This is a genomic window from Pseudoalteromonas sp. bablab_jr010, assembly GCF_016464105.1.
Lineage (GTDB): Bacteria > Pseudomonadota > Gammaproteobacteria > Enterobacterales > Alteromonadaceae > Pseudoalteromonas > Pseudoalteromonas simplex.
The window spans coordinates 1-115,343 of sequence record NZ_JACDWV010000134.1; the positions used below are offsets into that span (position 1 = coordinate 1).

At 41.9% G+C, this 115,343-nt stretch carries 105 protein-coding genes (1 of these 105 running past the window's edge); 44 read left to right on the plus strand and 61 right to left on the minus strand.

The window, feature by feature from the left end:
* Nucleotides 1-158: 158 nt before the first annotated feature.
* Entirely contained in the window at nt 159-1,787 is a 1,629-nt protein-coding gene (gene panP, locus JIG37_RS11905) for a pyridoxal-dependent aspartate 1-decarboxylase PanP (protein ID WP_199529446.1), read from the minus strand.
* A 248-nt stretch (nt 1,788-2,035) separates the two neighbouring features.
* Here panP and JIG37_RS11910 point away from each other — a divergent pair, with 248 nt between their 5' ends.
* Nucleotides 2,036-3,886 (plus strand): GGDEF domain-containing protein, encoded by a 1,851-nt coding sequence (locus JIG37_RS11910; RefSeq protein WP_138599663.1) that lies wholly within the window; start codon nt 2,036-2,038, stop codon nt 3,884-3,886.
* Here the strand turns inward: JIG37_RS11910 and JIG37_RS11915 are convergent.
* From JIG37_RS11915 to folB, 8 genes are all read right to left on the minus strand, one after another.
* Complete coding sequence (locus JIG37_RS11915; protein WP_199529447.1) at nt 3,883-4,548, minus strand: SAM-dependent methyltransferase; 666 nt, start codon at nt 4,546-4,548, stop codon at nt 3,883-3,885. The genes JIG37_RS11910 and JIG37_RS11915 overlap by 4 nt on opposite strands.
* Nucleotides 4,548-5,315 (minus strand): ABC transporter permease, encoded by a 768-nt coding sequence (locus tag JIG37_RS11920; RefSeq protein WP_054551083.1) that lies wholly within the window; start codon nt 5,313-5,315, stop codon nt 4,548-4,550. Before JIG37_RS11920 ends, JIG37_RS11915 begins: the two co-directional genes overlap by 1 nt.
* Nucleotides 5,315-6,244, minus strand: a complete 930-nt coding sequence (locus JIG37_RS11925) for an ABC transporter ATP-binding protein (RefSeq protein ID WP_054551082.1) — start codon at nt 6,242-6,244, stop codon at nt 5,315-5,317. The genes JIG37_RS11920 and JIG37_RS11925 overlap by 1 nt, the downstream gene beginning before the upstream one ends.
* The gene (locus JIG37_RS11930; RefSeq protein ID WP_054551081.1) at nt 6,241-6,864 is read right to left on the minus strand and encodes a flavin prenyltransferase UbiX; all 624 of its coding nucleotides are present in this window, start codon (nt 6,862-6,864) and stop codon (nt 6,241-6,243) included. The genes JIG37_RS11925 and JIG37_RS11930 overlap by 4 nt, the downstream gene beginning before the upstream one ends.
* A gap of 22 nt (nt 6,865-6,886) precedes the next feature.
* Complete coding sequence (mpl, locus tag JIG37_RS11935; RefSeq protein ID WP_199529448.1) at nt 6,887-8,230, minus strand: UDP-N-acetylmuramate:L-alanyl-gamma-D-glutamyl-meso-diaminopimelate ligase; 1,344 nt, start codon at nt 8,228-8,230, stop codon at nt 6,887-6,889.
* A 160-nt stretch (nt 8,231-8,390) separates the two neighbouring features.
* Entirely contained in the window at nt 8,391-9,194 is an 804-nt protein-coding gene (locus JIG37_RS11940) for an undecaprenyl-diphosphate phosphatase (protein ID WP_194441813.1), read from the minus strand.
* Nucleotides 9,191-9,679 (minus strand): 2-amino-4-hydroxy-6-hydroxymethyldihydropteridine diphosphokinase, encoded by a 489-nt coding sequence (folK, locus tag JIG37_RS11945; protein WP_194441814.1) that lies wholly within the window; start codon nt 9,677-9,679, stop codon nt 9,191-9,193. The genes JIG37_RS11940 and folK overlap by 4 nt, the downstream gene beginning before the upstream one ends.
* Before the next feature lie 2 nt (nt 9,680-9,681).
* Nucleotides 9,682-10,038, minus strand: a complete 357-nt coding sequence (gene folB, locus JIG37_RS11950) for a dihydroneopterin aldolase (protein WP_199529449.1) — start codon at nt 10,036-10,038, stop codon at nt 9,682-9,684.
* A 227-nt stretch (nt 10,039-10,265) separates the two neighbouring features.
* On the opposite strand from folB, the gene plsY reads away from it, so the two are divergent.
* Nucleotides 10,266-10,868, plus strand: coding sequence for a glycerol-3-phosphate 1-O-acyltransferase PlsY (gene plsY, locus JIG37_RS11955; RefSeq protein WP_138599657.1), 603 nt, complete (start codon nt 10,266-10,268; stop codon nt 10,866-10,868).
* A gap of 9 nt (nt 10,869-10,877) precedes the next feature.
* Here plsY and tsaD read toward each other — a convergent pair whose 3' ends face one another.
* The 3 genes from tsaD to JIG37_RS11970 all read right to left on the minus strand — a co-directional run bounded on the left by tsaD (nt 10,878) and on the right by JIG37_RS11970 (nt 12,893).
* Complete coding sequence (tsaD, locus tag JIG37_RS11960) at nt 10,878-11,891, minus strand: tRNA (adenosine(37)-N6)-threonylcarbamoyltransferase complex transferase subunit TsaD (RefSeq protein WP_054551076.1); 1,014 nt, start codon at nt 11,889-11,891, stop codon at nt 10,878-10,880.
* A 62-nt stretch (nt 11,892-11,953) separates the two neighbouring features.
* The gene (locus tag JIG37_RS11965) at nt 11,954-12,544 is read right to left on the minus strand and encodes a YjaG family protein (RefSeq protein ID WP_054551075.1); all 591 of its coding nucleotides are present in this window, start codon (nt 12,542-12,544) and stop codon (nt 11,954-11,956) included.
* Entirely contained in the window at nt 12,528-12,893 is a 366-nt protein-coding gene (locus JIG37_RS11970; protein WP_054551074.1) for a DUF2007 domain-containing protein, read from the minus strand. The genes JIG37_RS11965 and JIG37_RS11970 overlap by 17 nt, the downstream gene beginning before the upstream one ends.
* An 86-nt stretch (nt 12,894-12,979) precedes the next feature.
* Here JIG37_RS11970 and JIG37_RS11975 point away from each other — a divergent pair, with 86 nt between their 5' ends.
* The 4 genes from JIG37_RS11975 to JIG37_RS11990 all read left to right on the plus strand — a co-directional run bounded on the left by JIG37_RS11975 (nt 12,980) and on the right by JIG37_RS11990 (nt 16,734).
* Nucleotides 12,980-13,387 (plus strand): DUF2721 domain-containing protein, encoded by a 408-nt coding sequence (locus JIG37_RS11975; protein WP_054551073.1) that lies wholly within the window; start codon nt 12,980-12,982, stop codon nt 13,385-13,387.
* Nucleotides 13,388-13,438: 51 nt separating this feature from the next.
* Nucleotides 13,439-14,965, plus strand: coding sequence for a response regulator (locus tag JIG37_RS11980; protein WP_199529450.1), 1,527 nt, complete (start codon nt 13,439-13,441; stop codon nt 14,963-14,965).
* Between the two features lie 119 nt (nt 14,966-15,084).
* Nucleotides 15,085-15,972, plus strand: a complete 888-nt coding sequence (locus JIG37_RS11985; RefSeq protein WP_166340551.1) for a LysR family transcriptional regulator — start codon at nt 15,085-15,087, stop codon at nt 15,970-15,972.
* A gap of 141 nt (nt 15,973-16,113) precedes the next feature.
* Nucleotides 16,114-16,734, plus strand: coding sequence for a 2OG-Fe(II) oxygenase (locus tag JIG37_RS11990; RefSeq protein ID WP_166340549.1), 621 nt, complete (start codon nt 16,114-16,116; stop codon nt 16,732-16,734).
* Here JIG37_RS11990 and ubiA read toward each other — a convergent pair whose 3' ends face one another.
* Together ubiA and JIG37_RS12000 are read right to left on the minus strand one after the other, a co-directional pair.
* Nucleotides 16,735-17,613, minus strand: a complete 879-nt coding sequence (ubiA, locus tag JIG37_RS11995) for a 4-hydroxybenzoate octaprenyltransferase (RefSeq protein WP_199529451.1) — start codon at nt 17,611-17,613, stop codon at nt 16,735-16,737.
* A complete protein-coding gene (locus tag JIG37_RS12000; protein WP_199529452.1) occupies nt 17,610-18,155 on the minus strand; it encodes a chorismate lyase in 546 nt (181 codons plus the stop codon). The genes ubiA and JIG37_RS12000 overlap by 4 nt, the downstream gene beginning before the upstream one ends.
* Nucleotides 18,156-18,320: 165 nt before the next feature.
* Between JIG37_RS12000 and JIG37_RS12005 the strand changes: the two genes are divergently transcribed.
* Nucleotides 18,321-18,725, plus strand: a complete 405-nt coding sequence (locus JIG37_RS12005) for a flagellar basal body-associated protein FliL (protein WP_054551067.1) — start codon at nt 18,321-18,323, stop codon at nt 18,723-18,725.
* 41 nt (nt 18,726-18,766) lie between these two features.
* On the opposite strand, the gene glpG is transcribed toward JIG37_RS12005, so the two are convergent.
* The 6 genes from glpG to JIG37_RS12035 all read right to left on the minus strand — a co-directional run bounded on the left by glpG (nt 18,767) and on the right by JIG37_RS12035 (nt 23,995).
* Entirely contained in the window at nt 18,767-19,582 is an 816-nt protein-coding gene (gene glpG, locus JIG37_RS12010) for a rhomboid family intramembrane serine protease GlpG (protein ID WP_199529453.1), read from the minus strand.
* Entirely contained in the window at nt 19,579-19,896 is a 318-nt protein-coding gene (gene glpE / locus JIG37_RS12015; protein ID WP_138619226.1) for a thiosulfate sulfurtransferase GlpE, read from the minus strand. The genes glpG and glpE overlap by 4 nt, the downstream gene beginning before the upstream one ends.
* 54 nt (nt 19,897-19,950) lie before the next feature.
* Entirely contained in the window at nt 19,951-20,976 is a 1,026-nt protein-coding gene (tdh, locus tag JIG37_RS12020) for an L-threonine 3-dehydrogenase (protein ID WP_054551064.1), read from the minus strand.
* A 55-nt stretch (nt 20,977-21,031) separates the two neighbouring features.
* Complete coding sequence (locus JIG37_RS12025; RefSeq protein ID WP_199529454.1) at nt 21,032-22,228, minus strand: glycine C-acetyltransferase; 1,197 nt, start codon at nt 22,226-22,228, stop codon at nt 21,032-21,034.
* Between the two features lie 163 nt (nt 22,229-22,391).
* Entirely contained in the window at nt 22,392-22,937 is a 546-nt protein-coding gene (gene gmhB / locus JIG37_RS12030; RefSeq protein WP_138599651.1) for a D-glycero-beta-D-manno-heptose 1,7-bisphosphate 7-phosphatase, read from the minus strand.
* Nucleotides 22,937-23,995: a glycosyltransferase family 9 protein gene (locus JIG37_RS12035; RefSeq protein WP_199529455.1), complete on the minus strand. Its 1,059-nt coding sequence runs from the start codon at nt 23,993-23,995 to the stop codon at nt 22,937-22,939. Before JIG37_RS12035 ends, gmhB begins: the two co-directional genes overlap by 1 nt.
* Nucleotides 23,996-24,119: 124 nt before the next feature.
* On the opposite strand from JIG37_RS12035, the gene JIG37_RS12040 reads away from it, so the two are divergent.
* Complete coding sequence (locus JIG37_RS12040) at nt 24,120-24,842, plus strand: 3-deoxy-D-manno-octulosonic acid kinase (protein ID WP_199529456.1); 723 nt, start codon at nt 24,120-24,122, stop codon at nt 24,840-24,842.
* Here the strand turns inward: JIG37_RS12040 and hldE are convergent.
* The 3 genes from hldE to JIG37_RS12055 are packed head-to-tail and all read right to left on the minus strand — an operon-like array spanning nt 24,832 to nt 28,339.
* On the minus strand, nt 24,832-26,271 hold the full coding sequence (gene hldE / locus JIG37_RS12045) for a bifunctional D-glycero-beta-D-manno-heptose-7-phosphate kinase/D-glycero-beta-D-manno-heptose 1-phosphate adenylyltransferase HldE (protein ID WP_138619280.1): 1,440 nt from the start codon (nt 26,269-26,271) through the stop codon (nt 24,832-24,834). The two genes, JIG37_RS12040 and hldE, sit on opposite strands and share 11 nt — an antisense overlap.
* Nucleotides 26,271-26,861, minus strand: coding sequence for an SIS domain-containing protein (locus JIG37_RS12050; protein WP_054560969.1), 591 nt, complete (start codon nt 26,859-26,861; stop codon nt 26,271-26,273). The genes hldE and JIG37_RS12050 overlap by 1 nt, the downstream gene beginning before the upstream one ends.
* 32 nt (nt 26,862-26,893) lie before the next feature.
* Nucleotides 26,894-28,339, minus strand: a complete 1,446-nt coding sequence (locus JIG37_RS12055) for a capsule assembly Wzi family protein (protein WP_199529457.1) — start codon at nt 28,337-28,339, stop codon at nt 26,894-26,896.
* A 154-nt stretch (nt 28,340-28,493) separates the two neighbouring features.
* Here JIG37_RS12055 and waaA point away from each other — a divergent pair, with 154 nt between their 5' ends.
* Nucleotides 28,494-29,753, plus strand: a complete 1,260-nt coding sequence (gene waaA, locus JIG37_RS12060; RefSeq protein ID WP_199529458.1) for a lipid IV(A) 3-deoxy-D-manno-octulosonic acid transferase — start codon at nt 28,494-28,496, stop codon at nt 29,751-29,753.
* Between the two features lie 50 nt (nt 29,754-29,803).
* Nucleotides 29,804-30,346 (plus strand): DUF1415 domain-containing protein, encoded by a 543-nt coding sequence (locus tag JIG37_RS12065; protein WP_199529492.1) that lies wholly within the window; start codon nt 29,804-29,806, stop codon nt 30,344-30,346.
* 74 nt (nt 30,347-30,420) lie between these two features.
* On the opposite strand, the gene JIG37_RS12070 is transcribed toward JIG37_RS12065, so the two are convergent.
* The 4 genes from JIG37_RS12070 to purL all read right to left on the minus strand — a co-directional run bounded on the left by JIG37_RS12070 (nt 30,421) and on the right by purL (nt 37,463).
* Entirely contained in the window at nt 30,421-30,756 is a 336-nt protein-coding gene (locus JIG37_RS12070; protein ID WP_054551056.1) for a YdbL family protein, read from the minus strand.
* 9 nt (nt 30,757-30,765) lie between these two features.
* Complete coding sequence (locus JIG37_RS12075; protein ID WP_054551055.1) at nt 30,766-30,948, minus strand: YnbE family lipoprotein; 183 nt, start codon at nt 30,946-30,948, stop codon at nt 30,766-30,768.
* Complete coding sequence (locus tag JIG37_RS12080) at nt 30,941-33,424, minus strand: YdbH domain-containing protein (RefSeq protein ID WP_199529459.1); 2,484 nt, start codon at nt 33,422-33,424, stop codon at nt 30,941-30,943. Before JIG37_RS12080 ends, JIG37_RS12075 begins: the two co-directional genes overlap by 8 nt.
* Before the next feature lie 154 nt (nt 33,425-33,578).
* Nucleotides 33,579-37,463: a phosphoribosylformylglycinamidine synthase gene (gene purL / locus JIG37_RS12085; protein WP_199529460.1), complete on the minus strand. Its 3,885-nt coding sequence runs from the start codon at nt 37,461-37,463 to the stop codon at nt 33,579-33,581.
* A gap of 311 nt (nt 37,464-37,774) precedes the next feature.
* Between purL and mltF the strand changes: the two genes are divergently transcribed.
* Nucleotides 37,775-39,244, plus strand: a complete 1,470-nt coding sequence (gene mltF / locus JIG37_RS12090) for a membrane-bound lytic murein transglycosylase MltF (protein ID WP_199529461.1) — start codon at nt 37,775-37,777, stop codon at nt 39,242-39,244.
* A gap of 102 nt (nt 39,245-39,346) precedes the next feature.
* The gene (locus JIG37_RS12095) at nt 39,347-39,517 is read left to right on the plus strand and encodes a hypothetical protein (RefSeq protein WP_165385080.1); all 171 of its coding nucleotides are present in this window, start codon (nt 39,347-39,349) and stop codon (nt 39,515-39,517) included.
* Here the strand turns inward: JIG37_RS12095 and tadA are convergent, their stop codons facing one another.
* Complete coding sequence (gene tadA, locus JIG37_RS12100) at nt 39,518-40,015, minus strand: tRNA adenosine(34) deaminase TadA (protein ID WP_166340527.1); 498 nt, start codon at nt 40,013-40,015, stop codon at nt 39,518-39,520.
* A gap of 180 nt (nt 40,016-40,195) precedes the next feature.
* Between tadA and JIG37_RS12105 the strand changes: the two genes are divergently transcribed.
* Nucleotides 40,196-41,500 carry an inosine/guanosine kinase gene (locus tag JIG37_RS12105; protein ID WP_054551050.1) on the plus strand — a complete coding sequence of 435 codons (1,305 nt, stop codon included), beginning with the start codon at nt 40,196-40,198 and terminating at the stop codon, nt 41,498-41,500.
* Nucleotides 41,501-41,506: 6 nt separating this feature from the next.
* Here the strand turns inward: JIG37_RS12105 and glsB are convergent, their stop codons facing one another.
* The 5 genes from glsB to ftsY form a co-directional block, all read right to left on the minus strand.
* Complete coding sequence (gene glsB / locus JIG37_RS12110) at nt 41,507-42,427, minus strand: glutaminase B (protein WP_166340525.1); 921 nt, start codon at nt 42,425-42,427, stop codon at nt 41,507-41,509.
* Between the two features lie 80 nt (nt 42,428-42,507).
* The gene (gene rpoH, locus JIG37_RS12115) at nt 42,508-43,371 is read right to left on the minus strand and encodes an RNA polymerase sigma factor RpoH (protein WP_054551048.1); all 864 of its coding nucleotides are present in this window, start codon (nt 43,369-43,371) and stop codon (nt 42,508-42,510) included.
* A gap of 272 nt (nt 43,372-43,643) precedes the next feature.
* The gene (ftsX, locus tag JIG37_RS12120; RefSeq protein WP_054551047.1) at nt 43,644-44,630 is read right to left on the minus strand and encodes a permease-like cell division protein FtsX; all 987 of its coding nucleotides are present in this window, start codon (nt 44,628-44,630) and stop codon (nt 43,644-43,646) included.
* Nucleotides 44,627-45,304, minus strand: coding sequence for a cell division ATP-binding protein FtsE (gene ftsE, locus JIG37_RS12125; protein WP_054560978.1), 678 nt, complete (start codon nt 45,302-45,304; stop codon nt 44,627-44,629). Before ftsE ends, ftsX begins: the two co-directional genes overlap by 4 nt.
* Nucleotides 45,305-45,357: 53 nt before the next feature.
* Nucleotides 45,358-47,454, minus strand: coding sequence for a signal recognition particle-docking protein FtsY (gene ftsY / locus JIG37_RS12130; RefSeq protein WP_199529493.1), 2,097 nt, complete (start codon nt 47,452-47,454; stop codon nt 45,358-45,360).
* Nucleotides 47,455-47,663: 209 nt separating this feature from the next.
* On the opposite strand from ftsY, the gene rsmD reads away from it, so the two are divergent.
* The 13 genes from rsmD (at nt 47,664) to JIG37_RS12195 (ending at nt 63,100) form a co-directional block, all read left to right on the plus strand.
* Entirely contained in the window at nt 47,664-48,281 is a 618-nt protein-coding gene (gene rsmD, locus JIG37_RS12135) for a 16S rRNA (guanine(966)-N(2))-methyltransferase RsmD (protein ID WP_199529462.1), read from the plus strand.
* Between the two features lie 145 nt (nt 48,282-48,426).
* The gene (rpsU, locus tag JIG37_RS12140) at nt 48,427-48,642 is read left to right on the plus strand and encodes a 30S ribosomal protein S21 (RefSeq protein ID WP_002957797.1); all 216 of its coding nucleotides are present in this window, start codon (nt 48,427-48,429) and stop codon (nt 48,640-48,642) included.
* A gap of 21 nt (nt 48,643-48,663) precedes the next feature.
* A complete protein-coding gene (locus tag JIG37_RS12145) occupies nt 48,664-49,110 on the plus strand; it encodes a GatB/YqeY domain-containing protein (protein WP_054551044.1) in 447 nt (148 codons plus the stop codon).
* 136 nt (nt 49,111-49,246) lie between these two features.
* Nucleotides 49,247-50,998, plus strand: a complete 1,752-nt coding sequence (dnaG, locus tag JIG37_RS12150; RefSeq protein WP_199529463.1) for a DNA primase — start codon at nt 49,247-49,249, stop codon at nt 50,996-50,998.
* Nucleotides 50,999-51,121: 123 nt separating this feature from the next.
* Nucleotides 51,122-52,981, plus strand: a complete 1,860-nt coding sequence (rpoD, locus tag JIG37_RS12155; protein WP_138601684.1) for an RNA polymerase sigma factor RpoD — start codon at nt 51,122-51,124, stop codon at nt 52,979-52,981.
* A gap of 64 nt (nt 52,982-53,045) precedes the next feature.
* A complete protein-coding gene (gene prmA / locus JIG37_RS12160; RefSeq protein ID WP_054551041.1) occupies nt 53,046-53,927 on the plus strand; it encodes a 50S ribosomal protein L11 methyltransferase in 882 nt (293 codons plus the stop codon).
* 270 nt (nt 53,928-54,197) lie between these two features.
* Nucleotides 54,198-55,169, plus strand: coding sequence for a tRNA dihydrouridine synthase DusB (gene dusB / locus JIG37_RS12165; protein ID WP_054551040.1), 972 nt, complete (start codon nt 54,198-54,200; stop codon nt 55,167-55,169).
* 21 nt (nt 55,170-55,190) lie between these two features.
* Nucleotides 55,191-55,481, plus strand: coding sequence for a DNA-binding transcriptional regulator Fis (gene fis, locus JIG37_RS12170; RefSeq protein ID WP_002957804.1), 291 nt, complete (start codon nt 55,191-55,193; stop codon nt 55,479-55,481).
* Between the two features lie 360 nt (nt 55,482-55,841).
* Nucleotides 55,842-57,428: a bifunctional phosphoribosylaminoimidazolecarboxamide formyltransferase/IMP cyclohydrolase gene (gene purH, locus JIG37_RS12175; RefSeq protein ID WP_138619132.1), complete on the plus strand. Its 1,587-nt coding sequence runs from the start codon at nt 55,842-55,844 to the stop codon at nt 57,426-57,428.
* Nucleotides 57,429-57,527: 99 nt separating this feature from the next.
* On the plus strand, nt 57,528-58,349 hold the full coding sequence (locus JIG37_RS12180) for a class I SAM-dependent methyltransferase (protein ID WP_199529494.1): 822 nt from the start codon (nt 57,528-57,530) through the stop codon (nt 58,347-58,349).
* Nucleotides 58,350-58,364: 15 nt separating this feature from the next.
* Complete coding sequence (purD, locus tag JIG37_RS12185; RefSeq protein ID WP_199529464.1) at nt 58,365-59,651, plus strand: phosphoribosylamine--glycine ligase; 1,287 nt, start codon at nt 58,365-58,367, stop codon at nt 59,649-59,651.
* 93 nt (nt 59,652-59,744) lie between these two features.
* Nucleotides 59,745-62,243, plus strand: coding sequence for an EAL domain-containing protein (locus JIG37_RS12190; RefSeq protein ID WP_199529465.1), 2,499 nt, complete (start codon nt 59,745-59,747; stop codon nt 62,241-62,243).
* Between the two features lie 47 nt (nt 62,244-62,290).
* Nucleotides 62,291-63,100 carry a DUF2797 domain-containing protein gene (locus JIG37_RS12195; protein WP_138601699.1) on the plus strand — a complete coding sequence of 270 codons (810 nt, stop codon included), beginning with the start codon at nt 62,291-62,293 and terminating at the stop codon, nt 63,098-63,100.
* On the opposite strand, the gene JIG37_RS12200 is transcribed toward JIG37_RS12195, so the two are convergent.
* Entirely contained in the window at nt 63,097-65,601 is a 2,505-nt protein-coding gene (locus tag JIG37_RS12200; RefSeq protein WP_199529466.1) for an EAL domain-containing protein, read from the minus strand. The genes JIG37_RS12195 and JIG37_RS12200 overlap by 4 nt on opposite strands.
* Before the next feature lie 78 nt (nt 65,602-65,679).
* On the opposite strand from JIG37_RS12200, the gene JIG37_RS12205 reads away from it, so the two are divergent.
* Entirely contained in the window at nt 65,680-65,973 is a 294-nt protein-coding gene (locus JIG37_RS12205) for a hypothetical protein (protein ID WP_138601703.1), read from the plus strand.
* On the opposite strand, the gene JIG37_RS12210 is transcribed toward JIG37_RS12205, so the two are convergent.
* The 6 genes from JIG37_RS12210 to JIG37_RS12235 all read right to left on the minus strand — a co-directional run bounded on the left by JIG37_RS12210 (nt 65,970) and on the right by JIG37_RS12235 (nt 70,909).
* Nucleotides 65,970-66,890 carry a histone deacetylase family protein gene (locus JIG37_RS12210; protein ID WP_138601705.1) on the minus strand — a complete coding sequence of 307 codons (921 nt, stop codon included), beginning with the start codon at nt 66,888-66,890 and terminating at the stop codon, nt 65,970-65,972. The genes JIG37_RS12205 and JIG37_RS12210 overlap by 4 nt on opposite strands.
* A 68-nt stretch (nt 66,891-66,958) precedes the next feature.
* Nucleotides 66,959-68,506, minus strand: coding sequence for a serine hydrolase (locus JIG37_RS12215; RefSeq protein ID WP_199529467.1), 1,548 nt, complete (start codon nt 68,504-68,506; stop codon nt 66,959-66,961).
* Nucleotides 68,503-69,018, minus strand: coding sequence for a gamma-glutamylcyclotransferase family protein (locus tag JIG37_RS12220; RefSeq protein ID WP_199529468.1), 516 nt, complete (start codon nt 69,016-69,018; stop codon nt 68,503-68,505). The genes JIG37_RS12215 and JIG37_RS12220 overlap by 4 nt, the downstream gene beginning before the upstream one ends.
* 7 nt (nt 69,019-69,025) lie before the next feature.
* Complete coding sequence (locus JIG37_RS12225) at nt 69,026-69,646, minus strand: LysE family transporter (protein ID WP_138601711.1); 621 nt, start codon at nt 69,644-69,646, stop codon at nt 69,026-69,028.
* 6 nt (nt 69,647-69,652) lie between these two features.
* Nucleotides 69,653-70,435 (minus strand): hypothetical protein, encoded by a 783-nt coding sequence (locus tag JIG37_RS12230; protein ID WP_054551028.1) that lies wholly within the window; start codon nt 70,433-70,435, stop codon nt 69,653-69,655.
* A 3-nt stretch (nt 70,436-70,438) separates the two neighbouring features.
* Complete coding sequence (locus JIG37_RS12235) at nt 70,439-70,909, minus strand: CreA family protein (RefSeq protein ID WP_054551027.1); 471 nt, start codon at nt 70,907-70,909, stop codon at nt 70,439-70,441.
* 103 nt (nt 70,910-71,012) lie between these two features.
* Here JIG37_RS12235 and JIG37_RS12240 point away from each other — a divergent pair, with 103 nt between their 5' ends.
* On the plus strand, nt 71,013-71,600 hold the full coding sequence (locus tag JIG37_RS12240; RefSeq protein ID WP_054551026.1) for an outer membrane beta-barrel protein: 588 nt from the start codon (nt 71,013-71,015) through the stop codon (nt 71,598-71,600).
* 10 nt (nt 71,601-71,610) lie between these two features.
* On the plus strand, nt 71,611-71,940 hold the full coding sequence (locus tag JIG37_RS12245) for a 5-carboxymethyl-2-hydroxymuconate Delta-isomerase (protein WP_054551025.1): 330 nt from the start codon (nt 71,611-71,613) through the stop codon (nt 71,938-71,940).
* 1 nt (nt 71,941) lies between these two features.
* Here JIG37_RS12245 and JIG37_RS12250 read toward each other — a convergent pair whose 3' ends face one another.
* A complete protein-coding gene (locus tag JIG37_RS12250) occupies nt 71,942-74,071 on the minus strand; it encodes a winged helix-turn-helix domain-containing protein (RefSeq protein ID WP_199529469.1) in 2,130 nt (709 codons plus the stop codon).
* A gap of 330 nt (nt 74,072-74,401) precedes the next feature.
* Here JIG37_RS12250 and JIG37_RS12255 point away from each other — a divergent pair, with 330 nt between their 5' ends.
* Nucleotides 74,402-77,422 carry a TonB-dependent receptor gene (locus JIG37_RS12255; RefSeq protein WP_199529470.1) on the plus strand — a complete coding sequence of 1,007 codons (3,021 nt, stop codon included), beginning with the start codon at nt 74,402-74,404 and terminating at the stop codon, nt 77,420-77,422.
* 48 nt (nt 77,423-77,470) lie between these two features.
* Here the strand turns inward: JIG37_RS12255 and zapE are convergent, their stop codons facing one another.
* Entirely contained in the window at nt 77,471-78,580 is a 1,110-nt protein-coding gene (gene zapE / locus JIG37_RS12260; protein WP_199529471.1) for a cell division protein ZapE, read from the minus strand.
* A 58-nt stretch (nt 78,581-78,638) separates the two neighbouring features.
* Here zapE and rsuA point away from each other — a divergent pair, with 58 nt between their 5' ends.
* Together rsuA and JIG37_RS12270 are read left to right on the plus strand one after the other, a co-directional pair.
* Complete coding sequence (rsuA, locus tag JIG37_RS12265; RefSeq protein WP_166340498.1) at nt 78,639-79,337, plus strand: 16S rRNA pseudouridine(516) synthase RsuA; 699 nt, start codon at nt 78,639-78,641, stop codon at nt 79,335-79,337.
* A 154-nt stretch (nt 79,338-79,491) separates the two neighbouring features.
* Nucleotides 79,492-81,066 carry a methyl-accepting chemotaxis protein gene (locus JIG37_RS12270; protein ID WP_166340614.1) on the plus strand — a complete coding sequence of 525 codons (1,575 nt, stop codon included), beginning with the start codon at nt 79,492-79,494 and terminating at the stop codon, nt 81,064-81,066.
* A gap of 61 nt (nt 81,067-81,127) precedes the next feature.
* Here JIG37_RS12270 and JIG37_RS12275 read toward each other — a convergent pair whose 3' ends face one another.
* Both JIG37_RS12275 and JIG37_RS12280 read right to left on the minus strand, forming a co-directional pair.
* Entirely contained in the window at nt 81,128-81,910 is a 783-nt protein-coding gene (locus JIG37_RS12275; RefSeq protein WP_166340496.1) for a YggN family protein, read from the minus strand.
* A gap of 105 nt (nt 81,911-82,015) precedes the next feature.
* On the minus strand, nt 82,016-84,445 hold the full coding sequence (locus JIG37_RS12280; protein WP_199529472.1) for a zinc-dependent metalloprotease: 2,430 nt from the start codon (nt 84,443-84,445) through the stop codon (nt 82,016-82,018).
* A gap of 160 nt (nt 84,446-84,605) precedes the next feature.
* On the opposite strand from JIG37_RS12280, the gene JIG37_RS12285 reads away from it, so the two are divergent.
* A complete protein-coding gene (locus tag JIG37_RS12285) occupies nt 84,606-85,574 on the plus strand; it encodes a class 1 fructose-bisphosphatase (protein ID WP_138619101.1) in 969 nt (322 codons plus the stop codon).
* 146 nt (nt 85,575-85,720) lie between these two features.
* Here the strand turns inward: JIG37_RS12285 and JIG37_RS12290 are convergent, their stop codons facing one another.
* From JIG37_RS12290 to rplU, 5 genes are all read right to left on the minus strand, one after another.
* Nucleotides 85,721-86,098: a DUF3718 domain-containing protein gene (locus tag JIG37_RS12290; RefSeq protein ID WP_054551017.1), complete on the minus strand. Its 378-nt coding sequence runs from the start codon at nt 86,096-86,098 to the stop codon at nt 85,721-85,723.
* Between the two features lie 79 nt (nt 86,099-86,177).
* Complete coding sequence (gene folA, locus JIG37_RS12295; RefSeq protein WP_054551329.1) at nt 86,178-86,669, minus strand: type 3 dihydrofolate reductase; 492 nt, start codon at nt 86,667-86,669, stop codon at nt 86,178-86,180.
* Nucleotides 86,670-86,736: 67 nt separating this feature from the next.
* Nucleotides 86,737-87,891 (minus strand): Obg family GTPase CgtA, encoded by a 1,155-nt coding sequence (gene cgtA / locus JIG37_RS12300; RefSeq protein WP_054551016.1) that lies wholly within the window; start codon nt 87,889-87,891, stop codon nt 86,737-86,739.
* Between the two features lie 154 nt (nt 87,892-88,045).
* Nucleotides 88,046-88,303 (minus strand): 50S ribosomal protein L27, encoded by a 258-nt coding sequence (gene rpmA, locus JIG37_RS12305; protein ID WP_054551015.1) that lies wholly within the window; start codon nt 88,301-88,303, stop codon nt 88,046-88,048.
* 16 nt (nt 88,304-88,319) lie between these two features.
* The gene (gene rplU / locus JIG37_RS12310; protein ID WP_036965957.1) at nt 88,320-88,631 is read right to left on the minus strand and encodes a 50S ribosomal protein L21; all 312 of its coding nucleotides are present in this window, start codon (nt 88,629-88,631) and stop codon (nt 88,320-88,322) included.
* Nucleotides 88,632-89,041: 410 nt separating this feature from the next.
* On the opposite strand from rplU, the gene ispB reads away from it, so the two are divergent.
* Nucleotides 89,042-90,013: an octaprenyl diphosphate synthase gene (gene ispB / locus JIG37_RS12315; protein ID WP_054562777.1), complete on the plus strand. Its 972-nt coding sequence runs from the start codon at nt 89,042-89,044 to the stop codon at nt 90,011-90,013.
* 89 nt (nt 90,014-90,102) lie between these two features.
* On the opposite strand, the gene mdh is transcribed toward ispB, so the two are convergent.
* Complete coding sequence (gene mdh, locus JIG37_RS12320) at nt 90,103-91,038, minus strand: malate dehydrogenase (protein WP_054551013.1); 936 nt, start codon at nt 91,036-91,038, stop codon at nt 90,103-90,105.
* Between the two features lie 225 nt (nt 91,039-91,263).
* Here mdh and argR point away from each other — a divergent pair, with 225 nt between their 5' ends.
* Entirely contained in the window at nt 91,264-91,731 is a 468-nt protein-coding gene (gene argR / locus JIG37_RS12325; protein ID WP_054551012.1) for a transcriptional regulator ArgR, read from the plus strand.
* Here the strand turns inward: argR and JIG37_RS12330 are convergent.
* From JIG37_RS12330 to JIG37_RS12350, 5 genes are all read right to left on the minus strand, one after another.
* Nucleotides 91,728-92,627 carry a Dyp-type peroxidase gene (locus tag JIG37_RS12330; protein WP_054562779.1) on the minus strand — a complete coding sequence of 300 codons (900 nt, stop codon included), beginning with the start codon at nt 92,625-92,627 and terminating at the stop codon, nt 91,728-91,730. The two genes, argR and JIG37_RS12330, sit on opposite strands and share 4 nt — an antisense overlap.
* 61 nt (nt 92,628-92,688) lie before the next feature.
* The gene (locus JIG37_RS12335; RefSeq protein WP_199529473.1) at nt 92,689-93,732 is read right to left on the minus strand and encodes an ABC transporter ATP-binding protein; all 1,044 of its coding nucleotides are present in this window, start codon (nt 93,730-93,732) and stop codon (nt 92,689-92,691) included.
* Nucleotides 93,729-95,363, minus strand: coding sequence for an iron ABC transporter permease (locus JIG37_RS12340; protein ID WP_199529474.1), 1,635 nt, complete (start codon nt 95,361-95,363; stop codon nt 93,729-93,731). The genes JIG37_RS12335 and JIG37_RS12340 overlap by 4 nt, the downstream gene beginning before the upstream one ends.
* 77 nt (nt 95,364-95,440) lie before the next feature.
* Complete coding sequence (locus tag JIG37_RS12345) at nt 95,441-96,445, minus strand: Fe(3+) ABC transporter substrate-binding protein (RefSeq protein ID WP_054551008.1); 1,005 nt, start codon at nt 96,443-96,445, stop codon at nt 95,441-95,443.
* Between the two features lie 790 nt (nt 96,446-97,235).
* A complete protein-coding gene (locus JIG37_RS12350; RefSeq protein ID WP_187490306.1) occupies nt 97,236-97,880 on the minus strand; it encodes a DTW domain-containing protein in 645 nt (214 codons plus the stop codon).
* Between the two features lie 497 nt (nt 97,881-98,377).
* Here JIG37_RS12350 and rluA point away from each other — a divergent pair, with 497 nt between their 5' ends.
* Nucleotides 98,378-99,031: a bifunctional tRNA pseudouridine(32) synthase/23S rRNA pseudouridine(746) synthase RluA gene (rluA, locus tag JIG37_RS12355; protein WP_199529475.1), complete on the plus strand. Its 654-nt coding sequence runs from the start codon at nt 98,378-98,380 to the stop codon at nt 99,029-99,031.
* Nucleotides 99,032-99,111: 80 nt separating this feature from the next.
* Entirely contained in the window at nt 99,112-100,047 is a 936-nt protein-coding gene (locus JIG37_RS12360; RefSeq protein ID WP_194441843.1) for a DUF3530 family protein, read from the plus strand.
* Here JIG37_RS12360 and djlA read toward each other — a convergent pair.
* Genes djlA through JIG37_RS12375 form a run of 3 tightly spaced genes read right to left on the minus strand, consistent with a single transcriptional unit; the run spans nt 100,030 to nt 102,580 of the window.
* On the minus strand, nt 100,030-100,902 hold the full coding sequence (gene djlA, locus JIG37_RS12365) for a co-chaperone DjlA (RefSeq protein ID WP_138619086.1): 873 nt from the start codon (nt 100,900-100,902) through the stop codon (nt 100,030-100,032). The genes JIG37_RS12360 and djlA overlap by 18 nt on opposite strands.
* A 23-nt stretch (nt 100,903-100,925) precedes the next feature.
* Nucleotides 100,926-101,582, minus strand: a complete 657-nt coding sequence (gene murU / locus JIG37_RS12370; RefSeq protein WP_054551002.1) for an N-acetylmuramate alpha-1-phosphate uridylyltransferase MurU — start codon at nt 101,580-101,582, stop codon at nt 100,926-100,928.
* Nucleotides 101,579-102,580: a phosphotransferase gene (locus JIG37_RS12375; protein WP_199529476.1), complete on the minus strand. Its 1,002-nt coding sequence runs from the start codon at nt 102,578-102,580 to the stop codon at nt 101,579-101,581. The genes murU and JIG37_RS12375 overlap by 4 nt, the downstream gene beginning before the upstream one ends.
* 103 nt (nt 102,581-102,683) lie before the next feature.
* Between JIG37_RS12375 and lptD the strand changes: the two genes are divergently transcribed.
* From lptD to JIG37_RS12410, 7 genes are all read left to right on the plus strand, one after another.
* Nucleotides 102,684-104,930, plus strand: a complete 2,247-nt coding sequence (lptD, locus tag JIG37_RS12380; protein ID WP_199529477.1) for an LPS assembly protein LptD — start codon at nt 102,684-102,686, stop codon at nt 104,928-104,930.
* Nucleotides 104,931-104,966: 36 nt separating this feature from the next.
* Nucleotides 104,967-106,259, plus strand: coding sequence for a peptidylprolyl isomerase SurA (surA, locus tag JIG37_RS12385; RefSeq protein WP_054550999.1), 1,293 nt, complete (start codon nt 104,967-104,969; stop codon nt 106,257-106,259).
* A 5-nt stretch (nt 106,260-106,264) separates the two neighbouring features.
* Nucleotides 106,265-107,257, plus strand: coding sequence for a 4-hydroxythreonine-4-phosphate dehydrogenase PdxA (pdxA, locus tag JIG37_RS12390; protein WP_054550998.1), 993 nt, complete (start codon nt 106,265-106,267; stop codon nt 107,255-107,257).
* The gene (rsmA, locus tag JIG37_RS12395; RefSeq protein ID WP_054550997.1) at nt 107,254-108,060 is read left to right on the plus strand and encodes a 16S rRNA (adenine(1518)-N(6)/adenine(1519)-N(6))-dimethyltransferase RsmA; all 807 of its coding nucleotides are present in this window, start codon (nt 107,254-107,256) and stop codon (nt 108,058-108,060) included. Before pdxA ends, rsmA begins: the two co-directional genes overlap by 4 nt.
* Nucleotides 108,044-108,433 (plus strand): Co2+/Mg2+ efflux protein ApaG, encoded by a 390-nt coding sequence (gene apaG, locus JIG37_RS12400; protein WP_054550996.1) that lies wholly within the window; start codon nt 108,044-108,046, stop codon nt 108,431-108,433. The genes rsmA and apaG overlap by 17 nt, the downstream gene beginning before the upstream one ends.
* A gap of 6 nt (nt 108,434-108,439) precedes the next feature.
* Nucleotides 108,440-109,255 carry a symmetrical bis(5'-nucleosyl)-tetraphosphatase gene (locus tag JIG37_RS12405; protein ID WP_054550995.1) on the plus strand — a complete coding sequence of 272 codons (816 nt, stop codon included), beginning with the start codon at nt 108,440-108,442 and terminating at the stop codon, nt 109,253-109,255.
* 141 nt (nt 109,256-109,396) lie between these two features.
* Entirely contained in the window at nt 109,397-111,412 is a 2,016-nt protein-coding gene (locus JIG37_RS12410) for a methyl-accepting chemotaxis protein (RefSeq protein WP_138601742.1), read from the plus strand.
* A gap of 189 nt (nt 111,413-111,601) precedes the next feature.
* On the opposite strand, the gene lpdA is transcribed toward JIG37_RS12410, so the two are convergent.
* The 3 genes from lpdA to aceE all read right to left on the minus strand — a co-directional run.
* On the minus strand, nt 111,602-113,026 hold the full coding sequence (gene lpdA / locus JIG37_RS12415) for a dihydrolipoyl dehydrogenase (protein ID WP_199529478.1): 1,425 nt from the start codon (nt 113,024-113,026) through the stop codon (nt 111,602-111,604).
* Nucleotides 113,027-113,214: 188 nt separating this feature from the next.
* Nucleotides 113,215-115,107: a pyruvate dehydrogenase complex dihydrolipoyllysine-residue acetyltransferase gene (gene aceF / locus JIG37_RS12420; RefSeq protein ID WP_187490275.1), complete on the minus strand. Its 1,893-nt coding sequence runs from the start codon at nt 115,105-115,107 to the stop codon at nt 113,215-113,217.
* A gap of 9 nt (nt 115,108-115,116) precedes the next feature.
* A protein-coding gene (aceE, locus tag JIG37_RS12425) for a pyruvate dehydrogenase (acetyl-transferring), homodimeric type (RefSeq protein WP_199529479.1) crosses the window boundary here: on the minus strand, nt 115,117-115,343 show its 3' portion. Its footprint extends 2,440 nt past the window's final position; only the last 227 of its 2,667 coding nucleotides appear in the window; the start codon falls outside the window, past its right edge; it ends in the stop codon at nt 115,117-115,119.

Consider the following 115,343-nt stretch of genomic DNA (forward strand, 5'->3'; position numbering starts at 1 on the left):
GGGCGCTTCACAGGCACTTACTCTCATCGTTGTTACTTCTTAAAAGGGACTACCATTCTTGCAAAGTAACGCCTTGATATTAAGCACCTGTGAAACGCTGAATTCTGCATCTTGAGGTGGCTTGGGTATAATAAAAAGGGAGCATCACGCTCCCTTTGTTAATCCATATACTTACTTAAATATTTTTTAAATACCGGGTCGGTTTTCGCCAGCTCTTTTTGCTCCGCTAAAATATCTTTTAGAATTGCTTTAGAGGTTAACGGGTTGGCTAATACAACACGAAAAACCACGGTGGGCTGATGGTCATATTTTGCAGGAGTTAAACGTGTACGCGATACAAAAGAGCGACCCGCTTCACGCTGACGCTTTTGCATGCTTGCAGTAAAGCGATTCAACGAAGCGTAAATATCTAATTTCGTTTCTTTGTCTGCATCTTTCAGTTTCGCTTGGATTTCTTTTGGTACGTAACGATAGGTTAATAGGCAAAGCTCAGGCTCTGAGATTAACTCAAAGTCTTCATCCTGCTTGATCATGTCGGCAAAAGTGCGCGCTTTCACGATACTGCGATCAATTAGCATCTCGTAGCCTTTACGGCCAATAACACGTAAGCAAGCATGCACTAACATTGCCATACCTGGGCGGCTGCCCTCAAGGGTATGACTGCCTAAATCTTTTGAGCCTTTACGAAGAATATATTCCGCATGATGCTCAATAGCATCCGTCGCTGCAGGGTCTTTAAATAACACCAGACCCGCTCCCATTGGCACATACATTTGTTTGTGAGCATCAATGGTAATTGAATCAGCGCGTTCGATACCGTTTAAAAGGTGGCGGTAATTTGAAGAAAGTAAGGTTGCACCACCCCATGCAGCGTCAACATGAAAATGACAGCCAAGTTCTTCGCTTAAATCAGCCATTTCATTGAGTGGATCTATGCTGCCCGTTTCAGTCGTACCAGCAACACCCACAAGTGCCATTACCTTAATGCCAGACGCTTCAAGCTCATGGGCCTTTTTACGCATCGCATCGACATCGACTTTATTATTTTCGCCGGTTGCGATTGCGACAATGTTATCGCGACCAATACCCAGTAGATCAACGGTTTTGCCTAATGAGTAATGGCCTCGCTCAGAAACAAGCACAGCTAAGCCTTTGTAACCATAGTGCAGCATTCCCGCGATTAAACCCTGTGCAGCAATGCCTTTATAGTCACCATTGGCTTTTAATAAACGGTTGCGGGCAATCCATAAGGCGGTAATGTTAGCGACAGTGCCACCTGAACAGAATGCGCCTAATGACGTTTTCGCACTGTGCATCCATTTGCTATAAAAGCTGTCGTCTTCACCATAAGCAAGGTGATGCATCATGCCCAAAACTTGTCTTTCTAGAGGCGTAAATGCCTTTGAAGTTTCAATTTTTACTAGGTTTTGGTTTAGACCGACCATTAATTTAGAAAGCGGTAACACAAAATGCGGTAACGCTGAGGTCATGTGACCAATAAAGCTTGGTGCAGCAGTATGCACTGAATGAGCAACCAACTGCTCCATAATATCTTGAGCATAATCAGAAACAAAGGTTGGCTCTTCTGGGATAGTGGCCGTTTGAAAGTCTTTTTCAATTTCGTGCAAAGGCTTTTCAATTGCAGCTATATTCTCATTTAAGAACCCAGCTAAGTTGCTAGAAATTTCAGATTCGATTTTACTTAATGTCGAGTCTGGTGCTTCTGGCACCGTAAAAATACGAATCAAGCTTTCTTTGGAGGCGACGGCACAACGCTTTTGATCCATCCTAATACCCATAATTAGCAGCTAAAAATGCACCTGATGATGGGACATCTTGGTGAACACTTTTGCGGCACTGTTGCTACGAAATTGGCTAACTTTACTGGAATATCACGAAAATGTCTCGCATAAAGCTAAAAAGGCATAATTTCGATGACAAAAAAATGATTTATTGATGAAATTTGCGGTCAATTTATACTATCAGAGAAGTATTTTTTAAGTATAATCAAACGATAACCGCAAAGGGAACGTTTATGCCCAAAGGAATGCAAAAAACTAGCTGGCTGCTATATGGTTTCGCCGTTTTTTTTATTAGTTTATTTGGCTATATCTATTATACTTATGAAACCACACGTAGTGAGATCATGGCAAATATCGATAGCAAATTGCTAAATGCCGCGGTCAGTGTCAAGCATATCCTAGGTGATGACTACCATAATACAGTCAATGCTGGTCTACCTATTTCCAGTTCTACCTACAAAGAAAAGAGTCTTGCCCTTTCAGAGTACGCAAAGCAAATGCAACTTGCTTATGTGTATGCAATGGTCCTTCGCGATGACAAAGTCTACTTTAGCGCCTCAAGTTACACTCAAAAAGATCAAAACACTGGTCGTGTCACACAGTTTTTAGATGCCTACCCCGAAGCGACAGAACTTAACAAAGAAGCCTTTTATTCGACCGAACCCGTTTTTGAAATATCGCAGGATCAATGGGGGTATTTTAAAAGTATCTTTGTTACTTTTGTCGATGATAATGGCCAAACTTATATAACTGGCGCAGACATTACTATAAGTGACTTAAACCAGCAGCTTCAGCAAAGCGTTACAAGGGCGATGGTTACCAGTAGCTTTTTCTTCTTTATTGCATTACTTATAGCAGGATTATATTTCTTACAGCTTAAACGCTCGCTATCAACAGACGCACGCACTGGCTTTGCTAATCATGTTGCCCTTGAATATCACATAAAGAAAACGACCAAACACCGTATGGAATTGGCGATTATCATCATCAACGAGCTTGAAGACATCAGCAGTTTTTATGGCAGTGAAGTGAGTGATAAAGTGATGGCTAACATACTTAGGTACTTTCAATCACGTATACCTCGTGATGGCGGTATTTACCGCTTAACAACCAATAAAATCGCATTATTACGTACTCATACTGATGAGCATAATATCGACGAAGTAATAAACGCTTTTAACAATGCGATCCCAGCACTGAAAGAACCGTTTATTTATGTCAGCTTATCCGCAGGTGTCGCTACAGGTAATAAATTATTACTGATAGAAAACGCCCACATAGCACTTCAGCAGGCCAAATTAAACAATCAGCGTTTAATACGCTATGAAAATGTTTTTAAACAAGTTGAAGAACAATTTAAAAGTAACGTTTTCCTTGCTAAAGAAGTCAAAGAAGCCTTCGATAACAATCGCATAGTACCTTATTTTCAAGCTATTTATAACAACCAAAGTAAGGCCGTAGATCATTATCAATGCCTTGCCAGAATGGTAAGTTCAACTGGTCGTATTCACGCACCTGATTACTTTATGATGGTACTAAAGCGCTCACGCATGGATGGCCCCTTGAGACGTACTATATTTACTCGTTGTATTGAGCAATTTAGGAAAACCAATGTACGCTGGAGTATCAACATTACCGCACAGGATATCCTTGACCCAAGCTTGAGCGAGTTTTTTGAATTACAGCTAAGGCGTTATCCGCAACCCCATAATATTATCTTTCAATTCCATGAACGCGATGCGATTGCTTACTTTGGTGAAATAAAAACCTTTATTAGCACTTTAAAGAATAAAGGTGCTCAGGTTTTTATTAATGAATTTGGCGCAGGCTTTTCAAACTTGCCTCACATTAGGAAGCTTGAGATCGATGGCTTGAAATTAGATAAAGGGTTGGTAAGCCAAATTCATACTAATAAAGATAACTATCTGTTTATTGAAAACTTGGTGAAATACGCTCAGCAACTCAAATTAGATGTAATCGCTGAGCAAGTTGATAACGAACAAATAGCAGACGCGCTTGCTCGTGCAGGTGTTACTTTAATGCAAGGGAGTCATTTCGCACCGCCAACTCCCTATATTCATTAAAGGTTGATCACCAAGCGGTGGCTTTGTTGACCACTGGCCCAGTACTTTCGTTCGAATGGAGTAATGGCAATATCACTCTCATATAGTTCAACATCGCACTTATGCCCAGCAAGCTCTAATGAGCGGGCAAACTCTTTAACGTATATATCCCAATTGCTTCTGAGCTCTAAGCGACCGCCTAATTTAACGATAAACGGAAATATAGCAGCGCCATGCCAGCGTCTTTGCAAGTGCTTGGCTTTTGGCCAAGGATTTGGATACAGCAGATAGTGATGGCTTGGCTGCCAGTTTGCAGCCACCGCCAAGCGCCAAAAATCGTTTAAATCAGCTTGCACTAAAATGTACTGCCCCGCATCCGTTTGCTTGTACTCAATATCATGCTTATCTAGACGATGTGATGATTTATCAATACCAATCACTAACGCATCTGGGTGGCGCTTTGCTAAGTTTGCGGTGCTTTCACCCACACCACAACAGGAATCAAGAATAATAGGCCCTGCAAACGCTTGCACCTTTTCGTTTACCTGATCAAAAGCTGATTGCGTATGCTCTGCAATCGGCTTTTTAAATTCAGCACTTAAGTGCTTTAAAACAATTTCGTCTAGCTTTTCATGTAAGCCAGGTTGATTCGATACAATACTTCTCGAATTTGCATCCGTCATTAGTGTCTAAGCCCCACACCACGTTTAATAAGGGTTAATGCTAAGGTAAATAACCCCACAATAAATAAACCAAGTACACCAAATGCTACCGACAAGTCGACATCAGACACACCTAAGAAGCCATATCTAAATGCATTCACCATATAAATAATTGGGTTTACTTGCGATACGCCTTGCCAAAATTCTGGCAACAAGGTGATAGAGTAAAACACCCCACCGAGATAAGTCAGCGGCGTTAAAATAAAGGTCGGGATAATACTAATATCATCAAAACTATTAGCATAAATTGCATTGATAAGTCCGCCTAATGCAAACACAGCCGACGTTAAAATAACCGTAGCCATAATCACAAAAATATTATGAATTTGAATATCAACAAATAGCAAAGAAACACAGGTAACAATTAAACCAACCAGCATGCCTCGTGTCATGCCACCGCCCATGTAGCCAAGTACAATGATATAATTTGGCACTGGCGCAACGAGTAGCTCTTCAATGCTTTTTTGAAATTTAGTCGAATAGAAACTCGAAGCAACATTCGAGTAAGAGTTGGTGATCACCGACATCATAATCAGACCCGGGACAATAAACTCCATATAAGTAAAGCCACCCATATCACCGATACGAGAACCAATCAGATTACCAAAAATCACAAAATACAGACTCATCGTGATTGCCGGCGGAACTAAGGTTTGCACCCAAATACGTAAAAAGCGAATACACTCTTTGATCCAAATACTTTTTAGCGCTACTCCATATTTAAACATTATTCGCCTCGCCCTTGTTCTAATAACCCTACAAACAGCTCTTCTAAACGGTTTGCTTTATTTCGCATACTCAGCACAGTATTACCTTGTTCAGTCAGCGCACTAAACACCTGGTTTAAGCCCTGAGACTTTGCCACTTCAACTTCTAAAGTGTGGTCGTCAGTCAGTGTGTATTTATAACCTTCAATGCTAATTGGCTGCACTGGTTGCTTTAAATCCAGTACAAAGGTTTCTTTATCAAGCTTGGCAAGTAACGCTTTAATGGTGGTGTTTTCAACAATCACACCGCTGTCGATAATCGCGATGTTTTTACATAACAGCTCAGCCTCTTCAAGGTAATGGGTAGTCAAGATGATGGTCACACCTTGCTTATTTATCTCGCGAAGAAAATCCCACATAGAGCGGCGTAGCTCAATATCAACACCCGCTGTTGGTTCATCTAAAATGAGTAATTTAGGTTCATGCATCAGTGCACGAGCAATCATTAAACGACGCTTCATACCACCTGAAAGGGTGCGCGCTTGTTTATCTTTTTTCTCAAATAAACCAAGCTGCTTTAAGTATTTTTCAGCACGCTCATGCGCCAGCTTTCTTGGTACACCGTAATAGCCTGCTTGGTTAACTAAGATTTGATTTAGTGTTTCAAACTGACTGAAATTAAATTCTTGCGGTACTAAGCCAAGTTCTGACTTAGCTGCTTCAAGGTCTGTATCAATATCGTGACCAAACACCTGGACACGACCGGCACTTTTATTCACTAACGATGAGATAACACCAATAGTGGTTGATTTACCTGCCCCGTTTGGTCCAAGTAAGGCAAAGAAGTCGCCTTGCTGAACTTGTAAATCAATGCCTTTTACGGCTTCAACACCATTTTTATAAACCTTTTTTAGGCCTTCAATATTTAATGCGATCGTTTTTTCGCTCACTGTTTGCCCTCTCCATAACCCCAACGTTTCGTCAAAGTATGTTCAATGTTTAAATGATCTAAAATTCGCGCCACCATAAAATCAACCAAATCGGAAATCTGCTCTGGTTGATGATAAAAGCCCGGTGCCGCAGGCATAATAGTTACGCCTAGTCGTGCTAGCTTCAGCATGTTTTCAAGGTGGATTTCGCTAAATGGCGTTTCACGCGGGACTAAAATCAGCTGCCCACGCTCTTTAATGACCACGTCAGCGGCGCGTTCGAGTAAGTTATCTGATGCCCCGACCGCAATTGCAGATACTGAACCTGCACTACACGGGCATACCACCATTTTTTTCGGCGCAGCAGAGCCAGATGCAACAGGGCTAAACCAGTTGTCTTTACCAAATACTTTAAGTTGCTCAGGAGCGGCATTAAAAAGTGTACTCAGTTGCTCTGTCGCTTTGTCTTCATTACCCGAAAGTTTGATATTCGATTCTGTATCAAAGACCACTCTTGCCGCACTTGAAATCAATACATACACCTGAAACTGCTGTTCAAGTAATACTTCTAATAACCTTAAGCCATAAGGAGCCCCAGAGGCACCGCTAAAAGCTAACGTTATTTTATCTTTAAATTGCATACAGTTAAGCTCCGTATACTGGTTAGTTTTGTTCAAGAGCAGTGATTAAACGCTGATGAATACCTTCAAAACCACCATTACTCATAATTAAAATATGTTGTGAAGGCGTGCTAGTGGCAACAACCTGAGTAATGATTTCCTCAGTGCTTTTCATGCAATGCATACCCGCTTTGTCTGCATATTCTTTCAGCGACCAGCTTAAATTTTCTGGCTCAAATAAATACACATCATCTGCTGCATCGAGTGAATCAATTAAGGTTTGTTGATGCACGCCCATTTTCATAGTGTTTGAACGAGGCTCTAAAATAGCAACTATCTTATCGGTGCCTACTTTTGCACGTAGCCCTGCTAAGGTCGTTTTAATTGCTGTTGGATGATGGGCAAAGTCGTCATACACTTTTATTGAGTTAATGTCGGCTTTCAGCTCCATACGACGCTTAGGAGAGATAAACTCAGCTAAGCCTGCAATACTGACTGATACCGCGATGCCTACGTGTCTGGCTGCTGCAATGGCCATTATGGCATTTTTGACATTGTGCTCGCCCATGGCTTGCCAGCTGACAACACCTTGTACTTGTGAATCTAGTAGCACTTCAAATTCACTACCATCAGCTTTAAGTAAGCGGTAATCCCAATCACCTAACAGTGTTTCGCTTTCGCTCCAAAGGCCACGTTCAATCACATCTTGTAGTGCTTCGTCTTGGCTTGGCCAAATTACTTTGCCACTACAGGGTAATGTACGCATCAAATGATGAAATTGTTTCTTTATCGCGTTTAAATCTTCAAAAATATCAGCATGATCAAATTCAAGATTATTCAGAATTAAGGTACGCGGTAAGTAGTGTACAAATTTACTGCGTTTATCGAAAAACGCCGTGTCGTATTCGTCGGCTTCAATAACAAAAAATGGTGTTTCGCCAACACGAGCAGAGACACCAAAGTTTTGCACGATACCACCAATCAAAAAGCCCGGTGTCATTCCAGCGTATTCAAGTAACCATGCTAGCATACTAGCAGTGGTTGTTTTGCCGTGTGTGCCTGCTACAGCCAACACCCACGAATTTTGCAGTAAATTATGCTTTAACCATTCTGGGCCAGAAGTATAAGGTAAGCCTTTATCAAGTACGTACTCAACGCAAGGATTGCCTCGACTCATAGCATTACCAATTACCACCATATCTGGCGCAGGTTCTAGTTGGGCAACGTCATATCCTTGAGTGAGCTTTATACCTAGCTCTTCTAATTGTGTGCTCATCGGCGGGTACACATTTTGATCAGAGCCTGTCACTGTGTGACCTAACGATTTAGCGATTGCGGCAATACCACCCATAAAGGTGCCACAAATTCCAAGAATATGAATATGCATCTACTGTCCTGAGCAAAATGAATAAGAGATAAGTAAGGCGCTATAATGCCAAATATAAGCTTTACTTACCATTACTACACGGCATTAGACTTTTGCCAAATAGCCAACATAAAAAAACACCTCAACGTGAGGTGTTTTTAAATTAAGTTTAAAGCCTATTTTACAGCATTAAGAATGCAAACAAACCAACACCTAATAGTAAGCGATAAATAACAAATGGCATCATGCCCATGCGCTCAATCACTTTTAAGAAAAAGAAAATACAGGCGTAAGCCGACACAAATGATAAACCAGCGCCTAGTAAAATTGCATGCCAATCAATCGCCTCACCTGCAGTAGCCAACTGATATACATAATATGAACCTGCTGCAGCAATAACTGGAATTGACATTAAAAATGAAAAACGCGCAGCACTTTGTTTGTTTAAGCCCAGCATTAAACCCACTGTAATAGTAATACCTGAACGGGATGTACCAGGGAATACCATAGCAAGCACTTGTGAAAAGCCCAGCAATAGCGCACTAAAAAAGTTTACTTGGTAAATATTTTTAACTTGCTTTGCTTTAGCATCGGCATACCAAAGTAGCAAACCAAATACGATGGTTGAGGTGGCAATAACCCATGCATTACGCGAGTAGCTCTCTACAAAATCTTTGAATAAGTAACCAATTAATAATGCAGGAATAGTCGCAACAATAATCCACCAGCCTAAACGACTATCATCGGTTGCACCTTGTGCACCAAACGACTTAAACCAAGCACCAAGAATATCGACCACTTCTTTTCTAAAGTACAATACAACTGCACCTAAGGTTCCAACGTGAACAGCCACATCAAATGCTAAGCCTTGATCGTGCCAACCTAAAACTTGTGAGGGTAAAATTAAATGCGCTGAGCTCGAAATAGGTAAAAACTCAGTCAATCCTTGGATCAGGGCTAAAACAATTATCTCAATAATACTCATGGGTTAGAAAACTCCACCTTCCATAGTTTTTGTTGGGGGTTGTTATAATTATTCCATAACTCAGCCAAAGTTAGCTTAGCTACGGGGTGATAAAAATCAGGCGCTATTTCAGCAAGAGGCTGTAATACAAACGCATTTTTGGTTATTTCATCCCGCGGTAATTGCGCAGGTGTTTCACAGATAATGTCATCATAAAACAATAAATCGAGATCTAATGTCCGCGGGCTAAACTTTTTATCTTCACGGGTGCGGCCATTATCAAGTTCAATTTTTTTCAGTAATTTACATAGTTCAGCTAATGGCATATCTGTTTTTGCTGCAACAACTGAATTATAAAAATTACTACCTGCAAACCCCACCGCTTCACTTTCGTATACTGATGAATGAATAAAATCAGGAAAGTAAGCTTTCAGCGCGATAAGCGCCTGTCGAAGATAGTGCTCTTTATTGACATTAGAACCTAGGCTTATAAAAATTTGCGCCATCTCTAAATTGCCTTACATCGGGTGATCTCAACTCCAACAGTTTGCGCTTGTGGCACTGCGGCTGGTTTACTCACGCGAATAGTGACTTGGCTGGTCGCAAACTCAGCTAAAATAATGGCAGCTAATTGCTCAACTAAAGTTTCTAGTAACTCAACAGGTTTTGCCGTTGTGTGCTCAATCACTCGCTCACTCACTTTGGCATAATCAAGAGCCAAATTTATATCATCTGTCGCCGCTGCGGCAGAAATATCACATAACATTTCGATATCAAAATACAGGCTTTGTTTACTTTCTTTTTCAAAATCATACACGCCAATGATGGTGTCTACGTGCAGTTGTGATATATATACCTTGTCCATTGATACTCCAAGCGACATAAATATTAAAAACAATACTCAGCCTTAACGCTTATTAATTTTAATAATGCGCTATATAAGCTGTCATACTGTTTTAATATGTAAAAATTACCCCTACAATAACGAATAGATGCATTGCATAGGGTGCTTACATCCGACTCGACGAGAGTGGCAAATGGTTTTGCCGCCAATGATAGCCCAAAAGTGCAGATTAAAAAATAAGGAAGCGCGTGTTAGAAGTTTTAATGTTAGTTTTGGCTTACATACTAGGTTCGGTCTCTTCCGCTATCCTTGTATCTCGGCTGTTTAAACTACCAGACCCACGCAGTCATGGATCGAATAACCCGGGTGCTACAAATGTTTATCGCCTTGGTGGTAAAGTCCCCGCTGTTTTAGTTCTTGTCTTTGATATTTTAAAAGGAACCATTCCTGTTTGGGGTGCTTACTTTTTAAAGATAGAGCCACTAATGTTAGGTTTAATTGGTGTAGCTGCTTGTTTGGGTCATATGTATCCACTGTTTTTTAGCTTTAAAGGTGGTAAAGCCGTCGCGACCGCTTTTGGCACGTTATTACCCATTGGTTTATCGCTAGGGGGGATGTTGATTGCAACTTGGCTTTTAATTGTTGCTATCACGCGTTACTCATCTCTCGCGGCACTGGTTACGGTTTCATTAGCGCCTATTTATACTTGGTGGATAAAACCTTTGTATACTCTGCCAGTTACCTTTTTAACCGTACTGATAATTTTCCGCCACAGAGCGAACATTACTCGCTTGATGGCTGGGGAAGAACCTAAAGTAGGGGCTAAGAAGAAAGCCCCAGAGCAGGAATAGTGGTGTAAATTAAAGCGCTTCGAGTGAATCAATAGGCCAGCGCGGCTTAGTTTTCATATCAAGGCTAGCAAACTGCCCTGCTTTTAAGCGCTGCATACCAGCGTAAGCAATCATTGCACCGTTATCTGTACAAAACTCTGTGCGCGGGTAATACACACGCCCTTTCATGCCTTGCATTACTCGTTCAAGTTGCGCACGCAATTGCACGTTTGCACTCACACCACCGGCAATCACTAAACGTTTGATACCGGTTTGCTTTAATGCACGCTTACATTTAATGATTAGGGTATCTATTACCGCTGTTTGGAATGCATGAGCTATATCAGCTTTGGTTTGCTCGTCATCATCGCTATCACGAATAGCAAGCGATGCCGCCGTTTTTAAACCACTAAAACTAAAATCTAAGCCTGGTTTATCAGTCATCGGACGTGGAAATACAAAACGCTTAGGCGTACCCTGCTCCGCAAGTTTTGCTAAACGCGGGCCACCAGGGTAATCAAGACCTAATAACTTCGCGGTTTTATCGAATGCTTCACCGGCCGCGTCATCAACTGACTCTCCCAGCACTTCGTATTCACCAATGCCAGATACTTTTACCATCATAGTATGGCCGCCAGACACCAGTAGTGCGATAAACGGAAATTCCGGTTTGTCCTCTTCAAGCATTGGCGCAAGTAGGTGACCTTCCATATGATGTACAGCAACCGCTGGAATATTCCAACCATAAGCCAGTGAGCGACCAATTGAGGTTCCCACCAGAAGCGCACCAACAAGTCCAGGGCCTGCGGTGTATGCAATGCCATCTAAGTCTTCAGGACCACAACCCGCTTGTGCAAAGGCAGCATCAATCAAAGGTAAGGTTTTACGTACGTGATCGCGTGAAGCAAGCTCAGGAACCACACCGCCATAATCAGCATGTACTTTTACTTGGCTATACAGTTGATGTGCTAATAAGCCTTGTTCATCATCATAAATGGCAATACCCGTTTCATCACATGATGATTCAATACCTAAAATTCGCATCAATTACTCCGCCAAGAAAAAACAAATGCGTATTTTACAGTGAAAATACGCATTACTGAATATTAAATTGCAATACCAATATTGGTTTGACCGTCAGATACCGCAAGTTGCTTAAGCTCTTTTACGTTCTCTGAGGTAATTCGGCCCATTTGCTCTACAAAATCAATAAGCTCTGCAAGCACATCAATTTCATACTGCATTAAAGGGTGTTCACGAACAGCTTTGTTATCAGCAATTTCACCATCCACTGTTAGTTGATATTCAATGAAACGAGCCACTGAAGCCTGTGAAATTTTACTAATATTTAAAAACTCTTGTTCATCTTTGGCTATCAAACCGTGCAGCATGCCAAGCAAAGCTGTCGCAGTATCGATTGCAGGATAGGTGCCAAACATGTCAAAGTCAGTAAGCTCTGGCACGTTTGGCTCAATTTTCTCAATTTGCTTTTCAAGGCTGATTTTACTTTTTGGCAGTAAGATTTTTTCCCAGCAAACACTCAATGCGCTACGAAAAACCGCGGCATCACCGAACCCTGTTGCTTCACTAAATAAGCTATAATTAGGCAACATACGCTCAAGTAATGCGCCACCTAATACCGCTTTTTGCAAATAGTTTAATTCTCTAATACGTTGAAAATTATTCGCTTTCGTCATTCTTTACAGTCCCACAAGACCAACATATTTCAAATGTTGCTCCGTTAAGCTCATGACATTTTGGGCATACCCAGTCAGGAGCCGATTGTTTTAATTGCCGGTAGTTTAGCAATATTTCTTGCGCCTGGCGCTCTTTTAATGCGTAAACAAGTATATCGACCCCTGTTTGTTCAAATGGGATCTCCCCAAGCGCCCCTTGCAAAAGCTCACCTTGCAGTTGCGATTCGATCCCTTTACTTTTTAAAAGCCCTTTAATAATGTTTGCCTCTAAGCCATTTTCAGCCTGAAACACTTTTACCCAAGTGAATGGGTCCTGCTTCGCAGGTTGATTTAAATTACTGTTTTGCAAATCACTTCCCTTTTACTTTTCTATCTTTAAATCCTAAACTACGCTAGCAACTAACTTCGCTGCAATGCTTATTTCAAGGTAGCCACATGACTTTAACAACACCGGGATTGTTATTCCCAGCAATTTCTTTACTGTTACTTGCTTACACCAACCGTTTTTTGGTGCTTGCTCAGCTTATTCGAGAGCTCAATGCACGTGAAGGAGAAAGTATCCGCCCATTAGTTGTTGCACAGATTACCAATTTAAGAAAACGCATTAAATTAATTCGCGTAATGCAAGTTTATGGTGTTGCCTCTTTTTTAATGTGTACCTTATCAATGTTTGCATTATTTATAGAATTTAATACTACTGGAATCATTTTATTTGGCATCAGCCTCGCGTGCTTAGCCTTGTCGCTTCTCACCTCTTTGTATGAGATCCACATTTCTTGCGATGCAATCGAGATTGAATTGAAAAATATCGAAAAAAAACCTCTTTCAGATAAGGCAGAGTAAAATTCACCCTCTATACTTATTGTATGAGATACAACAATAAGTGGTGCTTTTGTGGATGATTTTTTATTTTCTGAAGAATCCTTAGAAGAAAATAATGTAGGTACGGAAGAGGCTGAATACTGGCATATTCTTGTTGTTGATGATGAAGAAGATATTCATCAAGTTACGAAACTAGTATTAGCTGGGTTCACTTTTGAAAATAAAGCGCTTCGCTTTTATCATGCCTATTCTGCTGCTGAAGCGAGAGAGCTTTTAGGTAAAGGTACTCCATTTTCAGTGGCACTTGTTGATGTGGTAATGGAAACAAACCACGCAGGCCTCGATCTCATTCAATACATCCGCGATGAAATAGAAAACCATGATATACGTTTAATACTGCGTACAGGTCAGCCTGGGGAAGCCCCTGAAGAAGCCATCATTCGTGATTATGATATCAATGATTACAAAAATAAAACTGAGCTCACCGCGATAAAAATGAAAACTTTGCTCTATTCAGCGCTACGTTCACATCGTGATATTCAGATTATTGATCATCATAAACATGGCCTCGAACAAATTATCAATGCCTCAGCCAATTTCCTAAAATGTGATAGTGTGCAAGAGTTTGCCTCCACAATTTTAAACCATGTTACTAACGTAATGGGGATAAGTGACAGAGAAATATATTGTGCCGCTGCGGTTAACCTGCAATCATCGCCAGCTAATGACTTTCAATTACTTGCCGCTTCAGGTATTGAGCCAACTCCATGTAAAAATAAAATTCCTGAGGATGTAAAAAACTTATTTATTGATGCACATGAAAGAAAATCGTCTTTAAAAAACAGCACAGATTACATTGGCTACTTTCCAACAAAAGCAGGCCTTGAAACTATGTTGTATGTCAATAAAGGTTCAAAACTGCAAAATACAGACTATCAACTGCTAGAATTTTACGCCAATAATATCGCACTTGCTTATGACAACTTAAAGCTTAGAGAAATGGTCAAAGAGTCACAAAAAGAGTTGTCGTATATTCTTGGCGAAGCAGTCGAAAAGCGCTCAAAGGAAACTGGCTCACATGTTAAACGTGTCGCTTTGTACAGTGAGTTACTCGCAAAATTATATGGCTTGGATTCGTTCCGCTGTGAAATCATTAAACTGGCTTCACCATTACATGATATTGGTAAAATTAGTATTCCAGACAAGATTCTAAATAAGCCTGGTAAACTCACTGATGAAGAATGGGAAATAATGAAAACTCATGCCGAAACTGGCTATGAAATACTAAAAAACTCAACAAACGAAATATTAAACTGTGGGGCCTTAATTTCCTACCAACACCATGAAAAATGGGATGGAACTGGTTATCCGCAAGGACTAATTGGTGATAATATCGATATTGTTGGTCGAATTACTGCAATTGCAGATGTATTTGACGCACTTTGCAGTGACCGATGCTACAAAAAAGCATGGCCACTCGATGATGCTCTCTCATTGATAAAAGAGCAACGTGGGAAACATTTTGATCCAATTTTAGTCGATCAGCTACTTGAAAATTTAGCGCTTTTCTTAGAAATTAAGGAACGTTATCCTGATTGATGTAACTTTTCTGTAAAACAAGTACTTCCCAATACGGGTACAATACTTTACTATGCCTCTCGTGATGTAAAATTGTACCGCCTGGATGTAGGGCTTACTTATAACAAGGGACTATTAAAGTGAGATTTGAACAACTTGAACAATTCGTAGCATTAGGCGTGCTAAGGCATTTCCGCCAAGCTGCAGAGAAAACTCAAATAAGCACTTCTGCATTAACTAGAAGTATTCAAACACTTGAAGATGAAATTGGTTATGAGCTAGTTACTCGCTCTACTCGCTCAGTAAAGTTAACCAAAGAAGGTGAGCTTTTCCTAGAGTATGCAAAACAAACTCTCGACAATCTTGAAGAAACCAAGAAGCATTTATTTGAATCATTAAACGGCTGCGCAAGTGAAAAACTGATTATTGGCTACACCAACAAAGCGAGCACGGTTGTGCCTGTTTCTTGCGGTCAGTTTTTAGCGCAGTACCCTCATGTGAAAATCGAGATGCAGTTACAAGAGCAAAGTGAACTAGTACGTAAACTGCAATTAGGTGAAATTGATATCAGTGTATGTTCGCAAGCGATGAACAGCATTGGCAGCGATATACATTTACCTGATCAACTAATCATTTTCGTGGCTAAAAATCACCCGCTTGCAAATAAAAGTGACATTAGTAAACGCGACTTAGCTGACTACCCTATGTACAGCTGTTTTTCACAGTCAAAACAAGTGCAATCTATGCTAAACGATGCAATTGATTCTTTTGATAAAACATCAAGCATCAAAGTAGGCAGTATCGAACAAGTTATGGATGGTCTGAAAAAATCAAACCATATCGCGATTGCCAGCATTGAGCATGCTAATAGTGTGTCATCTGATCCGGAGTTACTATTATTAAAAACTAATAAAGGTATCGCACACGACCAGCTGATAATCCAAACAAACCAACAAATCAATGAGAATTCTCACGTTAGCCACTTACTCGATCTCATTGAAAAAACGGCCCTTTCAAGCCAAAACTAAAAGCTATTTTATATGCTGCTAGCCTGTAGTTAATCAGGCTAGCCACCCCCCCTCTATTTCTTCATTTTTTACTGCATAAAAAGCGTGCATAACACAATTTTTCATATACACTTACGCACCTTTTTTTGATTGTGCATATGAATGACCGCACCGCTTATTACCGACACATACTTAGATGCTATTGAACGTACTGGTTATGCTGTTGTTGAAAACGCGATTAATGAAAGCTTAATTGCTGATTTAATTGCCGATTGCTATCGCATTAATCCGCATTTTAATACCGCAGGTATTGGCCGATTAAACGACCAACAAATAGATAAAACTGTGCGTAAAGATAAAACCTTTTGGTTTGATAGCTCAAGCCAAGCACAAATTACTTATCTGGCGACCATGGAAGCAATAAAGACACAGTTAAACCGTGGCTTTTATTTAGGCTTATTTGACTATGAATGCCATTATGCAAAGTATCAACAAGGTGACTTTTATAAAAAGCACTATGATGCCTTCAAAGGCCGTTCTAATCGCATTTTTACAACGGTTTGTTACTTAAATACGCCAGAATCTGGCGGTGAATTGGTGATCTACAAACCAAAGAGTAAAGAGATTGAAATAGTCATTAAACCTCAAGCGGGCTTATTGGTGATGTTTGAAAGCGAACGCTTTATGCATGAAGTATTACCCGCAAACGATGTACGCTACTCAATTGCGGGTTGGTTCAGAAAAAATGCCTCAATCAGCGGTACTATCGACCCACCAAGATAATTAAAAGGACAGTGGCAAGGATGCTGCTAAACCGATAAAAATCACTAACCCCACATAGTGATTATTCAAAAATGCTTTGAAGCAAGGCTCTCGCTCTCGTTTATGAATAAGCGTTTGTTGATAAAGTAAAAAACCAACCGCTGCAGCTAAGCCCAGCCAATATGGCAAGCCAAGGTGATGACTCATACCTATGTAAGCAAGAATCGCAATAAATAAGGCATTGAGCAAAAAGATGATATGCCTGTCATAGCTGGCAAACAAGATTGCCGTTGATTTAACGCCAATCTTTAAGTCATCATCTCTATCAACCATGGCATACATGGTGTCATAAGCCACAGTCCAAACAAGATTCGCGATAAATAGGAGCCAGGCTTCTAATGGTACTGAGCCAATTGATGCCATATAGGCCATTGGAATAGCCCAACTGAATGCAGCACCAAGCACAACTTGCGGTAATTGGGTGTAGCGCTTCATAAAGGGATAACAAAACGCCAGTGCTAAGGCACCAAACGACAATAATATCGTTGACCACCCTAGTGTTAATACTAAACCAAAGGCCACCACAATAAGCAGTACAAATAAGCTCAGAGCTTCACCACTTGATACCAAACCTGCTGCCAGCGGTCGCTGGGCTGTGCGCTTAACAGAGCCATCTATTTTACGATCGGCAAAGTCATTAATTACACACCCAGCACTGCGCATCACAAAGACGCCCAAACTAAAAACCACAAAATTTAATAAGCTCGGCGTGCCAAGCTCAGCAAGCCACAGCGCCCAATAAGTTGGCCACAATAGTAACAAGGTGCCAATTGGCTTATCGGTACGCATTAACTGTTTATAGTAAGGTATATGTGCGACCTTAAGTGCAGCTAGCTTCATAGGTAAATATACGCTCCAGGTAAGAATACTTCAGCCACGAGAAAATGAGCATTAGATAAGCTAAATACACTGCGTCTTCCCCACAATGGTTGTGAAGAGAAGCCAATTTCAGCTGTTAAAGCTTGAATAGCGTGCTGCTGTGAAAATTCAGCAACTTCTATTTCTGTGCGCGATAAGCTTGGGTCTTGAAAAATAACATCACCAAGCGGCCTTGTTCCCATACTTAGTAACTGCTGCTTTTTTAATGTATCATCTGCCGGCAACCAGCTTTGTGCATAAACCATTGGTTTACCATCGCATAGTAGTAACACTTCGCGATTTAATGCCTGACTTAAAGAGGTATTGAGTAATGCTTGTTGCTCGCGGGTTAAGTCAAAAGGTGCTTCGTTTAAAACTTTAACTGAAAAGACCTGACAGTGACTTTTAAGCTTAGCTGTTAATGACCCAGCTTCAAGCAACCAACTTTGCTGTTGTTGCGTCAAATCTGGAAATGCTGAAGCAGGCTGCCAATTTGCAGCTAATGAAACTGGGAATGTGATCACAACGACTCATTATTTTTAAAAACCGTGCAAATGATATCACTGCTGCACGTTTGGCAAAAGTCATGATTTAATCTCAAGCTGGGTTAAAAAACGCAGAACAGCCTGTATCTTAAGTGAATTTGGGTATAGACTAAAAATCATTGAAAGGGTGGAATATTCTTAACTATGAAAAAATCATTGTTATCAATTTACTTGATAAGCATGCTACTTGTTACTGCAACAAGTTGGTCTGTTCGCGCTGAATCAAATGTTGGCTACTTTGGTTTTGAGCCTGACATCATCACTAACTACATAGGTCAAGGTAATAAAAAACTTGGCTATGTTCGTATTACGGTGGATCTCATGCTCAATGATCTATCTGATATCGCAATCGTAGAACATCACACTCCACTATTGCGTGATGCGATTGTTGAAATACTCTCAAAAGAGCCTGAAGAAAACATTAAATCGCTGACCGGCCGCGAAGAAATAAGAAAGCGCTGCACCGAAAAGCTAAAAGCACTACTAAAACAAGAAACAGGACAAGAGATTGTCCGAGAAGTGTTATTTACTAAGTATTTATATCATTAATTGTAAGATGGCGGCATTAGCCGCCATTTTTATTTACGCGATTATTTGCGTGAAAGCAGCTTGTCTGACACGGCATAAGCCATACCAGCCAATAACCCCGCTAAATGCGCCCAGTTCGCCATACTCACAGGCAACATATCTACAAAGCCTAGAATAAGCCATACCAGCATAAAACCGACAATGCTATTACTTACTAGTGGCGGCTCTGTTAGCCTCATTACGCTGTAGATCCAACAAAAACCCAGTAAACCATACACAACGCCGCTTAGACCACCAAAGTTAGGCCCAACTACTAAAAACTGTGCCCAGTTACTAATGAATGCCGTCACTAAAAATAAACCCACTAAGGTTAATTTACCGCTGCGTTTTTCTATATCGTTACCCAGCGTCATCCACCAGATCAGATTAAAAATAAGATGAACAGCGCTAAAGTGCACAATGGCAGGTGTAAACCAAGTTAGAGGCTGTGCAGGGTTGAACTGCAACATACTATAAATAGTTTCAAAACCACCCAATAAGAAGGCCACAAATATAGCTATCGAGACTAGAGTAACTGTACGGTTTAGCCAGCTTAATGCCTTAAAACGGGCTTTTAAATTAAGTGATTGGCCTTGATATGACAGAGGCGATTGTGTACTGCCCACCTGCCATGAAGCTTGTTGGTATTTTTCGTCATGAGGGTTAGCCGCAAACTCCTGCCAAAGTGGTTGAGCCTGATGAAAGTGCTCTGGAGCAACACAAATAATCACAGTTTGCCCATCTTGCGAGCGCAGCTCACCATGTAAGCCCTTACTTTTGATGTAATCTATAAAGCCTTGTGCGGCGCGAGGATTATTTATGCTACCCAACTCAATCATCGTTCAATATGCTCCGGAAGTTGCGTCTGCCAAGCTGTAAAGCCACCATCCATGCTGTATACGTCTTCAAACCCCTGCTCAACTAAATAGCTTGCAGCACCTTGAGAGCTCACACCATGATAACAAACGATGATGATTGGCTGATCAAACTCTTTATGCATCATAAAATCGCTGATGTTAGCATTTGATAAATGCTCAGCACCTGGGATATGACCCGTTTGAAATGAGTTAGGATCGCGAATATCAGCAATCACAACCTCTTCTTTCTCTAACAGCGCAAACGTTTCGCTCACTGAAATATGTTTATACGACATAGTACTCTCTAAACTAAAAAGGCGGCCAAAGCCGCCTTATCAAATTACTCGGTATTAATCCCAGTTGAGGATTACTTTACCTGATTGGCCTGAAATCATTGTATCAAAGCCTGCTTGGAAGTCATCCACGGAGAACTGGTGAGTGATAATTGGTTTCAGATCAAGGCCTGACTGAATTAGACTCGCCATCTTGTACCAAGTTTCAAACATTTCACGGCCATAAATCCCTTTAATGATTAGACCTTTGAAAATAACCTGGTTCCAATCAACCGCCATATCTGAAGGTGGAATACCTAACATGGCAATTTTACCACCGTGATTCATGTTGTTTAGCATGCTGTTAAATGCTACTGGCACACCTGACATTTCAAGACCAATATCAAAGCCTTCAGTCATGCCAAGCTCTTTCATTACATCTTCAAGCTTTTCAGTTGCTACGTTTACAGCACGAGTCGCGCCCATTTTACGCGCTAAATCTAGACGGTATTCGTTCACATCGGTGATAACCACATGACGTGCACCCACGTGTTTGGCAACAGCAGCTGCCATGATACCAATTGGGCCAGCACCTGTGATTAATACGTCTTCACCGACTAAGTCAAACGACAACGCTGTGTGTACTGCATTACCGAATGGGTCAAAGATTGATGCTAGTTCATCAGGAATGTTATCTGGAATTTTAAATGCGTTGAAAGCTGGGATCACAAGGTATTCAGCAAATGCACCTTCACGGTTTACACCAACACCTGTTGTATTACGACATAAATGCACACGACCAGCGCGACAGTTACGACAGTGACCACAGGTAATATGGCCTTCGCCAGAAACACGGTCACCCACTTGGAAACCACGTACTTCCTGACCCATATCAACCACTTCACCTACATATTCGTGACCAACAACCATTGGCGTAGGAATTGTATTTTGTGCCCACTCATCCCATTTATAAATATGGACATCTGTACCACAAATTGCTGTTTTGCGGATTTTAATAAGCAGATCGTTATGGCCAACTTCAGGCTTTGGCGCATCAGTCATCCAGATCCCTGGTTCTGCTTTTAATTTAGATAATGCTTTCATGATTTACACTCAATTAAACAAAACCGAAGCAAAAGCTTCGGTTTAGGGAATAAAATTAGATAACACCCATTTCTTTACCAATACGGGTAAAGGCAGCAATAGCGGTATCTAATTGCTCTTTTGTATGCGCCGCAGAAATTTGCGTACGGATACGTGCTTGACCTTTAGGTACTACAGGGAATGAGAAACCTGTTACGTAAATACCTTCAGCAAGTAATTTGTCAGCCATGGCTGAGGCAACTTTAGCATCGCCTAACATGACAGGGATAATAGCGTGGTCTTTACCTGCACAGGTAAATCCTGCTGCTTCCATTTGTTCACGGAAATACTTTGCGTTATTCCAAAGTTTAGCGCGTAACTCGCCGCCATTGCTTAGCATCTCAAGTACTTTAATTGATGCAGTAACAATTGATGGTGCAAGTGAGTTTGAGAAAAGGTAAGGACGAGAGCGCTGGCGTAACCACTCAACAATTTCTTTTTTACCTGATGTGTAACCGCCTGATGCGCCACCAAGTGCTTTACCAAGGGTACCCGTGATGATATCAACACGGTCTAGTACACCGCAGTACTCCGGCGTACCTTTACCATTTTCACCAACAAAACCAACAGCGTGAGAGTCATCAACCATCACTAATGCATCATATTTATCGGCAAGATCACAAACTGCTTCAAGGTTACAAATAACGCCGTCCATTGAGAAAACGCCGTCAGTAGCGATTAACTTAGTTTTAGCGCCCGCTTCATCAGCAGCAATAAGTTGCTTTTCAAGGTCACTCATGTCGTTATTTGCATAGCGGAAACGCTTTGCTTTACAAAGACGTACACCATCAATGATCGAAGCATGGTTTAGTGCATCAGAGATAATCGCATCATCTGGACCTAGAATTGTTTCGAATAAACCTGCGTTTGCATCAAAGCATGATGAGTAAAGAATGGTGTCTTCTGTTTCTAAGAACTCAGAGATCTTTTGCTCTAAAGTTTTATGGATATCTTGAGTACCACAAATAAAGCGCACAGACGCTACACCAAAACCGTGATCATCAAGGCCTTGTTGAGCAGCTTTAATTAACGCTGGGCTATTTGCTAAGCCAAGGTAGTTATTAGCGCAAAAGTTAATAACCTTATCACCAGAGGCAACTTCAATTTGAGCCTGTTGCTGCGACGTGATAACACGTTCGCTTTTGTATAAGCCCTCAGCTTTCACTTCATCAATTTGCTGCTGCAACTGATTAAAAAACGCAGATGCTCTCATCTGTAATCTCCACATATTCTTGTACCTAATCAGAAATGATTAGCATGAATTTAAATTTTGCACCTATTGTAAAAGCTTAGACGAACAATTGCACTGTTTGCAGTTCGTCGCAAACCCTCAACTGGTGTGGGTTTGTGAACTTAAACTGGTCTTACCTCATAAATTATAAATATAAATTGGGTAAATCAGCTAAAGATTCACAAACAATATCGGCATGTTGTTCTGTTGACTCAGCATAACTTTGCCCTGAGCGAACTAAAACACGGGTAGCGATGTTAGCTCTTTCAGCAGCAATAAGGTCGCCAAGCTTATCACCGACCATAATACTTTGTGATGGGTCGATTTGATGCTCATCAATGGCTTGTAAAAGCATACCTGGGGCAGGCTTGCGACAATTACATTCTTGCAAATAGGAAGGCTCTGCTTTGCTTGGATGATGCGGACAAAAATAGACATCAAGAATAGTAACGCCGTTACTTAAAAACTCGCCCTTCATCCACTCTGTGAGGTTGGAAAAATCTTGTTCTGAATAATAACCACGGCCAATACCCGACTGGTTAGTTACCACCACAATTTTATAACCAGCATCAGCAAAAGCTTTGCACGCCTCGAATACACCGGGTACAAATTCAAACTCTTCTGGTTTGTACACATAGCCATGATCAATATTGACCACACCATCACGGTCTAAAAATAAAACTTTGCTCATTACAATTGCTCTTTTTCTACCACGTGGTCAAACATCGAAATCACCTTTTCTACACTTATTTGCGCCATTAAATCAGCCCCTTTCACGCGTGTTCCCCAAGGTAGCTGTTGCGCTGTTTTGCCTGTTTGTTCACGTAAATTTTGGTGATAAACCTCAACAACATACTCTTGATACAAATAAGGTCCTGTGCGTTTTGGGTTTGAGTGGGCATACAAACCAATAACAGGTGTTCCTACCGTTACAGCCATATGCGCAGGCCCAGTATCAGGCGCTAACACTAACGCAGCACGTTTCAAAACACATAACAGTTCTTTTAGTTGAGTTTTCCCTACTAAGTTAAGCACAGGTGCCGAACTCTGCGCGATAATTTGCTCGGCAAGTTCAATCTCTAAAGGGGTTGGGCCGCCAGTAATAACCACCGAAAAGCCTTGTTGATGAGCATGTTCAGCAAGTGCAGCATAACGCTCAGGTAACCAATTTCGCTCTTTTTTACTTGCCGCAGGCGAGATAACAAAAATACGCCCGGCTAAACGCTCCTCGCCTAATAGCGCATCGGCTGCTTGTTGGTGCTGCTCAGTAATTGGCATTTGCCATTGAGGTTTGTAATCAGACGACCCAATTGCTTGAGCGAAGCCTTTAAAGCCTTCTAATACATGCGCCTCTGATTGCGGGGCAATACGCTTATTAATAAACAAGCTATGTAACTCTTTTGAGCGAGCCCAATCAAACCCCACTTTGACCTTTGCAGGAATACAGCGGGCTGCTAGATTCGCTCTGAGTGCGACTTGCATATGTAAGAGCACATCAAATTTACGCCCCTTGAAAGTGTCTTTTAGTTGCTGATAAGCCTGTTTGCCTTGTTTTTTATCGAATACAACAAACTCAACACCTGGTAAATCGGCCAGTAACATGGCCTCAACTTTACCAATCACCCAAGTAATTTTTGCCTTCGGATGTGCCTTTTGAACTGCTTGCACTGCTGATACGGCATGACATACATCACCAATAGCCGAAAGCCTTAAAATACAAATATCTGAATAGGAGGTTGATTGAGTCACGTGCGCCCTTAGCTACAGCAAATAATATGCGATCTTAAATTAACTTGATGCTAATGCAAGCACTTATGCGAAAAGCTAAAAATACGGTAAGATAGCGCTAATTTTATTTAATCTTGAAGTTGTTATGTTTGAAACTCAGCATCTGCAGAACACCACCCTTTTGTGTCACCCAGCTTATAAAGATGAGCTCACGCAACAGTGGTTCGATGCCAATTATTGGCAACAACAAGATAAAATCGTTGGTGCAAAAAAAGGTCGCGCAACAGCGTGGTTTTTTAAACATCAACAGCTTACAGGCGTTCTTCGTCACTATTGGCGCGGTGGTTTAATAGGTAAGTTGCTAAGCGATCAATACTTATATTTTGGTTTAAAGCAAACTCGTGTCTATAAAGAGTTTACACTGATGATGCGCTTAATTGAGCTTGGCCTAAACGTGCCGACACCCATTGCAGCAAAAGTGACCACCCATGGCTTAATCTATCGCGGCGATATCATTACCGAGGCAGTGACTGGCGCAAAAAGCGTGTTAGATATTTTAATCACACGCCCACTTAGCCAGTCTGAACTCAAAGCGATTGCAGTCACTCTCAGCGAGTTTCACAATCATGGCGTCTATCACGCAGATTTAAACATCAATAACATCTTGTTCGATGATACAGGTAAGGTGTTTATCATTGACTTTGACCGTGGTGAAATCAAACAGCCACACGCTAGCTGGCAAACAGAGAATATCAAACGCCTTGCCCGTTCGTTTGCAAAAGAGCAAGGCCGTAATGAAGTGATGCATTGGCAACAAAGTGATTGGCAGTCACTGGTGTGTGACTACCAAGCATTGCTTAAGACTTAATTTTGCTAATTACGTTTGATGTTGAGCAGCCATTAAGAAACTCAAGTACTTCGACTTTGCCGCCATGGCGTAGAACATGATCGGCACCAGCAATTTGATCAACGGTGTAGTCGCCGCCTTTCACTAGCACATCAGGGCTAATTTGCTCAATTAGCTTAGCAGGCGTGTCATTTTCTTCAATGCTGCCAAATGGAATAACCCAATCAACTGACGCCAGCGCACTTAATACCATGGCACGCTCATCCAGTGGATTAATTGGTCTTTCTGGGCCTTTTAAGCGAGTGATTGATTCGTCGTTATTTAAGCCAACAACCAGCCTGTCACCTCGTGCTTTAGCCTGTGCTAGGTAGCGCACATGGCCTGCGTGAAGAATGTCAAAACAACCATTAGTGAAAACTATTTTTTCACCATTTTGCTTAGCAAACTCAATATGCTGAAGCACATCTTCAAACGGCGTTTGGTAATGCTCGCCGGTTTGCTGTAAATATTGACCAAGTTTACGGCTCAACTCTTCTGGCGACACGGTTGCGGCACCCAGTTTACTCACCGCAATACCAGCAGCGAGGTTGGCAATTTCGACCGCATCTTTTGCTGTCATACCCGCACCAAGCATCACTGCTAATGTTGCAATTACAGTATCGCCGGCGCCAGTAACATCGCTGACTTCAAGCTGCTGGGCTGCAAAATCATGTTTTTCTGCTTGGCTAATTAACGACATGCCCTGTTCTGAGCGCGTTAATAGCATCGCAGCGATGCCAGCCTCATTGATTAGATCACGAGCGCTTTGGGTTAAACTTTGCTCAGAGTCAGTTTTACCACCAGCAAGTTTAAATTCGTTTAAGTTAGGTGTTATATAATCTGCGCCACGGTATAAGCTTAAATCAGATGATTTAGGATCAATAAGAACCGTTTTACCCGCTTTCTTTGCAACCTGAACCATTTGTTGAATTAAGCTCAGTGAGCCTTTGTTGTAGTCAGAAAACAACACAAAATCGTAGTCATCTAAAACCAGCTCTAAACGGTTCAATAACAATTGGCTGTGTTGCTCAGTAAAGGTCTCTTCAAGATCAAGGCGCACAACTTGTTGATGGCGGCTGATTACTCGCATTTTAGAAATAGTTGGTAAATCGCAAACACTCACTAATTGCGAATCAATTTTTTCTGAACTTAAAATTGTTTCGAGGATTTGCCCACTTTCATCTTCACCAACCAAGCCTAGTAAACCTACTTTACCATCTAAACGAGCAATATTTTTTGCAACGTTTGCAGCGCCACCGGCTTTGTCTTCAAACTTACTGACTTTTACAACAGGTACAGGGGCTTCAGGCGAAATACGCCCTGAGTCGCCATGCCAGTATCTATCTAGCATGACATCACCAACAACTAAAATACGTGCCTTTGAAAGGTTTTTTAGTAACGCTAAATCCATTACTTTTGCTCCGCTACAACCATATCAATGGCTTCGCATAGCCAATGCCCGATAAACATGTGCGCTTCTTGGATACGCGCGGTTTCATCATTTTTAATAATAATAGGTAGCTTAGCGATATCTTTTACCTTACCACCATCTCGACCTGTTAATGCCACAGTAAAGGCGCCGATTTCATTTGCCGCTGCCAGTGCAAGATTGATGTTAGGGCTAGTGCCAGATGTGGTTAAGCCAATCACCAAATCTTCAGGCTTACATAACGCCTGCACTTGGCGCTCAAATACAGTATCAAAATGATAGTCGTTACTGTGAGCGGTTAAAATTGAGGTATCTGTTGTCAATGCGATAGAAGCAAGTGGACCGCGCTCCAATTTATAACGCACAACAAACTCAGCAGCTAAATGCTGTGCATCAGCCGCGCTACCACCATTACCAAACCAAATAACCTTACCACCTGCTTGTAAAGCACTGTGACAAGCTTCTAGTAGTTGCATTACTTCAGGGTGGTAGGTTTCCATCGTCTCAAACAACATTTGATGACGATTTAAACTTTCTAGGTAGCTTGCCGCTACAGAATCAAGATTTGACATAAATATTCCTTAAAAAGTATTAACGGCTTTGCTTACCAAAAATAGGCTACAGATAACCAAGTATAGTTATCGCCAAAAACATCTTCACCATAGGTAAGAGTTGTCTCTAATGTATGCTCGTTTAATTGACGCGTGTTACTTAGTTGAAGTTCAATTGCATCATCGTAGTTGTAGTTAAAACCGGCGCTAAAGTTACTTTCATTGCTAATATTTGTTAATTTGGCTTTCCAAAAAGAGTTTAGAGACTCCGAAAAAGTAATCTCCAATACATTTACTTCCGACGGTGTACTATCGCCGAATAAACGCTGATCTGCAGCATAGTGACCAATAACATAACCATTCACAGTATTACCAAAGGTCGGGTAAATATAATTTTTATACCAGAAACTATGCATATTTGTATGCTCAAAACGCAGTGATATATCATCTGCTAGCTTAGGAAAGAAAACACCTAAACTATATGCAATATTCCCAAATTGGTAATTCTGGTGCTCTTTTGTATCCTCTCCACCATACTCAAAATAGAGCTCAGTTGGTAAACCCCAATCAAAGTTTAATGTACTTGAAATCGATGCTAGTTGGTCACCTAGTTCATTATCTGCCCCACCAGCTAAATCTCCATTATCATTTCCGGCAGGATCAAAAAAAGCGTCAAATACATCTCCAACATCTACTTTACGAGGCCCACCGCCAAACTGCATCATTCGGTTAAGGCCAATTTTCCAACCACTAATAGGTTCAATACTGAAGTGAGTACCCGCAAGTTTAGGCGTACCACTATGAAGTTCACCTTGATATAAAATACCATTCTCAACATGTTCTAACTCTGAATAGTACAATTCAAAATCAAAATTCCACCAATTATGAGCAGGCTTTACCATACCAATCGAAATTGACGGGGCTGTTTTTGCGTTGGTTGAAATGATTTGTGCAGAATGCTTAAACGGCGAGAACCAATGTTCTTTATACCCAAGGTTTAACTGTAAATCTTCACCAGCAAAACTAATAAACGAATTGTAATTTACAAACTTATTTGCCTTGGCTCGGTAATCAACTCCAACCTGTACTAGCGTGTAATCATTGGCACGCCAAATACCTTCAAAAAAGCCTTGTCCCCATTCATCAGAACTAAGTCCGCGTTGATTTGCTATTTTTTTACTGTTGTCTGTATCAACTTGTAATTTAACACCTGCACGTGTTACTGCATCATCACTTTGATAAGGCTTTATTTTATAACGGATAGCTGCGACTAGTCCTGGCTCTTTTTTTTCAAGCTCAAGAAGCGCACTTTCTACTTCCGATAAACGATAAGGTTTAACCATAGGCGCGCCTGTGGTTAAGGCAAACAAAGTATCTAATTGATGATCAAGCTGTGCATCCATGCCAATCGGTAAGTAGGCGGTAGGTGCTGCAAATAAAGGCATTGAACAACTTAGAAAAGCACCAATTACCGAGGCTTTTATCATTTTAAATTTCATAACTGCTTCGTTGATTTATTAAGTAACCGAAATATTACCAAATTAGCTAACAGTAAACACTTTAAAACTTTCTTTAATAACCCTTTTTAACATTTTATATTTAGATCCCAAAGGTAAAACGCTATCATAACGTTTTACCTATATAGGCTAAGCAATGGCGCGCATTTTATACTCTTTACTTTTATACCTACTAAGCCCACTGGTTGTTTTTTACCTGTATGTTTTACGCGGCAAAAAGAATAAGGGTTACCGTGAACATTTTGCTGAGCGCTTTGGCTTTTCGAACTTATCTCATCACGATGTTGTTTTTCATTGTGCCTCTGTAGGGGAAGTGTTAGCAGCAACGCCGCTTATAAAGGCCGTTCAATCAGAAAACCCAACACTTACTATTTTAGTAACCTGCAATACCCCAACGGGTCGCGAACAAATAAAAAATAACTTTAAAGATGCGGTTAGCTACTGTTATTTACCGATTGATTTTTTCTTCGCTACGAAGCGATTTTTAAAACGTATCCAGCCAAAGGTACTGTGTATTTTAGAAACTGAGCTTTGGCCAAACCTGATGGCGCAAAGCAACAATAACGGCACAAAGGTACTTGTTTTAAATGCCCGGCTTTCAGCTAAATCACAGCAAGGCTACCAAAAGGTAATGCCTTTAACTAAGGTGATCATGCAGTCTATTAGCGATCTGGCCAGTCATAATCAAGATGATGCAAAACGCTTTATTGAACTTGGTTTAAAGCCTGAAAAGGCACGCGTATTTGGCTCAATTAAATTTGATATCATGCCTACAGATGAGCAATTAAATAAAGTCGCAGCACTTAAAAACCAATATAACAACGAGCGATTTATCTGGGTTGCAGGCTCTACTCACCCTATTGAACACGAGCTTATTTTAACTGCTCATAAGAAGCTGTTAAAAGCGTTACCCAACGCTCTTTTGATTATTGCTCCACGTCACCCAGAGCAATTTGATAAAGTCGCTGAAGTTTTAAAAAGCTCAAATTTGAGCTTTAGTCGTCGCAGTGAAGATAACTATAACAACCAACAAGTAGTGTTAGCTGACACGTTAGGTGAGTTACAATGCTTATATGGTGTGGCAAACATCAGCTATGTTGGCGGTAGTTTAATAGAACGAGGCGGCCATAACCCGTTAGAGTCAGCAGCGTTTTCTGTTGGCGTATTAGCAGGCCCTCATACCTATAACTTCAACCATATTTATCCTGAACTGATTAGTGCTCAGGGAGCTAAAACCGTTACCGATGAAAATCACCTTGCTGACACACTTATCGCTTTGAGCACTGATGTACAGGAGACGATAAAGCTCGGTCAGCAAGCTCAGAAATGCGTTGCTAACAATCAAGGCGCCATCAGTAAAACGGTTAATTTAATTGAGCTTTACTTAGAAAAGTAAGATAGAAAAGTAAAATAGAATAGAGAAATAATGTGACTTCAAAGCAAGCGATGAATCGCCCAGAAATACAAATGCGCGAATGGGTATCAAGCGTAATCGTAAAATTCAATTTCTGCCCGTTTGCCCGTAAAGAAGTTGAAAGCAATTGTATTCATTACCAAATTAGTCAGTCTATTACACTTGATGATGCAGTAATGGATATGCTTGAGCAATGTAGCGCGTTAGATCAACTTGCAGAGCGCGAAACCACTTTGTTGATGTTTGAGCAAGGCTTTAAGGATTTTGAAGAGTTCTTAGATTTAGTCGATTTAGCCAATGCGCTTTTAGCTGCGCAAGGCTATGAAGGTAAGTATCAAATAGCCAACTTTCACCCTGACTATGTATTTGCTGATAGCGATGACAGCGATGCTGCAAACTATACGAATCGTGCACCTTACCCAACACTGCATTTAATCCGTGAAGCCAGCATGAGCGAAGCGTTAGACAACTACGATGAACCTGAATCGATCCCAGAGCACAATATTAAACTTGCAAGACGCAAAGGCATCGACTTTTGGCAGCAGCTGCTGCAAAACTGCATCGATAAGCGCTAACACCTACCGGCGTTATAAAGATAAAAAGCCAGCAATGCTGGCTTTTTGTTTTTATAGCTATTAAATTTAGTGAGTTATTTTTTTACCCACTCACCGTTCACTTCAATGTAGTGACCCGGCTTCGTTTTCTCGATAGTTTTAGCAGCTGCAAGGGCTTCAACTTGCGCTAACGAAAGATTGTTCTTTTTCGCAAGTTTTAAATATTGCTCTTTACGCTTTGCATTAATTTCATCAACGACCGCTTTTGCTTCGCTGTTATTAACCACTAAACCTAAATAGCCTGAGCTGTCTTCACCTACTAAGCCTTGGCTTTTTGCATCATCAAGGCTGATAGCCCAAGCAGAGAAAGATAAACAAACAGCACTGATCAAGGTGATCACATTTAGTTTTTTAAGTTGTAATTTACGCATGTGTGCTCCTTAGAATAATTCGCTGTCATCACTGAATAAGGTATCAAGTTCTTTATCCACTTTTACGCGGATCTCATGGTCAACTTTTACATTTAAGTTGATTGTAATCGGCTCTTTTGCTGCCACCTCAACACGGTGCGTACAGGCACTCAGCATGCCTACTGCCGTCAGCATTACTAACCACTTAGCCATCATTGCTTCCTTTTTTTGCATACTCTTTCTCAACTTTTTGAGTAATTTCATCACTTAAACGCAGCGCTCTAAGCAAGGTAAATACATTCTCTTCATGGTTATAATTAAAGTTCACTGCTTGCTGCTGCGCTTCATTATAACCCTCTAAATTAACACCTAAATGTAACCACCCATCTGGTTTGAGGTTAACACTGCTACGTAGTTTTTTAATATCTAAATTCTCAAGCAAACTCAGCGTGGTACTCAGCTCTTGTTGCTGCGCTTTTACCGCTTCAAAACCCGCATTATTAGTAATCAGTAATTTACCATCACCCTGATTAACTAACTGCCCTTGCTTTACCTCGATGCCCTGTTTATTTATTACAACGGGTAAGGTGCCTGCTAAGCGCCCACTTAAGCTAATCCCAGACTCTGCATCAAGGGTGACCAATTTACTGGCATCAATATTTTCAAATTTAACAGTCGCGGTTTGGCTATCACTGAGTGGGCAGAACTTATTCACCACAAATGCCCCGCCCATAACCTGACCAGTTAGATTAGCTGCGCAAGGCTGATTAGCTGTTACCTGCAACTGACCTTGTATATTTTTGACCACGGCACCTGCGCGCAGTTCATTGAGTGTAAATTTAGTCGCTGCAATATTAAGCTGCCCTGAATTAAACGTGCCGTTCAAATTCACTGCGAAATCATTTACTAGATAATCATTATAAAGCGCACTGAATTTACTTATTTGCACGCGCCCTTGTGCTTGCTGAAGATTTACATCCCCTTTAATATTGCCCGAAACAACTCCATCAGTGACGGTAGCAAGAGACTCAAACTGAGCAACTATCGGGTTTAGCTTGGATACGGCCTGCTCTGGTATCACTAATTCAAATGGATGGGCAACCTCAGACATATTATGGCTAACAAGCGCTTCAAAGCCATCTGCAAATACATGATGTGTTGCCTGCAAGGCGCGGCTTTGAAGAGCTTTTGACACAACAGACAACTTATTTAAGCTAAGCTCTGCTGTTGATAATTTAGCGGCCGTGGTTTTGGCATCAATATCAGCAAATAACTCCCCCACACTGAGATCTGTACTAAGAGTAAGCTCATTGCTAATTTTTGCTGCGTTAATATCATCATAAGTTAATGATTTAACCTTGCTATTAGCGTTAACAACGAGGTGCTGCTGGGCATTATACTCAGCGTTAATTGCGCTGCTAAAATCAGCTATCTGTGCACCCGATATTAGGGCATTTTTAACTCTGATATTGGTATTCAGTTTAGCTGTAGGACTAGTAAATAACTCATCGATATTTAGCTTTCCTTTAGCCCCAATACCCTTAACCCCAACACCCTCAGTCAAAGCGCCATCAGCCTGAAAATCTAAAAATGCAGGTAGTGAATCCACCGACAGTTGAAAATCAGCGCTAACGCTACTTTCATGCAAATGCGCGTTGAGCTTAAGCTCATCTATATCTTTACTATTAAAATCAATGCTAACTTGGCTATTCAGTGATGTGAGCGGATCCAGCAAAGAAAGGGATGTATTACTGACTGTCACCTCACTTTGCCCTTCTATAGCTTGCAGCTTTATGATTGGGGCTGAAAGATTTTTATCTTCTACAATCACTGGTTTTTCAATGTGTAACTGCCAAGTAAGCGGTAACTGCGCTTCAATAAATGATTGATGCTGTTGGTCTGCTATGATGTTTAAGCAGTCTCGCTTTGCGCTCAGTTGATTTTGTAAAGCAGATAAATCCACGTATAAATGCTGTTGATTTAATTGATACTTAGCACTCAATTGCCCTTCACTGGCAAAACCTAGGTCACACTCCCCTACAGCATGCTGATAACTTGCATTAATTGAGCTTTCAATTGCAGCTGAAATTCCATCAAACTTAATCTGTGACTGAATAGTAAAATGGCTGCTTGTTGGCAATGTTACGAACCGCTCAGCCACTTGCTCATCAAAGGTGATGTTGGCTTTGACTTCATAATTAGATATTACAACGTCAGCATTGAGATCCCGTGAAATCGTAAAATGATTTAGGCGTTTTTCTTGTATCGCCAACCTAACAGGATTTTGGGTAAACGGTGAGACTACATCAAGCTGCTCAATACTTATTAGCGGTCTTTGCTCGGGTAATACCAAAGCAAGCTTTTTAAATTCAGTTTGTGAAGTGTCAGGTTGTTGATTATTACTCTGATTGCTAATTATAAGATTGGCTCGAGAAACACTAACCTGCTGCTTATTCGCAATAATGCCAGCTAACTCTATTTGCTGTCCTTGGTAGGTTAAGCATAATTTCTCGATATTCAAATCAAGCTTGCGAGTTAATGACCAATCAATGCAGTGAAGCTCAGCGCCATTTTTACTGAGCATAGGCGTTAAGTACCACGATGTCAGTGGTAATCTGAACAAATACGCCAACAGCACCATGCTTAGCACGATACCTAGCAACCCAACACACGCCCGCTTAAAACTCAAAAAACTCTCCTTGCTTCTCGCTTCTCGCTTCTCGCTTCTCGCTTCTCGCTTCTCAGATCATTATAAACAAAAAGGCCACACATGATAGTGCAGCCTTTTTAATTTAAACGGTTTGTATGAACCTAGCTTGTATAGCTAGGCACACAATTAAGTTCTAGCCAACGTTTTTACGAGCGTTGCGGAACATACGCATCCACGGGCTATCCTCTTTCCACTCATCTGGGTGCCATGAGTTAGCAACCGTACGGAATACACGCTCAGGGTGCGGCATCATAACCGTTGCACGACCATCTGTAGAAGTAATACCTGTGATACCTTCTGGCGAGCCATTCGGGTTAGCTGGGTATTGCGTTGTTGGGTTACCGTAGTTATCAACAAACTTCACTGCCACTGTACCTGACTCAAGCGCTGCTTTAACTGCATCAGCGTTTGCGAACTCAGCATGACCTTCACCGTGAGAAACAGCGATAGGCATACGTGAACCTGCCATACCGTTAAAGAATACCGATGAGTTTTCTTGTACTTCTACAAGGCTAAAGCGAGCTTCAAAACGCTCTGACTTATTCGTTACGAAACGTGGCCAGTGCTCAGTGCCCGGGATCAATTCTTTCAATGTTGAAAGCATTTGACAGCCATTACACACACCTAAGCTGAATGTATCTTCGCGGTGGAAGAAGCTTTGGAACTGCTCACGCGCCATCTCATTAAATAAGATTGACTTAGCCCAGCCTTCACCAGCACCTAATACGTCACCGTAAGAGAAACCACCACATGCTACTAAGCCTTTAAATTGCTCAAGTGTTAAACGACCTTCAAGTATGTCGCTCATGTGCACGTCAACCGCAGCAAAGCCTGCACGGTTAAATGCCGCCGCCATTTCTAAGTGAGAGTTAACACCTTGCTCACGTAAAATAGCCATTTTCGGCTTCGCACCCGTTGCAATGTAAGGCGCTGCAACATCTTCGTTTAAGTCAAAGCTTAGTTTTACGTTAAGACCTGGGTCTTTTGCGTCAAATTTAGCGTCAAACTCTTGCTTAGCACACTCAGGGTTATCACGACGCGCTTGCATTTGGTAAGTTGTTTCTGCCCAAATCGTACGAAGCTCAGTACGCGTGTGGTTAAGAACCACATCATCACCACGAGTGAATAGCACGCGGTCATCAGCGTTTAGTGCACCAATTTCATGGCTGATAGCAGCTAAGCCGTGATCAGCAAGAACCGCTTTCACTGCGTCTAAATCAGCGTTTGCTACTTGGATAACCGCACCTAGCTCTTCATTATAAAGCGCTTCGATGTCTGAACCTGTTAAGCCTGCAAGGTCAACTGTTACACCCGTGTGACCAGCAAATGCCATTTCAGCGATAGTCGTGAATAAACCACCATCTGAACGGTCATGGTAAGCAAGTAACTTGTTATCAGCAACAAGCGCTTGCATTGCTTCATAGAAACCTTTTAATAGTGCTGGGTTATCAACATCAGGCGTTACATCACCTAGTTGCTTATAAACCTGTGCAAGGCTTGATGCGCCCATGCGGTTTTGACCCGCACCTAAATCAACTAATAATAGTGATGACTCACCTTTATCAGTGCGTAGCTGTGGCGTTACTGTTTTACGCACATCTTCAACACGACCAAAGGCAGTAATGATCAGTGATAATGGCGCAGTAACCGATTTTTGCTCACCGTTTTCATCCCATTGAGTTTTCATCGACATTGAGTCTTTACCCACAGGGATAGTTAAACCAAGCGCCGGACAAAGCTCTTCACCTACCGCTTTTACAGCTTCGTAAAGGCCCGCATCTTCGCCTGGGTGACCTGCTGCGGCCATCCAGTTTGCAGATAGCTTGATATTTTCAAGCCCACCGATGTTAGCACACGCAATGTTCGTTAGTGACTCAGCCACAGCTAAACGAGCAGAAGCACCGTAGTTTAAAAGTGCAGCTGGTGTACGTTCACCTAGTGACATTGCTTCACCGTGGTAAGTATCAAACGCAGCGGCTGTTACCGCACAGTTTGCTACTGGCACCTGCCAAGGACCTACCATTTGGTCACGCGCAACTAAACCCGTTACGGTACGGTCACCAATGGTGATTAAGAATGTTTTCTCAGCAATCGTTGGTAAGCGTAATAAACGCTGTGCAGCGTCTGCAGCATCAATGTTAGCAACGTCTAATGGTTGAGATTGCGCTTTTTTCGATTCAACTTCACGGTGCATTTTTGGTGCTTTACCAAGTAAAACATCAAGCGGAAGATCAACAGGGTTGTTACCGAAGTGGCTATCTTCAACCGTTAAGTGACGCTCTTCTGTTGCTTCACCAATAACAGCGTATTCTGCACGTTCACGTTTACAGATTGCTTCAAAGCGCGCGAAGTCTTCTGCCGCAACTGCTAATACGTAACGCTCTTGAGATTCGTTACACCAAATTTCGTGTGGTGCCATACCCGGCTCATCGTTTGGAATATCACGAAGTTGGAATTTACCACCACGACCACCGTCGTCTACAAGCTCAGGGAATGCGTTAGAAAGACCACCTGCGCCCACATCGTGGATGAAAGCGATTGGGTTTGCATCACCTAGCTGCCAACATTTATCAATAACTTCCTGACAACGACGTTCCATTTCTGGGTTTTCACGTTGTACCGATGCAAAGTCTAAGTCTTCGTTTGATTGGCCTGATGTCATACTAGACGCAGCACCACCACCTAGGCCGATGTTCATTGCCGGACCACCTAGTGCAATTAGCTTAGCACCTACAGGGATTTCGCCTTTTTGAACATGCTCAGAACGAATGTTACCTAAACCACCTGCAAGCATGATTGGCTTGTGGTAACCACGTACCTCGATACCATTATGGCTTGATACTTTCTCTTCGTATGTACGGAAGTAACCAAGTAAGTTAGGACGACCAAATTCGTTATTGAATGCCGCACCACCTAATGGGCCTTCAGTCATGATATCAAGTGCATTTACGATACGACCAGGCTTACCAAAGTCTGTTTCCCATGGCTGCTCGTAACCAGGAATTCGTAGGTTAGATACAGTGAAACCAACTAAACCTGCTTTAGGCTTAGAACCACGGCCTGTAGCACCTTCATCACGAATCTCACCACCAGAACCTGTTGATGCACCTGAGAATGGCGCAATCGCTGTTGGGTGGTTGTGCGTTTCAACTTTCATCAAGATTTCGATGTTCTCTTGATGGTATGCGTACTCGCCTTCACTATTCGGGAAGAAACGACCTGCTAACGAGCCCTTCATTACCGCTGCGTTATCTTTATATGCAGATAACACGTTTTCAGGGTGTTGCTCATAGGTATTTTTGATCATTTTGAACAATGATTTTGGCTGTTCGATGCCATCAATTGTCCAATCAGCGTTAAAGATTTTGTGACGACAATGTTCAGAGTTTGCTTGTGCAAACATGAATAATTCGATGTCGTTCGGGTTACGCCCTAACTTTTGGAAGTTTTCTACCAAGTAATCAATTTCGTCTTCAGCAAGGGCAAAACCTTGCTCAACGTTTGCTTTTGCAAGCGCTTCACGGCCACCACCTAAAATGTCAACTGATGACATTGGACGCGGCTCATCGTGACGGAATAATTTAGCTGCATCAGCCATATCCGCGTGCGTTGCTTCAGTCATACGGTCATGTAATAACGCTGCAACTTCAGCTGTTTGCTCAGCTGATAAATTACCTTCTACGTAGTATGCAATACCACGCTCAACACGGTGAACTTGGCTTAAGCCACAGTTATGTGCGATGTCAGTTGCTTTTGATGCCCAAGGCGAGATAGTACCAGGACGCGGCGTTACAAGAATTAACGTGCCGGCAGGGGTATGCTCGGCAATTGTTGGACCGTAAGTAAGCAGTTTTTCCAGCTTGGTTTGCTCATCAGCTGAAAGCTCAGCTGTAAGATCAGCAAAATGCATGAACTCTGCGTAAACGTCAGTGACTGGAAGTTGTGCCTGTTGGCAACGCGCTAAAATTTTCTGAACTCTAAAATCGGAAAGTGCTGGTGCACCACGAAGGATCAACATAGGTATTTTCATCCGGGGTTAGGGATTGAACGATATTTTAGGCGCATATTATAGTGCAAATAACGTCTAGATTTAACTCAAAATTACGCTTTTATTTAAATAATCTTCATAACCGCTTTTAAGGTTGCAACAATTAACTAGCTTAGTCGTCTTTATTTCTCTGCAGGTTCTTGTTCTGTATGACTTATCTACCATCTGCCTTGTTATAGTTATTAATTTTTAAATAGATCTATAACACTATTCGCCAAGTGACGTGGCTTAGAAGTTTTGTTATAACACTAAGGTAATGGTTTAAGGGGCATTTATAATTTATGCAAAAGTTACTCGCTATTTTTAGTTTAGTGCTCATGTTATGTGCGTGCGATATGCAACAGCAACCGTCGCAACTTGCTCATATCAAGGCGCAGAACAAAATTAGAGTCGGCACATTAGCTGGTGCGAGTAATTACTATCAGGCTCCACAAGGTGTGCAAGGCTTTGAATATGAGCTCGCCCAAGAATTTGCTGATTATGTTGGTGTAGAGCTCGAGATGGTGCCTTTTTTTAATCTATCCGATATGTTCGCACGCTTAGAAAGTGGCGATTTAGATATTATAGCGTCAGGTCTTACCTATAATACAATTCGGGCAGAGCATTACCGCTTCGGCCCAACCTATCGCACCATAAGCCAAAAACTAGTTTATAAGCAAGGCCGTAATAGACCCCGTGAATTTGCGGATTTAACCGGCAATCTGACTGTTCTCGCCAAAAGCAGTCACTCGTTGGCACTACAACAATTAAAACAACTTAATCCAGAACTTAGCTGGAACGAAACAGAAGATATGGATGAAGAAGAGCTTCTGCAAGCTGTTATCGACGGTGAAATTGATTACACCCTAGCAGACTCGCACACCTTATCGCTGTTTCGCCGCTACCACCCAAACTTGAGTATCGGCTTTTCGGTTACCCGTAATGATCCTATCGCTTGGTTACTAAGAAAAGATGGTGATGACTCTTTATATGCCCTCATGGTGCCATTTTTTGGCGACGTCAAACAAAGCAACCAGCTTTATGTGTTAGAAGAAAAATATTTCGGCCATGTTCGCCAGTTTAATTATGTGAACACACTTGCTTATATTGAAGCAATAAAAGACACCTTACCCAAATATCAACCTTGGTTTGAGCAATACGCAGGTAACATAGACTGGCGATTACTGGCGGCTTTGAGTTATCAAGAATCGATGTGGAACCCAAGGGCTAAGTCACCAACTGGTGTTCGCGGTATTATGATGCTAACCCAAGCAACGGCAAAACAGGTCGGCGTAACAAATCGCCTAGAGCCTGAGCAAAATATTAAAGGCGGTGCGCAGTATCTTGCCAAAGTAATTTCTTGGATCCCTGAACGCATTCCGCAGCCCGACAGAACCTGGTTTGCCTTAGCCTCTTACAATGTTGGCTGGGGACACGTCAACGACGCACGGATTATTACCGAGCAAGAAGGTGCAAGCCCCGATAAATGGGCTGATGTTAAAAAGCGCTTACCGCTTTTAATTAAAAAGCGTTACTATCGAAAAACCAAATATGGTTATGCCCGTGGCGATGTTGCAGTAAAATACGTTGATAATATTCGTCGCTATTACGACGCACTGGTTTGGCTTGATGAAAATGATGCGATTGCTAACCCTAGTGAAGAAGAGCAAAGCACTGAAGAAGCTCAACCTGAAGCGCAAGCGAGCGAACCAAAGCCAAATGACAACACGCAACAAACCAACTCAGAGCAGCAAGAATTAGAAAACAACTAACCTCAAGCACCGAAATCTGTTTACTTGTCATCAAATGATCATTATCTTTTAGTAGAAATGGAACGGACCATGCCATGCTTTACTCTCACTTAAGGAGCACTCATGTTAAAAAGAAGACGCACGACACATAAGTTCAAGCGTAATGTTATTTACTCAACGGCGACCCGCCGTCGTATCATGCTACGTAATACACACAAAAAAGTTATTTGGCGTCGCCGCTTATTTGCGATGCAGTTAATGGAAGCACAAGTTCCTGCAACGCCGGTTGTATAACTAGGCGTTGCGAGCAGCCAGCTTTGCCGCCTTTTTCTCTTCTCTACGACGCTTAAAAAACGCTGAAATTACCGCCCCACACTGCTCACTCATAACATCACCGGTTACTTCAACTTGATGATTAAGCCTAGGCTCTTGCAGCAGATTCATAATTGATCCTGCCGATCCCGTTTTGGCATCTTTAGCACCAAATACCAATCGCTTAATACGGCTATGTACCAACAGACCTGCGCACATAGAACAAGGTTCTAACGTAACATACAAGGTGCAATCGATTAATCGGTAGTTATTAAGTACTTTACCTGCTTCGCGGATTGCCATCATTTCAGCATGAGCGGATGGGTCGTTATCAATAATTGAGCGGTTATAACCATAAGAAATCAGTTGATTGTCTTTTACCAGCACAGCACCAACCGGAATTTCATTAATAGCAGCCGCTTCATTGGCGTAGTTTAATGCTTTTTCCATCCAATATTGGTCGCTAAATTGTTCGCTCATATATCACACAAATCTTGTAAAACTGTGAGTAATTATACCTAGTTAGTGAAAAATGTCGGCTATAAATACTGCTACACTTAAAAATTAACGCAAAATTTAGTGGCTTTTTCATGGCTCAATGGACCCATATTGCGCTATAATCTCGCGCTTTTTTTATTTAGCTTACAACACGGGTAGCAAATGAAATTTCCTGGACGCCGCAGGCATAAACATTATTTTCCGGTGGAAGCCAAAGATCCACTGACGAATCAACTTAACTCAACCGACCGACTACAACGTAGTTATATTACGGGTATCGACCAAATTGTGGTAGATATTGAAGCGAAAGTTGATCAAGCTTTCCTAGATGAATTTCAATTGCGCCGTGGCATGTCGCAAGTGATCGATAACGATATTACCAACGCACTATACGACAGACTAAAACTCGACAATATGATCGATTATGAGTTTGCCGGTGGTACGGTAGGTAACACTATGCACAACTACTCTACCCTAGCTGACGACCGATCAGTACTTTTAGGGGTAATGAGTGAAAATATCAAAATCGGCAGCTACGCATACCGTTTTTTATGTAACACCTCTAGCCGCGTTGACCTTGACTACCTTCAGCCTGTAGATGGCCCTATTGGTCGTTGTTTTACCTTAATTGACGAGACCGGTGAGCGTACCTTCGCAATCAGCGCGGGGCTTATGAACCATCTTCGCCCTGAATCAATCGATCAGGCACTTATTGAGAATTCATCAGCATTAGTGATCAGCGCATACCTAATGCGAACTCAAGGTGATGAAACCATGACAGAAGCGACCATGCAGGCAGTGAAATATGCCAATGATGCAGGTGTCCCTGTGGTTTTAACCCTTGGTACTAAGTTCTTGATTGAACAAGACCCTACTTGGTGGGCTGACTTTGTAAAAGAGCATGTTGATATTCTTGCTATGAACGAAGAGGAAGGCCTTGCGATTACCGGCTTTGAAGATCCGCTTCTAGCTGCCGACAAAGCGCTTGATTGGACTGATTTAGTTATTTGCACGGCTGGTGAAAAAGGCTTGTTTATGGCCGGTTACGTCGACGACTCATTCAAGCGTGAAACAGAATACCCGTTATTACCAGGTGCAATTGCTGACTTTAACCGTTATGAATTTTCTCGCGCAATGCGTAAAGACGACTGCCAAAACCCTATTCGTGCGTACAGCCACACAGCACCATTTATGGGCGGCCCTGACAGCATTAAAAATACCAATGGCGCAGGCGATTGCGCTCTAGCTGCGGTACTGCATGACCTATCAGCAAACGTTTACCACAAACTTAATGTGGCAAACTCAGCGAAGCATCAGCAACCTGCTATGACCTACTCATCGCTTGCACAAATTAGTAAATACGCTAACCGTGCAAGTTATGAAGTACTTGTTCAGCACTCGCCACGTTTATCGCGTGGTTTACCTGAACGTGAAGATTGTTTAGAGCAAGTTTACTGGGATCAGTAATCTCCACTAAAAAATCGAAATATCCAGTTTCTGGGATAAACGCTCAAGAGCCGCTATCCCAGCCACTGAGTTACCATACGAGTTAAGTCTAGGCGCCCACACAGCCACAGTAAATTGATTTGGTAACACAGCTAAAATAGTACCCGATACCCCTGACTTACCCGGCATACCAACACGGTAGCCAAAATCCCCAGCTGCATCGTATAAACCACTGGTAAACAGTAACGAGTTTAACTGCTTATTTTGCCTTGCACTAAGTACTTCATGGCCATTGGCATCTTTACCTTGGTTTGCTAAGTAATTGTAAGCTTTTGCTAATTCTACGCAGTTTAGCTCTATGGCACAGAAGTTAAAGTAAGCCCATAACACATCATCAACTTCATTATTAAAGTTGCCGAATGACTTCATTAGATGCCCCATCGCGGCGTTGCGATGACGAAACTCATATTCAGAATTTGCCACTTTCTTATCAATAACAACCTGAGCATTTCCTGATAACTGACGAAATGACTCAAGCATAGAGTGCATCGGCGCAGATAAACGGCTATATAACGCGTCACAGGTGACAATCGCGCCGGCATTAATAAATGGGTTGCGTGGTATGCCCTGTTCAAACTCAAGCTGTGTAAGTGAGTTAAAAGCGGTGCCTGATGGCTCTTTACCGACTCGCTGCCAAAGCTCATCACCATAACGCTGAAGTGCTAAGGTTAAGGTCATTACTTTAGAAACAGATTGAATCGTAAAACGCGCACCACAATCACCCGCGCAATAGGTTTGCCCATCCACAGTATGAATAGCAATGGCAAACTGGTTTGGCTCAACCTCTGCAAGCGCAGGAATATAATCAGCAACCTTCCCTTGGCTCAGTAATGGTTGAACTTCTTTTGTGATTTCATCTAATACATGTTGATAATCAATCTGTGACATACCGCGTCCTTTAAAACAAAAAGCCCCGCATTTGCGAGGCTTTGTAGTCTACTAAAGATGGTTTGCTATAGCGATTGCTATTAGCTCATCGCTGATTGCAGTTTTTTCATTGCTGTTTTTTCTAGCTGACGAACACGCTCTGCTGAAACGTTATATTTCTCAGCAAGCTCTTGTAATGTTGCTTTATCGTCAGCTAACCAACGTGCACTTACGATGTCTTGAGAACGTTCATCAAGGGTTTTTAACGCGCTGAATAAACGTGCATGAGACTGTTCTTGCCATTGCTGCTCTTCGATATCATCAGCAAGGTCAGCACTGCCATCTGTTAAATACTGCACTGGCGAGTATGTGCTTGTTGGTGCGTCGTCATTGTCGTCGCCCGTTAAGTCAAAGCCCATATCTTGGCCACTCATACGTGATTCCATCTCACGTACTTCTTTTTCACTTACACCTAGCTCATTAGCAACGGTGCTAACCTCAGCTTGGTTAAACCAACCTAAACGTTTTTTGTTTTTACGCAGGTTGAAGAATAATTTACGTTGCGCTTTTGTTGTTGCAACTTTCACGATACGCCAGTTTTTCAGTACGTATTCATGAATTTCAGCTTTGATCCAGTGTACTGCGAATGAAACTAAGCGAACACCTACACTTGGGTCGAAACGTTTTACCGCTTTCATCAGACCGATATTACCTTCCTGAATTAAATCAGCTTGCGGTAAGCCATAACCTGAATAGCTTTTCGCAATATGAGCAACAAAGCGTAGATGCGACATAATGAGTTGCTTCGCAGCTTCAAGATCACCTTCTTCCTGAAGACGTGTCGCCAACTGCTTTTCTTTCTCTGCATCAAGCATAGGAATAGTGCTAACCGCTTGAAGGTAGCCGTCCATACTTGCGCTCTGTTGACCTGCAGTAAGTGCCATTGCGTATAAATCTTTACTCATTTTTCACCTCAGTGATAAACATTTGAAACCATCTTAGCACTCTTTAAGCGAGAGTGCTAACTTCAATTAAAAACTTTTTTAAAGTTCAAATCAAGTGGTTTTTTTAAGATAATTTTATTTTACTTTAAGGCGCTGAATAAGCGATGAATTCTAGCTTTTAAAGGTATTTTGAAAGATATATAGCCCACCATTCAAAATCTAAACAAACAGCATAAAGGCTTAATATGACAAATTAACGACAAGCAAAAGCGCTAAAATAATAGCGCTGATAGCTACACTTTATCGGGTTCAATTTCTTTTATATAACGGTTAACTGATAGGTAAGAACCAACAAATCCTAACCCTGTTGCAAGAGCGACTAAAATGCCAAACTCTGTGAGTGTTAAACCAATTAAGTCAAAGCTGGTTTCATAAACACCCGCAACATCACTTACAGCAGCACCAAGCCACCACATCATTAATGCAACACAAATAAAAGAGAACAAACCGCCAATAATACCGTACCAAATCCCTGTCCATAAAAATGGCGCATGAATAAAGGTGTTTGTCGCCCCAACTAACTTCATCACCTGAATTTCATCTTTCTTATCCATGATTGATAAGCGGATAGTATTACCAATGATCAGGGTGACGGAGGTTAATAATAGTAGAGCAATGGTGATCACGCTTTCTTTTAATAAACTTAAAAGTGCATTTAATCGCTCAAGCCAAGCAATATCGAGTTTACCAAAATCCACTTCTCTTTCGCCTTCAAGCTTTTGCAGTAATTGTTTTGCTGTATTTGGCTGACGGTATCGTGCTGTCGGCGTGACGATAACAACATCAGGTAACGGGTTCGCATCTAAATATTCAAGTGCTTGGCCAAATCCTGATACTTGTTTAAATTCAGTGAGGGCATCGCCCTTTGATATAAACTCTACTTTATCTACTTCAGGGTAGAGTGCTAAACGCTTAACCAAGGTTTGCGTTTGCTGTTCGCTCATAGTTTCTTTTACGAACAACGAAATCTCTGCTGCATCTTCAAAACCACTGCTCACTTGCGAGACATTTTTAACCACTAAATAAAGCGTCGCTGGCAGTGTTAAGCTTAATCCTAATACGGCAATGGTCATCAATGAAGCTAAAGGCGTTCGCCACATTTCACCGAGGCTGTGCACACCTTGGCGAATAAGATTAATAAAGAAGAAATAAGGCGCTGCTAAAAATGACTTCTTCTGACGTTCGTTTTGGCTGTTGCGGCTTTTAAACAATAAACTCATAGTGCCCCCTCAGCTAACGGATCGTCAATCATACGGCCATCTTTCAGTGTTAAACTGCGATAACGCATACGCGCAATTAAACCAATGTCATGGGTTGCAATCAGTACGGTTGTGCCATGATTATTAAAGTCTTCGAATAAACGTAATATGTCCATTGAAAGCTCAGGGTCTAAGTTACCGGTTGGCTCATCAGCTAATAGAATTGGCGGTGAATTAACGATAGCACGAGCAATACCAACACGCTGCTGCTCACCACCTGATAAGGTTGCTGGATTACACTTCGCTTTATCAAGTAACCCGACTTTATCAAGCGCACCGTGAACACGTTTAGCTATTTGCTTGTGGTGCGTGCCTTCAATAATTAAAGGTAAGGCAACATTATCAAACACAGAGTAACGTTCTAGTAAGCGGTGATTCTGAAAGATGATACCAATGTCGCGGCGCACATAAGGGATCTGGCGTGATTTAACAGCATTTAAATCAACACCATTAATAAGCACCTGCCCTGCCGATGGGCGCTCCATCAAGCTAATAAGCTTCAATAGGGTACTTTTACCTGCACCACTGTGCCCGGTTAAAAAGGCCAGTTCGCCAGGCTTGATATGAAAGCTGACTTTTTCAAGGGCACGATGGCCGCCTGGGTATGTTTTACTGACTTGCTGAAAATTTATCATTTTAGTTATCAATCATCTTGCAGCGAAAAAGGGAGCAAGCTCCCTTTAGTTAATTATGCGTCATCCTCGTCTTGGCTAAATAGTGCATCAATAAAGTCACTACTATTAAAGGTACGTAAATCATCAATACCTTCACCAACACCGATGTAACGAATTGGGATATTAAATTTATCTGCAACGGCGAAAATCACACCACCTTTAGCGGTACCATCTAGTTTAGATAAAGTAATGCCCGTTAAACCAACACATTCATTAAATAATTTAACTTGGCTAATTGCGTTTTGACCTGTACCTGCATCAATAGTTAACATAACTTCATGCGGTGCATCTGGGTCAATTTTCTTCATTACACGGGCAATTTTTTCAAGCTCTTGCATTAGGTTATCTTTATTTTGCAAGCGACCTGCTGTATCGGCGATTAACACGTCAACATTACGGGCTTTTGCCGCCTGAAATGCATCAAAAACCACTGACGCACTGTCTGCACCTGTATGCTGGGCAATCACAGGAATGCTATTACGCTCACCCCATACTTGCAGCTGCTCAACCGCCGCAGCGCGGAACGTATCACCGGCAGCAAGCATCACTGACTTACCTTCGTTTTGAAACTGCTTCGCTAATTTACCAATCGTGGTAGTTTTACCTACCCCATTTACACCCACCATTAAGATAACAAATGGCTTTTTGTCATTGCTTACAACTAACGGCTGCTCAGCGGTTTTAAGCATACTTGCCATTTCTTGCTTCATTAACTCGTATAAAGCATCGCCATCTTTTAACTGCTTACGATCAGCGGCATCGGTTAGGTTATCAATCAACTTCATTGTTGTATCAACACCTAAATCGGCTGTTAGTAATTGTGTTTCTAGTTCTTCAAATAACTCATCGTCAATTTTCTTACCACTAAAAATAGACGCAAAGCCAGAACCAATATTAACGCGAGTTTTTAATAAACCTTTTTTAAGGCGTGCGAAGAAACCTTCTTTCTTTGGTTTTTCAGCAGCGGCTTGAGCTACTTTCTCTTGCTCTAAACGCTCCGCTTCTGCTTGTTCTTCAGCAATGCGCTCTTGCTCTAGGCGCTCTGCCTCTGCTTTCTCTGCAGCAATGCGTTCTTGCTCTAGACGATCCGCTTCTGCCTTTTCTGCAGCGATACGTTCTTGTTCTAAGCGCTCCGCCTCTGCCTTTTCCGCAACAATGCGCTCTTGTTCTAAACGTTCAGCTTCCGCCTTCTCTGCAGCAATGCGTTCTTGCTCTAGACGATCCGCTTCTGCTTTTTCTGCAGCAATACGCTCTTGCTCTAAGCGCTCCGCTTCTGCCTTTTCTGCAGCGATACGTTCTTGTTCTAAGCGCTCCGCCTCTGCCTTTTCCGCAGCAATGCGCTCTTGTTCTAAACGTTCAGCTTCCGCCTTTTCTGCAGCAATGCGTTCTTGCTCTAGGCGCTCTGCCTCTGCCTTTTCTGCAGCGATACGTTCTTGTTCTAGGCGCTCCGCCTCCGCTTTCTCTGCCGCGATACGTTCTTGTTCTAAGCGCTCCGCCTCTGCCTTTTCCGCAGCAATGCGCTCTTGCTCTAAACGTTCCGCTTCCGCTTTCTCTGCCGCGATACGCTCTTGTTCTAAACGCTCAGCTTCTGCTTTTTCTGCAGCAGCTTGCTCTGCTTCACGCTGCGCCTGTTCTGCGGCAGCACGTTCTTGCTCTAATTTCATTGCTGCTTCTTGCTCAGCAAGTCGAGCTTGTTGTTCTTGACGTTGCTGCTCTGCCGCTTGCTGCTCTTGAGCTAAACGCTCAGCTTCTGCTTTTTCTGCCGCAATGCGTTCTTGCTCTACACGTTCAGCATCGCGTCTTTCTGCAGCGATACGCTCTTGTTCTAAACGTTCAGCTTCTGCTTTTTCAGCAGCGATACGCTCTTGCTCTAAACGTTCAGCTTCTGCCTTTTCTGCAGCGATACGCTCTTGCTCTAAACGTTCTGCTTCTGCCTTTTCTGCAGCAATGCGTTCTTGTTCTAAACGTTCAGCTTCTGCCTTTTCGGCTTCAATTCGCTGTTGTTCTTCTATTTGCTTCTGGTTATCAGCCTCTTTTGCTGCTTGCTCTGCTTGTTGCTTATCTGATTTGCCAAAACCAAACCAAGACAGGAATTTACTTTTTTTTGCCATACTTGCTAATAACCACTTATAAAAATCTGATAAACTTACATGAATAATAGTTTGGTGACAGTTCAGCTTTTTAGCCAAACATAAACAGGTACCATCTATCGCTAAGGTCGCAATACTATCACTTTTAGCGCAGTAGAAAAATGACACGCTAGCTATTGCATACAATATTATCTGAGCTAGGGGTCAGTTACCAATGATTAGTGAGTTAAATGAGAAAAAAATCAACAGCTAACCGCCAAGCAAAAGCAGCGAACAATAAATCAGCAAATGGTTTTATTCGTATTATTAGTGGGCAATTTCGCGGTAGAAAATTACCAGTAAAAGATGTGCAAGGCTTGCGTCCAACCACAGACCGTATAAAAGAAACAGTATTTAACTGGCTCATGCAAGATACCCGAGGCGCAGCTGTTCTTGACTGCTTTGCTGGTTCTGGCGGCTTAGGGTTTGAAGCTTTATCGCGCTTTGCTGATCATGCTGTGTTTTTCGAACTAGATAAAAGTGCCGCTAGCCAGCTAAAAGAAAACATTAGCACGCTTAAATTGGATAATGCCGTCGTAAAACAAGGCAATAGCCTTTCATTATTAGAACAAAACACGCAAAACGAGCAATTTGATCTAATTTTTGTTGACCCGCCATTTCGACAAAACTTGGCTGAAAAAAGTTGTTTTTTACTCGAAAAAAATAACTGGTTATCTGCCCAAGCACTTATATATGTTGAGGTCGAAAGCGAACTAAGCGACCTAAGCTCACCAGATAACTGGATGCTTTTAAAAGAAAAAACTGCCGGACAAGTAATTTGTCGGCTATATCAACGCCAGACAAATTAACACTGTTTTGCAAACCTAGTTTCTGTTAATATTATTCTTTACATGTGGTGTTGCTTCGGATTACAATACCGCACCATTTTTGAACCACTTGGTCGTTATTCGATCAACTTGAGCAACGCTCATTATTTAGGTAGGTGAATTTTTAATGCCAGTAATTAAAGTAAGAGAGAACGAACCGTTTGACGTAGCACTTCGTCGCTTCAAGCGTTCATGTGAAAAAGCAGGTATCCTTTCAGAAGTTCGTCGTCGCGAGCACTATGAAAAACCAACAGCTGAGCGTAAGCGTAAAAAAGCTGCTGCAGTAAAGCGTCACATGAAGAAGCTTTCTCGCGATAACGCACGTCGCGTTAAATTATACTAATCAGTATTTGGTCTTGTATAAATGAGCCTTTTATTAACGCTAAAAGATGCGCAAAAAGATGCGATGAAGGCAAAAGACAAAGAACGTCTTAAGCCTATCCGCATGGTACTTGCTGCAATCAAGCAACGTGAGATTGACGAGCAAATTACGCTTGACGACGACGGTATTACCGCTGTTTTAGTAAAGCTTGTTAAGCAACGTCGCGATTCTTACACCCAGTACATTGATGCGGGTCGTGAAGATTTAGCTGAAATTGAAGCCAGTGAGATTAAAGCACTTGAAGAATTCTTACCTCAACAATTGAGTGAAGAAGAAATCATTGCTCTTATTGACTCGGCTATAGCTGATACAAACGCAGCGGGTATGCAAGACATGGGTAAGGTAATGGGAGTTATCAAAAGCAAAGCTGAAGGTCGTGCCGATTTAGGTAAGATTTCTGGCTTAATTAAGCAACGATTAACTGCCTAACCCCCACATACAGATGTATGATTCAAGCAAACCGAGCCTAGTGCTCGGTTTCTTGCTTTTAGTCTTTCATAAACACAGTAATTGTGTTCAAATCTTATTTTACAACGCATAGATAGCGCAGGAAAAAACAACAGCTATGGCCGGAAAGATCCCTCGACAGTTTATTGATGATTTACTCGCTCGCACAGATATTGTTGAGTTAATTGATTCGAGAGTTGGCCTAAAAAAAGCAGGTAAAGACTATCAAGCCTGTTGCCCATTCCATAATGAAAAATCACCCTCTTTTACCGTTTCTCAAGATAAACAGTTTTATCACTGCTTTGGTTGTGGCGCCAATGGCAATGCAATTTCGTTTGTCATGGAATACGACAAATTAGAGTTCGTTGACGCCATTGAAGAGTTAGCGAGTATGCTCAATTTAGACGTACCTCGCGAACAAGGCACAAGCTCAGGCCCGCAACGCACCGCAGAACAAAAGCGCTCTGATTACGATTTAATGTTACATGCTGCTCGCTTTTACCAACATCAATTAAAGCATCATGCCAACTCGAAAACGGTTATCGACTATATCAAGGGTCGTGGTTTAAGTGGTGAAACAGCGAAAAAATTCATGATTGGTTATGCGCCAAGTGAATGGGAAGCGCTATGCCAGCAACTTGGCCGCAATAAAGAACAAAAAGAGCAGCTTGTAGAACTAAAGCTAGCCTCTGAAAAATCGCCTGGTCGTCAATTTGACTTCTTCCGTGATCGACTTATGTTCCCTATTCGCGATAAACGCGGTCGGGTGATTGCATTCGGTGGCCGTGTTATGCAAGCGGATCAAGGTCCTAAATACCTTAACTCACCAGAAACCCGTATTTTCCATAAAGGCTTTGAGCTTTATGGTTTATACGAAGCCAAGCAAGCACATAAAAAACTTGAACATATTTTAATTGTTGAAGGTTATATGGATGTTGTTGCTTTAGCTGAGCAAGGCATCGAATATGCCGTTGCCGCCCTTGGCACAGCAACGACCGCAGAACATATGCACACTTTATTTAGAACCACAGATAAAGTGATTTGCTGCTACGACGGTGACCGTGCTGGCCGCGATGCAGCTTGGCGTGCACTAGAAAATGCACTGCCTTATCTTGGTGATGGTAAGTCGTTAAAGTTTGTGTTTTTACCAGATGGTGAAGACCCTGACTCACTGGTACAAAAAGAAGGTAAAGACGCTTTTGAAACTAGGTTAAGCGAAGCGGATGATTTTACTAAGGTGCTGTTTAATAAGCTCAGCCAAGAGATAGACTTGACACAAGACGCAGGTAAAGCAAAGCTCCTTAGTGATGCCCTACCACTAATTGAAAAAATCCCGAGTGATTTTTACCAAGAGAATATTTTGGAACATCTTGGCCGCTTAATTGGTCGAACAAGAGAGCAATTAAATAATCGTGTTAAGTCACCAAAGCAACAGCATGCGATTGAGCGTAAATTTAAAATAACGCCGATGCGCCAAGCGATTGGTATTTTATTGCAACACCCAAGTTTGGCGACCAGCATTGCTTATATGCCGGAGTTAGCTGAGATGAAAATAGCCGGTATTGAGCTATTTTTACGCATTCAGCACTTAGCACTAGAACGTGAAGGTATCACCACCGCACAAATTTTAGAGTCATTTAGGGATGGCGCTGAATATGACGCGCTGGTGAAATTAGCCACTTGGCAGCATCAAATAAATGACGATCGTTTAGAGACGGTTTTTAAAAATACTTTTAAATTTATTGAAGACCAGTGTTTAAATTATCGACTAGAGACCCTATTAATAAAAGACAAGACCCAAGGCTTAAGCAGCGAAGAAAGGCTGGAATGCCACTTACTAACGCAAGCGTTAAAAGGCAGCAACAGCTAGTCAGAATTGAATAATGCTGTTATACTGTGCTATTCACTGCGTCTAGTTAGTTTTCGTGTCGCTTAATTAGTAAGCGAGCTGGCGCCTGTTGTATCAACTTTCAGAGTGGAAGAATAAATCTCTATGGATCCAACTCCTCAGTCACAATTAAAGCTTCTGATTCAAAAAGGTAAAGAGCAAGGTTATTTAACTTTTGCAGAAGTTAATGATCACCTTCCACAAGACATTATCGACTCAGATCAGGTAGAAGATATCATTAGCATGATTAATGATATGGGTATCAAGGTAAGTGAAAACGCACCTGATGCCGATGAATTAATGATGCAAGAAACAACGACAGACGAAGACGCAGCAGAAGCCGCGGCAGCTGCACTTGCGACTGTAGAAAAAGAGATCGGTCGAACAACTGACCCTGTACGTATGTATATGCGTGAAATGGGCACTGTTGAACTTCTTACGCGTGAAGGCGAAATCGTAATCGCTAAGCGTATTGAGGAAGGTATTAACCAAGTACAGATTTCAGTTGCTGAATACCCAGAAGCAATTACTTATCTACTAGAGCAATGGGACAAATTCGAAGCTGAAGAAATGCGCTTAAGCGATATTATCTCTGGCTTCTTTGATCCTAATAATGAAGACGAATCACAAATTTCTGCAACACACATCGGTTCTGAGTTAAACGAAGAGCAACTCGACGAAGAAGACGACGAAGACGATGATGACGAAGATAGTGATGATGATAGCGATGATGATAACGATGGCGACACAGGTCCAGATCCTGAAGAAGCCCGTATTCACTTCGAAAACTTACGTGAGCTTTATAATAAAGCACGCGAAACGTTCGAAGAAAAAGGTCGCTCACACCCTGACTCACTTGTAGCTATTGCAGAAATCGGCGAACTATTTAAAACATTTAAATTAGTTCCAAAACAGTTTGACCGCATGGTTAACAACATGCGTGAAATGATGGACCGCGTTCGTGTACAAGAACGTATCATCATGAAGCAAGCTGTACAAATTGCTAAGTTACCGAAAAAGAATTTTATCAAGCACTTTGCAAATAACGAAACAGACACAAGCTGGATCGACCTTGAGATTGCTGCAAACGAGAAATACTCAGTAGCACTTGAATCAGTTAAACCAGAAATCATTCGTTGCATCAGCAAACTAAGTGCAATTGAAGAAAGCACAGGTCTTAGCATCGAACGAATTAAAGACATCAACCGTCGTATGAGTATTGGTGAAGCGAAAGCCCGCCGTGCGAAGAAAGAAATGGTTGAAGCGAACTTACGTCTTGTAATTTCAATTGCGAAAAAATACACCAACCGTGGTTTACAATTCTTAGACCTTATCCAAGAAGGTAATATTGGTCTAATGAAAGCGGTTGATAAGTTCGAATACCGCCGTGGTTATAAGTTCTCAACTTATGCAACATGGTGGATCCGTCAAGCAATCACACGTTCGATTGCTGACCAAGCACGCACCATCCGTATTCCTGTGCACATGATTGAGACGATCAACAAGTTAAACCGTATCTCTCGTCAAATGCTACAAGAGATGGGGCGTGAGCCGAGCCCAGAAGAATTAGCTGAGCGTATGTTAATGCCTGAAGACAAGATCCGTAAGGTACTTAAGATCGCTAAAGAGCCAATTTCAATGGAAACACCAATCGGTGATGATGAAGATTCGCACTTAGGTGACTTCATTGAAGATACCACTATCGACTCACCTATTGATTCTGCAACCATGGAATCACTACGTGGCGCAACAAACGATGTACTAGCGGGCTTAACAGCACGTGAAGCTAAAGTATTACGTATGCGTTTCGGTATCGACATGAACACTGACCATACATTAGAAGAAGTAGGTAAACAATTTGACGTAACACGTGAGCGTATTCGTCAAATCGAAGCGAAAGCGTTACGTAAATTACGTCACCCTTCTCGCTCTGACTTACTGAAAAGCTTCTTAGATGCTAAGTAATTTAGTATCGCGTTATTAACTAAAAGGCCGCTGTTGCGGCCTTTTTTCTATTCGAGAGATATTCATGGCTTGGATCCAAATTCGCATCAATGCAAACGCAGACAACGCTGAATTAATCAGCGACTTACTCATGGACACTGGCAGTGCCTCAGTCACTTATGTTGATGCCAAAGATACTCCTATTTATGAGCCAAAGCTTGGTACTGTGCAGTTATGGGCTGATACCACAGTGATTGGCCTGTATGACGCAAACCATGATATGGACAGCGTTGTAGCAACATTAAATGCTGAAGCAACACTCGCCGATAAGCTCGTTTATAAAATTGAACAGCTTGAAGATAAAGATTGGGAGCGTGAGTGGATGGATAACTTCCACCCTATTCAATTTGGTGATCGCTTATGGATCTGTCCAAGTTGGCGCGATATTCCCGACCCTGATGCGGTTAATGTATTGCTCGACCCTGGCCTTGCTTTTGGCACAGGTACCCATGCAACCACTGCGCTTTGTTTAAAGTGGCTAGAAAGCCAAGATTTAACAGGTAAAACCGTGGTCGACTTTGGTTGTGGCTCAGGTATTTTAGGAATTGCGGCGATCAAACTCGGGGCAGAGCGTATGATCGGTATCGATATAGATCCTCAAGCCCTTGAAGCAAGCCGCGATAATGCAAAACGTAATGGCGTTGCAGATAAACTTGAAGTGTATTTACCTGAAGATCAACCAGAGTTTACAGCCGATATTGTGGTTGCAAACATCTTAGCTCAACCACTTCGTGAACTACATGAAGTGATTTTAGGTCTTTTAAAACCGAATGGTAAAATTGCTATGTCAGGAATTTTAGAAGAACAAGCTCAGTCTGTAGCCGATGTTTATGCCCCGTTTTTAGCACTTGATGAAGTGGCTGTTGAAGGTGAATGGACCCGTATCAGCGGCGTCAAAAAAGCTTAAACAGCACTAGAGCATTTACTCAAACATAATAGGTAAAGCCTATATTTAACAGGCTTTACCTTATTTTTACAGTTAATCGTTTCGCACTTTTTTGCGAGTAAAAAAAATTCTGTTTAAATATCAAACAAATCAACCTACCCGTCAAACTGTTATCAAAAGTCAATACGAAAAGGGCAAAAAAAAGTCACTTTTGTTCAATTTATAGCCTTTGATTTTTGCCAAAAAAACCGTAAACTTAGCGCCCCTTGAAAAGAGGCCAATTGAATAACAGTGCGTATCGGTTCATACCAACTTGAGAACAATGTAATTGTCGCGCCAATGGCAGGCATTACAGACAGACCATTTAGACAACTTTGCCGTCGCTTAGGTGCGGGCCTTGCTGTTTCTGAAATGCTCTCGTCAAACCCGAAAGTATGGAAAACTGAAAAATCGATGAACCGTATGGATCACAGCGGTGAATCGGGAATTCGTTCGGTGCAAATCGCCGGAGCCGATCCTGAGCTTATGGCACAGGCAGCACAATTCAATGTCAGCAATGGTGCACAGATCATAGATATCAATATGGGGTGCCCAGCTAAAAAAGTGAATAAGAAACTCGCAGGCTCTGCCTTATTACAGTTTCCTGAATTAGTACAAGAGATACTCGATGCCGTTGTAAACGCTGTTGATGTCCCTGTCACTTTAAAAATCCGTACTGGATGGGATCAGGATAACCGTAATGGTGTCGAGATTGCGAGAATAGCTGAACGTTATGGCATTGCCTCACTGGCAGTACATGGGCGAACGCGCGCATGTATGTATAAAGGTGAAGCAGAGTACGCCACAATTAGGGATATTAAACGTTCAGTGTCTATCCCTGTCGTTGCCAATGGTGATATTACTTCACCAGAAAAAGCAAAGCAGGTTTTGGATTATACGGGTGCAGATGCCATTATGATTGGTCGAGCCGCCCAAGGTCGCCCTTGGATTTTTAGGGAGATAGACCACTATTTGCGAACTGGAGAACATTTGCCAGCACCTGAAATTGCAGAGGTGCGTAGCATTTTGATGGAGCATTTAGACAATCTTCATCAGTTTTACGGGGAGCCAATGGGAGCGCGTATCGCTCGAAAGCATGTATCTTGGTATTTGCAAACCCATGACAGTGACGGTCAGTTTAGGCGAGTATTTAATGCGTTAGATAACCCACAGGCACAAGTCGACGCATTAGAAGAATACTTTAAAACACTAGCAGCTAACTAAGAAAGAAAGAGACATATAACGATGTTCGAACAAAACGTGACTTCTCCATTTATCACAAACCCTCATGTACAGTCACACGAGAAACCACAGCCGTTGCGTGATGCAGTGAAAAAAGCTGTTCATCACTACTTAAAGCAACTTAATGGTCAAGACGTACAAGACGTATACGACCTTGTTCTTTCTGAGCTAGAAGCACCATTACTTGAAGAAGTAATGACGTACACGCGTGGTAACCAAACTCGTGCTGCAATCTTACTAGGTATCAACCGTGGTACTTTACGTAAGAAGCTTAAAAAATACGGCATGAACTGATACCCGTTATATTGAAACCGTAATCATTCTAACGAGTTAAATAAGTCCCTAACTGCGTTAAAAATTTCTTATGTAGAATAACTACACTACAAAATTTTTGCCTTGTTATTGACTTATTTCTCTGTCGTCATAATTGCTTACTAATCCAATACAACTGGTATAAAAGTTTTTTAAGAACTGATATGTAAGTTTTTAAAGAACGAAAATAAAAGTTTTGAAAAAAGCACCTTAGGGTGCTTTTTTTATAGCTGTTAAAAACTATGCAAAATCCTCACGCTTTAAACGTCGTTTTTTAAAGCAGATTCAGTTAAAATACCGCCTTTCTAAGCTAGCTCAAACATTGAGGTAATCAAAACTACAATGGATACACATCGTCCAATTCGTCGCGCACTATTAAGTGTGTCAGATAAAACCGGTATCGTTGAATTTGCTCGCGCTCTTGAAGCACAAGGCGTGGATATTTTATCAACTGGCGGTACTTGCAAATTACTTGCTGATAACGGCATCAAAGTCACTGAAGTATCTGACCATACTGGTCACCCTGAGATCATGGATGGTCGCGTAAAAACACTTCATCCAAAAATTCACGGCGGCATCTTAGCGCGTCGCGGTCAAGATGAAGACGTAATGAGCGAGAATAACATCTCTGCTATCGATATCGTTGTAGTTAACTTATACCCCTTCGCAAACACTGTTGCGAAAGAAGACTGCAGCCTAGAAGATGCGATTGAAAACATTGATATCGGTGGTCCAACTATGGTTCGCGCTGCGGCGAAAAACCATAAAGACGTAACTATCGTGGTAAATGCAAAAGATTACGACCGTGTGATCAGCGAAATGCAAAGCAACAACGGTTCAACAACGTATAAAACACGTTTTGATCTAGCTATTGCTGCTTACGAGCACACAGCTCAGTACGATGGCATGATTGCAAACTACTTTGGCAAGATGGTTCCTGACTACACAGAGGAAGCAGCTGAAGAGACTAAGTTCCCACGTACTATCAACATGCAGTTCACTAAGAAGCAAGATATGCGCTACGGTGAAAACTCACACCAAGACGCTGCTTTTTATGTTGAAAACGACTTAACTGAAGCATCTGTTGCGACGGCAGTTCAACTGCAAGGTAAAGCACTTTCTTACAACAACATTGCTGATACTGACGCAGCATTAGAGTGTGTAAAAGAATTCGACGTACCAGCGTGTGTTATCGTAAAACATGCGAACCCTTGTGGTGTGTCAATTGGTGACAACATTCTTGAAGCTTATGATCGTGCATTCAAAACTGACCCTACATCAGCATTTGGTGGCATCATCGCATTCAATAAAGAACTTGATGCAGACACAGCTGAAGCAATTGTTGCTCGTCAATTCGTTGAAGTTATCATTGCACCTAAAGTATCTGAAGCTGCGGCACAAATCGTATCTGCTAAGCAAAACGTACGTTTATTAGAGTGTGGTGAGTGGTCTGGTAATGCAACAGGTCACGACATCAAGCGTGTTAATGGCGGTATTCTAGTTCAAGACCGCGACCTAGGCATGGTAACGCAAGGCGACCTTAAAGTTGTGTCTAAGCGTCAACCAACTGAGCAAGAATTAAAAGATTTATTATTCTGCTGGAAAGTAGCTAAATTCGTTAAGTCTAACGCAATCGTTTATGCACGTGACGGTATGACGATTGGTGTAGGTGCAGGCCAAATGAGCCGTGTTTACTCAGCTAAAATTGCGGGTATCAAAGCCGCTGACGAAAACCTTGAAGTTAAAGGTTCAGTTATGGCATCGGATGCATTCTTCCCATTCCGTGACGGTATTGATGCAGCAGCAGAGGCTGGCATTACCGCAGTTATTCAACCAGGTGGCTCAATGCGCGATGAAGAAGTTATCGCTGCAGCTGACGAAGCTGGTATGGCAATGGTATTTACAGGTATGCGCCATTTCCGCCACTAATCACATAAAGGGTTAAGCACATAGCTTAACCCTTTTTGTTTGCCACAAATTCACGTATTCTGATTAATAATAATTACCCATATAATGAAGGAATAGATGATGAAATTTGCCGTTAAGTCGTTACTTGTTGCAAGCCTTGCACTGACATCAGCACAGGCTCTAAGCCATTCTCATGAATCAGCGCTTACACAAGCCGTGCAATCAAGTGAACGTGATGCTAAAAATAGCGCACGTGATCAATATCGCCATCCAGTTGAGACACTTGAGTTCTTTGGCTTTAAGCCAAACATGACCGTTGTTGAAATTGCGCCGGGCGGTGGTTGGTACAGCGAAATCCTTGCGCCAGCTGTAAAAGGCCATGGTGTTTACTACGCGGCACATTTCCCTGCTGATTCTGAGGTGGGTTATTACCAACGTTCATTAGCTGGTTTTAAGAAAAAGATGAGCGATGACGCACGCTTCAGTGAAGTTAAACTAACTGAATTTGCACCAGTAACACATCTTGATATTGCACCAGCGGGTAGCGCAGATCTTGTCTTAACATTTAGAAATGTACACAACTGGTACATGGGTAAAGATAAAGAAGGCGCGTTAAGTGCGTTTAAAGCATTTTATAAAGCACTTAAACCAGGCGGCACTTTAGGTGTGGTTGAACACCGTCTACCTGAAGCGCGCAGCGATGAAGATCAGAAATCATCAGGTTATATGAAGCAAAGCTATGTAGTTGATATTGCAAAGCAAGCTGGCTTTGAACTGGTGGCAAGCAGTGACATTAATGCAAACCCACTTGATACAGCAGATCACCCTAAAGGGGTGTGGACACTACCACCAAGCCTTCGTTTAGGCGAGCAAGATGCCGCGAAGTATAAAGCGATTGGTGAAAGTGATCGTATGACGCTGAAGTTTAAAAAACCGCTATAAATAGGATTATACGCCATGAATGTACTTGTCATCGGCAGTGGCGGCCGCGAACACGCTCTTGCGTTTAAGGCTGCACAAAATACTAAAGTAAACACCGTTTTCTTAGCTCCTGGTAACGCAGGTACTGCACTAGAGCCAAAACTTGAAAACGTAGCTATCAACGTTGAAGACCTAGCAGGTTTAGTTACTTTTGCTAAAGAAAACAACGTTGAGTTAACTATTGTTGGTCCAGAAGTACCGCTTGTTTTAGGTGTCGTTGATACATTCCGTGAAAACGGTCTAGCTATCTTTGGCCCAACAGCAGGTGCTGCACAGCTAGAAGGCTCGAAGTCATTCACTAAAGACTTCTTAGCACGTCACGACATTCCAACAGCTGATTACCAAACGTTTGAGCAAATCGATCCTGCATTGGCTTACCTAAAAGAAAAAGGTGCGCCAATTGTTGTTAAAGCTGATGGCTTAGCAGCAGGTAAAGGCGTTATCGTTGCGATGACAGAGCTTGAAGCTGAAGAAGCTATCCGCGATATGCTTGCAGGCAACAGCTTCGGTGAAGCCGGTAGCCGTGTAGTTATCGAAGAGTTCTTAGAAGGTGAAGAAGCTTCTTTCATCGTGATGGTTGATGGCAAAAACGTACTGCCATTTGCAACTAGCCAAGACCACAAACGCGCTTACAACGGTGACCAAGGTCCAAACACTGGTGGCATGGGTGCATACTCACCGGCTCCAGTTGTTACAGATGAAATTCACCAACGTATTATGAACGAAGTGATCAACCCAACAGTTGAAGGTATGGCAAAAGAAGGCCACCCTTACACTGGTTTCTTATACGCTGGTTTAATGATCACCGCTGATGGTACGCCAAAAGTAATCGAATACAACTGTCGTTTTGGCGACCCTGAAACACAACCTATGATGCTTCGTCTTAAGTCTGACCTTGTTGAACTTATCGAAGCGGCTAACCGTGAAGAACTAGATAAAACAGCAATCGAGTTCGACCCACGTGCAGCAGTCGGTGTTGTATTAGCAGCTAAAGGCTACCCAGATAGCTACCCGAAAGGTGATGCAATCAGCGGCTTGCAAGTTACTTACCCTGAAGGTGAGAAAGTATTCCACGCAGGGACTAAGCAAGACGGCGACAACGTAGTAACAGCTGGCGGTCGTGTACTGTGTGCTACGGCACTTGGCAACACTGTAACTGAAGCGCAGCAACGTGCTTATAAACTAGTTGATCAAATCAGCTGGGAAGGCATGGAATATCGTACTGATATCGCCTATCGTGCAATTGCTCGCGAACAGAATTAAGGTCAAACCAGTCTAATTCTGAAAAAAGCGCAGTTTATCTGCGCTTTTTTAATGCTACACTATGAGAATATTTACCTAGATAAAGAACTAATTTTGAATAATAAAGCACTGAAATATAACTTTGTTTCATTTCTTATTCTGACAATTTTGTTTTTTATCATTGCTACCCTAGCTGCACATTTAGCCAGCCCTACCCGCTACACCATAGATAAAACAGCCCCCATCTACAGTAATACGGCGTATCGAATAGATAGCAGTAAAGCGCTAACACTCGAGCAGTTTTTAGCTGAGCCAGACAAGCTTAAACATCGCCCTTTTAAAGATGTTGAATGGGATTTAGCAGCGCAAGATTATTGGTTAAGGCTTGATTTAGAAAACCGTCAAGCTAAGCCTGTGGAGCTGGCGATTCACTTTGACAACCCTATGGTTGATTACCTTAGCGTTTATCATGTTGATGATACAGGGCAGCTTATAAATACAACCGAGCTAGGTGATAAAGTCTCTGGCCTTAGTTTGTTTCAATACAGTACACCGCACAGCATGCTCACCATGCAGGGCTATGAACAAACATCCCTCATTATAAAAATAGATACGGTTGGGATTAGCAAAACACCTATTAATATTTATGGTGAAAAAGAGTTTCAAGACCTACTACGTTCGCAATCAGGAATTTGGGGGATCTTCATTGGTGTGCTGATCATGGCAGCTCTGTATAACTTGGTATTATTTTTAGGGATCCGTGACCGCGTCTATCTTATTTATATAGGCTACATCATCTCAGCACTACTACTTATGGGCTCAGTGCTAGGCTTTGGTTTTTATTTATGGCCGTTATCGTGGCAAATCTTTTTTAATGAGCAAGTGGTCTTCAGTAACTACGCGATTGCATTTTTCACCGTCGCCTTTTGCACCATGTTCTTACGCTACCATAAAGACAATTGCCGCTTATACAAACTCAGTATCAGCTTTTTAGCCTTGCTGTTCAGCCTCGGTTTGCTCAGCTTTTTTATGTTGGAATACCATTCCTCGAAAATCTTTTTTGCCATCATGGTGCCGTTATACATTTTATGTATTTGCATGATTTACAAAAAGTTGGTGAGTGGTTTTCGGTGGGCAAAGTTTTATGTCATGTCGTGGGTGCCACTGATTGTAGGCGCTGCCATTCAGCCGTTAGAACTAACGGGCTTTATTCCCTACAGTTTTGCTGTTAGGCACATATTTTTAGTCGCCATTCTCTGTGAGATTGTGCTTATGGCAATGGCGCTGGCAGACCGTGTTCGTTATCAACGTGAAAAAGCGCTGTATCATGCAACCCATACGCAACAAACTGAGCTACTCAACCAAGCAATGCTCAAACAAGCCTACATGGCGATTGCCTCGGAGCAAAGACTCGCTAACCTTTGTTTAGTGAAAATAGAGCAATTCAATGCCCTTATGAGCATTCTAAAGCCAAGTCAAAGCAGCCAAATAATTATTACTGTTGCCCAATCGCTAGAGCATCAAATTAATAAAAATAGGCAATTTATTAATTTAGAATCAGCGTTAGATAACAGTCCAAAAGTGGCTGACTTAGGCAATGGTGTACTGGCTTTTATTTCGACCAAAATTCAATCGAAAGCAGAAATCTATCAAGAACTTAGCAATATATGCAAGCAGCTACCTAAGCAATATAAAGTGGCAGGCTTAGACCTTCAGCTTTATTACCGCTATAGCATTACTGAACCGGTGAGTGATGATGGCTTTGATATTTGGCTACAACGTGGCTACTTAGGTTTATCGCAAAAACAGCAAAATATAGACTTTAGTAAAGCTCATATTGATATGGATGTGAGCCTTGCTGCTGAGTTACAACAAGCAATGCGAAGTAATACCTTAGCTATTTACTTACAACCCATTATTAGTTTACGCAGCGGTGCTATTTCTGGTGCTGAGGCATTATTACGCTGGCCAACAGCAGGTAAACATCTTGATATTGAGCAACTCATTTTATTGGCTGAGCGCACTGGTTTAATTAACGAATTGAGCTTATGGGTGATTGATCAGGCTTGCCTAGCCGCTGCAAAGCTTAATCGACAAGGCTATCGCGACCATACCATTAGCGTTAATTTAAGTGCTAAGAATCTCGCGATCCCTAAGCTGGTCGAAAAAGTCGAAAACACCATTCTAAAACATGGCATTACTGCGGATCAGTTAAAGTTTGAATTAACTGAGTTTGCGCTTATAAAGAACCATGATGAAATGGTCAGCTTTATCAGCGAACTCAATAAACTCGGTAGCAAGGTGGTACTCGATGATTTTGGTACTGGTTACTCGTCGTTAAACTACTTAGTGAATTATTCTTTTAGTACGATTAAAGTCGATAAGAGCTTTATTCTGGATTTAGTGAATAACACTACCAACCAAGTGGTGGTAAAAACGGCCATTGATATGGCCCATAACCTTGATATGAATATCACCATCGAAGGCATTGAAGACCAAGAAACAGAAAAAATGCTGATCAAGATGGGCGCAGATCAAGGGCAAGGCTATTATTACAGCAAAGCGGTGCCGATTAATGAGTATCTAAGCTTTATTGCCTCACAATTTAAATAGGCCGTGTTACACTGCCCTTTTTTAACATCTTTAGGGGCCATGTAAAGATGCAAGGTACGATCAGAAAATTAAAGTCGACACTGACCTCTCCTGTCGAATATCAATTACCTATCGGTGATGAGCTAGTTTTATTAAATGACTATATTGGTAAGCCGCTCTCGCTGACTTTCACCGGCAATATTTTTTGCTGTAACTGTGGTAAGAAAACCAAGAAAAGCTACTCTCAAGGCCACTGTTTTGTGTGTATGCGCAAACTGGCTAGTTGTGACATGTGTATCATGAAACCTGAAACGTGTCACTTTGATAAAGGCACCTGTCGTGAGCCACAGTGGGGTGAAGAAAACTGCATGATCCCGCATTACGTGTATTTAGCCAACACCTCTGGCCTAAAAGTAGGTATTACCCGCCATACTCAAATTCCTACACGCTGGATTGACCAAGGTGCGACGCAAGCTTTACCTATCTTCAAAGTACAAACCCGCCTTCAATCGGGTTTAGTTGAGGTTGCTTTAGCCGAGTTTATTGCTGATAAAACCAATTGGCGAAACATGCTAAAAGGCCAATCTGAAGCGATTGATTTAAAAGCTGCGGCAGCAGAGTTGATCCCACAAATTGATGCTAAGCTGAGTGAACTTGCAGAGCTATTTGGCGCAACAGCCATTGAAAAGCTCGATGAAGAGGTGGTCGAGCTAGACTACCCAGTAAGTGAATACCCAAGCAAGATCAGCTCTTTCAATTTTGATAAAGCACCAGAAGTATCGGGTATTTTAAAAGGCATTAAAGGCCAGTACTTAATTTTTGATACTGGCGTCATTAATATTCGTAAGTTCACTTCTTACGAAATTAGCCTAGCTTAGGCTCTTTTTTCGGTATTGAGATAAAAGTCATACCATTGTTGCTTCGCTATTGGGCGGCAAAAGTAATAGCCTTGAATGGTATCGCAGTTAAGTGAACGTAAGTAATTTAACTGCTCTACCTTCTCTACCCCTTCCGCGACAACATGAATACTCAAGCTTTTCGCCAGGCTAATAATCGCCGTGACAATTTCACTATTACCGTATTCATCTGGCACTTTTGCGATAAAGCTGGCATCAATTTTTAACGTATCAATTGGCAGTTTGGTTAAGTAGCTTAAAGCCGAATAGCCCGTGCCAAAGTCATCTAACGTTATATGCACGCCTAACTTTTTAAGCGCGAGTAACTCTTGCTTAGCCTCACTAAAGTGGCTGATAAAACAGCTTTCTGTAAGCTCTACTTCAAGCTTGTGTGGGTCTACATCGTAACGCTCGAGTAAGCGCTCTACATTTGATGCTAGTTGCCCCTGACGTAAGTGATTAGCCGAAATATTAATTGCTAAGCGCCCTGCTTCAATGCCTTGTTGCTGCCATTTTTCTAACTCTTTACAGGCCTGCTCGATGACCCATAAATCAAGCTTCACAATTAGGCCAAGCTCTTCAGCAAGAGGAATAAATTTAGCGGGTGATATCACCCCAAGATTTGGCTCATGCCAACGTAAGAGCGCCTCTACCCCTAAAATTTTGCCAGAATTTAACTGCTGCTTAGGCTGGAAATAAAGCTCAAACTCATCGCTTTCGATGGCGTTTTGTAATCGGCTCATCATAGCCAATCGCTCTAAAGAGCGTGCATTCATCGCAGGTTTGAATAATTGAAATGAATTACGCCCCACTTCTTTAGCACGGTACATAGCAATATCGGCATGCTTGAGCAACGTAGCGCTATCTACGCCATCATCAGGGAAAACTGCAGCGCCAATTGAGGCTGTAATTGCAACCACATGCTCGTTAATAGCAAGCGGCATACTCACTTGTTGTAATACTTGTTCGGCAAAGTTGAGCAGTGTTTCAACCCGATTTACTTCACATAACAGGACAAACTCATCGCCACCTAAGCGTGCAAGGGTATCCCCTTCAGGAAGAATTGATAAAATACGCTCTGCCACTTGCTGTAATAAGTTATCGCCAGCGTCATGCCCCAAACTGTCGTTCACCTCTTTAAAGCGGTCTAAGTCGATAAACATCACCGCTAATAGATCATGGTTTCGTTTGGCGCTGCTAAGAGCTATTGAGAGTCGGTCATGAAATAAGCGCCGATTAGGCAGGCCTGTCAGTTCATCGTAATAGGCGAGCTGGGCAATTTTTTCTTCTGCACGCTTGCGCTCTGTAATGTCGCTAAAAATTGCCGCATAAAGTACTTCATCAAAGTTAGGATCTTTAATCTGGATAATGGTGAGCCACTCAACAAACTCTTCACCACCTTTTTTGCAATTGCAGATCTCCCCCTGCCAGACCCCTTCGTATTCAATGGCATGCCACATCTTTTGATAAAACGAACGGCTATGTTTTGTAGAGCTTAAAATATTAGGGCGCTTTCCAATTACTTCATGCTCAGCAAAGCCGGTCAATTTAGTAAAAGCAGGGTTAACTTGAATAATCGTGCCGTCTTTACGGGTTAGCATTATGCCATCGAGTGAGGCATCAATAATTTTATTTGCCAAAAACAAGTTACGTTGTGACTTTTGCAAAGCAATATCACGCTGCTCAATTGCCCGCTCAAGCTCGCAGCAATAAGCTGACTCAATCTCAGTGATCAAATCAGCGAATGAAATTACCCCGCAAATTTCATCATCTCTGACCACCAAATGACGCACATTACGATCTGTCATAGTGCGATACGCATCAAATAAACTGCTTTCACAATCAATTTCAATGAGCGGGTAGCTGGCATATTGCCAACAAGGATTTAGCCACTCAGTTTGAATGATCAGCTCAACAATATCACGCTGAGTAATAATACCGTGCAGTTCAAGCTCTCGGTTATAAACCAGTACACTATCAAGGCGGCCTGCACGCATCAGTTGCACAACCTCTTCTATCGGTGTTTGCGCATCAACTATCTCTAGGTCAGTGCAATACTGTTCATGAATAGGTCGAAATTGTAGGTAGTGGTCCAAACCTTGGTTATGCACAATATCAGATAAGTTCAACATACCTGCAGGCTGATTCTCACTATCCATCACCAATAAATGACGAATGCCATGCTGTTGAAAACGCAGGGTTGCATCACTGACTGAGCATTGATTCGGCACTGTAATAACAGGCGCAGACATGACCTCGTGAATGGCAAGGTTCTTATAGAGCGGGCTGCTGATGTCAATTTTCAAACAATCAGCCTCAGTCCAAATACCAACAACAGACTGCTCATGCTTGATAAAAATCGCCGTTACATTGTGAACATGCATCAACCTCACCGCATCGACCAAAGGCGTATGCGCAGGACACGATACCAGCTTTTGCGAAAAAACATCACTCACCTTTTGATGTCGTCTTGGTTGATTCATAAGTAGACTTTCCTAGTTCTTACATGAATTGGCAATTATAATCATTTCAACCTCGGCAGCTTTGACACAGGACAATAAATGCACTCATCATTTCCTAAGATTATTTTTTCAGACCATGAATTAGCATTAGTAGAAGATGAAGCCGATATAGAAAGCTTTGTATATGGTTTGAGTGAAGAGCAGCAGCAAGAAGCTATCTTGCTTTTAACAACAGGGCTGTATGTCAACTTGCAGGGAGAAAGCGTGAAAGCGTTAACTGACGTTGAACTTGCGAATAGAGTGACAGAGTATCTAGCACAAGAAGGAGTGTGCTGCTTAAGTAAGGTTACTCGGCTTACATCAGCGCAAGCCTTTGCGATGCTGGTAGATTAAGGGGCATCCACCAGCGCTTTAATGTGCGCAACGGCACTGCGACCAAGGGCTGATAAAGCATAGCCCCCTTCAAGATAAGAGATAATCCCTTTGCAACCTTGCTGCTGACAAAATTCAGCTAATTGCGTGGTTAGCCATGCGTAATCGTCTTCAACAAACTTCAGGCTTGCCATGTCATCTTCAAGGTGAGCATCAAACCCGGCACTAATAAACAATAGTTCAGGTTTAAATTCATTGAGTTTTGGTAGCCACTGCTCAAGGTAAACAGCTTTTAAGTCATTACCATCACTGGCAATTGGCAGCGGTGAGTTCACTAACGTCGCGTTATTTTCAACGGCGGTATTTGGGTAAAACGGGTGTTGAAACAAAGAGCAAAACAACACAGTGTCATCATCTAAAAATATATCTTGTGTGCCGTTGCCGTGGTGTACATCAAAGTCCAAAATAGCGATGCGTTTTACACCTTTGCTTTGCGCGTACTTCACGGCAATGGCTAGGTTATTAAAAACGCAAAATCCTGCAGAGGTACTGCGGTTTGCATGATGCCCTGGCGGTCTAACAGAACAAAACGCGGCATCCAACTTATCAGCAAGGATTTCATCAACGGCGAGTAATCCAGCTCCAACGGCTCGTTCAATCGCTTTCATTGAATCAGGACACAACCAAGTGTCGCCGTCTAATTCAGCAAGTCCTTCATCTGGAATTGTTTGCTCTACATGGCTTACCAAAGGTTCATCATGAGCACGTAAAAAGTCGTCGCGGCTGGCTTTAGGAGCTTGTAAGTGAGTAATTGCTATATCAACACCACTTGCTAGCAAGCGGTCGGTGATCACATCTAAACGCGCAGGGCATTCGGGGTGATCCTCAATCATTTTATGTTTACGACAAAATGGATGTGAGATAACTGCCGTTCTCATAATACGCTCCTTGAATTATTTTCCCCCAGTATAACAAAGCCACCTAATGGTGGCTTTGCGACTTTGGTTTACTTTTTAGCGCGTAAATCTAAATTCCTAAAGTCAAAACTAAAGTCTGTCACCGCCGTTGAGACAGCGCGCATTTTTGCACTACTCACTCGGTTATCAGGGCTCATTTGAAACTCAATGTAAGCATCTGCTTCGAGTAACTTTTCATCCCACTTAACAATAAATGTATTGCCGGTGTAATGCTCAAGCTGACCTTTCAAACGCTTTGTATGAGTAAAATCAATACGTAGCTGGCCATTTAACTCTTCAATAACCACATCACCATACCAGTTATCATGCAGCGTGCCTGTATAGTTGATGTTTGGTAGTTTCGCTTGATAATCCGCAGGTGTTTCTGGTTTTGCGTTTTCGTAAGCTTCTTTTTTACCTTCAAAGTGCTTTTTAGCAAGATCTTCAACCCAGTCTTTATCTTCAAGATCTAATGCATCTTCGAGCACTTCATAGGTCACCGCAGAGAGCGCGCTGAATGCTTGCTGGTTACTCAGAATAACAATACCGAGGTTTTTCTCAGGTAATAAAGTCACTTGAGACACCATGCCTAAGATACCACCACCGTGGCCTAGCTTTTTAATGCCGTGGAAATCTTCAATGCTCCAGCCTAAACCATAGCCCCTAAATTGTTGGTGGTAAGCTTCATAAGCACTTTTTGATGCCATTGATGTAATATGCGGGTGCCACATTTGTTGCTGCTGCTTTTCAGTGAATAACTGCTGGCCATTTGGCATTTTGCCATGAGCAAGCTGCGTGCGTAGCCATTGGCTCATATCGCTCACGCTTGATGCAATCGCACCTGCGCCACGGAAATCTTCAAGGTAGTTCACAAAAAATGGATGAAGTTGGCCATCCATTGGAATATGACCCGTCGCCCAGTTTTTATTGCTACTAGGGATACGTGAAAAACCTGCGCGTGAGTTTTTCATATCAAGTGGCTGAAGAATATTTTTCTCGATGTAATCATTCCAGCTCATGCCTGAAACACGGGCTACTACCTCACCGGCTGTTACAAACATTAAGTTGTTATAGGCGTATTTACTACGAAAGCTACTCGCTGGTTTTAAGTATTTTAGCCCTGTGATAATTTCATCAACTGATTTGTCAGTATCTGGCCAAATCATTAAATCGCCTTGCCCTAAACCCAAACCGCTACGGTGGCTTAATAAATCGCGAATGGTCATTTCACGTGTTACATAAGGGTCATACAGACGAAACTCAGGAAGATGATCAATTACTTTGTCATCCCAGCTAAGCTTACCTTCATCAATTAATTTAGCTAACGCTGCTGCGGTAAATGCCTTGGTGTTTGACGCGATACCGAATAAAGTGTCTTTATTTACTTTTTTACCGGTATCAAGGTGAGATACACCAAAACCTTTTGCTAGCACGACTTGGTCATTTTCAACAATCGCCACTGCCATACCCGGCACATCAAAACGTGCCATTGACGTTTCGATTACTTTTTCAATTTTTTTAGTATCAATATCGGCATAACTGTAAAACGAACAGCTCGATAACAGCGCCGCGGCAACGGCTAATTTACGAAATATCATAATATCCCTTGGTGATTTTTATTGTTGTGAATAGCGAACTCTTTCGCTGCTCGGGTTTTATCTGGATCATCGCAACTTGGTCTTGCGAGTATTGCTTCACTGTAATGATTTGGTACACCTGCTTCAAGCGCTCCGCGATGAACATGCTGAAGATACCAGTCGAATGGCAATAATGACTCATCTAAGGTGTTGGCAATATAACAATGTGCTGCGAGTTGCTCACCATCGATGAGTTCAACGGTGATATCCACACAGTCATAACGCGGCCCTTCAATATCATCAAGAATCGACTTTTCAGCTTCGTTTAACTGATACACAACACCATATACCAAGGCATCTGCCTGATCTGTTTTGCGCACGCTACACTTTGCAGAGCCGTCGGTACTCACCATGTCAAACGTCAGCTCATAGCCCTTTAAAGTAGCTGTGCCTACCCGCTTTGCTTCAGGTAACCTTGCCAGCAATCTGCTCGATGACATATTTGAACCAAATGAAAAGTTATATAACGCCATACTTACCTCACACAACAACGCGAATAGCTAAGGCAATTAAGATCACACCAATGCCTCTATCAAACCAGTATCCGCTTTTTAAGAAAAATGCTCGCACTGATGCTTTTGATAACATCAATGATAAAAATGAAAACCACAGCCAAGTCGCCATTGCCATATACACGCCATAACCAGCCTGCACTACAACAGGTGTTTCAGGGCTTATTACAAGAGTAAACAACGACATAAAAAACAGTGTTGCTTTGGGATTAAGGGCATTGGTAAAAAAGCCGCGTCGAAATGCTTTATACACAGATTCAGGCTCAGCAGGAGCAAGGGTTTGCTGTTTACTATCGCTAGGTTTTGCGCTTCGTAAAGCTTGCACACCCAAGTAAGCCAAATAAGCCCCTGCAAGGTATTTTAAAGCCATGAATAAGCTAGGTGACTGGGATAAAATTAATGCCACACCTAATACACAATAAGCAATATGCAGCAAAATAGCCGCACCAACCCCTGCACTGGTCCAAAGTGCATTTTTACGACCCTGTTGAATACTTTGCTTTAGTACAATTGCAAAGTCAGGGCCTGGGCTTGCTACTGCAAAAAAGTGAGCAATGGCTATCAATAAAAACTCATCTAAATACTGCACTCAATATTACCCTACTGCTTGTTCATCTAATGCTAATAACAACGGATTTGCACTGTCACTCACCAATGCTTTAATTTGCTTTTGCGCTTTTTTATATTGGCTGCGTAAATGGGGCTTTAAAAACTTCTTCGACTGATTATCCCCTTTAAAATGCGTAACCAGCGCATGCATAAATAGCGTTTGTGGCTCAGTCAACGCCGCTTGGCGATTAGCATAAGGGTTATAACCGCAGCCGCAGCCTCCTTTAAATTGATACACCGTATTACTCATCATCACCCCAAAGCCTAAATAGCATGCCAACGCATCGCTCGCTTGCGGTAAGTACTCTTTACCACCGGGAGGTAAGACACCCACATGGTGAATCAAAATGGTTGCTAAGGTACCAGCAAAACTTGCCACTAAATCTTGCGGTTGATTGATTTGGTTCGGGTTAAACGAGATATTCACCGGATGATTTGCCGGCACAATTAAACTCGCCTCGCTACCGCGTAAATTGTCTTGAAATTCAAAGTGTGGAAACACCTGAGGTGTAAGCCCAGATGGCGCAACTAAGTTAATTGGCCACGCCTGCATCCCCGCATAATCAACAACTCGGCTAAATACTTTTTCAGCCATTTCACTGACGCTCGATACCCTATCCGGAAAGAACTGCCCGTTAGGTAAAATGATTTGTGTATGTTTTAAAAAATATTCACTATCAAAGTGTTCAACAGCCCATAAAAAGGTATCGATTAACCACTGCTGCTCTTGCTCATCAACAAGTGGGGCTGACTTAAATAACGCTAACATAAATTACTCTTGTGATTGTGCCCATTGCCATGCATCCGTATTGTATAGAGGCACAGTTGATAAAGCATGATGATGGCTACCGCTCGACTCTTTCGTTGAATAAGACAAATATAATAAAGTGCGTGTTGGCGCATCATAAATACGACGTACTTTTAACGATTTAAACAAAATACTTTTCGATGATTTAAATACCACTTCACCTGATTTACTGCGGTCAATTTGTTGTAATTGTTCAGCGGTTATAGGTCCTGTTTGACGACAAGCAATAGACATATCAGATGGATCAGCAAAATCAAGATTCGCTTCAATATGGCTGATGTGGCAAGTAACACCGCTTATAAGCGGGTCTTGTTGTGATACCACTTTAATATCTTTAGTCGTGAATAATCCTAAACTCACCGAAGCAGCGTCATCCGAGCAACCGCTCAACAAAATCAATGGCGCAGTAAGTGCAGCTAATTTTAGTAACTTCATCCTAGTGTTCCTTATTAAAAAGCGATAGTTGTCCGTTTACAACGATTTGCTTGCTATGTTTCAATACTATCTCAAAATATCTTCAACAACGAGCACCTAAACAATGAAAAAATCGCTTGGTTTACTGTGTTTAATGTTCTTAAGTAGTACCGCTCACGCTGGCTACTCTATTAGCGCTGGTTTCGGCAAAAACTTTACTAACTCGGTGCAAACCGAAGAAAACCTAAAAATTGAGCTTGAGGATGACAGCCATTTTACTGTCAGCCTAGATAGAACCCTTAATAATGCCCGCTATGGCTTCTTTTATTCAGCTACCAAACTCGACATGAAAGACCAAACCAACAAGCAAGTTGAAATGCAATACCTGCTATTTCAAAGTGCTATAGAAGTACCATTAGCAAATCGTATGGTAGGTTTTGTTGGCGCCCAAATTGGCGCAAATCATGTCAGCACTGACTTTGCCGACTCCGATACGTTTTTTACCACAGGTCTTTATGGTGGCGCCGAGTATTTATTTACTGATCAAGCACGGGTTTATATTGAAACTCGCTGGTTGGCAACTATTGTAAATAATGCAAGTAACGTATCATGCACATTACCAGCATCTGAAGACAGCCAATGTCTATGGCACTTTGATGGTGATGTATTAAACCAATTTCAAACAAACATCGGTTTTAGTTACCGCTTTTAAGGAAAACCCCATGCCGCACATTGTTATAGAACACTCAGAAGACTTGCCAATTCTGCCACAAGTGTTAGTTGAAAAAGTTCACCAAGCCGTTTTTGACTCAGGCTTATTTGATCTTTCGACCATAAAGACTCGTGCAATCGCTTATCAACATTACGAATTAGGTGAAGGTAAAGATGGCTTTATACACATCGGCGCATCAATTATGGCAGGAAGAACCGTAGAGCAAAAGCAGATGCTTAGTGAGCAATTATTAAATTGCTTAAGAACATACTGCCGCCGCTCGTATAGTCTAAGCGTTAATATTTATGATATGGATGCTGATATCTATCGTAAGTGCTAGCTTACTTTGGTAAATAAGCTGCGGGTAAACGCTTGATTTCTATCTCAGGCGATAGATACGCAGTGTAAACCAACCAACGTTCATCGGGTATGTAGGTCAGACCCGATGAACGGCTATAAGCGCGCTCAGGCAAAGCAATTAAATCATGATGTTGTTTACTAGCTAAGTCATAGTAGCTAATACGATAATCACCTCGGCGCTCTTTATAATAATAAATACGCCCTTCATGATACGCGTTTTTTGCTACTCGTAACCACGCATATTTGCGCGCCAACTTAACATCGTTCACCAGCATTTCTTCAACACCCGTATCATGATGTTTAATCCAAATAGCATGGCGCGAATTGGTAAATAAAATATCGCCCGATTGTGTTTCAACGCCATACTGTGCTGGCATTTCAACAGCTTTTCCTTGGTTTTTTCCTGATAAATCATAACGGTAAAGATAGTCACCATCAGAGACTAAAAAATGCTGACTATCAGCACTAAACTTAGGTTTAGCAGCATAGCTAAATGGCAGTTCGATTTGTTGGCTTTGTTCTACTTTGAAATCATAAAAATATAAACGAGCGCTGCCGTTATCGTTCAATGAAAACAAGATATAACGTCCATCGGCTGACCAGGTCGGGTCACGGATCTCAGCGGTACTATGTGAAATATTAGTAAGCTGTTTTCGCGAGCTACTATCGGGGTTTACAATCCAAAGCTGCGAACTGCCTGACTCATTCGACACATACAGCAGTTTATTCTGTTGCTGATTATACTCGGGAAAGAGCGAGCTAAAGTTAGTCGACAACATAGAAAATGGCGAGCTTGCCACCTGTTCGTCTATTTTCAGTCGCGTGATCACCTTATCTAAATCCCATTGATGATAATAAACACTCCCATCGCCACTGAAGTTAGGTGAACTCATACCAGCAATTTGCGTGTTGATTAAGGTTTTATTCTTAATATCATAAAAATAGCCATAACGCTTACCGCCCTCTACCGCACTAAACGCTAATTGCTCTTTAGACGGATGCCAATCTACACCATGAATATCAACAAAATCATGAGTTAGCCGTTGGCTTTGCCCTGTTTTTACATCTATTAAAAACAACGCTTTTTGGTTGTTTTTAACATTACGAGTAACCACAACTCGCTGTGCATCGGGCGAAAACGACACTGACTCATACACAGTTTCGCAGTCATCATTACAAGGAATAACTGTTTCTTTTGTTTGTTTTTCCTGTAACCCAAGTAGCTTGATACGAGTCACCCTGTTGCCTGACTGCCCAGTGTGATCTGCAATGTAGGCTAGAGTTTTGCCATCACTACTGATATCAAGATCTGCTGCATAGCTATTACTGCACTCGCCAAGTACAACACTGGTGGCATTCACCAAAGACAGTTTTACAATTTCACAAACATCTGACGCCATTCGGTAATAGTATAAAGTATTTGAGTCTGGGCTAAACACAGAGCGTCCTTCGGTAAAAGGTGAGTCTGTTAATTGCTTGGCTGGGTGTTCAGGAAAATGTAAATCGCGTAAATAGAGGTTATTTTGTTTACCAAGTTGTCGCCATGAATACACCAAATAGTGTTGATCATCTGAAATTGAAGGATAAATCTCACGACCAGGGCTTGCCGTCACACTTTCGATGCTATTAAGTGGCAACACAAAGCTTGAATTGATTTGCTCTGAGGGCGATGAGAACAACCAATATATTCCCACTAGGCTTATTAAACAAAAAGCCACAAACAACTGCCTTATTTGTACTGCTGTGATACTAAAGCCCTCGGTTTTTACTTCATCGGCTGTAGCTATTGGTTCAGGCTTTAACAGTACCCGGTAACCCGTTTTACGTAATGTCTCTATATAAGTTTGTTCTGGGTCGAGTTCTTTAAATGTTTTTCGTAAATGCCAAATAGCATTCGTTAACGCTTTTTCCCCAACATAAAAATTACCTTCCCACACATGGTTAATAAGATCTTCACGGGTGATAGGTTCAGGGTAGCGCCCAACTAAACAGCCTAATAGCTCAATAAATTTAGGCTGCAAAAGCTGTTCACTGCCATTGCATATCAGTTTATTTTCGAGCGGGTTAACAACACATGGGCCCAGCTGATAAGCGCGATTAGATGTTTCCATTAACTCTAAATAAAACCTCATTTTAGATAAACAGCAGTGTAAGCCCCTACCAATCTAACGTAAAAGCCAAGTATTAACCAGTCTAGAATTGCAATTTAATTAACAATAAGAATTTTCCTAACACACTGTTTTTAAATGAATAGATATTCAATAGATATAAAATAGAGACATAAACGAGCAACCTAAGATTGTAGTTAAGTTCACATTTCTATAATTATTTTAACGTCAATACCGACCAACCAGAGTGTTGTTCGCTGTAAATTTTAACTGCCCTTAAAAAGAGCATCACTCTGGTTCTAAAAACTAAAAATATAACAACTAGGAACGCCTGTGAGAAATCTACTAACCAAACCTTGTGCCATTGCACTTGCCGTTGCCAGTGGTTTTAGTCAACATGCTTTTGCAGATGAGGCTGAAATAGCTCGCACTGCCAATACCACCCCAACAGCTAATGAGCAAACTGAAGAACCTGAAAAAATTGTCGTGACAGGTTCACGAATAAAGCGTGATAGTTTTTCCATTTCAACCCCCTTAGTAACGATGGATCGTGACGCTATTTCCGATACAGGATTAAGCAACTTATCAGATATTTTAGTTGATAACATGCCAGCTCTTAGCGAGAGCATCGGTAACACCACCAGCCAATCAAGCGTTTCAACTACCGGTCTATCAACAGTTGAACTACGTAACTTAGGCCCTAATCGCACCTTAACGCTGATCGATGGCCGTCGTGTAGTTTCTAATAGCTACAGCGGCAACTATGTCAGTTTAAATACTATTCCGAGCGGCATGGTTGATCGCGTTGAAATAATAAGCGGCGGTGCATCTGCAACTTATGGTGCCGATGCTGTGGCCGGTGTTGTTAATATCATCACTCAATCAAAAAAAGAAGGGTTTGATTTTAAAGCTAAAACTGGCGAGTCAACTGAAGGAGGCAGTAAAGAGTTTAGCCTCGACTTAAACTATGGTACGTCATTCGATGATGGTCGCGGCTATGCTTATTTCAGTTCAAACTGGGACCGTGATTTCGGTATGACTTTTTACGACCGTAAACGCGCACAAATAGAAGATAGCTACGATTACGATAAAGATCGCATGTGTAATGTAATGCAAACAGCAGATGGCGATCAATGTATGCGCGACATCACGCAAGCTGATTGGGTGAGTAAAAGTGATGGTCTTTCTGGTGGTGTGTTTTTAGAAAATGGCAAAAACGACACACAGTTCTGGTACGACGGACAAACCCTGCGTGATGATTGGAAAGGTAATGAAGAAATTTATGGTATCAATTCAAATCAGTATGTAATGCTTGATGTACCAAGCGATAACTTCTCTACTGCAGTTAAAATTGATTATGACCTTACTGACAATGTGATGTTTTACGCGCAAGTGCAATACAGTGACAGTGATTCGTTCAATCATAAATCACCAGAAGACGAATATGAGGGTGCCACAGCACCGCAGTTTGATCCGGCTACAGGTGAGCCTTTAGGGCTTGTAAAACCGGGTTATATTCCAATTGACAATCCGTATGTTCCACAAGAAATTCTTGATGCAAACCCATACAAAGACCGTATTTATTGGGATCGTCGCTTTCATGAGGTTGGTAACATCACTACTGACAATAGTCGAAAAACTATTCGCAGCTGGGCTGGCCTTCAAGGCACTCTATTTAATGACGAGTGGGACTGGGATTTTTCAGTCAGCTATGGTCGATTTAAACAACATCAAGTACGGAGCAATGAATTAAATACAGTTAGACTTAATCAAGCTTTACAAGCTGAAGAGTTAGCTGATGGCACAATTCAGTGTACTGATGAAGCGGCTCGCGCAGAAGGCTGTGTAGCAATTAACTTATTTGGTGAAGGCTCTATTACCGAAGAGATGGCCGCTTGGATCCGTAGCAACCCAATTATTGATACCGAGATAAAACAATATGGTGCGGTAGGCTACATTACTGGTGACCTGTTTGAGCTCCCTGCAGGGCCAGTTGCAGCTGTGTTTGGTGGTGAATACCGCAAAGATAGCCAAGACCTCAAAACCAGTGATGATATAAAAGCAGGCGGTATTACTTTTAATTATGTGCCTACTTTTTATGGTGAAGTTGATGTATATGAAGCTTTTGCTGAGCTTGCACTCCCGCTTTTAAGGGATGCAACATTTGCAAAGTCACTTGATACAGACCTATCTTTACGTGTAGCTAACTACAGTATGAATAATGTCGGGACTGTTGCCAGTTATAAATTAGGCGTAATGTGGGAAATTACTAACGGCTATGCTTTTAGAGCTAACTATGCCCGTGCTCAACGTGCCCCAACTATTACAGAATTATTATCACCACCACGCGGCGACTATGACAGCTATGATGATATCTGTGATGGTCTAACAGCTACATCAACTGACGCAGGGCATGATAACTGCCGCAAAGAGCCAACACTTGCAGCCCTAATTGCAGAAGATCCTAACTTTGAATTTGATGATGATAACAACCGTTATTCACCGGGTGTGGGTAATAAAGAGCTCAAAGAAGAAACCGCTGATACCTATACTTTCGGTGTGAGTATTGCCCCTCAGTTTATCCCTGATTTTAATCTTGCGATTGATTTTTATGACATATCTGTCTCTGATGCTATCTCTGAATTAAGTAATGATAATATTCAACGAGAGTGTTATGACTCAGGTACACAATGGGGTGAAAATAATTCTTTTTGTAATGATATTACCCGTAATGATGAAGGTAATATCATTGAAATAGTACAACGTAAATACAACCTCGATGAGCTAACTGCACGTGGTTATGATGTTTCAGCTCAGTATGAATATGATTTACAACGTTTAGGTCAGTTGGCATTTAAACTTGACTACAATCATGTCATCGAGAACTCGCAAACATACCAAAGCCCTGATGGCGGTAAAGTGACTACACATTATGCGGGCTATGGCGAAAGTAAAGATAAAGCTTCAATGTCTTTAACTTGGCGAAAAGATGAGTTACGGATCCGTTGGCGCACTAAATACTTAGGCTCATTTAAAGCAAGCCAAAGTAGAGAAGAAGAATACTTAGGCTACTTAGCAGATAATGATGAACGCTGCGCAGAAGGAAGCGATGAATGCGTTACGAACCCTGAAAAACTAGCTTTTCAAGATTACGGCTCATACCTAAGACATGATTTGTCAGTTTCTTATAAATTAGAACTGTCTAACAAAAGTGATTTACGTTTATTTGGTGGTGTGAATAACCTTTTTGATAATAAAGGGGACTTTTACCCATCAGGCCGCGGTAATTATTATTCAAAATACGGTGGTGGCAAGGGGCGCTATGCATACATAGGTGTATCATACAGCTTCTAGCCTCAGCGCTCGAAAATAAGAAGCACGCCTCAGTGGCGTGTTTCTTTATCAATGCCAGCTTTGCATCTCAACTAATCGAGACTCGGTCCTCGCATATTCAAATGCCAGTTTTTGTCCTTGATATAAATCGCTAATGCCCACCTCGGCCGAAATCACCAATAATCGGCTGCGATCATAAAACTCATCAACCAAAGCAATAAAGCGCCGCGCTTCATCATCTAAAAAGTGTTCTTGTAAATCCTGCTTTTCTCGCTGGTAGCTATCTTCAATACCATGCACAATTTGTTTGCCTGTGGCTCCGCGCCCCATTACTGGCACATTGAGTAAATAAACACGCTGAAAACGCTCTGCCAAATCAATATAATCCGCGGTACTTCTAGGTCCTGAGCAAAGCGCCATAAAATCAAACATAATGGCGTCTTGAGCTTGCATTACACAGCTAAGCTCGCGGTGGCAAACCTCTATCGTTGTTTGCCTTTGTATTACTTGCTCTTGCTTTAAAAAGCGCTCTGTTAGCGCCTCTTTGTTATTAATAAAATAATGTGCGGTTTGTTTGCCAAAGCGAAAGCGATGATCTGTGTCGCCTTCAACACTTAAAACATGGCAATGCTCATTTAATAAATCGATAGTGGGTAAAAATCGTGCTCGCTGTAAACCATTACGATATAACTGCTCCGGTTGGCAGTTTGACGTTGCCACTAACACTACTTGCTGCTCAAACAAGGCTTTGAATAAGCCACCTAAGATCATGGCATCACCAATATCAGACACAAAAAACTCATCAAAACAAATCAAGCGAATGTGCTCTGCCCACTCTTTAGCAATCACCGTCAGCGGATTTTTTTGCCCTTGCAGCTGAGTTAAGCGCTCATGCACTTGCTTCATAAAATGATGAAAGTGCAAACGCTGCTTAGCGTCAATATTAACAAGCTTGAAAAACACGTCCATTAACATGGATTTACCACGCCCTACTGGACCATACAAATAAACCCCTTTTATTGGCTTAGCGCTTTGCCACCAATGGCTTGGTGCAGCCAATTCTGTGGCTAGATTATCAAGAGCATTTATCGCTATGCGCTGGGCACGGTCTTCTTGCAAATCACCTTTGGCTATTTGCGCTTGGTAATGCTGTAATATTTGTCCTTGGTGTACTGTCATAGGTAACTAGTATCCGCTATACTCGCCGCCATTGTAGCCGACTAAAAATGTGATCCCAATGAAATTTCCATGCCGTTTAGATAAATTTATTAGCCATATTGCCGAGTTACCTCGAAGCAAAACCAAAGCAGGTATCAAACGTAAATACGCCACTGTTAATGGCGAGGTGATCACCTCATTTGATTATTCAATCAACCAAGATGACGACGTGCGCTGGCAAGGCGAGCCGCTGGTGTTTTTAGGCAAACGCTACTTCATGCTCCATAAACCAGCGGGCTATGTGTGTGCCAACAAAGATGACCTTCACCCAACTGTATTCGACTTACTTGATGAACCAAACATGAGCGACTTTCATGTTGCAGGCCGTTTAGATATCGACACCACAGGGTTAGTGATCATCACCAATGACGGCGACTGGTCACACAAAATTACTGCACCAAAGCATAACAAATTCAAAACCTATTTAGTTGAAACTCAAGAGCCTATTGATGAAGAAGCCATTGCAGCATTAGAGCAAGGGGTGCAATTACACAACGAAAAAGAACTAACCCGCCCTGCTATTGTTGAAAAGCTTGCAAGCTACAGCTTACGCCTTTCAATTTGCGAAGGTAAATACCATCAAGTTAAACGAATGCTTGCAGCTGTAGGTAATAAAGTTGTTGAATTACATCGTGAAAAAATAGCTGGCATCACCCTCGATGAAAGCCTTGCAAGCGGTGAATATCGTGCCCTGACAGAAGCCGAACTGAAGCTCTAAATAGGTACTTGAGTAAAAATCATGATAACGCTGTCATTTTTCCTTAATAAAACCAGACAAACGTGGTAGAAGTTAACAGGGGAAATAATAAAGGAGGCTGACTGTGTTATCAGGATTAGCTTTAAAAACAAAAATCACCTTATTTGCTATCGCTATGTTTATTGCGTTATCGGCGATAGCATTACTTGGCTTACAATCTTTACGCCATGCCAGCGAAAGCGACAACATCGCGCGTATCAACCAGCTCATGAAGAGCACCACCAATATTGTTGAGCAATTTGAGTTGATGGTTAAAAGCAATCAACTCGAAGAAGCACAAGCAAAGAAGCTCGCGATTCAGGTACTTCGAGAAAATAAATACCACGACTCAGAATATGTGTATGTCGTCGACAACAACTTAGATTTTGTCGCCACTCCGCACGACCCAGAACTACACGGCACCAGCTTTAACGATTTTAAAGATGCCAGCGGCAACAGTATCGGCCGTATGGTCGAAAATCTCGTGGGTAACACGACCAATAAAATCATCACCTATCACTGGGATTCAGTGCGAGATGGTGAAACCGTTGATCTAACTTCTGTAGTACAAAAAACACCGCTGTTTGGCTGGTATGTTGGTACTGGTATTAGCGCCAAAGAAGTTGATGAACGTTATTGGAATACTGCAAAGTGGCTGCTGGGCTTATCTATGCTTATTGCCATTGCGCTGACCTTTGCCATTGCCCGCTTTGGTTCATCGCTCACTAATGCCTTGGGCGGCGAAATTGATGAAGTAATTGGTATTGTTAAGAATGTCTCTCGTGGCAACTTAAACTCACATATTCGCCAAGATACCCCACCTGAAAGCATTATTGCAGCCATGCATTATATGCAGCAAGGGTTACGCGGCGTTGTTGGTGGCATTAAAGGTGTTACAGATAGCTTAAAAAATCAAAGTGTTGATAACGAGTCTCGCTCTGTTGAGCTCGACAAACTCACTCGTAGCCTAAACGAAGAAACTCAAATGGTAGCTTCAGCTATTACCGAGTTAACAGCCTCAGCACAAACCGTTGTAGAACATGCTGAGCAAGCCGCTTACTCAGTGCAAGAAGCTGAGCAACAAGGTCAAAGTGCCAGCCACTTAACCAGCGAGGCTGCTGATACCATCGCGCTTTTAGAGCAGCAAATTGACAGCGCTGGCAATAACATTCAAGTGCTTGATGATGAAGTAAATAACATCGCAAATGTACTGAGTGTTATTCAAGGTATTGCCGAACAAACTAACTTACTTGCGCTTAATGCGGCAATAGAAGCTGCCCGTGCAGGTGAGCAAGGACGAGGTTTTGCTGTGGTTGCTGATGAAGTTCGTGGGCTTGCCCAACGCACACAGACCAGCACTGAAGAAATCCGCAATATGATTGGCAAACTACAAGCTGCAACCCTAGATGCCAAGTCATCTGTTTCGCTCAGTATGAGTACCAGTGAACAAACCGTAGAAAAATCGACTAAAGCCAATGAAGAACTAAAACGCGTTGCCAGCTCACTCAGCGCAATCGCGCAAATGAGCCATCAGATAGCTATTGCTGCAAAAGAGCAGCTTGATGCTGGTGAAGACACCGCCAAGCGCATCGTAACTATCTCAGACACGGCTTCACAAACGGCTAATGTATCTAATCAGGCTCATACAGCAACCGATTTGATCAAAGGCCTTACTAGCGATTTAGAAACTGAAACCGCTAAGTTTAGCTAATTCAAACAAGTAAAAACGAAAAAGCCCAGCAACTGCTGGGCTTTTTCGTTTTAAGTTCGTATTAAGACTTTATTTGTACCAAATCAAAATCGGCCATCCCCGGCACCATTTGTTGTAATCGTGACTCAGTGACATCTAATGAGTTCAAACACTCACAGTATTCTGAGGCTTTCATCTCTAATTGCTCTGCTTTCTTTTGTAGTGATTTATCAATTTCTTTTGAGATGATATCCATACGCTGCCCCATATCATTGATACGGTCTTCGATGTTACCTTCGCGCGATTTAAAGGCATCACCTAGCGAAACTAAAATAGCGCCAAGTGAACCGTGAACTGCAGAGTGAATTTTTTGGCTGATTTCTTTGGTAAAAAAGTCATCGATTTTCGACAGCGACTGCGGAGCAATAAAGAAAAAGTCATCGCCACGCTTAAATTTATCCATTAGTGCACGCTCAACATATTGCAGTTGAGTTTTTAGCACTTCAGGCTCTTTGTCTGACATGCCCTCAACAACTTGCTCGATAGCACTTAAGCCAAGGTTTACACCATCGGTCGCTAAGTCAACAAGTTCAGGGACGGTTTGCCTAATACCCCGACTGAATTGCTCCACAACTTGGCTTTCTTCTGGGCTTAAATCAACCCAATAACCACGTATAAACAATTGGTTATCGTTGTTGATTTGTACGCGAGTTTGACCTTTATCAACTATACGAATGACATCATCAGTGATGATCAAGCCATGGCTTAGCTCTACATCGCATTGTTTTTTTTCTAGGGTTGCGTAACTGGAAAAGCTAGAGAATGTAATGGCCGCTGCTAACAACGAGCGAGAAAAAAACGCCATATACACCTCAAAAAGACAAAAAAGGAAGGCCGCTAGATTAGCAAATATCCAATTTTATGCAAGTAAAACGCCTAGCTATGCTAGGCGTCTTAAAAGAAAGGTGAGTTAAATTGGCGAACCCGGTGGCATTGGCAACACTTTAAAGTTTGCAGGCCATTCACCGCTTTCTAAAAAGTGACTGATTTGCTCGCTTAAATATTGCTTAAATGCACTGTTGCCAACGGATACACTGCCTAGCATTGATTCTTGCTGGTAACTCTTTGCAAGTTTAGCTAAGTAGTAACGAAGCTGAGCTTGTACTTCGGGTGCCACCTCATTGCTAGCGACTAAGTCGGCAAATTGTTTCGCCGTTAAAAGCTGCACACGTTGGCTAATTTTACCTGCCATCCCTGAGGCAGTTTTTTGTTCGAAAACTTGCTGATAAGTTTGTGCTAATAACGCATCTAAACCATAAAATGCATCGCTTCGTGCTTGCTGCTGCGCTAAACGGTTAATGCGTTGGCTATTAAAAAGTAAGCTCAAGCTATGTGCTGCAGCAACCTCAGGCAGTGCCATCGCATCGAGCGTTAGTCCTGTGCGACCAACAATGCTCTCCCGTGATTTTGATTCACCATACGCTTTTGGTGGAATAAGCGCTAATACCGACTCAGGCAAAACAAGGTTCTCAGCTTTTAATGTCGCAAGTACGGCATCCACTGCCGCTTGCTGTGTTTGCTTTGCCACAACCTGTGCCCCTTTTGGTTGTGAACTATCACGAACTTCGTACTCGTAATTTACACCGGCAATTAATTTAACCGCCGCTTCAACTTGATAGCGGTGGAACAAATAAAGTGGCACCAGCATTTCTTCTAGTTGTGATAAAGCAGTGCCCGTTTTGATGTTTTCGATACCAAAGCTCGTCAGCGCTTGTTTACGAACATCTAGTACCCGCATAAGCTCATCACTCGGTGAACTGCCGTTATCCCATAAATGCCCAGTTGGGTGAGCGCCCCCTTGAGCGCGGGCATCACTGTCTGAGATAAACTCCAACCCTTTGCTTTTGTTCTCGGCTAAAATAGCAGCCAATTGCTGTGCTTCATCTTGATTAGTGAAATCGCTATAACCATATTTAATAACTTGGGTATCCCACACGCCCATGCCAGCAGCATAGCCTCGGCTTACATCTAATTTACCTTGCTCATCAAAGCTCAGTAGTGGGTGTGGATAATCCATTACAGAGGCTCTGTCTGCCACTGACGCTGCAAAGTTATGCGAAATACCTAAAGTATGTCCAACTTCATGTGCGCTTAATTGACGTATACGATCAAGTGCCATAGCTTGTAAACGCTTAGCTGCTTCATTGCCTTCAAAATAGGGAGCTGCTAATGCTTCTGCAATTAGGATATCTTGACGAACACGCAGTGACCCGAGTGTCACATGACCTTTGATAATTTCGCCTGTTCGAGGGTCTATCACTGAGCTGCCATATGACCAACCACGCGTTGCACGGTGCACCCATTGAATTACGTTGTAGCGTATATCCATAGGGTCGGCATCATCAGGGAGCACTTTGACAATAAATGCGTTCTTATAACCTGCTGCATTAAAGGCATCATTCCACCATTTAGCACCATCAAGTAACGCTGTTTTAACTGGCTCTGGTACACCCGGATCTAAGTAATAAACAATCGGCTCAACGGGCTCGCTGATTGGCAGGCTCGGATCTTTTTTTGCTAAACGATGACGCGGGATGTAACGCACATACATAGACTCATCCAGCGCTGCCGCATAATCTTTGTGTTCAATGCTCCAAAAACCTGCTTGAGGGTGGAACTTGCGCGGGGTGTAGTTATCATCAGGTAATTCAATTAATGAGTGATGCATATGTACTGTCAGCGCATAAGGGTCTGCGCTCACTTGGCGTACATACTTTCCTGGGTTATTACCATGAAAAGTAAGCACGGCTTCTAATTCTGTATTTTTTTCAAATGCTTTTGAGCGTGCTAAATAAACCGCACTGCGGTTGCTATCTAGATTAAAACTTCCCTGCCCAGTTGCCGATAAACGACGGCTTACACCATGAACATCGCTTAATAAATAAGGGGTGTAATCCACAAGTACCGCAGTATCTGATTGAGCTACAACACTAAAACCCGCTAAAATACTTGATGCGAACGCCTCTTTAATACTTTGTTGTTCCGCAAGGTTATTAGTATTAGCGCGGTAATATGTATTGATGGCTCTTAGCATTACCTTATCGCCAAAACGCTCAAACTGTACTAAATGTGTGTCACCTAACTGACCGCGATCTAAGCCAATATCATTTGAACCAACACCGTAAGGTAGGCTTTGTTGTAGTAAAAATTGTTGCTCGAGTTTATCCACTTCAAGATACAATTTGCCGTTTTCTGTGTCGTAGTAAAATGAAAAATAGCCTGAAAAATGAGTCATTTTTTCAGTAAAATCATTTATAGACTTAATTGCTGCGTGTGCTTGAGTTATCATAGTAAGTAGCACAGCTAAGAGCAGATATCGTAGTAATGGTATTTTTTGCATAATCTTATCTTTGTTATTCGCGTTTTAAATACTGTATAGGTATTAAGCAGTATAAAGTACCGTTTATAAAAATCAGCTATTTAAGACGAAATTCAGCGCTTGCTAAGACATTCTCTCTCACACTAAAAATGTCTGGCTACAACGTTATCAGGAAAATAGAATGCGTAGACTCCCACCGGTATTGTTAGAAGATGGTTGCCCTCGTGAACTGATCTCATTGATCAGAACGGTACTTGCGGCATGTAAAGAAATTTCATTTCGTGTTGGTCAAGGCGCCCTATCTGGCGTATTAGGCTCAACCCTAGACGAAAACATTCAGGGTGAAACTCAGAAAAAACTCGATGTTCTAACTAACCAACTTTTAAAAGATATTTTATTAGAATCGGGCTACGTAAAAGCCATTGCCTCTGAAGAAGAAGACTTCACCGTTGCGGGTAATCCAGATGCCAACTACATTGTTGCATTCGACCCACTTGATGGCTCATCAAATACTGATATCAACTCACTCGTTGGTACGATTTTCTCAATTATGGCGGCGCCTGAAGGTTCAGATCCAGCTGATCCTAGTATTTTTATGCAACCGGGTAAAAACCAAGTTGCAGCGGGTTATGTATTATATGGCCCATCAACCGTGCTGGCGTTAACAACCGGCAAGGGCACACGCTTTTTCACCTTAGATAAAACGCACGGTACCTTCTTATTAACACAAGATTTTGCAAGCGTACCTGAAGAGACCAGCGAATTTGCTATCAATGCTTCAAACCAACGCCATTGGCAACCGGCGATGCAAAATTACATCAATGACTTAATTGCTGGTGACACAGGCCCACGTGGTCGTAACTTCAACATGCGCTGGATTGCTGCAATGGTGGGTGATGTGCACCGTGTATTATGTCGTGGTGGTATTTTTACTTACCCAACCGACACGAAAGATCCAAACAAACCAAACAAATTACGTTTATTATACGAAGCAAACCCAATGGCAATGTTAATCGAACAAGCTGGCGGCATAGCTTCTACAGGCACTGAGCGCATCATGGACATTCAACCTGACGCTATTCACCAACGTGTGGCGGTGATCTTAGGTTCGAAGAACGAAGTAGAAACCTGTTTAAGCTACCATAAATAACAAGCAGTAAATGCCTCAAACTGGAAGGCTTCAACTTTAGAAGCTTCCAGTTTTTAATAAACGAGAGATTCTCAACAAGTTACTTACCTTACAGGCACAAAAAAACCGCAACGAGTGCGGTTTCTTAAATTCTTTTGGCGCTTAAATTAAAGGCCTGCGCGGTCTTTAATAACAGCGATTAGTGGTGAACCACCGTGACCGTTCGACTCAGCCCAAGCAATATCAGCACCATCTTCTAAAGAGCTTTTTGATAAGTTCTTAACAATATACTCACCAGTATCTGCCGCGCCGCTTTCGATTGCATGACGAAGCATGTTATTGCCATTGCATTTCACAGCATCAAAAATGTTACGAATTTTCACACGTGAGCTTTTAAGCTTACTACGCAAACGGTTTTTATCATCAGCTGCGATATATTCACAGATAGAAACCGCTAATTGATCATCAGCTTTTGCTGGTGCTGTATACGCAACTGACGCTGATACAACAGCCGCTGCAAGTAACATATTTGGTAACTTCATCATATTTTGCCCTTATGTAATACTTTTTTCTTACCAAGATTGTGTAATATTGTACCAACTAATTAATTTTACCGCAATAATGTTACGAATTTTTGTACAGGGTTACAAAAGTATACGAGTGAGGGTTTTTGTTATCAGGCTGATGCTTTTCTTGCTCGGCAACTGTCCAATTAGCAACACTTTCGTAATCTGGGAACTGCGTATCACCTTCCACTTCAAGGTCGATAAAAGTTAAGTATAGACGATCTGCTTGAGACAGGAATTGTTCGTATATATTTCCGCCACCAATAATCATTACTTCTTCAACATCAGCAACCAATTCCAGCGCAGCCTCTGGTGAAGTAACCACCTCAATACCTTCAGCTGTGTAATCAGCATTACGCGTGATAATAATATTTTGACGACCCGGTAAAGGCCGACCTATTGATTCAAATGTTTTACGGCCCATGATCACAGGCTTTGCCATGGTTACTTTTTTAAAGTGTTGCAGATCGGCGGGTAAATGCCATGGCATTTGGTTGTCTTGGCCAATTACTCGGTTATTTGCCATCGCAGCAATCATTGAAATTTTCACACTAAACCTTAATACTTTTTTCTTATTAATAAAAAAGGAGCGCATGGCTCCTTTTCAGTTTTAAATTTTATCGTTGGTAGATAACTTCCACATCGTAGTCATCATCATCCCAGTCGTCATCCCAATCATCATCATCTTGAGAGGTCGCTTTCTGATGATAAGTATCCCACTTAAATTCAACTTCTTCTTTCTCTTCTTCAGCGAATTTCTCTTTCGGCATACTATCAAGTAGCGCCATAATGTCATGACACAATGCTTGAGTATTTTGTTTATTCGCAGCAGAAATACGGTAAACATTAACCTCTTCACCTAGCTCTTCGGCAATTTCATTACACAGGGCTTCAGCTTCATCTTCTGGTAATAGGTCAATTTTGTTAAATACTAACCAGCGCGGCTTTTCAGCAAGTTTAGGGCTGTATTGGTGTAGCTCATTAATAATCGCAAAGGCATTATCAACCGGATTTGTGCCATCAACAGGCATAACATCAATGATATGCAGTAATACACGACAACGCTCTAAGTGTTTTAAGAAGCGAATACCAAGGCCTGCGCCATCTGAAGCGCCTTCGATTAGACCTGGGATATCAGCAATTACAAATGACTTATTCGCATCTGGGCGTACTACACCAAGATTAGGAATAAGCGTCGTAAACGGGTAATCTGCCACTTTTGGTTTAGCTGCAGAAACACTACGGATAAACGTTGATTTACCAGCATTTGGTAAACCAAGTAAGCCAACATCAGCAAGTAGCATTAGCTCTAGACGTAAGCTGCGAACTTCACCAGGTGTACCTAGTGTTTTTTGACGTGGAGCGCGGTTTGTACTTGATTTAAAACGTGCATTCCCCAAGCCATGGAAACCACCTTTTGCAACAACAACCTTTTGACCATGCTTGGTCAAATCACCTAATGACTCTTCAGTGTCAACATCAATGATACGTGTACCAACAGGTACTTTAAGCGTTAAATCAGCGCCTTTTTTACCTGTCATGTTACGGCTTTGACCATTTGTGCCGCGCTCTGCTTTATGAAAACGCTCAAATTGGTAATCAATTAACGTATTTAAGTTTTCATCGGCTTGTAGATAAACGCTGCCGCCATCGCCGCCGTCGCCGCCATCAGGACCGCCATCTGGTACATATTTTTCACGTCGGAAAGATACGACACCGCTGCCGCCATCACCCGCGTCACAACGAATTTCTACTTCATCTACAAACTTCATGATTACTCACTTTAAGATTGGCTTGTTAATAACTCTATTATATACCTAAGCCCTTCTGATTGCAGGCTTAGCTTAGGTATATATTTATACGCACTATTATGTGCCTTAAAACAAAAAACCCCGCAAAGGCGGGGTTTTTCAAATATCGAGATGATTATTCAGCTACGATATTTACGTATTTACGGTTTAAAGGACCTTTCTGTTCGAATTGAACTTTACCATCTGCTTTTGCGAAGATAGTGTGGTCTTTACCGATACCTACGTTTGCGCCAGCGTGGAAACGAGTACCACGTTGACGAACAATGATGCTACCCGCTAGAACTGATTCACCACCAAAACGCTTAACACCTAGGCGTTTGCTTTCTGAATCGCGACCGTTACGAGTACTACCAGCTGCTTTTTTATGTGCCATTTCTCAGTACCTCTAATTAAGCGCTAATGCCAGTGATTTTAACTTCAGTGAACCATTGACGATGGCCCATTTGCTTACGAGAATGCTTACGACGTCTAAATTTAACAATCTTAACTTTCTCACCGCGACCGTGTGAAACAACCTCAGCTGTTACTTTACCACCGTTTACGAACGGTACACCGATCTCGATTTTCTCACCATCAGCAACTAAAAGTACTGAATCAAATTCAACTGCTGCACCAGTTTCAACGTCTAATTTCTCAAGACGAATTGTTTGACCTTCAGTCACACGGTGCTGTTTACCACCACTTTGGAAAACCGCGTACATAATTAACTCCGTCTGTGCGCCCTCAAATCGACGCAACTAAAATATTCTTCAATAGGGCGCGAAGTTTACGCTAATGTGCAAAAACTAGCAAGCCTCTTTTTCGATAAAATGAATAAAAAATAGCTGCATTGAGAGCAATTCAATATTTTCCCCTATTCTATCCTAAAAACACCACATGCCAAGCGGTTTTTACGATCTCATGACAATTAAATTACGTTAATAATAGGCACCTTTAAAATTCAAAAAGCTGATCACTTATTAATCAAGGTTATAAATTTATATTGGCAAAATTGATCTCAAATAAAAAACTTTACAGTGTTTTTTTACTGAATCATCACAAAATATCGAGCAAGCGCTTTTTTTGTTGTACAATCAGCCCCGTATACCCATAAATATTGGCTCGGAGATCAATGGATATAAAAGCTATCCAGACGTTAATCGAAAATGAAATGGATGACGTCAATCAACTTATACATGCCCAAATGCGCTCAGATGTCGCATTGGTTAACCAACTCGGTTTATACATAGTAAACAGTGGCGGTAAACGCGTTCGTCCTATGTTGGCCATTTTAGCGGCAAAAGCACTTGGTTATGAGGGCAAAGACCATATTACGCTTGCCACTATCATCGAATTTATTCATACCGCCACTTTATTGCATGACGACGTTGTCGACGAGTCACATTTGCGCCGTGGTACGCCTACAGCCAACGCAGAGTTTGGTAATGCAGCTAGCGTTTTGGTCGGTGACTTTATCTATACACGTTCATTTCAGCTTATGGTTGGCCTAGGTAAAATGCCAATCATGCAAATTTTAGCGGATGCAACCAATGTCATCGCTGAAGGTGAAGTATTACAGCTAATGAACTGTAATGACCCTGACACCACAGAACAAAGCTATATGCAGGTTATTTACAGCAAAACGGCAAAATTGTTCGAAGCTGCAACCGGCCTTGCTGCAATTATTACCGAGCAAGACGAGCAAACCCTTGAAGCATTAAACTTATATGGAATGCATCTTGGCACTGCATTCCAATTAGTGGATGATGTACTTGATTACAACGCCGATGCCGAGCAACTTGGTAAAAACATTGGCGATGATTTAGCTGAAGGTAAACCTACCCTACCGCTTATCTACGCAATGCAAAAAGGCACACCAGAGCAAGTTAAGCTAGTACGCGAAGCTATTGAGCTTGGTAATGGTATGGACCATTTAGAAAGCATTCTAGCGGCATTAGCTGACACTAAAGCCCTTGAGTTTGCAATGCAAAAAGCTGAGCAAGAAGCTGACAAAGCAATTGCTTGTATTGCGTTCTTACCAGATACACCGTACAAACAAGCCTTAGAGAGTTTGGCCCGTATCGCCGTTGCCCGCGATCACTAAACACTATTTATTCGAGCCATTAAAAAAGCCTGCATTTGCAGGCTTTTTTGTTTTCGGCGATTTAAAAAATCGCCTATCATCTGTCGGAATTAACCGTTGATGAAATCAACACCTTCTTGGATGTCTTTGTTAAGTGTAGCTAGCATGTCGTTTTTAGCTTGCTCTTCGAATGCACTTAACTCACCGTAAGAAAGGATTTCTTCAACGCCGTTTTTACCCAGACGAACTGGGTGTGCGAAGTATGCTGCGTCACCGTTTTCAACTGCAACGTATGCGTAATCAACTACTTCTTCACCTTGTAAGCCTTTAACTAAAGACATACAGAAGCGTGCTGCTGCAGCACCCATAGAAAGAGTCGCTGAACCGCCACCCGCTTTAGCGTTAACAACTTCAGTACCTGCGTTTTGGATACGTGGAGTTAATGCCGCAACTTCTTCGTCAGTGAAAGTAACACCTTCAACTTGAGATAGAAGAGGAAGGATTGTCGTACCTGAGTGACCGCCGATCACTGGAACTTTAACGTCAGTTGCGCTTAAACCTTTAAGTTCAGCAACAAATGCTTCTGAACGGATCACGTCAAGCGTTGTGATACCGAATACACGGCCTGCATCGTAAGTACCCGCTTTTTTGAATACTTCAGCAACGATTGGCACTGTGCCGTTTACTGGGTTAGTGATGATACCTACTAACGCTTTAGGACAGTTTTTAACGATGCCTTCAGCTAATGTTTTGATGATACCTGCGTTTACGTTGAAAAGGTCCGCACGGTCCATGCCTGGCTTACGTGGCATACCCGCTGGGATAAGAACGATATCACAACCAGCTAATGCTGCGTCTAAGCTGTCAGCACCAAAGCCTTCAACTTTAACGTCTGTTGGGATGTGAGAAAGATCAACCGCTACACCAGGAACAACAGGGGCAACATCGTATAACGATAATTCAGAACCTGCAGGTAAACTTGTTTTTAATAATAAAGACAATGCTTGGCCGATACCGCCAGCTGCGCCTAAAACAGCAACTTTCATTGGAATTCTCCGTAATTTGAGGTAGGAAATATTTGTGGCCCTAAAGATAATGAAATTAGCGACTAAAAACAAATTTATCCTGCTTATTTCGCGTATAATTTCGACCATAGTTGTAAACTTGGCTGTAAAGACACAGCATTTTGGACGACTTTGTAAACTAATACTGCATAAATATGCAGAGTTGTGTAGAATTACCCTACATTTTATGAATAAAGAAACGGCAACATGCAACCACAAGACAAACAAGAAGCACTGATCAAAGCGTTTAAAGCGCTATTAAAAGAAGAAAACTTCGGTTCACAAGGTGAGATTGTCGAAGCATTAAAAGAGCAAGGCTTTGATAATATTAGTCAAAGTAAAGTATCTCGCATGTTAAGCAAATTTGGTGCGGTACGTACTCGTAATGCAAAACAAGAAATGGTCTATTGTTTACCGGCTGAAATGGGTGTGCCAACAGCGAAAAGCCCACTGCGTCAGCTTGTTATTGATATTATGCATAACGAAATGATGATTATTATTCGCACCAGTCCAGGCGCAGCACAATTAATTGCTCGTTTACTTGATTCACTCGGTAAAGCAGATGGCGTACTAGGCACTATTGCAGGCGACGACACTATTTTTATCGCCCCTGCGAAGATTTCTGAAATCGATGTGACGCTTGATCGCGTACGCACTTTATTCGATACCGTTTAAAGCTGCTTTAAGAAGTTTACTGACGGGGCGAAAAACGCAGATCCCATATCGGCTTGAGTAAAATCGAGCCAATGATCATAGCAATCGCCCTGCCCCAAGCGACTCTTTAATACCTGTTCAAACGCATCCCCTTGCGCCGCACACGAAACCATTAAAATTCCCTGCTTATGCACATCACCAAATGGCATGCTTTGGTTTAGCAAAAGAGGCTGGCCATGCTCATCTTTTAATTCACTACGAACCGCATGACTGGTTTCTACAGCAGGCACAATCAAGGTGTTATCTAGACGCGTGCGCCCCATGATTTGCTCTTGCTCTGATAACGATAAATGCTGCCAGACACTCAAATCATGCACAAAGCGCTGAACATGGATATAGCTGCCTTGGTCTTCAAAGTGACCCGGTTTGTCGATAAGTGCTGTACTACGCTTTTGACGGCCATGAGGTGTATCGCCTGCATAAATAAAGCCGTTAAAATCACGTCCATCTAAAAACCGAAAATTACGAACCTGCTCCACCAGCTCAACATCCGGTGTTAATAATTTTAGGATTTGCAGAGCAAATAGATGGTTTACATCTTCACGGTCTGAGCGAATTTGTACAAACAAGTCAAATGGCTGAGCACTAATCACATGCTCACTATGAGTTACATTCGGAAAGCTTTGCAATTGGCTAGGGATAAACTCGGGCAGAATATGCGGCCAATACTGGGCGCCAAGGGCAACCACACACGATAGCATGGCTTCTGAGAACTGATCAGCAAACTCATCTTGAATGACGCTAACGCGTTTTAGTTTTTTACGTAATGACTCATCGTGGCCATCGTAAACATTAAAAAACAGGTGCAAACCATGTAAGTTTGCTTCAGCACAAATCCCAGATTGCGCTTGCGCCATAGTGAATCCTTAGCTTCTCGTTATTTGCACAAAGCCAAGGATTCAAGATTGTTATTTATTACTAATCATGAAAAAAATTGACTGTGTGCGGCATTATTTTTATTTTTACAGGTTGCTCAACAGCTAACATGCGGTCTTGCTCTGCAGCAACTTCACACTCTTGCCCTGCAATATTAATTCGATATACATAACGCGTACCGATAAAGCGCCTGTGCAAAATAGTTAAACTGTTTGCGTCACTGTGCGCAGCTTCACACAACTGAATATGGTGCGGTCTTATATACACTTGACCTTGCTGACAATCTGCATTGTTCGGTGTCAATGAGTGAACCACACCAAACGCCGTTTCGTATTCAGTTGGCGTTAATACTTTTGCCGTTAAGTATATGCCCGTACCAAGAAACTCTGCAACCACCTTTGAGTTAGGTTGGCTAAATAACTGCTCAGGAGAGCCTTGTTGGGCTATTTTTCCACCATGCATAACCGCAAGCGTGTCAGCAAATGCGAAAGCTTCTTCCTTCGAATGGGTAACAAATACCGCAGAAACCTGCTGAGCTTTAATAATTCGGCGTATATCTGCAATAAGCTCAAAACGCACTTGTGTATCAATATTCGAAAATGGCTCATCAAGTAATAATAAACTTGGTTTGTAAGCAAGTGCACGGGCTATTGCCACACGTTGCTGCTGTCCACCAGAAAGCTGATGAGGGTATCGCTGTGCACAACCATCGAGTTTAACAAGGCTAAGCATTTCATCTACACGCTCTCGCTTTTGCGCTTTGCTCATATTGCTAAGACCAAACGCAATGTTGTCGCTTACCGTTAAATGAGGAAACAGCGCATAGTCTTGGAACATCATGCCAATGTTACGTTTTTCCGGTGCAACAAACAGCCCACTATCGTTGACCACTTTTGAATCAATACTCATATAGCCTTGATCAGGCTGTAAAATCCCGGCAATTGCCTTTAAGGTGGTGGTTTTGCCGCAGCCACTTGCGCCAAGCAAACAGACGATTTCATCTTGTTCAACATTGAGGTTTAGTTCACTCAACACCTGAGTCGCATTGTACTGATAAGCTAAGTCTTTAATTATCAAATGACTCATGAGTGATTTTGCTCCATCGAACGATTAACGAAATACAAAGGGATTAACCCAACTAACACGATAAACAAGGCTGAAATTGACGCAAGCTCCAATTGCTCATCACTAACATATTGAAAAACATGGGTGGCCAGCGTTTCAAAATTAAAAGGTCTGAGTAATAGAGCTGCAGGTAACTCTTTCATGCACTCAATAAACACTAACAAACCAGCTGTTAAAATACCGCGTTTTAATAGCGGTAAATGTACTCGCCAAAGGGTTTGCATGGGCCCTTTGCCCATTGATTGGCTGGCCATATCTAACGATGGGCTAATACGTAAAAAACTGCTTTCAAGCGCGCCATGCGCAATCGCATAAAAACGTACAACATAAGCAAAAATCATCGCAAATAAAGTACCGCTTAAAAGTAACCCTGGTGATAGACCAAAAGGCTCAAGCCAATTATTTAATGCATCATCTAGCTGAGTTAATGGGAGCAATACAGCAATCGCTAATACAGTACCAGGTAAGGCATAGCCAGTACTTGCTAAACGCCCAGGGACCAAAGGGTAAGCTTGCTTCGCAATACGTTGATAAAACAATACTAATAAACTCAATAGGATAGTTGCAATGCTTACCACTACAGCCACTTTAAAGCTTTGCCAAGCGTAATTAAAGAATGCCCCATTCCATGCTTCATCTGCATAGACAATGGCATATTTAACTAATACTCCAACCGGCAGAATAAAAGCCAATACCAGCACAACGGTGCAAGCCAAGCTTGCAGCCCATGCCGCACCGCCTTTTAAGCGATACAAAGTTGCGCTGTTTACGCTTGACTGACGTTCATACACAGCTTGATTGCGACGACTAAAGCGCTCAACCATGATGGTTAAAAACAAAATCAGTAACATAATACCTGAGATTTTCGCCGCTGCGGTTAATGAGTAATAACCAAGCCATGTATCATAAACAGCGGTCGTCAGTGTGCTCACAGCAAAGTAGTTAACAGTAGCAAAATCAGCCATAGCCTCCATACTGATCAATGTAACCCCTGCCACAATCGCCCCACGACCAAGAGGCAAACTAACGCGTAAAAAACTTTGTAATGGTGATAGCCCCATTAGTTGACTAGCTTGCACTAGTTTAAAAGACTGCTCTCTGAGTGCCGTTTTAAAAATTAGGTATAAGTAAGGATAGAGTACCAAGGCAATCATAAAAATAGCCCCAGTCAATGTACGAATATCAAAAAAACAGTAATCGTCTGGTGATTGCCAACCAAACCAGTCTCTGAGTGCGATCTGTACAGGCCCTGCATAATCAAGTAAGTCGGTATACACGTAGGCGATAAGATAAGTTGGCATTGCTAAAGGCAGCATTAACGCCCATTCAAATTGCTTACGCCCAGGAAAGTCACAATATGCAGTTAACCAAGCTAACGGCAATGCAATTACACAGCTTAACAGCCCTACCCCTGCAATGAGTATGAGAGTATTACGGGTATAATCCCACAGCACGGTATCGAAAAGGTGCTGAAATACATCTGAATCTCCTTGCAGAGATTCAAATAATAAAAAGGCTAATGGCGTAACAAGCAACAGGCCAATAAGCCAGGCTATAAGCTGCCAACGCGACAGCGAAAACTTCACATGCATAAGTGGATTAATACCAGATAAAATAAAAGCTGTTAAAAAACAGCTTTTATAAAATTGTGTAACGAGGAATGTTCTCGTTATAAATCAAACTTTACTTCATCAATCAGCTTCAGTGCCACAGGGCGATATTTGCTGATCTCATCAAGAGGTAGACTGTCTTCTTTAAACTCACCCCATGATGCAACCATCTCTGATAATGCAACCCCTTGCTTTACAGGGTATTCCATATTCACTGAAGCATACATATTTTGCGCCTTATTGTCGGTCATATACTCAATCAGTTTCAAGGCATTTTCAGGGTTTTTAGCATAACGGGTCATAACAACGCCCGATACATTGATATGAGAACCACGGTTTGTTTGGTTAGGGAAGTTAATATATACCGCTTCTGCCCAAGATTTTTGCTGCTCATCTTGCATCATTTTGCCAAAATAATAGCTGTTGCCTAACGCCAGATCGCATAAACCTTCTTTTACGGCTTTGACTTGCGCTCTGTCATTACCTTGCGGTTTACGTGCTAAATTGGCTTTTACGCCCTCAAGCCATTGCTTAGTTTTTGCTTCGCCATGGTGAGCAACCATAGAAGCAACTAAACCTAAATTGTAAGGATGTTTACCAGAGCGAGTGCAGATCTTACCTTTGTATTTTGGGTCCGCTAAATCTTCGTATGTTAACTCACCAAGCGCACCAACGCGCTCTTTTGCAGAGTAAACATTACGTACACGTTTAGTAAGTGCTATCCATTGACCGTCGGAATCGCGAAAAGTACTTGGCACATTCGCATTAACTACATCACTATTAATTGATTGCGTTAAGCCTAAATCTTCTAATTGAATCAGCGCACTAAAATTTGAGGTTAATACTAAATCAGCCTTGCTATGTTTACCTTCACGCTTTACACGTTCAATCAGCCCTTTTTTGGCAAAAACCACATTGGTTTTAATACCTGTTTGCTTAGTGAAATCATCCAAAATAGGCTGAATTAAGAATGGTTGACGAAACGAGTAAATATTTACTACATCTGCAGCAAATGTAGGCGCGCTTAATAATGCGCTAAGTAATACTAAGGCTGTTTTTTTCATTTTATAGCACCTAAATAATAACAATTATCAAAATATTTTACCTAGAATTAGGGCAAAGTGCACCCGTTTAAACTTATATTTCAATCAACATAGCTGCCATTTAGGAATTTGCATGTAAGACATATCTCACCCACATGGCAGTTATTGAGTAAAAAGCACCAGCAAACACTGCATAAAAAAACCTAACTAACTGAAATTTAATGAAATATATTAAATGACAATAAAATAACCAGCAGATTAAGTAAGATTTTGACCTACTCAGCTTTGCCTATTTCTCTATAATTACTTACATCAACTAAGCAAGAAGCTTAATGAGTAGATGGATAAGGAAGCATTACTCATAATACCGCGGAATAAGGTTCATTAGGAGAATAAGGAATCAAGGACAGGCTCAGGAAGAGTAACGCAATGGAGTGACAACCTACGGACAGCATCAGGATGATGTGGAATGGCATAACAACAGGATGTTGTTATACAGGAAGTTCAAAAAGTGGAATAAAGGACAGGCCGTTAGGGCATCGCAACGGATTTGCAAATAAAGGGATAGTGTCGGGATGGCATGTAAGGGAATGGTAAAGTGATTACCAGCAAGGATGTAAAGGACTAACAAGGAAACAAGGCGGGATTGCCTTATATTACACAGAACCAATAAGTAAAGTGTAATCGCATGGATTGGCAAAGTTTAGGGAGTTGATTAGATTCAATTGCAGGATGCAAAAAATTAAGAAGATTCCGCAAGCGCGACTAGAGATAGTACGCGCTTTTCTTTTGCCTACAATTTAGTAAAGAGTTATTGCTCTGGGCGTCCCTTATTTCGCTTACCAAGCAGGTAAGCATCTCTAAACTTAATAAAATGTTGCTCAAGCTTTTGAGTTGCATCTTCTTCACCAGCAAGAGCAAGAACCATAATAGCCACCTCAGCAGTACCTAGTTGATGCTCATGCGGGGCAACACGCAATCGATAATCCGAAAGCTTTTCAGGTGTAATTGAAAGCACAGGAAAATTATCTAGATAAGGGCTTTTACGGATCATTTTCTTAGCTTCGCGCCAAGTACCATCTAAAAAGATAAACAATGGACGTTTACCTTCAACAGGGGTTACTTCGGTGATCACCCGCTCTTCGTCGTCTACATCGCTAGCAGGAAAAATAACCATTGGCTGATACTGGGGATCTGCCAATAAGCTTAATAAGGCTTCATCTGGATTTGTTCTATCCCATTTAAAGGCATGGTTATCTGGCACGATTTCAGCAATTAAACGGCCAGTATTTGACGGCTTAAAACTCTCATTATGGTACATAAGTAAACAAACCGCGGCATCACACTTTGCCTGTTCAACACCATCACAAATACAATAGTGTTCGGCTAATAAACATCGCTCACAACGCGTTAACTTTGCTCCTCGCGCTTTAAATTCACGACGAGACTCAGTCATTTGCTGAGCACGAAGCTTTAACACGGAATTTTTTGAGATAGTAGCCACTGTATTTACCAGATAATTAAACGGCGCGTATTGTAGCTAAAAATAAGGGGAATAGATATCTGCAAGCCCAAAGAGCAAGCTATTTCTAAAAAATGAAGAGAAGTAGTGTTATAAAAAATGCAACAAGGGTTAGCTTCCAAAAAACGGCTATTAAATCGCTATTTTTATTACGTAAATCATCTCTGTGGGACTTCTTCAAAAACACGACCTGTAAATCTGATAAGCCTTTACAGTGCGGACACTCTGGCTCAAGATAATTTACTTCTAAGCCACATCGTGAACAAGGCTTACTGCGAATTAAACCAAAGCGAAACATTTGTTTGTCCTTTTCTTAAAACTCCATAGCTGAATTTACTGTATCTTAACTACTTTTCTAAAACCAGCTCTGGCATTGTGTATGCGCTCATACTCCTTTAAAATAGCGCCCTTGCATATCATCGAGGCTGGCTGTGTTACTCAATTATAATCCCCCAATGACACCTTATTTAAGTATTGTTTATCAAGACGATGACTTACTTATTGTGAATAAACCAAGTGGTTTACTTACTGTGCCGGGAAAAGACCCAAAACACGCCGACTGCCTTATTGCTCGCATTAATCGCGTTTTCCCAACGGCAAAAATTGTTCACCGCCTTGATATGGCGACCTCTGGCATTATTTGTTTAGCTATGCATAAAGAAGCGCATCGTAATTTAAGCATTCAGTTTCAAGATAGAAAAACCGCGAAACGCTACATTGCTTGTGTATTTGGTAAGCTTGAGCAAGAAACTGGTTCTGTAGATTTACCACTTATTTGTGATTGGCCGAACCGCCCAAAGCAAATGGTTGATCACGACAATGGCAAACCGTCATTAACCCACTTTAAAGTGCTAGAGCATGAACAGAATGCAACTCGTGTCGAGCTGACTCCTATTACTGGGCGTTCTCACCAACTACGTGTGCACATGCTGTCATTAGGTCACCCTATTTTAGGCGATAAGTTGTATGCTCACCCCGAGGCATTCGCCATGTCTCCCCGCTTACAACTGCATGCCGAAATGCTTACCTTAGCTCACCCTGCAAGCGGTAAAACACTGATTTTTGAAGCCGCTCCTGAGTTTTAAGACAATTCGCTAAATATTTAATAAAGACTGCCGATAGTTAATTAATCACTGATTTAATTAAAGACTCAGGTAATATCGGCATGAATTTAAAACCCGCACATCGCTTAGCTTACGCAGCCTGTTTTGCGTTGATGGGCAATGTGAATGCTGCCGATTTTATTAAACCCACCCCTTGGTCAAGCTTGGTCACTAACGATATTCAACGCTTTTTACCAAGTGATGAAGTACGTACTCTGCTTGCCGGTGAAGATGAGTTCATTAGTTTATACCGTCAATCGATGGCAGCCAGTCAACGCGGAATTGTGCTCATTATTCCTGATTGGCAGCATCTACCCACTAATAATGCTGGTATTAACTTTTTGCGCAAGCAGTTAAACGAAATTGGCTATGCAACCCTTGCCATGACCATGCCTGACATTGATTGGCATCCTGCTGATATGGCAACGCCCGAGTCACCTGAAAGCTCTGAAGCTGAGTCAACAACACAAAGTAGTCAACAAGGCGATGAGCAATCAACTCCTGCTCCACCAGCCGAAACGCAACAAGCGCCGCATTTTGTTACGGGTGAACCTAATATTAGTGAAGCCGTGCTTGATGATTACAAATTAAAGCTAATTGCCAGATTCAATGCCTTGTATAACAGTGCAATGGATGAAGGCGGCAATATTATTGTGGTAGCACAAGGTGCCAGTGCGGGGCTCTTGATTGAACATTATGCGAGCTTTCCAAATAACGAACTAAACGCTTTTATTAGCCTAGGTAGTTATTTACCTAACAGTGTTCGTAACCAGCATCTCAATGCGACGCTTTCGACTATCAGCCCACCGTTACTGGATATTTTTTATAGTGAGGGTAACCCTGACACGCTGCAAAGTGTTAAAGACAGAAAACGTTGGGTAAGAAAACACGCAAAATATGACTACCGACAAAGAGAGTTATTTGGTGTGCCTTCAGAGCCTGAGCAGCACCAGCGGCTGCTCAAAGAAGTCGACGGATTTTTACGCCGCCTTTTTTAAATACTCATAAGCCGCTTGAATATCTTGGCTTTTCTTTACCGCAACTTCCATCATATGTTTTGGTAAACCTTGCGATACCAGCTTATCGGGGTGATGCTGAGCCATGAGCTTTCGATAAGCAACTTTAATATCTCTCGCTGAAGCATCATTGTTTAAGCCTAAAAGAGCCAACGCTTGGGCGCGATTCATACCATTATTCGGTGGCACACTGTGCCCTCTTTGTTCACTATGACTGCTGCGATTTTGCTGACTTTGTTGACGCTGCTGTTCATAAAAACGCTGTTGTTGCTGACGAAATGCAAATTCGGCTTGGTAGCGTTTTAATAAAATTGCAAACTGAGTACGTGAAATACCTAACTGCTTACTCACCTCTTGCAAAAGCTGCTTTTCTTGCTCTGCAAGGTGACCATCAGAAAAGGCCATTTGAATTTGTATTTCGAGGAACAGTTGCAATAAATCATGGCGTCGAGCAAAGCGCTCTTTAAAGTCATGAACGGTTTCTTTTAATGAAAAGTCGCTTTCTTTACCACTACGAAAGGCATCTTGTGCTTCTCTTCGCTCATCACCCGATAAACCCATTTCGTCCATAAACAAACTTGCAGCACGGATATGCGTTTCACTAACGCGACCATTCGATTTGGCGATATGCCCCATCACTGCAAAGCAGCTAGAAAAGAAAAGTGCTTGGCGCTCGTTAATATCATCGCCTTTAAACAAACCAGAAAAACCACCTGCTTTATCAAAGTCTTGTTTTAAGCTGCGATCGAACATATGGCCTAGGTATAGGCCCAGTAAGGCTCCTATAAATTTGCCAAACATAAAACCAAAACAAAAACCGAGTACTTTTCCCCACATAATTTGGCAAACCTCTGTTGTTATTACAAAGCGAAACGTTGATTGATTTCGTCGAGTCTGGCAGGTGTGCCAATGTCATCCCATTGCCCCAAATAAAGCTCAGTCGAAACCTGGTACTCACTGAGCTTTTCGCGCAAGATTGGCCCAAGCGGGCGAATACCTGTGCTGAGACCTTTAAAGAAATCAGCATGATAACGACTTATACCGGAAAAAGTATACTTTTGACTATCTGGGCTTAGGTGACTCAGTGCAAAATCACCATCAGGGTTATGCGCAGGATTTTCAACAAGGACAATATGCGCCTCACCGGCTTGCAGGTGCAACTGCATTAACGAAGTCACATCGTAATCAGTAAACACATCACCATTGATGACAATAAATTGTTCGCCCAATAACGGCAATGCTTGAATGATCCCCCCGGCGGTTTCAAGCCCCCCAGCCTGCTCTTGGCTGTAAGTGATCGATACACCAAACTGCGAACCATCACCGAAATACTCTGTTATTTTGTCGCCCTGCCAGGCAAGGTTAATAACAATATCGGTAACCCCGGCTTGACGTAAGTTATTAATATGATGCTCTAATAGTGGCTTGCCGTTAATCTTTAGCATCGGCTTTGGTTGCGTTTCGGTTAGCGGCATCATGCGTTTACCACGCCCCGCCGCTAGGATCATTGCTTTCATTTGGACTCTTTCGTTAAACGCTGCTTAGTCTGTGGAATAATTATCTGCTCTATCCACTGACCAAGGGCTGTTAACTCTGGGTATTCTTTACTGACATTACTGATGTATGTAAGGGTTGGCAGTACATTATTCAAATAGCCAGACTTACCGTCACGTAATTTTAAGCGGCAAAATATGCCCGCAGCTTTTAAATGACGCTGCACGCCGGTTAAGTCAAACCAACGTTTAAACATCGCAAATGAGGTGTCTTGCAATAGCTGCTGCTCGCTAAATTCGTCATAAGCGTAATGTAAAAGGTAGTCGAGCTCTTGTTCTGGTAGCTTGAAATAGCAATCTCTTAATAACGAAACAAGGTCATAACACACCGGCCCTTGTACGGCATCTTGATAATCGATGATTGCCCATTGCTGCCCTGTGCGCATAATATTGCGACTATGGAAGTCTCGGTGCACCGTAACAATTGGTTGTTCAAGGGCATTGTTAACTAATAACTCACAAGCCTGTTGCCACATTTGCTGTTCATCAGCAGAGAGTTGCTCAGCGATAAAGTTATCGACTAACCAATCTCTAAAAATACTTAGCTCAAACTGTAAAAACTCGCCATCAAATACTTTCATATATTGGGCAGGCGGGATTTGCGCCCACTGTGCACTTAACTTTATTAGATGTTTGTAGTGTAAAGTGCGGTCTTTGTCGCCCAGTAAATCAGCCAAATGAGTATTGCCTAAATCACTCAGCAAGAAGAAGCCTTGTTTTTCATCAGCCTGAAGAATTTTTGGTAATTTAAACCCATGCTGAGAAAATACTTTGTTGAGTTCTATATAAGGTGTGTTATCCAGTTTGTCTGGATCTGAGTCCATGACAATATAGCTTTGATCACCTGTATTTACGCGGAAATACCGGCGAAAACTCGCATCCCCAGTGATGGCGGCTAATTGATATTCATCCTCTTTAAAGTGAGGATTTAAAAACTGCTGTAAACTTTTATAACGATTCATTTAGTAAGATATCTATTTTTCACTAAGTCAATTACTGTATTTGCCATTGTTTTCCTTTATTATGTCTAGCTTATATCCAACCAAAGAGCATTAAGGTCATTAAATGAGCAAAACCTGGGGCATAATGATGCTAAGCGTACTTAGCGCACCATCGTTCGCCGAAACTGAACTGACACACAATTTTTGTGGCACTTCAATGCAAACCAGAGCTTGGCAACCGCTCCCTGGCCTTGAACTTAATATGATCGATATCAAATCCGATGATATTGAACTATTGGGTACCCAAAGCGCAGAATTTACCGGTAATGTAGATATTAACACCCTAACGATGAATTTGTCCGCACAAAGTGCACTGATTGACAAACAACGTGGGTTACTTAATGCAACCGGTCCTATCGTTTATCGCGATAAAGTAAGCCAAATTAATAGCTCTGGACTCAATGCAGATTTAAACAATTCTGAATTGAGCTTGCTAGGCGCAGACTATAAGTTTACTGATCAACTTGGTCATGGCGGCGCAGAAAAACTAACAGTTAATGAGTCTGGCCTAAACCTGATGAACGCAAGCTTTACTACCTGTCCGGGTGAAACACCTGTGTGGGCCATCGAAGCTGACGAAATCGACTTATCAAGAGAAGAAGGTTGGGGCGAAACACATAATACTGTGCTTAGAGTGTTTGATACCCCAGTACTTTATGTTCCTTATTTTACTTTCCCATTAGATGACCGTCGTAAGTCAGGTTTACTAACACCTAACTTCTCGAGCTCAGGCCGCTATGGTATCGAAACCATTACTCCTTATTACTGGAATATTGCACCAAATTACGACGCGACTATAACACCGCGCTATATGTCTAAACGCGGTTTACAAATGATTGGGGAGTTTCGTTACTTATCTGAGCAAAATAATGGCTTAGTTGCTGTTGAGTACCTAGACAAAGATGACGAAGAGCCAAATGTAGACTCTCGTTACCTGTTCCACTGGCAACAGCAAAGTTATTTAGGTGAAAACTGGCGTGCTAATATCGACATAACAAACGTCAGTGATGATAACTACTTAACCGATTTAAACTCTGGTTATGCGACTCGCACCGATACTCAGTTGTACCGCACCGGTTCTCTAACCCACTTAGGTGACACTTGGCGCACCAATATCAAGTTGCAAAGTTTTGAAGTACTTGGTGATCACCGTGAATCATATGCGGCGCTGCCACAAATTAGTTTTTCGCAAACTGATGCATATGATTTTTATGGCATTGATTTAACCCTTGATGGTGAGCTCAGTTATTTCACTAATGATAAAGCTGTAATTGATGAAGCAAGCCGTGTTCATATAGAGCCTAAAGCAAGTTTTGGTTACCAAGAATACGCATGGTCATTTTTATCTGAGTTCAGCTTATTACATACCGAATACAACCAACATGGTGATTTAGCTGGTACCGAGTTTGATGAAAATGTCACTCGAACCCTACCTAAAGTGCGTTTATACAGCCAATTAAATTTTGAGCGTGATACTGCATTTTTCTTTAAAGACGGTATTCAAACTCTTGAACCACAAATTCAGTACTTATATACGCCAAATAAAGACCAATCAAATATTGGCCTTTACGATACAGCAAAATTACAAGACGATTTCTTTGGCTTATTTAGAGATCGCCGTTTTTCAAGTATCGACCGGATAGCAACCGCAAACCAATTTACGTTAGGTGCAACAACACGCTTATTTAGTAGTGAAAATGAAGAAGTATTTAACTTCAGTGCCGGACAAATTTTTTATTTAAGTAATGATGCCAAGCCTACATCACAAGGTATCGACTCCGACACTAACTACAATGCCTTGTTTGCAGCGCAAACCATGTTACATTGGCACCGTCGTTGGTATTTATCAGGTGGTATCCAGTACGACACTGATGGTAAAGAAATTATTCAGTCAAATATCACCTTAGATTATAAAGGTGACGATAAACAGCTCGTGCAATTGAACCATCGCTATGCAAATGATGTCTCAGGCAATACAATCGAGCAAGTTGGTCTATTTACCAGCATTCCGCTATCAGAAGATTGGCAGTTTGTTGGCAGCTACCACCGTGATTTAGAGAGCGGGCGTAGTATTGAGGTTTTCAGCGGTCTTCAGTATGAATCATGCTGTTGGGCGTTTCAAATCACAGGCCGTCGTCAAATCGAAACTGATTTGAACCAGGCGATTGGTCAAGAGCAAGCAACCTTTGACACAAGTATTGGTTTCAATATTGTTTTAAAAGGGCTTGGAAGCAAAAGCCGTTATGATGCACAAAAATTATTACAACAAGGTATTTTTGGCTATCGTAGACCGTATTTTCTTAATAACTAGTACCGCAGTACTATTAGCAAGAGTATTAGAAAAAGTATGAATTTAAAAAAATTATTTGCATCAGCATTATTAACAGTTGGCCTATGCCAAAACGTTTTCGCAAAACCAGTTGAAATTGACAAAGTGGTGGGCGTTGTTAACCAAGGTGTTATCTTACAAAGTGAAGTAGACACCATTGTTAATCGCGTAAAGACTCAGGCTGCAGAGCAAGGTCAAGAATTACCTTCTGATGATACACTGCGAATTCAAGCCATTGAGCGTTTAGTTAGCCAAGAACTAATGATGCAACTTGCTGAGCGTATGGGTCTTGAGATTTCAGACTCGCAATTAGACCAAACTTTAGAAAATATGGCGCGTGAGCAAGGTGGCAGTATTGCTGACTTACGTCGGACAATTGAAGCGGCTGGAGACAGCTACCCTGCATATCGCGAAGAAATCCGTAAAGAGATCACCACGCAACAAGTAACTCGTATGAACGTGGATCGCCGTATTTATATCAGTACGCAAGAAATTGATAACCTGTTAAAAATCATGGAAACACAAGGTAAAAATGCCGAAGAATATGACATTGGCCATATCTTGATTGATATTCCTAGTGATGCTACTGCGGATGAAATTGCGAGCGCTAAAACGCGAGCTGAGAAAGTTATTGAGTTTTTAAAAGAAGGCAAAGAGTTCAAGCGTATTGCTATTTCATCTTCAAGCGGCTCAAAGGCACTTGAGGGTGGTCAGCTTGGTTGGATGAGCATCAACGAAATGCCATCGCTATTCGCAGAAGCCGTAAAAGGTCATAAAAAAGATGACATTGTTGGTCCGCTTCGTTCAGGTGCTGGTTTCCACATCATCAAAGTGCAAGATGTTCGTGGTCGTCAAGTTGTTGAAACAACAGAAGTTCGTTCACGCCATATCTTAGTTAAACCATCAATTATTTTAAGCGAAGAAAAAGCGCGTGACATGCTTAAAGGCTTTGCAAAAGATCTTCGTGATGGTAAAGCTGACTTTGCAGAACTTGCTAAAGAGTACTCTGAAGATCCAGGTTCAGCACTAAAAGGTGGTGAATACGACTGGACTGACCCAAGCACCTATGTACCAGAGTTTAAAAATACCCTGCTTTCTCTAGATAAAAATGAAATCAGTGAGCCATTCAGAACTCAGTTTGGTTGGCACATTGTACAGCTACTTGATAAGCGTGTAGCAGATAAAACAGAGCAAGCTAAACGTAACCGCGCTCACCAACTACTGTTTAATCGTAAATTTAAAGAAGAAAGTTTCAACTGGCAGCAAGAAATGCGTGAGCAAGCACACGTTGATATTTTCCCAACAGAATAATAATTATGACCATTAGAATTGCAATTACCCCAGGTGAGCCAGCTGGTATTGGCCCTGATTTACTTATCAAGTTAGCGCAGCACCAGTGGGATGCCCAACTGGTGGTGATTGCTGATGGCGCGTTATTAAAACAGCGCGCTAAGTTGCTTGGTTTAGATATCAATTTAATTGACTTCGATGATAGCCAAGCACCAAGCATTGCCCCTGCAGGCAGCGTTTACTTACACCAAGTAGATTTAGGCACAGACGTTGAAGTGGGCGTACTTAATGACGCTAACGGTCAATATGTGTTGGATACACTGCGCATTGCCAGTGAAAAAAATATGGATGGTACTTTTGCTGCTGTTGTTACAGGCCCTGTTCATAAAGGGATTATCAACAAAGCGGGGATTTCGTTCAGCGGTCACACAGAGTATTTTGCACAGCAATCAAATACTGCTGATGTGGTGATGTTGTTAGCAACTGAAGGCTTGCGTGTGGCACTTGTTACGACCCATATACCGCTTGCTTATGTATCGCGCGCAATCACCGTTGAGCGTTTAAGCAAAGTAGCCACAATATTAAATCATGACTTACAAACAAAGTTTGGCATTGAAAAGCCACGCATTCTCGTATGTGGCTTAAACCCACATGCCGGCGAAGATGGTCATTTAGGCACTGAAGAAATTGACACTATAACGCCAACTCTTGAGCTATTAAATAACCAAGGTATGAACTTAATTGGCCCATTGCCTGCTGATACCCTATTCCAAGATAAATATCTTTCGCAAGCAGATGCAGTGCTTGCAATGTATCACGATCAGGGATTACCTGTGCTAAAATACAAAGGTTTCGGCAATTCGGTCAACATCACTCTTGGCCTGCCATTTATTCGCACCTCAGTAGATCACGGCACGGCTCTCGATTTAGCCGGCACAGGTACTGCTGATGTAGGTAGTTTTGAATTAGCGATCCGCGAAGCAATTAAGCTCGCCCATGAAAAAGCACAGAATCAATGACAGATAAAGTACATTTAGGACACCGCGCTCGTAAGCGTTTTGGTCAAAACTTTTTAAACGATGACATGATCATCGACAAAATCGTCACGGCCATTGATCCTAAACCTGAAGATAATTTAGTAGAAATCGGCCCGGGTCTTGGTGCTATCACTGAGCCAGTCGCTGATTTAAGTGGCCACCTAACGGTTGTTGAGTTAGATAAAGACTTAGCAGAACGTTTAACGAGCCACCCATTTTTAGGGCCAAAGTTAACAGTGCATCAAGGCGATGCAATGAAGTTCGACTTTAGCTCTTTGATAAAGTCAGACGAAAAATTAAAGATTTTTGGTAACTTACCTTACAATGTTTCGACCCCGCTGTTATTCCATTTATTTGAATTTGCAGACAATGTTGAGCATATGCACTTTATGCTGCAAAAAGAAGTGGTTAAACGTATGGTCGCAGGCCCAGGCAGCAAAGCTTTTGGCCGCTTGAGTGTAATGACACAATATTACTGTCACGCAATGCCAGTGATTGATGTGCCACCAGAGTGCTTTAAGCCAGCCCCTAAGGTCGATTCAGCAGTAATTCGTTTGATCCCTAAAAAGCCTGAACAGCGTTCAGCTAAAAGTACAAAACTTCTTAACACAGTATGCTTAGAAGCCTTTAATCAGCGCCGTAAGACTCTGCGTAATAGTTTATCTAACTTACTTACAGCTGAAGAACTAACAAGCATCGGCATTGATATCACGCTGCGTGCTGAAAGCCTGTCTTTACAACAATTTATTGATATAGCTAATTGGATTTATGACAACAAGCAGTAATCTAGGTTCTCCAATTAAGGTGTCGGTTGAGACCTTCTACGTAGAAGGTCAATCAGAGCCTGAACAAGATAAATACGTTTTTGCTTATTCTATCACCATTAAAAACCACAGTTTATGCAGTGCTAAGCTTTTGAGCCGTTATTGGTTAATTACTGATGCTAACGGTAAAGAAGTGGAAGTACAAGGTGAAGGTGTTGTTGGTGAAACCCCAACCATTGCCCCAGGTGAAAGCTACAAATACACCAGTGGCGCTGTGCTTGATACCCCAGTTGGGACAATGCAAGGTCATTACACCATGCGTAACGAATTTGGGACTGAATTCGAAGCGCCAATCGAGGTGTTTCGTTTAGCTCGCCCAAACATATTGCACTAAATAACGATGGCTGATTATGCAATTGGTGATTTACAGGGGTGTTATAGTGAATTTGATGCGTTATTGAAACGGGTCAACTTCAACCCAAGCCAAGATCACCTTTACTTAGTCGGCGATATAGTCGCTCGAGGTCCTGACTCACTCGCCTGTCTCGAGCGTCTTCATACTATGCAAGGCAGTGTAACTATTACCCTTGGTAATCATGATTTACACCTTATCGCTTGTCATTATCTAAATAAACCTGCAAACCCCAAAGATAAGCTGGCCGATGTTTTTAATAGTCCAAAACGCGCTGAATATATTCATTTTTTACAGCAACAGCCATTAGCTATTTGGCTTGAACGCTATAACATGCTGATAAGTCATGCTGGCCTAAATCCTAGCTGGTCAATAAAAAAAGCATTGAAACGTGCTAGTTTTGCCCAACAATGCTATCAAGGAGCTGATGCAACTCATTACTTCGCCAATATGTACGATCCCCATCCGTTACAGTGGCAATCGAATTTAAGTAGTGAAGCTAAATTTCGCTATATTGTTAATTATTTCACTCGGATGCGGTTCGTAAACCTTACAGGTGAACTCGATTTTGCAAACAAAACCAGTATTAGTGAAGACAGCTCAATAATACCTTGGTTCGATCACCCTGATATTTCTAAGTTAAAACAGCATATTGCATTTGGCCACTGGGCTGCTTTAGAAGGTAAAGTCAAACAAGAAAACATCCACGCACTTGATACAGGCTGTGTTTGGGGTGGCGCAATGACCCTAATGGAACTCAACACAAAAGACTATTTCGTCGAAAAATCCCACTCTTTTATCTAAATAAACTGAAAAATAGCTGAACATCTGTTAGATTTATAACAATTAAAATAAATTTAATTTAAAGCTAATTAAATTTAAATACTTAACTAATTGGCAACCTTGCCGATAAGTGTTGATTAGTACTATTTTCTGGAATTGCATATGAACTTGACCGTTAGACAGCGCATTTGGGGTGGCTTTATTGTTATTACGTTACTCCTGCTTTTTATTGGTGGTAACTCGTTGGTAAAAATTACCAACATAGATCAATCAACACAGCGAGTTAACCAGCTTTCGCTACCAGCTCTCGATAAGAGTTATGAGTTACAGGTTGAATTTATTTTAATGAGTAAGTCAGCTCAGGCAAGTTTTTATACTAGTGCGCAAGATGAACTGGCGACATTAAGAAAAAATTTCAACCAACAAAAAAAACGATATGATAATTCCTACCAAGAGCTTCAACAAATTGTTAGCAACGATCCAAAGCTAAAACAAAGCAGCCAACAAGTTGAGCAAACTTATAAGCGCTTTGTTAAGTCTGTCGACAACCTGTTTGCAGATAAACAAACCCAACTTGAGCTAAATAAAACACTACGCACCCAGCTTGAAAACATCGAAATCAGTGCTGAAGATGCAAATTCAGTGGTGCTTGATATTATTGATATAGATGGACTTGAAGAAAACCATTCACGTGCTTATCAAGCCGCCAATAACATGGAAAACAACTTCCAATCAGTCGTCACTAACAGCACTGATATGCTAACGGTGAAAACTCTCAACACATTAGACATCGTAAAAAATGAACAGGTTTATTACTTAGAAGAAGTTGAGCGTAGTTTAGGGCTCATTCGCCCAGCAATTATTGATAATAACGCCGGTTTGTATAATGATTTAAACGGCTACTTTGAAACGCTTTCAGATAATGTTCGTGGTAATAACAGTTTATCTGCAAATAAAAAACGTTTAATTGATGCAATTGCTAAAACAGAAGCTGAATTAGCAAACGCAGAAAACTCTACTAGTGAAGCATTAAAGCAATTAAAAGAACTAGTTGACCAAGCTACAGTGCTGGCTTTTGACTTGCAGCAAGATGTCAGCGGTAATGTCTCAACAGCAACTATTTGGACTTGGGTTGCCATGGTGATTGCTACTTTAATTGCTATCATCGTTGCTGCTGTGACTGTTAATCGTATAACCAAGCCCCTTTCTGAAGTAAACCGTATCCTTGATATTGTGGCAAGCGGTGACATGACACAGCGCCTAGACGACTCAGCTAAAGACGAATTCGGTGAACTATCACGTAGCTGTAATACGCTAATTGAAAGTTTGCGTACGCTTATCCAAGGTATAATCTCTCGCTCTACACAGCTAGCTGCTGCTTCTGAAGAGACATCGGCAATCACTGAAGAATCTAGCCAAGCTATACGTAATCAACAAGCACAGGTTGAACAAGCGGCAACGGCAACAACTGAGATGAGCAGTACATCACAAGCGGTAAGTAGCAGTGCTCAACAAGCTCTTAGTGAAATAAAGAACGCTGACAAAGAAGCAGATCGTGTCAAAGGCATTTCATCACAAAATAAAGCAACCATTGAGCAACTAGCTCGTGAAGTCGATGATGCATCGCAAGTTATCAACCAGCTTCATAAAGACAGCGCTTCAATCGGTGGCATTTTAGATGTTATTCGTGGCATTGCTGAGCAAACCAACCTACTTGCGCTTAATGCAGCCATTGAAGCAGCCCGTGCCGGTGAACAAGGCCGAGGCTTTGCCGTAGTTGCTGATGAAGTACGCTCTCTAGCAAGCAAGACTCAAGAGTCGACCCAAGAGATCCAAGCAATGATTGAATCGCTTCAGGTTGGCGCTGAGGCTGCTGTATCGGCTATGTCGAAAGGTAAGCAACAAGCTGAGTCGTGTGTTGAGCAATCAGACCTTGCAAACACGGCCCTTGATTCAATCACTGCTGCCGTTGCACAGGCTCATAATGTAAGTGAAGAGATTTCAACAGCCGCTCACGAACAACAGCAAGTATCTCAAGAGATCAGTGAACGTTTAGAGTCGATTGTAGCAATCGCAGAGCAAACAGCTGAAGGTGCAAACCAAACTAATATCTCAAGCTCTGAAGTAGCAAAACTGGCTGAAGAACTGCGTTTATCGGTAGATGCGTTTAAAGTATAGTAAGCTACAAGCTAATGAAGAATAGAAGCCGTGTTTGTGAAAGCAAACGCGGTTTTTTTGTAGTAATTCTTAACGAAGCTAACAGCTGGCTTTTGATTCAGTCTTATTGCGAATAACTAAAATGTGCTGATGGTTGAAAACAAAAAACCCAGCCGGAGCTGGGTTTTTAAAATGATTAGTCAAAAGAACTTACTTCTTTTTAACTGCTTTTTTGTTTGGAAGGTCAGTGATTGAACCTTCGAAGATTTCAGCAGCTAGACCGATTGATTCGTTTAACGTTGGATGAGCGTGAATAGTTAACGCTAGGTCTTCACCGTCTGCGCCCATTTCAACTGCTAAGCCGATTTCACCTAGCATTTCACCTGCGTTGATACCAACCATAGCACCACCGATAACACGACCTGAGTCTTTATCGAAGATTAGCTTAGTTTGACCTTCAGTACGTGCTGAAGCGATTGCACGACCAGAAGCAGCCCAAGGGAATACAGCAGTTTCGATGCTTAAGCCTTGCTCTTTAGCTTCTTTCTCAGTTACACCAACCCATGCGATTTCTGGATCTGTGTATGCGATTGAAGGAATACACTTAGGATCGAAGTAGTGTTTCTGACCAGAGATAACTTCTGCAGCAACGTGTGCTTCGTGTACCGCTTTGTGTGCAAGCATAGGCTGACCAACGATATCACCGATAGCGAAGATGTGATCAACGTTTGTTTTAAGTTGCTTATCAACATTGATAAAGCCACGCTCATCAACATTAACACCCGCTTTGTCAGCATCAAGCAATTTACCGTTAGGTGTACGCCCTACTGCAACAAGTACTTTGTCGTAACGTACTGCGTCAGCTGGTGCATTTTTACCTTCGAATGAAACGTATAGACCGTCTTCTTTCGCTTCAACACCAACAACTTTAGTAGAAAGCATTACGTTGAACTTGTTCTTAACGTATTTTTGGTAGATCTTGATAACGTCTTTATCAGCTGCTGGTACTAATTGATCAGCAAACTCAACAACGTCGATTTCAGAACCTAGTGCACGGTATACAGTACCCATCTCAAGACCGATGATACCACCACCTAAAACAAGTAGTTTCTCAGGAACGTCTTTAAGCTCTAGCGCACCTGTTGAGTCAATTACACGGTCATCTTCAGGGATGAAAGGTAAGTTAACAGGTTGAGAACCTGCTGCAATAATAGCATTGTCAAACGTGATTGTTGTTGTACCGTCAGTACCTTCAACAGCAATGGTGTTGCTGCCAGTGAATTTACCGTAACCGTTAACCACTTTCACTTTACGCATTTTAGCCATGCCGTCTAGGCCGCCAGTTAATTGACCGATTACAGACTCTTTCCAAGAACGGATTTTGTCTAGATCGATTTCAGGCTTGCCAAAAGTAACGCCGTGAGATGACATTTCAGCAGCGTCATCGATCACTTTAGCTACGTGTAAAAGTGCTTTTGAAGGAATACAACCTACATTTAGACATACACCGCCTAATGTGTTGCGAGATTCTACCAGTGTAACTTCTAAGCCCAAGTCAGCAGCACGGAAAGCCGCAGAATAACCACCAGGACCACCGCCTAGTACAACAACTTGAGTTTTTAATTCGTTGCTCATGCTATTACCTTAAATGTTTGAACGGGACACTGCCCCTAAGTTTAACTGCCATGTTTCTGCAAGGCAGAAAGGGAGAGCAGATATCTATACCAAGATTGTTCTATAGCAAAGATTGTATCATTGCCAATGGTAAAAATCCCAGCAAAAAACAACTTGCTAGGATTTGATTCTTATAAACTGTGAAACGATTACATCACTAGTTGACGAATATCGCTCATGTAGCTTGCTAGCGTTACAGTAAAGCGTGCTGCTAGTGCACCGTCAATAACCCTATGGTCGTATGACATTGATAATGGAACCATTAATTTAGGTTCAAACTCTTTGCCATTCCACTTAGGTTTCATTTCTGACTTAGATACACCCAAGATAGCAACTTCTGGCGCATTCACAATTGGTGTGAACGCTGTACCACCGATACCACCAAGGCTTGAGATTGTGAAACAACCGCCTTGCATATCAGATGACGTTAGCTTGCCGTCACGTGCTTTCTTAGAAATATCCATTAACTCACGAGAAAGTTCAATGATGCCTTTCTTATCAACATCTTTGAACACTGGAACAACTAAGCCATTTGGCGTATCAACTGCAACACCAATGTTGATGTATTTCTTCAAGATTAAGCTTTCGCCGTCTTCAGACAGTGAAGAGTTAAACGTTGGGAATTCAGCCAATGCTTTCGCCGCTGCTTTCATCACAAATACAAGTGGTGTGATTTTAACACCCAGCTTTTTCTTCTCTGCAAGGGCATTTTGCTCTTTACGGAATGCTTCAAGGCTGGTGATATCAGCTTCGTCAAACTGTGTAACATGCGGGATTTGCACCCAGTTACGATGTAAGTTAGCACCTGATAGCTTCTGGATACGAGAAAGTTTCTTCTCTTCAATTTCACCAAACTTAGCAAAATCAACCTTAGGCCAAGGGATAAGACCTAACTCACCGCCACCGGCATTACCTTTACCTGCAGATAGCTGACCTGACTCAACTTTCTTCACAAGGTCTTTCACGTAGTTTTGTACGTCTTCTTTCACAACACGATTCTTACGACCCGTGCCTTTTACGTTCGCTAGGTTAATACCAAACTCACGTGCTAAACGACGTACCACAGGCGATGCATGTGCATACGCTTTGTTATCTGCAAAGCCTTCGTTGCTTGCAGGTGCTGATGCAGGCTTTTCAGCCGCAGGCGCTTTTGCTGCAGGCGCTGCTTCAGCTTTTGCAGGAGCAGGTGCCGCTGCAGCTGGTGCACTACCCGCTACTTCAAATACAAAGATAAGTGAGCCAGTTGATACTTTATCCCCAGCTGCTACTTTGATTTCTTTAACAGTACCGGCAAATGGTGCTGGTACTTCCATTGACGCTTTATCGCCTTCAACGTTTAAGATTGACTGATCTTCTTCAACCTTGTCGCCTACAGCAACCATCACTTCGGTTACTTCAACTTCATCACCACCGATATCAGGCACGTTAACTTCTTTAGTGCTTGATGCCGCTGCTGCCGGCGCTGCTTCAGCTGGTGCTGATTCTGCAGCAGGCGCTTCTGAACCGCTTGAAGCTGTTTCAAAAACGAAGATTAGAGAGCCCGTTTTCACTTTATCGCCAGTCGCGATTTTGATCTCTTTAACCGTACCCGCAATTGGAGCAGGTACTTCCATTGATGCTTTATCGCCTTCAACGCTTAATAAAGATTGCTCTTCTTCAACCGTGTCACCTACCGCAACCATGATTTCAGTTACTTCAACTTCATCATCGCCGATATCTGGCACAGTTACTTCCTGTGTAGCAGAAGCTGCAGGCGCAGCTGCTGGAGCTGGCGCTTCTTCTTTAGCCTCTGCAGGAGCCGCAGCTTGTTCTTCACCTTCGAAGATCATGATAAGTGAACCAGTAGTTACCGTATCACCTTCAGCTACTTTAATTTCTTTAACCGTACCTGCTTGTGCAGCAGGTACTTCCATTGATGCTTTGTCGCCTTCAACCGTTAATAACGATTGGTCAACCTCAACCTTATCACCAACGCTAACAAGGATTTCGGTTACTTCAACTTCATCGCCACCGATATCTGGTACATTAATTTCAATACTCATTGGAACCTCTTATGCGTATAGCGGGTTAACTTTGTTTGTGTCGATGTCGAATTTCTTGATTGCTTCAACAACCACTGACTTCTCAACTTCACCACGTTTAGCAAGCTCAGATAGTGTTGCAACCACAACATAACCAGCATTCACTTCGAAGTGACGACGTAAGTTTTCACGGCTATCAGAACGACCGTAACCATCAGTACCTAACACTTTGTAGTTGCTGCTTGGTACGAATGAAC

Coding starts and splice junctions, on each gene's coding strand:
- argR (WP_054551012.1), top strand. CDS start 91,264: ATGCAACCACAAGACAAACAAGAAGCACTGATCAAAGCGTTTAAAGCG.
- JIG37_RS12350 (WP_187490306.1), bottom strand. CDS start 97,880: ATGACTGAGTCTCGTCGTGAATTTAAAGCGCGAGGAGCAAAGTTAACG.
- zapE (WP_199529471.1), bottom strand. CDS start 78,580: ATGACAGTACACCAAGGACAAATATTACAGCATTACCAAGCGCAAATA.
- JIG37_RS12070 (WP_054551056.1), bottom strand. CDS start 30,756: ATGCGTAAATTACAACTTAAAAAACTAAATGTGATCACCTTGATCAGT.
- mdh (WP_054551013.1), bottom strand. CDS start 91,038: ATGAAAGTTGCTGTTTTAGGCGCAGCTGGCGGTATCGGCCAAGCATTG.
- JIG37_RS12405 (WP_054550995.1), top strand. CDS start 108,440: ATGGCTGATTATGCAATTGGTGATTTACAGGGGTGTTATAGTGAATTT.
- JIG37_RS12335 (WP_199529473.1), bottom strand. CDS start 93,732: ATGAGTCATTTGATAATTAAAGACTTAGCTTATCAGTACAATGCGACT.
- JIG37_RS11990 (WP_166340549.1), top strand. CDS start 16,114: ATGACCGCACCGCTTATTACCGACACATACTTAGATGCTATTGAACGT.
- tadA (WP_166340527.1), bottom strand. CDS start 40,015: ATGAGCGAACAATTTAGCGACCAATATTGGATGGAAAAAGCATTAAAC.
- JIG37_RS12055 (WP_199529457.1), bottom strand. CDS start 28,339: ATGAAATTTAAAATGATAAAAGCCTCGGTAATTGGTGCTTTTCTAAGT.
- JIG37_RS12180 (WP_199529494.1), top strand. CDS start 57,528: ATGAAATTTGCCGTTAAGTCGTTACTTGTTGCAAGCCTTGCACTGACA.
- JIG37_RS11975 (WP_054551073.1), top strand. CDS start 12,980: ATGACTTTAACAACACCGGGATTGTTATTCCCAGCAATTTCTTTACTG.
- JIG37_RS12360 (WP_194441843.1), top strand. CDS start 99,112: ATGAATTTAAAACCCGCACATCGCTTAGCTTACGCAGCCTGTTTTGCG.
- rpoH (WP_054551048.1), bottom strand. CDS start 43,371: ATGAGTAAAGATTTATACGCAATGGCACTTACTGCAGGTCAACAGAGC.
- ispB (WP_054562777.1), top strand. CDS start 89,042: ATGGATATAAAAGCTATCCAGACGTTAATCGAAAATGAAATGGATGAC.
- JIG37_RS12215 (WP_199529467.1), bottom strand. CDS start 68,506: ATGATATTTCGTAAATTAGCCGTTGCCGCGGCGCTGTTATCGAGCTGT.
- ftsY (WP_199529493.1), bottom strand. CDS start 47,454: ATGGCAAAAAAAAGTAAATTCCTGTCTTGGTTTGGTTTTGGCAAATCA.
- JIG37_RS12280 (WP_199529472.1), bottom strand. CDS start 84,445: ATGCAAAAAATACCATTACTACGATATCTGCTCTTAGCTGTGCTACTT.
- folB (WP_199529449.1), bottom strand. CDS start 10,038: ATGGACAAGGTATATATATCACAACTGCACGTAGACACCATCATTGGC.
- JIG37_RS12195 (WP_138601699.1), top strand. CDS start 62,291: ATGCAAGGTACGATCAGAAAATTAAAGTCGACACTGACCTCTCCTGTC.
- JIG37_RS11930 (WP_054551081.1), bottom strand. CDS start 6,864: ATGCAATTTAAAGATAAAATAACGTTAGCTTTTAGCGGTGCCTCTGGG.
- purD (WP_199529464.1), top strand. CDS start 58,365: ATGAATGTACTTGTCATCGGCAGTGGCGGCCGCGAACACGCTCTTGCG.
- JIG37_RS12040 (WP_199529456.1), top strand. CDS start 24,120: ATGTTTGAAACTCAGCATCTGCAGAACACCACCCTTTTGTGTCACCCA.
- panP (WP_199529446.1), bottom strand. CDS start 1,787: ATGGATCAAAAGCGTTGTGCCGTCGCCTCCAAAGAAAGCTTGATTCGT.
- JIG37_RS12250 (WP_199529469.1), bottom strand. CDS start 74,071: ATGGAAACATCTAATCGCGCTTATCAGCTGGGCCCATGTGTTGTTAAC.
- JIG37_RS12210 (WP_138601705.1), bottom strand. CDS start 66,890: ATGAGAACGGCAGTTATCTCACATCCATTTTGTCGTAAACATAAAATG.
- ftsX (WP_054551047.1), bottom strand. CDS start 44,630: ATGAGTTTATTGTTTAAAAGCCGCAACAGCCAAAACGAACGTCAGAAG.
- JIG37_RS12065 (WP_199529492.1), top strand. CDS start 29,804: ATGAATCGCCCAGAAATACAAATGCGCGAATGGGTATCAAGCGTAATC.
- lpdA (WP_199529478.1), bottom strand. CDS start 113,026: ATGAGCAACGAATTAAAAACTCAAGTTGTTGTACTAGGCGGTGGTCCT.
- rsuA (WP_166340498.1), top strand. CDS start 78,639: ATGAAATTTCCATGCCGTTTAGATAAATTTATTAGCCATATTGCCGAG.
- JIG37_RS11915 (WP_199529447.1), bottom strand. CDS start 4,548: ATGACGGATGCAAATTCGAGAAGTATTGTATCGAATCAACCTGGCTTA.
- JIG37_RS12375 (WP_199529476.1), bottom strand. CDS start 102,580: ATGAATCGTTATAAAAGTTTACAGCAGTTTTTAAATCCTCACTTTAAA.
- JIG37_RS12095 (WP_165385080.1), top strand. CDS start 39,347: ATGTTAAAAAGAAGACGCACGACACATAAGTTCAAGCGTAATGTTATT.
- JIG37_RS12005 (WP_054551067.1), top strand. CDS start 18,321: ATGAAAAAATCATTGTTATCAATTTACTTGATAAGCATGCTACTTGTT.
- mpl (WP_199529448.1), bottom strand. CDS start 8,230: ATGCATATTCATATTCTTGGAATTTGTGGCACCTTTATGGGTGGTATT.
- fis (WP_002957804.1), top strand. CDS start 55,191: ATGTTCGAACAAAACGTGACTTCTCCATTTATCACAAACCCTCATGTA.
- rsmD (WP_199529462.1), top strand. CDS start 47,664: ATGAGAAAAAAATCAACAGCTAACCGCCAAGCAAAAGCAGCGAACAAT.
- JIG37_RS12075 (WP_054551055.1), bottom strand. CDS start 30,948: ATGGCTAAGTGGTTAGTAATGCTGACGGCAGTAGGCATGCTGAGTGCC.
- rpoD (WP_138601684.1), top strand. CDS start 51,122: ATGGATCCAACTCCTCAGTCACAATTAAAGCTTCTGATTCAAAAAGGT.
- purL (WP_199529460.1), bottom strand. CDS start 37,463: ATGTTGATCCTTCGTGGTGCACCAGCACTTTCCGATTTTAGAGTTCAG.
- JIG37_RS12270 (WP_166340614.1), top strand. CDS start 79,492: ATGTTTATTGCGTTATCGGCGATAGCATTACTTGGCTTACAATCTTTA.
- JIG37_RS12050 (WP_054560969.1), bottom strand. CDS start 26,861: ATGTCAAATCTTGATTCTGTAGCGGCAAGCTACCTAGAAAGTTTAAAT.
- JIG37_RS12330 (WP_054562779.1), bottom strand. CDS start 92,627: ATGGCGCAAGCGCAATCTGGGATTTGTGCTGAAGCAAACTTACATGGT.
- glpE (WP_138619226.1), bottom strand. CDS start 19,896: ATGTCGTATAAACATATTTCAGTGAGCGAAACGTTTGCGCTGTTAGAG.
- ftsE (WP_054560978.1), bottom strand. CDS start 45,304: ATGATAAATTTTCAGCAAGTCAGTAAAACATACCCAGGCGGCCATCGT.
- JIG37_RS12220 (WP_199529468.1), bottom strand. CDS start 69,018: ATGGCGTTATATAACTTTTCATTTGGTTCAAATATGTCATCGAGCAGA.
- JIG37_RS12340 (WP_199529474.1), bottom strand. CDS start 95,363: ATGCATGTGAAGTTTTCGCTGTCGCGTTGGCAGCTTATAGCCTGGCTT.
- rpmA (WP_054551015.1), bottom strand. CDS start 88,303: ATGGCACATAAAAAAGCAGCTGGTAGTACTCGTAACGGTCGCGATTCA.
- JIG37_RS12410 (WP_138601742.1), top strand. CDS start 109,397: ATGAACTTGACCGTTAGACAGCGCATTTGGGGTGGCTTTATTGTTATT.
- JIG37_RS12205 (WP_138601703.1), top strand. CDS start 65,680: ATGCACTCATCATTTCCTAAGATTATTTTTTCAGACCATGAATTAGCA.
- JIG37_RS12235 (WP_054551027.1), bottom strand. CDS start 70,909: ATGAAGTTACTAAAATTAGCTGCACTTACTGCGCCATTGATTTTGTTG.
- lptD (WP_199529477.1), top strand. CDS start 102,684: ATGAGCAAAACCTGGGGCATAATGATGCTAAGCGTACTTAGCGCACCA.
- JIG37_RS11910 (WP_138599663.1), top strand. CDS start 2,036: ATGCCCAAAGGAATGCAAAAAACTAGCTGGCTGCTATATGGTTTCGCC.
- rplU (WP_036965957.1), bottom strand. CDS start 88,631: ATGTACGCGGTTTTCCAAAGTGGTGGTAAACAGCACCGTGTGACTGAA.
- pdxA (WP_054550998.1), top strand. CDS start 106,265: ATGACCATTAGAATTGCAATTACCCCAGGTGAGCCAGCTGGTATTGGC.
- JIG37_RS11920 (WP_054551083.1), bottom strand. CDS start 5,315: ATGTTTAAATATGGAGTAGCGCTAAAAAGTATTTGGATCAAAGAGTGT.
- JIG37_RS12290 (WP_054551017.1), bottom strand. CDS start 86,098: ATGATGAAGTTACCAAATATGTTACTTGCAGCGGCTGTTGTATCAGCG.
- JIG37_RS11965 (WP_054551075.1), bottom strand. CDS start 12,544: ATGACGAAAGCGAATAATTTTCAACGTATTAGAGAATTAAACTATTTG.
- JIG37_RS12285 (WP_138619101.1), top strand. CDS start 84,606: ATGCGTAGACTCCCACCGGTATTGTTAGAAGATGGTTGCCCTCGTGAA.
- purH (WP_138619132.1), top strand. CDS start 55,842: ATGGATACACATCGTCCAATTCGTCGCGCACTATTAAGTGTGTCAGAT.
- djlA (WP_138619086.1), bottom strand. CDS start 100,902: ATGTGGGGAAAAGTACTCGGTTTTTGTTTTGGTTTTATGTTTGGCAAA.
- murU (WP_054551002.1), bottom strand. CDS start 101,582: ATGAAAGCAATGATCCTAGCGGCGGGGCGTGGTAAACGCATGATGCCG.
- JIG37_RS12230 (WP_054551028.1), bottom strand. CDS start 70,435: ATGTTAGCGTTATTTAAGTCAGCCCCACTTGTTGATGAGCAAGAGCAG.
- prmA (WP_054551041.1), top strand. CDS start 53,046: ATGGCTTGGATCCAAATTCGCATCAATGCAAACGCAGACAACGCTGAA.
- tsaD (WP_054551076.1), bottom strand. CDS start 11,891: ATGCGAATTTTAGGTATTGAATCATCATGTGATGAAACGGGTATTGCC.
- gmhB (WP_138599651.1), bottom strand. CDS start 22,937: ATGAGCAAAGTTTTATTTTTAGACCGTGATGGTGTGGTCAATATTGAT.
- JIG37_RS11940 (WP_194441813.1), bottom strand. CDS start 9,194: ATGAGTATTATTGAGATAATTGTTTTAGCCCTGATCCAAGGATTGACT.
- rpsU (WP_002957797.1), top strand. CDS start 48,427: ATGCCAGTAATTAAAGTAAGAGAGAACGAACCGTTTGACGTAGCACTT.
- ubiA (WP_199529451.1), bottom strand. CDS start 17,613: ATGAAGCTAGCTGCACTTAAGGTCGCACATATACCTTACTATAAACAG.
- JIG37_RS12345 (WP_054551008.1), bottom strand. CDS start 96,445: ATGAAAAAAACAGCCTTAGTATTACTTAGCGCATTATTAAGCGCGCCT.
- folK (WP_194441814.1), bottom strand. CDS start 9,679: ATGGCGCAAATTTTTATAAGCCTAGGTTCTAATGTCAATAAAGAGCAC.
- dnaG (WP_199529463.1), top strand. CDS start 49,247: ATGGCCGGAAAGATCCCTCGACAGTTTATTGATGATTTACTCGCTCGC.
- cgtA (WP_054551016.1), bottom strand. CDS start 87,891: ATGAAGTTTGTAGATGAAGTAGAAATTCGTTGTGACGCGGGTGATGGC.
- JIG37_RS12245 (WP_054551025.1), top strand. CDS start 71,611: ATGCCGCACATTGTTATAGAACACTCAGAAGACTTGCCAATTCTGCCA.
- JIG37_RS12025 (WP_199529454.1), bottom strand. CDS start 22,228: ATGAGAGCATCTGCGTTTTTTAATCAGTTGCAGCAGCAAATTGATGAA.
- rsmA (WP_054550997.1), top strand. CDS start 107,254: ATGACAGATAAAGTACATTTAGGACACCGCGCTCGTAAGCGTTTTGGT.
- JIG37_RS12275 (WP_166340496.1), bottom strand. CDS start 81,910: ATGGCGTTTTTTTCTCGCTCGTTGTTAGCAGCGGCCATTACATTCTCT.
- glsB (WP_166340525.1), bottom strand. CDS start 42,427: ATGTCACAGATTGATTATCAACATGTATTAGATGAAATCACAAAAGAA.
- aceF (WP_187490275.1), bottom strand. CDS start 115,107: ATGAGTATTGAAATTAATGTACCAGATATCGGTGGCGATGAAGTTGAA.
- tdh (WP_054551064.1), bottom strand. CDS start 20,976: ATGAAAGCATTATCTAAATTAAAAGCAGAACCAGGGATCTGGATGACT.
- hldE (WP_138619280.1), bottom strand. CDS start 26,271: ATGGATTTAGCGTTACTAAAAAACCTTTCAAAGGCACGTATTTTAGTT.
- surA (WP_054550999.1), top strand. CDS start 104,967: ATGAATTTAAAAAAATTATTTGCATCAGCATTATTAACAGTTGGCCTA.
- apaG (WP_054550996.1), top strand. CDS start 108,044: ATGACAACAAGCAGTAATCTAGGTTCTCCAATTAAGGTGTCGGTTGAG.
- glpG (WP_199529453.1), bottom strand. CDS start 19,582: ATGATTGAGTTGGGTAGCATAAATAATCCTCGCGCCGCACAAGGCTTT.
- JIG37_RS12240 (WP_054551026.1), top strand. CDS start 71,013: ATGAAAAAATCGCTTGGTTTACTGTGTTTAATGTTCTTAAGTAGTACC.
- mltF (WP_199529461.1), top strand. CDS start 37,775: ATGCAAAAGTTACTCGCTATTTTTAGTTTAGTGCTCATGTTATGTGCG.
- JIG37_RS12200 (WP_199529466.1), bottom strand. CDS start 65,601: ATGAATCAACCAAGACGACATCAAAAGGTGAGTGATGTTTTTTCGCAA.
- JIG37_RS12105 (WP_054551050.1), top strand. CDS start 40,196: ATGAAATTTCCTGGACGCCGCAGGCATAAACATTATTTTCCGGTGGAA.
- JIG37_RS12145 (WP_054551044.1), top strand. CDS start 48,664: ATGAGCCTTTTATTAACGCTAAAAGATGCGCAAAAAGATGCGATGAAG.
- waaA (WP_199529458.1), top strand. CDS start 28,494: ATGGCGCGCATTTTATACTCTTTACTTTTATACCTACTAAGCCCACTG.